The 111,528-nt window shown below is 70.1% G+C and carries 105 protein-coding genes, 4 pseudogenes and 1 riboswitch (1 of these 110 running past the window's edge); of the genes and pseudogenes, 49 read left to right on the forward strand and 60 right to left on the reverse strand.

Going from position 1 to position 111,528, the window contains the following annotated elements; genetic code table 11:
* Positions 1-119: 119 nt before the first annotated feature.
* The gene (locus tag ACFWBQ_RS21330; RefSeq protein ID WP_385491193.1) at positions 120-2,075 is read right to left on the reverse strand and encodes an amino acid transporter; all 1,956 of its coding nucleotides are present in this window, start codon (positions 2,073-2,075) and stop codon (positions 120-122) included.
* Positions 2,076-2,298: 223 nt separating this feature from the next.
* Between ACFWBQ_RS21330 and ACFWBQ_RS21335 the strand changes: the two are divergent.
* The 10 genes and pseudogenes from ACFWBQ_RS21335 to ACFWBQ_RS21380 all read left to right on the forward strand — a co-directional run.
* Positions 2,299-2,646: pseudogene (locus tag ACFWBQ_RS21335) on the forward strand (amino acid permease); the annotation flags it as partial.
* Positions 2,647-2,789: 143 nt separating this feature from the next.
* Entirely contained in the window at positions 2,790-3,545 is a 756-nt protein-coding gene (locus tag ACFWBQ_RS21340; RefSeq protein ID WP_385491195.1) for a DUF4118 domain-containing protein, read from the forward strand.
* A gap of 639 nt (positions 3,546-4,184) precedes the next feature.
* On the forward strand, positions 4,185-5,015 hold the full coding sequence (locus tag ACFWBQ_RS21345) for a glycoside hydrolase domain-containing protein (RefSeq protein WP_385491584.1): 831 nt from the start codon (positions 4,185-4,187) through the stop codon (positions 5,013-5,015).
* Between the two features lie 430 nt (positions 5,016-5,445).
* The gene (locus ACFWBQ_RS21350) at positions 5,446-6,330 is read left to right on the forward strand and encodes a HipA family kinase (RefSeq protein ID WP_385491197.1); all 885 of its coding nucleotides are present in this window, start codon (positions 5,446-5,448) and stop codon (positions 6,328-6,330) included.
* Positions 6,327-6,710, forward strand: coding sequence for a DUF3037 domain-containing protein (locus tag ACFWBQ_RS21355; RefSeq protein WP_385491200.1), 384 nt, complete (start codon positions 6,327-6,329; stop codon positions 6,708-6,710). The genes ACFWBQ_RS21350 and ACFWBQ_RS21355 overlap by 4 nt, the downstream gene beginning before the upstream one ends.
* A gap of 202 nt (positions 6,711-6,912) precedes the next feature.
* A complete protein-coding gene (fabG, locus tag ACFWBQ_RS21360) occupies positions 6,913-7,674 on the forward strand; it encodes a 3-oxoacyl-ACP reductase FabG (protein ID WP_329213274.1) in 762 nt (253 codons plus the stop codon).
* 22 nt (positions 7,675-7,696) lie between these two features.
* Positions 7,697-8,452 carry an SDR family oxidoreductase gene (locus tag ACFWBQ_RS21365; protein WP_385491203.1) on the forward strand — a complete coding sequence of 252 codons (756 nt, stop codon included), beginning with the start codon at positions 7,697-7,699 and terminating at the stop codon, positions 8,450-8,452.
* Positions 8,453-8,570: 118 nt separating this feature from the next.
* A complete protein-coding gene (locus ACFWBQ_RS21370) occupies positions 8,571-10,148 on the forward strand; it encodes an ABC transporter substrate-binding protein (protein ID WP_385491206.1) in 1,578 nt (525 codons plus the stop codon).
* A gap of 77 nt (positions 10,149-10,225) precedes the next feature.
* Complete coding sequence (locus tag ACFWBQ_RS21375; RefSeq protein WP_385491209.1) at positions 10,226-10,909, forward strand: uracil-DNA glycosylase; 684 nt, start codon at positions 10,226-10,228, stop codon at positions 10,907-10,909.
* A 109-nt stretch (positions 10,910-11,018) separates the two neighbouring features.
* Positions 11,019-11,504 (forward strand): hypothetical protein, encoded by a 486-nt coding sequence (locus ACFWBQ_RS21380; RefSeq protein ID WP_385491212.1) that lies wholly within the window; start codon positions 11,019-11,021, stop codon positions 11,502-11,504.
* A gap of 650 nt (positions 11,505-12,154) precedes the next feature.
* On the opposite strand, the gene ACFWBQ_RS21385 is transcribed toward ACFWBQ_RS21380, so the two are convergent.
* Both ACFWBQ_RS21385 and ACFWBQ_RS21390 read right to left on the reverse strand, forming a co-directional pair.
* Positions 12,155-12,667, reverse strand: coding sequence for a DinB family protein (locus ACFWBQ_RS21385; protein WP_385491215.1), 513 nt, complete (start codon positions 12,665-12,667; stop codon positions 12,155-12,157).
* Between the two features lie 41 nt (positions 12,668-12,708).
* A complete protein-coding gene (locus tag ACFWBQ_RS21390) occupies positions 12,709-13,323 on the reverse strand; it encodes a TetR/AcrR family transcriptional regulator (protein WP_385491218.1) in 615 nt (204 codons plus the stop codon).
* Between the two features lie 81 nt (positions 13,324-13,404).
* Between ACFWBQ_RS21390 and ACFWBQ_RS21395 the strand changes: the two genes are divergently transcribed.
* Positions 13,405-14,616, forward strand: coding sequence for an FAD-dependent monooxygenase (locus ACFWBQ_RS21395; RefSeq protein WP_385491220.1), 1,212 nt, complete (start codon positions 13,405-13,407; stop codon positions 14,614-14,616).
* 31 nt (positions 14,617-14,647) lie between these two features.
* Entirely contained in the window at positions 14,648-15,553 is a 906-nt protein-coding gene (locus tag ACFWBQ_RS21400) for a Gfo/Idh/MocA family protein (RefSeq protein WP_385491223.1), read from the forward strand.
* On the opposite strand, the gene lnt is transcribed toward ACFWBQ_RS21400, so the two are convergent.
* A complete protein-coding gene (gene lnt / locus ACFWBQ_RS21405; RefSeq protein WP_385491226.1) occupies positions 15,477-17,123 on the reverse strand; it encodes an apolipoprotein N-acyltransferase in 1,647 nt (548 codons plus the stop codon). The genes ACFWBQ_RS21400 and lnt overlap by 77 nt on opposite strands.
* Positions 17,124-17,227: 104 nt before the next feature.
* A complete protein-coding gene (locus ACFWBQ_RS21410; protein WP_385491228.1) occupies positions 17,228-17,701 on the reverse strand; it encodes a nuclear transport factor 2 family protein in 474 nt (157 codons plus the stop codon).
* Between the two features lie 248 nt (positions 17,702-17,949).
* Here ACFWBQ_RS21410 and ACFWBQ_RS21415 point away from each other — a divergent pair, with 248 nt between their 5' ends.
* The gene (locus tag ACFWBQ_RS21415) at positions 17,950-22,059 is read left to right on the forward strand and encodes a molybdopterin-dependent oxidoreductase (protein WP_385491231.1); all 4,110 of its coding nucleotides are present in this window, start codon (positions 17,950-17,952) and stop codon (positions 22,057-22,059) included.
* Positions 22,060-22,111: 52 nt separating this feature from the next.
* Here ACFWBQ_RS21415 and ACFWBQ_RS21420 read toward each other — a convergent pair.
* Positions 22,112-23,034 (reverse strand): annotated as a pseudogene (locus tag ACFWBQ_RS21420) (phosphotransferase family protein).
* Positions 23,035-23,161: 127 nt separating this feature from the next.
* Here ACFWBQ_RS21420 and ACFWBQ_RS21425 point away from each other — a divergent pair.
* On the forward strand, positions 23,162-23,518 hold the full coding sequence (locus ACFWBQ_RS21425; protein WP_385491234.1) for a VOC family protein: 357 nt from the start codon (positions 23,162-23,164) through the stop codon (positions 23,516-23,518).
* A gap of 820 nt (positions 23,519-24,338) precedes the next feature.
* On the opposite strand, the gene ACFWBQ_RS21430 is transcribed toward ACFWBQ_RS21425, so the two are convergent.
* The gene (locus ACFWBQ_RS21430; RefSeq protein WP_385491236.1) at positions 24,339-25,211 is read right to left on the reverse strand and encodes an undecaprenyl-diphosphate phosphatase; all 873 of its coding nucleotides are present in this window, start codon (positions 25,209-25,211) and stop codon (positions 24,339-24,341) included.
* A 196-nt stretch (positions 25,212-25,407) separates the two neighbouring features.
* Entirely contained in the window at positions 25,408-26,118 is a 711-nt protein-coding gene (locus tag ACFWBQ_RS21435; RefSeq protein WP_385491239.1) for a TVP38/TMEM64 family protein, read from the reverse strand.
* Between the two features lie 49 nt (positions 26,119-26,167).
* Here ACFWBQ_RS21435 and ACFWBQ_RS21440 point away from each other — a divergent pair, with 49 nt between their 5' ends.
* The 3 genes from ACFWBQ_RS21440 (at position 26,168) to ACFWBQ_RS21450 (ending at position 29,305) form a co-directional block, all read left to right on the forward strand.
* Positions 26,168-26,887, forward strand: a complete 720-nt coding sequence (locus ACFWBQ_RS21440) for a DNA alkylation repair protein (protein WP_385491242.1) — start codon at positions 26,168-26,170, stop codon at positions 26,885-26,887.
* Between the two features lie 312 nt (positions 26,888-27,199).
* Positions 27,200-28,369 carry an elongation factor Tu gene (gene tuf / locus ACFWBQ_RS21445; protein ID WP_385491245.1) on the forward strand — a complete coding sequence of 390 codons (1,170 nt, stop codon included), beginning with the start codon at positions 27,200-27,202 and terminating at the stop codon, positions 28,367-28,369.
* 90 nt (positions 28,370-28,459) lie between these two features.
* A complete protein-coding gene (locus ACFWBQ_RS21450) occupies positions 28,460-29,305 on the forward strand; it encodes a spermidine synthase (protein ID WP_385491247.1) in 846 nt (281 codons plus the stop codon).
* Here ACFWBQ_RS21450 and ACFWBQ_RS21455 read toward each other — a convergent pair.
* Together ACFWBQ_RS21455 and ACFWBQ_RS21460 are read right to left on the reverse strand one after the other, a co-directional pair.
* Positions 29,267-30,595 carry an MFS transporter gene (locus ACFWBQ_RS21455; RefSeq protein ID WP_385491249.1) on the reverse strand — a complete coding sequence of 443 codons (1,329 nt, stop codon included), beginning with the start codon at positions 30,593-30,595 and terminating at the stop codon, positions 29,267-29,269. The two genes, ACFWBQ_RS21450 and ACFWBQ_RS21455, sit on opposite strands and share 39 nt — an antisense overlap.
* A 66-nt stretch (positions 30,596-30,661) precedes the next feature.
* Positions 30,662-31,693 (reverse strand): hypothetical protein, encoded by a 1,032-nt coding sequence (locus tag ACFWBQ_RS21460; RefSeq protein WP_385491252.1) that lies wholly within the window; start codon positions 31,691-31,693, stop codon positions 30,662-30,664.
* A gap of 108 nt (positions 31,694-31,801) precedes the next feature.
* Here ACFWBQ_RS21460 and ACFWBQ_RS21465 point away from each other — a divergent pair, with 108 nt between their 5' ends.
* Together ACFWBQ_RS21465 and ACFWBQ_RS21470 are read left to right on the forward strand one after the other, a co-directional pair.
* Positions 31,802-32,239, forward strand: a complete 438-nt coding sequence (locus tag ACFWBQ_RS21465) for a DUF4442 domain-containing protein (RefSeq protein ID WP_385491586.1) — start codon at positions 31,802-31,804, stop codon at positions 32,237-32,239.
* Positions 32,240-32,376: 137 nt separating this feature from the next.
* Entirely contained in the window at positions 32,377-33,042 is a 666-nt protein-coding gene (locus ACFWBQ_RS21470) for a DedA family protein (protein ID WP_385491255.1), read from the forward strand.
* Between the two features lie 55 nt (positions 33,043-33,097).
* Here the strand turns inward: ACFWBQ_RS21470 and ACFWBQ_RS21475 are convergent, their stop codons facing one another.
* A complete protein-coding gene (locus ACFWBQ_RS21475) occupies positions 33,098-33,628 on the reverse strand; it encodes a gamma carbonic anhydrase family protein (RefSeq protein ID WP_385491258.1) in 531 nt (176 codons plus the stop codon).
* A gap of 171 nt (positions 33,629-33,799) precedes the next feature.
* Between ACFWBQ_RS21475 and ACFWBQ_RS21480 the strand changes: the two genes are divergently transcribed.
* Positions 33,800-34,546, forward strand: coding sequence for an acyltransferase (locus ACFWBQ_RS21480; protein ID WP_385491261.1), 747 nt, complete (start codon positions 33,800-33,802; stop codon positions 34,544-34,546).
* A gap of 4 nt (positions 34,547-34,550) precedes the next feature.
* On the opposite strand, the gene ACFWBQ_RS21485 is transcribed toward ACFWBQ_RS21480, so the two are convergent.
* Positions 34,551-35,417 carry an EamA family transporter gene (locus ACFWBQ_RS21485; protein WP_385491264.1) on the reverse strand — a complete coding sequence of 289 codons (867 nt, stop codon included), beginning with the start codon at positions 35,415-35,417 and terminating at the stop codon, positions 34,551-34,553.
* Between the two features lie 93 nt (positions 35,418-35,510).
* On the opposite strand from ACFWBQ_RS21485, the gene ACFWBQ_RS21490 reads away from it, so the two are divergent.
* Both ACFWBQ_RS21490 and ACFWBQ_RS21495 read left to right on the forward strand, forming a co-directional pair.
* Entirely contained in the window at positions 35,511-36,095 is a 585-nt protein-coding gene (locus tag ACFWBQ_RS21490) for a helix-turn-helix domain-containing protein (protein ID WP_385491267.1), read from the forward strand.
* Between the two features lie 31 nt (positions 36,096-36,126).
* On the forward strand, positions 36,127-36,681 hold the full coding sequence (locus ACFWBQ_RS21495; RefSeq protein ID WP_385491270.1) for a YbaK/EbsC family protein: 555 nt from the start codon (positions 36,127-36,129) through the stop codon (positions 36,679-36,681).
* Positions 36,682-36,715: 34 nt separating this feature from the next.
* Here ACFWBQ_RS21495 and ACFWBQ_RS21500 read toward each other — a convergent pair whose 3' ends face one another.
* Together ACFWBQ_RS21500 and ACFWBQ_RS21505 are read right to left on the reverse strand one after the other, a co-directional pair.
* Positions 36,716-37,522 carry an aminoglycoside N(3)-acetyltransferase gene (locus tag ACFWBQ_RS21500; RefSeq protein WP_385491273.1) on the reverse strand — a complete coding sequence of 269 codons (807 nt, stop codon included), beginning with the start codon at positions 37,520-37,522 and terminating at the stop codon, positions 36,716-36,718.
* Positions 37,523-37,558: 36 nt separating this feature from the next.
* A complete protein-coding gene (locus tag ACFWBQ_RS21505) occupies positions 37,559-37,975 on the reverse strand; it encodes a CoA-binding protein (RefSeq protein WP_385491276.1) in 417 nt (138 codons plus the stop codon).
* A gap of 85 nt (positions 37,976-38,060) precedes the next feature.
* On the opposite strand from ACFWBQ_RS21505, the gene ACFWBQ_RS21510 reads away from it, so the two are divergent.
* The 3 genes from ACFWBQ_RS21510 (at position 38,061) to ACFWBQ_RS21520 (ending at position 43,111) form a co-directional block, all read left to right on the forward strand.
* A complete protein-coding gene (locus ACFWBQ_RS21510; RefSeq protein ID WP_385491279.1) occupies positions 38,061-38,696 on the forward strand; it encodes a YigZ family protein in 636 nt (211 codons plus the stop codon).
* 132 nt (positions 38,697-38,828) lie between these two features.
* On the forward strand, positions 38,829-39,995 hold the full coding sequence (locus tag ACFWBQ_RS21515; protein ID WP_385491281.1) for an exonuclease SbcCD subunit D: 1,167 nt from the start codon (positions 38,829-38,831) through the stop codon (positions 39,993-39,995).
* Positions 39,992-43,111, forward strand: coding sequence for an AAA family ATPase (locus ACFWBQ_RS21520; RefSeq protein ID WP_385491284.1), 3,120 nt, complete (start codon positions 39,992-39,994; stop codon positions 43,109-43,111). The genes ACFWBQ_RS21515 and ACFWBQ_RS21520 overlap by 4 nt, the downstream gene beginning before the upstream one ends.
* On the opposite strand, the gene ACFWBQ_RS21525 is transcribed toward ACFWBQ_RS21520, so the two are convergent.
* The gene (locus tag ACFWBQ_RS21525) at positions 43,101-43,547 is read right to left on the reverse strand and encodes an Lrp/AsnC family transcriptional regulator (protein WP_385491286.1); all 447 of its coding nucleotides are present in this window, start codon (positions 43,545-43,547) and stop codon (positions 43,101-43,103) included. The genes ACFWBQ_RS21520 and ACFWBQ_RS21525 overlap by 11 nt on opposite strands.
* Positions 43,548-43,641: 94 nt before the next feature.
* Here ACFWBQ_RS21525 and ACFWBQ_RS21530 point away from each other — a divergent pair, with 94 nt between their 5' ends.
* Positions 43,642-44,127 (forward strand): rhodanese-like domain-containing protein, encoded by a 486-nt coding sequence (locus tag ACFWBQ_RS21530; protein ID WP_385491289.1) that lies wholly within the window; start codon positions 43,642-43,644, stop codon positions 44,125-44,127.
* Positions 44,128-44,139: 12 nt separating this feature from the next.
* Here ACFWBQ_RS21530 and ACFWBQ_RS21535 read toward each other — a convergent pair whose 3' ends face one another.
* The 3 genes from ACFWBQ_RS21535 to ACFWBQ_RS21545 all read right to left on the reverse strand — a co-directional run bounded on the left by ACFWBQ_RS21535 (position 44,140) and on the right by ACFWBQ_RS21545 (position 47,494).
* The gene (locus ACFWBQ_RS21535) at positions 44,140-45,033 is read right to left on the reverse strand and encodes an ATP-grasp domain-containing protein (RefSeq protein ID WP_385491291.1); all 894 of its coding nucleotides are present in this window, start codon (positions 45,031-45,033) and stop codon (positions 44,140-44,142) included.
* 194 nt (positions 45,034-45,227) lie between these two features.
* Positions 45,228-46,913, reverse strand: a complete 1,686-nt coding sequence (locus ACFWBQ_RS21540; RefSeq protein ID WP_385491294.1) for a DUF885 domain-containing protein — start codon at positions 46,911-46,913, stop codon at positions 45,228-45,230.
* A gap of 68 nt (positions 46,914-46,981) precedes the next feature.
* Entirely contained in the window at positions 46,982-47,494 is a 513-nt protein-coding gene (locus ACFWBQ_RS21545; protein ID WP_385491297.1) for an Lrp/AsnC family transcriptional regulator, read from the reverse strand.
* 59 nt (positions 47,495-47,553) lie between these two features.
* Between ACFWBQ_RS21545 and ACFWBQ_RS21550 the strand changes: the two genes are divergently transcribed.
* Complete coding sequence (locus ACFWBQ_RS21550) at positions 47,554-48,786, forward strand: trans-sulfuration enzyme family protein (RefSeq protein ID WP_385491300.1); 1,233 nt, start codon at positions 47,554-47,556, stop codon at positions 48,784-48,786.
* On the opposite strand, the gene ACFWBQ_RS21555 is transcribed toward ACFWBQ_RS21550, so the two are convergent.
* The 3 genes from ACFWBQ_RS21555 to ACFWBQ_RS21565 form a co-directional block, all read right to left on the reverse strand.
* Complete coding sequence (locus ACFWBQ_RS21555) at positions 48,704-50,101, reverse strand: GNAT family N-acetyltransferase (RefSeq protein ID WP_385491588.1); 1,398 nt, start codon at positions 50,099-50,101, stop codon at positions 48,704-48,706. The genes ACFWBQ_RS21550 and ACFWBQ_RS21555 overlap by 83 nt on opposite strands.
* Positions 50,102-50,326: 225 nt before the next feature.
* A complete protein-coding gene (locus tag ACFWBQ_RS21560) occupies positions 50,327-51,922 on the reverse strand; it encodes an alkaline phosphatase D family protein (protein WP_385491303.1) in 1,596 nt (531 codons plus the stop codon).
* A 137-nt stretch (positions 51,923-52,059) separates the two neighbouring features.
* A complete protein-coding gene (locus ACFWBQ_RS21565) occupies positions 52,060-53,517 on the reverse strand; it encodes a PLP-dependent aminotransferase family protein (protein WP_385491305.1) in 1,458 nt (485 codons plus the stop codon).
* Positions 53,518-53,564: 47 nt separating this feature from the next.
* Between ACFWBQ_RS21565 and ACFWBQ_RS21570 the strand changes: the two are divergent.
* A pseudogene (locus ACFWBQ_RS21570) lies at positions 53,565-54,362 on the forward strand (EamA family transporter); the annotation flags it as partial.
* A 183-nt stretch (positions 54,363-54,545) separates the two neighbouring features.
* Here the strand turns inward: ACFWBQ_RS21570 and ACFWBQ_RS21575 are convergent.
* Positions 54,546-55,376, reverse strand: coding sequence for an alpha/beta fold hydrolase (locus ACFWBQ_RS21575; protein WP_385491308.1), 831 nt, complete (start codon positions 55,374-55,376; stop codon positions 54,546-54,548).
* A 149-nt stretch (positions 55,377-55,525) separates the two neighbouring features.
* On the opposite strand from ACFWBQ_RS21575, the gene ACFWBQ_RS21580 reads away from it, so the two are divergent.
* Both ACFWBQ_RS21580 and ACFWBQ_RS21585 read left to right on the forward strand, forming a co-directional pair.
* On the forward strand, positions 55,526-56,410 hold the full coding sequence (locus ACFWBQ_RS21580; protein ID WP_385491311.1) for an RNA polymerase sigma-70 factor: 885 nt from the start codon (positions 55,526-55,528) through the stop codon (positions 56,408-56,410).
* A 315-nt stretch (positions 56,411-56,725) separates the two neighbouring features.
* On the forward strand, positions 56,726-57,493 hold the full coding sequence (locus tag ACFWBQ_RS21585; RefSeq protein WP_385491314.1) for a GntR family transcriptional regulator: 768 nt from the start codon (positions 56,726-56,728) through the stop codon (positions 57,491-57,493).
* Positions 57,494-57,575: 82 nt separating this feature from the next.
* Here the strand turns inward: ACFWBQ_RS21585 and ACFWBQ_RS21590 are convergent, their stop codons facing one another.
* From ACFWBQ_RS21590 to ACFWBQ_RS21600, 3 genes are all read right to left on the reverse strand, one after another.
* A complete protein-coding gene (locus tag ACFWBQ_RS21590) occupies positions 57,576-58,733 on the reverse strand; it encodes an ROK family protein (protein ID WP_385491317.1) in 1,158 nt (385 codons plus the stop codon).
* A 100-nt stretch (positions 58,734-58,833) separates the two neighbouring features.
* Complete coding sequence (locus ACFWBQ_RS21595) at positions 58,834-59,484, reverse strand: response regulator (protein WP_385491320.1); 651 nt, start codon at positions 59,482-59,484, stop codon at positions 58,834-58,836.
* Positions 59,485-59,488: 4 nt separating this feature from the next.
* On the reverse strand, positions 59,489-60,661 hold the full coding sequence (locus ACFWBQ_RS21600; RefSeq protein WP_385491323.1) for a sensor histidine kinase: 1,173 nt from the start codon (positions 60,659-60,661) through the stop codon (positions 59,489-59,491).
* A 107-nt stretch (positions 60,662-60,768) separates the two neighbouring features.
* Here ACFWBQ_RS21600 and ACFWBQ_RS21605 point away from each other — a divergent pair, with 107 nt between their 5' ends.
* On the forward strand, positions 60,769-61,704 hold the full coding sequence (locus tag ACFWBQ_RS21605; RefSeq protein WP_385491325.1) for an ATP-binding cassette domain-containing protein: 936 nt from the start codon (positions 60,769-60,771) through the stop codon (positions 61,702-61,704).
* A 5-nt stretch (positions 61,705-61,709) separates the two neighbouring features.
* Positions 61,710-62,453: an ABC transporter permease gene (locus ACFWBQ_RS21610; protein ID WP_385491328.1), complete on the forward strand. Its 744-nt coding sequence runs from the start codon at positions 61,710-61,712 to the stop codon at positions 62,451-62,453.
* 121 nt (positions 62,454-62,574) lie between these two features.
* Here ACFWBQ_RS21610 and mug read toward each other — a convergent pair whose 3' ends face one another.
* From mug to ACFWBQ_RS21665, 11 genes are all read right to left on the reverse strand, one after another.
* Positions 62,575-63,222, reverse strand: coding sequence for a G/U mismatch-specific DNA glycosylase (gene mug, locus ACFWBQ_RS21615; protein ID WP_385491331.1), 648 nt, complete (start codon positions 63,220-63,222; stop codon positions 62,575-62,577).
* 19 nt (positions 63,223-63,241) lie between these two features.
* Positions 63,242-64,684 carry an adenylosuccinate lyase gene (purB, locus tag ACFWBQ_RS21620; protein ID WP_385491334.1) on the reverse strand — a complete coding sequence of 481 codons (1,443 nt, stop codon included), beginning with the start codon at positions 64,682-64,684 and terminating at the stop codon, positions 63,242-63,244.
* 97 nt (positions 64,685-64,781) lie between these two features.
* Positions 64,782-65,576, reverse strand: coding sequence for an SAM-dependent methyltransferase (locus ACFWBQ_RS21625; protein ID WP_385491337.1), 795 nt, complete (start codon positions 65,574-65,576; stop codon positions 64,782-64,784).
* A 145-nt stretch (positions 65,577-65,721) separates the two neighbouring features.
* Complete coding sequence (locus ACFWBQ_RS21630) at positions 65,722-66,558, reverse strand: SGNH/GDSL hydrolase family protein (protein ID WP_385491339.1); 837 nt, start codon at positions 66,556-66,558, stop codon at positions 65,722-65,724.
* Positions 66,559-66,659: 101 nt separating this feature from the next.
* A complete protein-coding gene (locus tag ACFWBQ_RS21635; protein ID WP_385491342.1) occupies positions 66,660-67,682 on the reverse strand; it encodes a hemolysin family protein in 1,023 nt (340 codons plus the stop codon).
* Positions 67,679-69,016: a hemolysin family protein gene (locus ACFWBQ_RS21640; protein WP_385491345.1), complete on the reverse strand. Its 1,338-nt coding sequence runs from the start codon at positions 69,014-69,016 to the stop codon at positions 67,679-67,681. Before ACFWBQ_RS21640 ends, ACFWBQ_RS21635 begins: the two co-directional genes overlap by 4 nt.
* Positions 69,017-69,312: 296 nt before the next feature.
* Entirely contained in the window at positions 69,313-69,732 is a 420-nt protein-coding gene (locus ACFWBQ_RS21645) for a GNAT family N-acetyltransferase (protein ID WP_385491348.1), read from the reverse strand.
* Between the two features lie 45 nt (positions 69,733-69,777).
* Positions 69,778-71,433, reverse strand: a complete 1,656-nt coding sequence (gene atzF, locus ACFWBQ_RS21650; RefSeq protein WP_385491351.1) for an allophanate hydrolase — start codon at positions 71,431-71,433, stop codon at positions 69,778-69,780.
* A 14-nt stretch (positions 71,434-71,447) separates the two neighbouring features.
* The gene (locus ACFWBQ_RS21655) at positions 71,448-74,963 is read right to left on the reverse strand and encodes a 5-oxoprolinase/urea amidolyase family protein (RefSeq protein WP_385491353.1); all 3,516 of its coding nucleotides are present in this window, start codon (positions 74,961-74,963) and stop codon (positions 71,448-71,450) included.
* Positions 74,960-75,598 (reverse strand): urea amidolyase associated protein UAAP2, encoded by a 639-nt coding sequence (locus ACFWBQ_RS21660; RefSeq protein ID WP_385491356.1) that lies wholly within the window; start codon positions 75,596-75,598, stop codon positions 74,960-74,962. The genes ACFWBQ_RS21655 and ACFWBQ_RS21660 overlap by 4 nt, the downstream gene beginning before the upstream one ends.
* Entirely contained in the window at positions 75,595-76,413 is an 819-nt protein-coding gene (locus ACFWBQ_RS21665) for an urea amidolyase associated protein UAAP1 (RefSeq protein ID WP_385491359.1), read from the reverse strand. The genes ACFWBQ_RS21660 and ACFWBQ_RS21665 overlap by 4 nt, the downstream gene beginning before the upstream one ends.
* Positions 76,414-76,591: 178 nt before the next feature.
* Between ACFWBQ_RS21665 and ACFWBQ_RS21670 the strand changes: the two genes are divergently transcribed.
* Complete coding sequence (locus ACFWBQ_RS21670; protein ID WP_385491362.1) at positions 76,592-77,227, forward strand: TetR/AcrR family transcriptional regulator; 636 nt, start codon at positions 76,592-76,594, stop codon at positions 77,225-77,227.
* A gap of 57 nt (positions 77,228-77,284) precedes the next feature.
* Here ACFWBQ_RS21670 and ACFWBQ_RS21675 read toward each other — a convergent pair whose 3' ends face one another.
* Positions 77,285-78,814 (reverse strand): amino acid permease, encoded by a 1,530-nt coding sequence (locus ACFWBQ_RS21675; RefSeq protein ID WP_385491365.1) that lies wholly within the window; start codon positions 78,812-78,814, stop codon positions 77,285-77,287.
* A gap of 366 nt (positions 78,815-79,180) precedes the next feature.
* Between ACFWBQ_RS21675 and ACFWBQ_RS21680 the strand changes: the two genes are divergently transcribed.
* Entirely contained in the window at positions 79,181-79,408 is a 228-nt protein-coding gene (locus tag ACFWBQ_RS21680; RefSeq protein WP_356880039.1) for an antitoxin, read from the forward strand.
* A complete protein-coding gene (locus tag ACFWBQ_RS21685; RefSeq protein WP_385491368.1) occupies positions 79,405-79,776 on the forward strand; it encodes a fic family toxin-antitoxin system, toxin component in 372 nt (123 codons plus the stop codon). The genes ACFWBQ_RS21680 and ACFWBQ_RS21685 overlap by 4 nt, the downstream gene beginning before the upstream one ends.
* 59 nt (positions 79,777-79,835) lie before the next feature.
* Here the strand turns inward: ACFWBQ_RS21685 and ACFWBQ_RS21690 are convergent, their stop codons facing one another.
* The 4 genes from ACFWBQ_RS21690 to bioB form a co-directional block, all read right to left on the reverse strand.
* Positions 79,836-80,528 (reverse strand): class I SAM-dependent methyltransferase, encoded by a 693-nt coding sequence (locus tag ACFWBQ_RS21690; protein WP_385491371.1) that lies wholly within the window; start codon positions 80,526-80,528, stop codon positions 79,836-79,838.
* 66 nt (positions 80,529-80,594) lie between these two features.
* Complete coding sequence (gene bioD, locus ACFWBQ_RS21695) at positions 80,595-81,284, reverse strand: dethiobiotin synthase (protein ID WP_385491374.1); 690 nt, start codon at positions 81,282-81,284, stop codon at positions 80,595-80,597.
* Between the two features lies 1 nt (position 81,285).
* The gene (locus tag ACFWBQ_RS21700) at positions 81,286-82,590 is read right to left on the reverse strand and encodes an adenosylmethionine--8-amino-7-oxononanoate transaminase (protein ID WP_385491377.1); all 1,305 of its coding nucleotides are present in this window, start codon (positions 82,588-82,590) and stop codon (positions 81,286-81,288) included.
* Positions 82,583-83,746, reverse strand: a complete 1,164-nt coding sequence (gene bioB / locus ACFWBQ_RS21705) for a biotin synthase BioB (RefSeq protein ID WP_385491380.1) — start codon at positions 83,744-83,746, stop codon at positions 82,583-82,585. Before bioB ends, ACFWBQ_RS21700 begins: the two co-directional genes overlap by 8 nt.
* A gap of 144 nt (positions 83,747-83,890) precedes the next feature.
* Between bioB and ACFWBQ_RS21710 the strand changes: the two genes are divergently transcribed.
* The gene (locus ACFWBQ_RS21710) at positions 83,891-85,039 is read left to right on the forward strand and encodes an 8-amino-7-oxononanoate synthase (RefSeq protein ID WP_385491383.1); all 1,149 of its coding nucleotides are present in this window, start codon (positions 83,891-83,893) and stop codon (positions 85,037-85,039) included.
* Here ACFWBQ_RS21710 and ACFWBQ_RS21715 read toward each other — a convergent pair.
* Both ACFWBQ_RS21715 and ACFWBQ_RS21720 read right to left on the reverse strand, forming a co-directional pair.
* Positions 85,032-85,253 (reverse strand): DUF397 domain-containing protein, encoded by a 222-nt coding sequence (locus ACFWBQ_RS21715; RefSeq protein WP_385491385.1) that lies wholly within the window; start codon positions 85,251-85,253, stop codon positions 85,032-85,034. The genes ACFWBQ_RS21710 and ACFWBQ_RS21715 overlap by 8 nt on opposite strands.
* Before the next feature lie 31 nt (positions 85,254-85,284).
* Positions 85,285-86,142, reverse strand: a complete 858-nt coding sequence (locus tag ACFWBQ_RS21720; protein WP_385491388.1) for a helix-turn-helix domain-containing protein — start codon at positions 86,140-86,142, stop codon at positions 85,285-85,287.
* Positions 86,143-86,374: 232 nt separating this feature from the next.
* Here ACFWBQ_RS21720 and ACFWBQ_RS21725 point away from each other — a divergent pair, with 232 nt between their 5' ends.
* Positions 86,375-86,806 carry an ATP-binding protein gene (locus ACFWBQ_RS21725; RefSeq protein ID WP_385491391.1) on the forward strand — a complete coding sequence of 144 codons (432 nt, stop codon included), beginning with the start codon at positions 86,375-86,377 and terminating at the stop codon, positions 86,804-86,806.
* A 2-nt stretch (positions 86,807-86,808) separates the two neighbouring features.
* Here the strand turns inward: ACFWBQ_RS21725 and ACFWBQ_RS21730 are convergent, their stop codons facing one another.
* Entirely contained in the window at positions 86,809-87,726 is a 918-nt protein-coding gene (locus tag ACFWBQ_RS21730; protein WP_385491394.1) for a LysR family transcriptional regulator, read from the reverse strand.
* A gap of 72 nt (positions 87,727-87,798) precedes the next feature.
* Between ACFWBQ_RS21730 and ACFWBQ_RS21735 the strand changes: the two genes are divergently transcribed.
* Positions 87,799-88,440: a LysE family translocator gene (locus ACFWBQ_RS21735; RefSeq protein ID WP_385491397.1), complete on the forward strand. Its 642-nt coding sequence runs from the start codon at positions 87,799-87,801 to the stop codon at positions 88,438-88,440.
* Positions 88,441-88,509: 69 nt separating this feature from the next.
* On the opposite strand, the gene ACFWBQ_RS21740 is transcribed toward ACFWBQ_RS21735, so the two are convergent.
* From ACFWBQ_RS21740 to ACFWBQ_RS21755, 4 genes and pseudogenes are all read right to left on the reverse strand, one after another.
* Positions 88,510-88,980 (reverse strand): C40 family peptidase, encoded by a 471-nt coding sequence (locus tag ACFWBQ_RS21740; RefSeq protein WP_385491400.1) that lies wholly within the window; start codon positions 88,978-88,980, stop codon positions 88,510-88,512.
* 3 nt (positions 88,981-88,983) lie between these two features.
* A riboswitch (cyclic di-AMP (ydaO/yuaA leader) is annotated at positions 88,984-89,180 on the reverse strand.
* 340 nt (positions 89,181-89,520) lie between these two features.
* On the reverse strand, positions 89,521-89,829 hold the full coding sequence (locus ACFWBQ_RS21745) for a hypothetical protein (RefSeq protein ID WP_329213435.1): 309 nt from the start codon (positions 89,827-89,829) through the stop codon (positions 89,521-89,523).
* Between the two features lie 6 nt (positions 89,830-89,835).
* Positions 89,836-90,204 (reverse strand): annotated as a pseudogene (locus ACFWBQ_RS21750) (ATP-dependent Clp protease proteolytic subunit); the annotation flags it as partial.
* Between the two features lie 106 nt (positions 90,205-90,310).
* Positions 90,311-91,306, reverse strand: a complete 996-nt coding sequence (locus tag ACFWBQ_RS21755; RefSeq protein WP_385491404.1) for an ABC transporter permease — start codon at positions 91,304-91,306, stop codon at positions 90,311-90,313.
* A 107-nt stretch (positions 91,307-91,413) separates the two neighbouring features.
* Between ACFWBQ_RS21755 and ACFWBQ_RS21760 the strand changes: the two genes are divergently transcribed.
* The 8 genes from ACFWBQ_RS21760 (at position 91,414) to ACFWBQ_RS21795 (ending at position 98,426) form a co-directional block, all read left to right on the forward strand.
* Positions 91,414-92,043: a TetR/AcrR family transcriptional regulator gene (locus ACFWBQ_RS21760; RefSeq protein WP_385491406.1), complete on the forward strand. Its 630-nt coding sequence runs from the start codon at positions 91,414-91,416 to the stop codon at positions 92,041-92,043.
* 136 nt (positions 92,044-92,179) lie between these two features.
* Positions 92,180-92,482 carry an urease subunit gamma gene (locus ACFWBQ_RS21765; RefSeq protein ID WP_351178846.1) on the forward strand — a complete coding sequence of 101 codons (303 nt, stop codon included), beginning with the start codon at positions 92,180-92,182 and terminating at the stop codon, positions 92,480-92,482.
* A 15-nt stretch (positions 92,483-92,497) separates the two neighbouring features.
* Complete coding sequence (locus ACFWBQ_RS21770; RefSeq protein WP_385491409.1) at positions 92,498-92,809, forward strand: urease subunit beta; 312 nt, start codon at positions 92,498-92,500, stop codon at positions 92,807-92,809.
* Complete coding sequence (locus ACFWBQ_RS21775) at positions 92,802-94,523, forward strand: urease subunit alpha (RefSeq protein WP_385491412.1); 1,722 nt, start codon at positions 92,802-92,804, stop codon at positions 94,521-94,523. Before ACFWBQ_RS21770 ends, ACFWBQ_RS21775 begins: the two co-directional genes overlap by 8 nt.
* A 17-nt stretch (positions 94,524-94,540) precedes the next feature.
* Positions 94,541-95,206, forward strand: a complete 666-nt coding sequence (locus ACFWBQ_RS21780; protein ID WP_385491415.1) for an urease accessory protein UreF — start codon at positions 94,541-94,543, stop codon at positions 95,204-95,206.
* A 33-nt stretch (positions 95,207-95,239) separates the two neighbouring features.
* A complete protein-coding gene (gene ureG / locus ACFWBQ_RS21785; protein WP_385491418.1) occupies positions 95,240-95,917 on the forward strand; it encodes an urease accessory protein UreG in 678 nt (225 codons plus the stop codon).
* Entirely contained in the window at positions 95,914-96,699 is a 786-nt protein-coding gene (locus ACFWBQ_RS21790; protein WP_385491421.1) for an urease accessory protein UreD, read from the forward strand. Before ureG ends, ACFWBQ_RS21790 begins: the two co-directional genes overlap by 4 nt.
* A gap of 149 nt (positions 96,700-96,848) precedes the next feature.
* Positions 96,849-98,426, forward strand: coding sequence for an alpha/beta hydrolase (locus tag ACFWBQ_RS21795; RefSeq protein WP_385491424.1), 1,578 nt, complete (start codon positions 96,849-96,851; stop codon positions 98,424-98,426).
* A gap of 66 nt (positions 98,427-98,492) precedes the next feature.
* Here ACFWBQ_RS21795 and ACFWBQ_RS21800 read toward each other — a convergent pair whose 3' ends face one another.
* The 7 genes from ACFWBQ_RS21800 to ACFWBQ_RS21830 form a co-directional block, all read right to left on the reverse strand.
* Positions 98,493-99,521 carry an NAD-dependent epimerase/dehydratase family protein gene (locus ACFWBQ_RS21800; RefSeq protein WP_385491591.1) on the reverse strand — a complete coding sequence of 343 codons (1,029 nt, stop codon included), beginning with the start codon at positions 99,519-99,521 and terminating at the stop codon, positions 98,493-98,495.
* 85 nt (positions 99,522-99,606) lie between these two features.
* Complete coding sequence (locus tag ACFWBQ_RS21805) at positions 99,607-100,317, reverse strand: lysophospholipid acyltransferase family protein (RefSeq protein WP_385491427.1); 711 nt, start codon at positions 100,315-100,317, stop codon at positions 99,607-99,609.
* 1,083 nt (positions 100,318-101,400) lie between these two features.
* The gene (locus ACFWBQ_RS21810; protein WP_329213465.1) at positions 101,401-101,559 is read right to left on the reverse strand and encodes a hypothetical protein; all 159 of its coding nucleotides are present in this window, start codon (positions 101,557-101,559) and stop codon (positions 101,401-101,403) included.
* A 66-nt stretch (positions 101,560-101,625) separates the two neighbouring features.
* Positions 101,626-102,576, reverse strand: coding sequence for a cytochrome c oxidase assembly protein (locus tag ACFWBQ_RS21815; protein ID WP_385491430.1), 951 nt, complete (start codon positions 102,574-102,576; stop codon positions 101,626-101,628).
* A gap of 110 nt (positions 102,577-102,686) precedes the next feature.
* Entirely contained in the window at positions 102,687-103,712 is a 1,026-nt protein-coding gene (locus ACFWBQ_RS21820) for a 6-phosphofructokinase (protein ID WP_356425676.1), read from the reverse strand.
* A 203-nt stretch (positions 103,713-103,915) separates the two neighbouring features.
* Positions 103,916-104,644: a type 1 glutamine amidotransferase gene (locus tag ACFWBQ_RS21825; protein WP_385491434.1), complete on the reverse strand. Its 729-nt coding sequence runs from the start codon at positions 104,642-104,644 to the stop codon at positions 103,916-103,918.
* Positions 104,645-104,678: 34 nt separating this feature from the next.
* A complete protein-coding gene (locus ACFWBQ_RS21830) occupies positions 104,679-105,917 on the reverse strand; it encodes a MurT ligase domain-containing protein (protein WP_329213472.1) in 1,239 nt (412 codons plus the stop codon).
* 114 nt (positions 105,918-106,031) lie between these two features.
* Here ACFWBQ_RS21830 and def point away from each other — a divergent pair, with 114 nt between their 5' ends.
* Entirely contained in the window at positions 106,032-106,577 is a 546-nt protein-coding gene (def, locus tag ACFWBQ_RS21835; protein WP_385491438.1) for a peptide deformylase, read from the forward strand.
* 23 nt (positions 106,578-106,600) lie between these two features.
* Here the strand turns inward: def and ACFWBQ_RS21840 are convergent, their stop codons facing one another.
* On the reverse strand, positions 106,601-107,251 hold the full coding sequence (locus ACFWBQ_RS21840) for a TetR family transcriptional regulator (RefSeq protein ID WP_385491440.1): 651 nt from the start codon (positions 107,249-107,251) through the stop codon (positions 106,601-106,603).
* A gap of 175 nt (positions 107,252-107,426) precedes the next feature.
* On the opposite strand from ACFWBQ_RS21840, the gene ACFWBQ_RS21845 reads away from it, so the two are divergent.
* Positions 107,427-108,653: an acyl-CoA dehydrogenase family protein gene (locus ACFWBQ_RS21845; protein WP_385491443.1), complete on the forward strand. Its 1,227-nt coding sequence runs from the start codon at positions 107,427-107,429 to the stop codon at positions 108,651-108,653.
* A gap of 66 nt (positions 108,654-108,719) precedes the next feature.
* Here ACFWBQ_RS21845 and ACFWBQ_RS21850 read toward each other — a convergent pair whose 3' ends face one another.
* The 3 genes from ACFWBQ_RS21850 to ACFWBQ_RS21860 are packed head-to-tail and all read right to left on the reverse strand — an operon-like array spanning position 108,720 to position 110,381.
* Positions 108,720-109,211 (reverse strand): glutathione peroxidase, encoded by a 492-nt coding sequence (locus tag ACFWBQ_RS21850; protein WP_385491446.1) that lies wholly within the window; start codon positions 109,209-109,211, stop codon positions 108,720-108,722.
* A 32-nt stretch (positions 109,212-109,243) separates the two neighbouring features.
* The gene (locus tag ACFWBQ_RS21855; RefSeq protein WP_385491449.1) at positions 109,244-109,786 is read right to left on the reverse strand and encodes a GNAT family N-acetyltransferase; all 543 of its coding nucleotides are present in this window, start codon (positions 109,784-109,786) and stop codon (positions 109,244-109,246) included.
* A gap of 19 nt (positions 109,787-109,805) precedes the next feature.
* The gene (locus ACFWBQ_RS21860; protein ID WP_385491452.1) at positions 109,806-110,381 is read right to left on the reverse strand and encodes a helix-turn-helix domain-containing protein; all 576 of its coding nucleotides are present in this window, start codon (positions 110,379-110,381) and stop codon (positions 109,806-109,808) included.
* A 179-nt stretch (positions 110,382-110,560) separates the two neighbouring features.
* On the opposite strand from ACFWBQ_RS21860, the gene ACFWBQ_RS21865 reads away from it, so the two are divergent.
* A complete protein-coding gene (locus tag ACFWBQ_RS21865) occupies positions 110,561-110,995 on the forward strand; it encodes a hypothetical protein (protein WP_385491455.1) in 435 nt (144 codons plus the stop codon).
* Here ACFWBQ_RS21865 and ACFWBQ_RS21870 read toward each other — a convergent pair.
* Positions 110,949-111,528, reverse strand: the 3' end of a protein-coding gene (locus ACFWBQ_RS21870) for a chloride channel protein (protein WP_385491457.1). The gene runs 755 nt beyond the window's last position; 580 of the gene's 1,335 nt are visible here — the last part of the coding sequence; the start codon falls outside the window, past its right edge; it ends in the stop codon at positions 110,949-110,951. The two genes, ACFWBQ_RS21865 and ACFWBQ_RS21870, sit on opposite strands and share 47 nt — an antisense overlap.

Raw genomic sequence — 111,528 nt, forward strand, 5'->3', positions numbered from 1 at the left:
CAGCTTCGCGGCTTCCCACGGCAGGCGCCGCTGCTGTGCTTCCTCCAGGTCGGCCAGAAGCTGGCGATGCCGGACCGCGGACGAGCATGCGCAGTCGAGCCTCTTCGTCCCGGGGACCCTCAGCCGACGTGGACGCGGGGGCGGCGGGTGCGGTCCGGTTCCGCTTCGCGGAGGATTTCGCGGGTGACGGGGGCGACTTCGCCCTGGCCGAGGAGGAAGAAGCGGAGGAAGTTGGCGAAGGGGTTGCCCTCGGTCCACTCGAAGTAGATGTGGGGGCGGATGCCGGTGAGGTCGCGGGAGTGGAGGAGGAGGGCGGCCAGCGCGTTGGGGATGGAGGAGCTCTCCACCGTCAGAACGCGGTAGCGGTCGTGCAGGACCTCTCCGCGCACGGTCAGCTCGGCCTCGAACTCGGAGGGGTCGGTGACCGTGACCTCGACGAAGACGAAGTCCTCGGTGGTGGGGATGTCGTTGTCGGCGCGGATCTGGTCGATCTTGTCGCGGTACTCGGCGATGTCGCGGTGATCGGGCTCGTTGGCGACGAACCGGGCCGTGCGGTGCGAGATGTCGCGGACGAGCCGTTCGGCCGTCTGGTCCAGCTCTACGTGGGTGACGCGCAGTTCGAAGGCGCGGCCGAGACGGGAGAGCAGGGAGATGAGCATGATGCCGGTGATGAAGCAGGCACCGATCTTCACGCCGTCGGGGCGCTCGATGACGTTGAGGACGGTGGTGTAGAGGAAGACGGCCGAGATGACGGCGAAGCCGATCGTCCAGCCGCGCTGGCCGGCCTTGCGGGCTGCGATCGTCACCGCGATGGCGGCAGAACAGATCAGCACCAGGACGCCCGTGGCGTACGCGCCGCCCTGGGCATCGACGTCGGCGTCGAAGAGCCAGGTCACCAGGAACGCGACCAGAGTAAAGACGATGACCATGGGGCGCACGGCGCGGGCCCAGTGCGGGGCCATGCCGTAGCGGGGAAGGTAACGGGGCATCAGGTTGAGCAGTCCGGCCATGGCCGAAGCCCCGGCGAACCACAGGATCGCGATGGTCGATACGTCATAGACGGTGCCGAAAGTGTTGCCGAGGTACTCGTGCGCGAGGTAGGCGAGTGCGCGGCCGTTGGCGTCGCCGCCGGACTCGAACTTCTCGTGGGGGATGAGGACGGTGGTGATGAAGCTGGTGGTGATCAGGAAGACGCTCATGATCAGCGCGGCGGTCGTCAGGAGCTTCTTGGTGTCCCGGATGCGGCCGGTGGGCTTCTCCTCGGTGTCACCGGGGTCGCCCTTGACGTGCGGCATGACGGCGACGCCGGTCTCGAAGCCGGAGAGGCCGAGGGCGAGTTTGGGGAAGACGAGCAGGGCGACACCGACCATGGCGAAGACGTTGCCGTGTTCGGCGGTCAGGGCCGTGCTCCAGTCGGTGACGACGTGGCCCTCGGTGACCACGTGCCACAGACCGTTGACCACGACGACCGCGTTCAGGGCGAGGTAGATCCCGACGAGGACGACCGCGACGCCGATGGCCTCCAGGAAGCCCTTGAGGAACACCGCGCCGAGCAGCGCGATCAGCACGAGGGTGATCAGCACCTGCTTGTTGTGGAGGGCTTCCTCGAGGTGCGGGTTCTCCACCAGGTGGGTGGAGGCGTCGGCCGCCGACAGCGTGATGGTGATGAGGAAGTCGGTGGCGGCGAAACCGAGGAGGGTGAGGACGAAGAGCTTGCCCTTCCAGAACGACAGCAGCCGCGAGAGCATCGCGATCGAGCCCTCACCGTGCGGGCTCTCCTCGGCCACCCGCCGGTACACGGGAAGTGCGCCGGCCAGGGTGACGATCACGAGGACGATCGTCGCGACGGGCGAGAGGAGCCCGGCTGCCAGGGCGGCGATGCCGGGCTGGTAGCCAAGGGTGGAGAAGTAGTCGACACCGGTCAGGCACATCACCCGCCACCAGCGTTGCCCCTGATGACCGGACGCCGGGGCTGACTCCACGGGCCGGGAGGGCTTGCCCTTCCCCATGTCGGAGAGGCCCTCGAGCATCCACGCGCGCAATCGTCCGGCGTGCGCGTCCTTCGTGGATGCCATGGGGGTACTCCTGAGCTGCTGCTGGATGAGGGGGTTCCGTCCATCGTGCGGACGGCCGGGCCAGCGTAAGCAACGTGTCAACGACCGATCAGGGCGGGCGCGTCAGAAGAGCGTCAAGATGCACCGGTCGGGCTCATCCATATCGCCCGCCGACCGAAGTTGTCGACGATCCGGGAACCCGGGACGCCGCCGCCGTGCTCACCAGCCGGTACTTCGCGGACGAGCCCGGCGCGGCCACAACTTTGGGTTCGACGTCATCCTGCTGGCCACCATGGTGCTGCTCGCACTGTCCGCGAACACGTCCTTCGGTGGCCTGCCCGTCCTGCTGAAGCTGCCGGCCCGCGACAACTACGTGCCCCACGTCTTCGGCCTCAAGGCCGACCGCCAGGTCCACCGCCACGGCGTCGTCTGGCTCGCGCCGGTATCCGCCGCGCTTCCGGTCTTCTCCGGCGGCGGCACCAACACTCTCGTCCCGCTCTTCGCGACCGGCGTCTTCGTCGGCTTCACCATCGCCCCGACCGGCATGGTCCTGCACCGGCGACGCGAGCGCGGACCCAGGTGGGCCCCGAAGACCACGCCGTCGTGTGCCGGCTCCGCTTCCGCTGCCGACCGTCAGGGATCCGTCAAAGACCCCTTTGCCCGGTGTCATCCACGTCGCACCGGGCGGAGGCTGGACGTGTCAGCGGTGGGGGGATGGATCCTGCGAGGTGGATCATGAGGCTTCCGCTTCGGGACACGGCTGCCGTCGCCGCCGGAGCCCTGGCACCGTTTGCCGCGGCTCTCGTGCTGATGCCGCTGCGGACTTCCGTCACGCACACCAACCTCGCGCTGCTGCTCGTCGTCGTGGTCGTGGCCGTGTCTGCGTTCGGCAACCGGACTGCCGGTGCGCTCGCCGCCCTGTCGGCCGCCGCATGGTTCGACTTCTTTCACACCGAGCCGTACCGGAGCTTCCACATCCAGGACCGGGCCGACATCGAGACCGCCGTCCTGCTCCTGGTCGTCGGCCTGATCGTGTCGCAGCTGGCCGCGCGTGCCCGGACGCTGAAGTGGGTGTCGGTCACGGACGCCACGCATCTGGAGCGGCTGCACGGCACGACCCGTCTGGCCCGCTCCAGTGCGTCTTCCGACGATGTCGTCCAACGGGTGCGGCGCGAACTGATCGAGGTGCTGGAACTGCGGGCGTGCCGTTTCGAGTACGGCACGCTCATCGGGCGTCCGCCGCGACTGGACCCGGACGGGACGGTGAAGGTGGCCGACTGGATCTGGGATCTGGAGCGACAGGGCTGGCCGGACGGCGAGATCGAATTGCGCGCCATCGTCCACGGGCGGTACCAGGGCCGCTTCCTGCTGACACCCGAATCCGGCTCCGTACCGCCGACGCTGGAGGCGCGGTTGGTCGCCGCCGACCTGGCGGCTCAGGCGGCCGCCGCGCTGGACGACGCCGGGGTCGGTGCAGGCCCGAGATCGTGAAGACCGAGTGAGCCGTGTCCCGTTCGACGCGGCGGGCGAGACGGTCGAGGTCCCGGGCACCTTCTCTGAGCATGCCGTTCTTGCGGGAGGTCCGTGCGCCGGCTTCCAGAAGCAGCCAGAGGGGTGGAATCGGCGAGGAGGATGCGTACGCCGATCTGGTTCCGGCCGCGTCCGTGCCGGTCAGTACGAGGCGCTGTTCGATCCCGTCCGTCCAGCGGACGGCGGCGAGCCGGTCGGTGCGTACAGCCCTTGGCTCCACAGGCTCCGGACGGTCACCCACCCGCCCTCCTCCATGGCTTGGTGGGCTGATGCGCGGTACTGGCGTGTCGCTCTGCGACACCCGCGGTCTCCCACGTCGGCAGCGAACGGGCCTGGGCTACGGGCCGTCGGCGACTACGAAAAGGTGGATATTGTCGGGAGCTTCGCGGCTACGCGAAGTCCCTGCGGTGGCCTCAGTCACGACGCCGACGTCGGCTATTGTGCGATGCGCCGCGCCTCATGCTTCCGGCGGGGATGCGCCGCGCCGCTGTGTGCGCAGGTGCTGCTGTACCTGTGCGGCGAAGCCCGTACAGGGTGGCAATCCGGTCTCCGTGGGCGCGTCAGGATTCGGCCGCGTGCCGAACTACGAATGGGGTGGGTTTGTCCAGTCATCGGCTGTCCAGGAAGGGCCGCTACGTTGCTTGGGCGACGGCGGCTGCTGCCGTCGTCGCGGGTGCCGGAATCGCAGCACAGACGTCGATGGCGGATACCGCCTGGCCTGCACAGAAGACCTATACCGGGCGTGCGTTCGATGCATGCACAGCCCCCTCGCTCGCGGCGATGAAAGCATGGAAGAACACAGGCTTCTACGGCGGCGCCGCGGTCTACATCGGAGGCAGGAATCGCGGCTGTGCCCAGCCCAATCTCACCGCATCCTGGGTAAGATCGGTCAGCTCCAGCGGCTGGAAACTCATACCGCTCTACGTCGGCGCCCAGCCGCCGTGCCAGAAGAGTGCGAACCAGGAAAAGTTCACCTCCTCCACGGCCGCCTCTGTCGGAGCGAGCAATGCCAAGGACGCAGTGGCCAAGGCATCGGCGCTCGGGATGAAAGCCGGCAGCCCGATCTATCTGGACATGGAACCGTACGACATCGCCGACAAGGCGTGTAACGACGCCGTCCTGACCTACGTGCGGTCATTTACCAGAACGCTGCGCAACGCCACCTACCGCGGCGGTCTGTACGGCTTCAGTAGCTCAAGCGCCAAGGCCATCGCCACCGCTACGAACAAAACTGACCTGCCAGGCAACCTCTGGTACGCGCTGTGGGACAAGAAGAACACGACTACCACGGACTGGCCGTGGAAGCCCACTCAGTTCACCAACCACAGTCGCGCCCACCAGTACATGGTCAACAGCAAGGAAAAGCGGGGCGGTTACACCATCACCGTGGACCGCAACGCATGGGACGCGCCAGTCGCGATCGTCGGCTGAGTCACCTCACCCGTGGCGGGCGGGAGGCTGCCGGCGAGAGAGTTCCTCCTCCTGACACGGGGACGGGGCTGTCCGCGGCGACGGCGCGGGCGAGGGTCAGCAGGCCGGCCCTGCCGTGGCACAGGGTGGCATCGGTGATCCGTGCCACGTACTGCGGCACACCTGCGCCTCGGTCATGTTGGAGGCAGGCGAGTCCGTCGTCACCCTGGCCCAGCGGTGGGGGCCGTCGATCACGCATGGTTACTACGCACACTTCATGCCGGAGCAGGGAATCGGTGCCGGGCTGTGATCGACGGCTTCCTCGGGGAGCGGTCCGCCGCCCAAAATTCCCCAGATTCTCCCCAGGGCTGATCGGGGTGATTCCTCAGGCTATTCGGCCCTGACCCCGGTCCGTGGATCTCCAGGGAGCCGGGCCGTATAGCCTGGGGAAATGCTGACAGAAGTCACTGCGACCCGCTATGTCACGCCCCTGCGGGAGGGTGGATCACTCCCCGGGATCGTCGAGGCCGACGACCTCGGCACGTACGTCATGAAGTTCACCGGCGCAGGGCAGGGGCGCAAGACCCTCGTTGCGGAGATCATCTGTGGGGAGCTCGGCAGACGGCTGGGGCTGCGGGTGCCCGAGCTGGTGACCATCCAGCTCGATCCCGTCATCGGGCTCGCGGAGCCGGATCAAGAGGTGCAGGAGCTGCTCAAGGCGAGCGGCGGGCTGAACCTGGGCATGGACTACCTGCCCGGCTCCCTCGGTTTCGATCCGCTCGCCTATGAGGTGGACCCGGTGGAGGCCGGCCGGGTCGTCTGGTTCGACGCGCTGATCAACAATGTGGACCGGTCGTGGCGGAACCCCAACACGCTGGTCTGGCACGGCGATCTCTGGCTGATCGACCACGGGGCCACGATGATCTGGCACCACAACTGGCCGGGGGCGCAGGCGTCGGCAGCCAAGCCGTACAACGCCTCCGACCACGTCCTCGCCCGGTTCGGGCCGGACATCGCAGCCGCCGCTGCCGAGCTTGCCCCGCTCGTCACCGAGGAACTGCTGACCGAGGTGATCGCCGATGTGCCCGAGGAGTGGCTGGCGGGCGAACCCGGTTTCGACACGACGGATCAGCTGCGCCGGGCGTATGCGGCGCCGTTGCTGGCGCGCGCCGGCAGCGTCCACGAGCGGATCACGATGGAGGCGCCCACACGGACGCGGGCCTCGCAGGCTCCCGGCTGGCTCGCCGAGCGCCTCACGCCGTGGCCGCATCCCACCCGGAAGGACCGCGCGGAGCAGGCGGACGCCGGACAGAGCAGCAAGGACGGCGGCCGATGAGCGAGCGCAGTGTTTTCGAGTACGCGGTACTGCGCGTTGTTCCGCGGGTCGAACGCGGTGAGTGCTTCAACGCGGGCGTGCTGGTGTACTGCCGGGCCAAGTCCTTCGTCGCCGCGCGCACGCATCTGGACCTGCGCAAGCTGAAGGCCCTGGATCCGCATGCCGATGTGGTGGGCGTACAGGCTGCTCTGCGCGCGGTCGAGGGGGTCTGCTGCGGTGGTGACGCGGCGGGCCAGGCTGCCGGTGATGACGCGGGGCGGCGCTTTCGCTGGCTGATCGCGCCGCGCTCCACGGTGGTCCAGCCGGGCGCCGTGCACAGCGGTCTCACCACGGACCCGGAAGCCGAGGTCGAGCGGCTGCTCGACCTGCTGGTGCGCTGAGTCGAAGGCCGGTGGCGCCGCCCGTGACGGGTCCGGCGGCGGCGCCGTCCGGTGTGACATGCGCCCCTGCCCCCGTGGGCCGTTGACACCGGGTGCCAGGGCTTCTAGCGTCTCGTCTGCTGAAGGTACTAAGCGGTTGCTCAGTTATCGGGAACTTCCTGACGTCCGCTGAGCCGCGATCCAAGGGCGAGGAGAACCAAGCATGTCCACCACCGAGCAGCGCGTCGCCATCGTGACGGGAGCGGCGCGGGGCATTGGCGCCGCCACAGCCGTACGCCTGGCGGCCGAGGGCCGCGCCGTCGCCGTACTCGACCTCGACGAGGCGGCCTGCAAGGACACGGTCGAGAAGATCACCGCCGCGGGGGGCACCGCCCTCGCCGTCGGCTGTGATGTGTCGGACAGCGCCCAGGTGGAAGCCGCCGTCGCGCGTGTCGCCGCCGAGCTCGGCGCCCCGACGATCCTCGTGAACAACGCGGGTGTACTCCGCGACAACCTGCTCTTCAAGATGAGCGAGGCCGACTGGGACCTCGTCATGAACGTGCACCTCAAGGGCGCGTTCCTGATGGCGAAGGCCGTCCAGTCGCACATGGTGGGGGCCAAGTTCGGCCGTATCGTCTCGCTGTCCTCCTCCTCGGCTCTCGGTAACCGGGGGCAGGCCAACTACTCTGCCGTCAAGGCCGGTCTGCAGGGCTTCACGAAGACCCTCGCCAAGGAGCTCGGCAAGTTCGGCGTCACCGCCAACGCCGTCGCCCCCGGCTTCATCGTCACGGAGATGACCGCCCAGACGGCGGCCCGCGTCGGCATGGGCTTCGAGGAGTTCCAGGCCGCGGCAGCCACCCAGATCCCCGTGCAGCGCGTGGGGTGGCCCGAGGACATCGCCAACGCCATCGCCTTCTTCACGGGGGACGACGCGGGCTTCGTGTCCGGGCAGGTCATGTACGTCGCCGGCGGACCGCTCAACTGACCCCGGAAGGGCAACGGACATCATGACTGTGCAGGACAGTGGCAAGGTCGCACTCATCACGGGTGCGAGCCGTGGCATCGGCTACGGCGTCGCCGAGGCGCTCGTCGCCCGGGGCGACCGGGTCGTCATCACGGGACGTGGCGAGGACGCCCTCAAGGAGGCCGTCGAGAAGCTCGGGGCCGACCGGGCGATCGGTATCGCCGGCAAGGCGCACGACGAGGCCCATCAGGCGGCAGCCGTCGAGCGCGCCATGGAGGCCTTCGGCCGGGTCGACTACCTGATCAACAATGCAGGTACGAATCCGGTCTTCGGCCCGATGGCCGAGCTCGACCTCAACGTCGCCCGCAAGGTATACGAAACCAATGTGATCTCGGCGCTCGGCTTCGCCCAGCAGACCTGGAAGGCCTGGCAGAAGGAGAACGGCGGGGCGATCGTGAACATCGCCTCGGTCGCCGGTGTCTCCGCGTCGCCCTTCATCGGTGCCTACGGGATGAGCAAGGCGGCCATGGTCAACCTGACCCTCCAGCTGGCGCACGAGTTCGCGCCGGTCGTCCGGGTCAACGCGATCGCTCCGGCCGTGGTGAAGACAAAGTTCGCCGAGGCGCTCTACGAGGGCCGGGAGGCGGAGGCCGCCGCCGCCTACCCGCTCGGCAGGCTCGGAGTTCCGGAGGACATCGGTGGCGCGGCCGCCTTCCTCACCTCCGCGCAGTCCGACTGGATCACCGGGCAGACGCTCGTGGTCGACGGAGGTATTTTCCTGAATGCTGGCGTGGCCTGAGTACGGCCTGAGCCGGTTTGGCCCTGAATGAGTCAAGCGCCCCGCCGGGCCAGCGGATTGACCCGGTGGGGCGCTGCGGTATGGTCTGCCGACCCATGGCTGATCGAGGAGCGTTCACGTGTTCTACCGGGCCAGTCTGCAGGCCGCTGCAGCCCTTGCATCTCTTTCTCTGCTGGCCGGCTGCGGTCTGCTGTCCGACAGCAGCTCGGAAACTGACCAGCAGATAGCAGTCGGGACGACGAGCTCGCCCTCGACACTCGATCCGGCAGCGGCCTGGGACGGCTCCTGGGAGCTGATGAGGAACGTCTTCCAGACCCTGGTGAGCTTTCCTACCGGCACGATGAGCCCCGAGCCCGACGCGGCGGAGGACTGCCAATTCACCGACTCCACGAGCATGGCCTACCGGTGCAAGCTCCGTAAGGGCCTGAAGTTCTCCAACGGGGAGGCGATCGACGCGGAGGCCGTCAAGTACTCCATCGACCGGATCGTGAAGATCAAGGTCAAGGGAGGCCCGGCCGGCCTGCTCGGCTCGCTCGACCGCGTGGAGACCAAGGGGGAGGACACGGTTGTCTTCCACCTCAGCAAGGCGGACGCGACCTTCCCGTTCATCCTGGCGACTCCGGCGATGTCGCTCGTCGCACCCGGTGACTACCCCGCGGACAAGATCCGTGACGACGGGAAGGTCACCGGCTCCGGGCCGTACATCCTGGAGTCGTACGAGCCGGGGAACAAGGCGGAGCTGACCAAGAACCCCAACTACAAGGGTTTCGCCAACCGCAAGAACACCGCCGTCACCATCCGTTACTTCAAGGACTCCGCCCCCATGGTGGATGCCCTGAAGAAGAAGGAGATCGACGCCACCTACCGCGGTCTGACGGCCGAGGAGGTCATCGGCCTCGAGGACAACAAGAAGGACAACAACGGTCTGCAGATCATCGAGACCGTCGGTGCCGACATCCGCTTCCTGGTCTTCAACCCTCGGGACCCGGCCGCCGGAAAGCCCGCGGTCCGGCGGGCGATCGCGCAGCTGGTGAACCGTGACGCCCTGGTCGCCAAGGTCTACCAGGGCACCGCGGAGCCGTTGTACTCCATGGTCCCCAAGGGCATCGCCGGCCACACCACGAGCTTCTTCGACGCTTTCGGCGACTCGAACACGGCCAAGGCGAAGGCGATTCTCGCCGAAGCGGGGATCGATGAGCCGGTCGAGATGACGTTCTGGTTCACCACGGACCGCTACGGCTCCTCCACCGCCCCCGAGTTCGCCGAGCTCAAGCGTCAGCTCGAGGAGTCCGGCCTGTTCAAGATCACTCTGAAGAGTGCGCCGTGGAAGATCTTCCAGGAGGGCTTCACCAAGGGCGAGTACCCGGTCTTCGGCCGTGGCTGGTTCCCCGACTTCCCGGACCCGGACAACTTCATCGCCCCCTTCGTGGGTAAGGACAGCGTCACCGGGACGCCCTACCTGACCGAGGAGATCGCTCAGCAGTTGGCGTCCTCCCGCCAGGAGAGCGACCGCGGTGCCGTTTCCACACAGTTCAAGAGGGCTCAGGAGATCCTCGTCGAGGACGTCCGGCTGCTGCCGCTGTGGCAGGGCAAGCTGTACGTGGCGGCCGGCGAGGACATCGGAGGCGGCGAGCGCGCCCTGGACCCGCAGACGGTCATGCAGATGTGGGAGCTGTACCGCAAGGCCAGCTGGTAGGGCTCCGGGCGTCCGTTGTCAGTGGCCCCCGGTAGGTTCTGTGGTCAAGAACCGATTGTTTACCGGAGGTTGTGGACGTGACCGACACCGACCTGCTGCCCGAATCCTGGCGCGGCGTCCTCGACGAAGAGCTGCAGAAGCCCTACTTCAAGGAGCTCACCGAATTCGTCGAGGAGGAGCGGGCCAAGGGGCCGGTGTATCCGCCGCGCGAGCAGGTCTTCGCTGCGCTGGACGCCACCCCGTACGACCGGGTCAAGGTGCTCATCCTCGGCCAGGATCCGTACCACGGCGAGGGGCAGGGGCATGGACTGTGCTTCTCGGTGCGGCCCGGCGTCAGGACGCCCCCTTCGCTCCGCAACATCTACAAGGAGATGAACGACGAGCTCGGCCTGCCGGTCCCGGACAACGGATATCTGATGCCGTGGGCCGAGCAGGGCGTCCTTCTGCTCAACGCGGTGCTGACGGTGCGTGGCGGCGAGGCGAATTCGCACAAGTCCAAGGGCTGGGAGAAGGTCACGGACGCGGTGATCCGCGCCGTCGCCGAGCGGCCCGACCCTGCGGTGTTCGTGCTCTGGGGCAACTACGCGCAGAAGAAGATCCCGCTGATCGACCAGGAGCGCCACGTGGTGGTGAAGGGCGCGCACCCCTCGCCGCTCTCCGCGAAGAAGTGGTTCGGCTCCCGCCCGTTCACCCAGATCAACGAGGCGATCGCCGCCCAGGGTCACGAGGCCATCGACTGGCGCATCCCGGACCTGGGGTGAGGGGTGACCCGGCCGGCAGTTCCGGTCCGCGCCTGAGCGGGTTTGCCGGCGGCTGCGGCTAGCGTTCGACCGACCGGAACGGGCTGGACGGGCTATCAGGGAGACCGCGGTGGCGGAGCAGCAGGAAGCGTCGAAGGACGCCGTCATGACCAGGATCGGCCAGGCGATCATGCTGCTGCACGGAGGGGACAGGGAAGAGGCCCGCAATCGCTTCGGCGTCATCTGGTCGGAGATCGGCGAGGAGGGCGAAGCCCTCCACCGCTGCACCCTCGCGCACTACATGGCCGACACCCAGGACGATCCCGGCGATGAGCTTGCATGGGACCTCCGGGCGCTGACAGCTGCGGAGGGCCTGACCGGCGAGCGGATCGCGGAACACCGGGATGCATCCGCGGTGCGGGCCTTCTTTCCCTCCCTGCACCTCAATCTCGCGGCGGACTATCTGAAGCTGCAGCGCCCCGAGGCTGCCCGGATCCATCTGGACCGGGCGTGGGACGCCGCCGGTGTGCTCGGGGACGATGGGTACGGCGGGGGCGTCCGTGCCGCCATCGGGCGGCTTGAGCAGAGGATGCGGGGCAGCGCCGCGGGGGAGTGATGGGGGCCCGCCGGTGTCCGGCGGGCCCACTGCGTACGGGGCCCTCCCGGGCTCAGCGGCCGTATGTCTCGTGGCAGATCTGGGACTCCGGGCTGCCCGCCGGCCATCGCCCGTACCCACGCCCGAGCGCGCACACGTCGCTTGCGGTGATGGGGGAGCCCGGCACAGCAGGGAGCACTACGGGCGGAACGGCGGGCACCTGGCGAGGTGTCCGCCCTCCCGGGGTGTCGGCCGGTTCGTACTGCCGCGGGGCTCGTGGCGTGGTTCTCCGGGCGGAGGAAGGAGCTCCCGACGGCACGGCCCGTACGGATGCCACGGGATCCGGCAGGGCCTCGAGGGAGTCCCGGACAGGCGGCTGAACAATCTGCGGTGCCACGTCCTGGACGGGTCTGCCGGACCCGGAACGCGGCGCGACGGTTCTCTTCGAGGGCTCCACCGACACGCAGCCGGAGGCAGCTGTGACAGCAATCCCCACCAGCAGCGTTGCTGTGATTCTGATTCGATGCACCCGGCCAACTCTGCTCGGTCGTTCCGCCCGGTGACAGCCGGTGAGCAAGGATTGGCCCGCACGAGTGACGCGGTCGGCGGTGTGCCCCGGAACCGGGTGCGGGAGCGGGAGCGTCAAGGGGCCGTGTGGAGGGCCCGGAGCGTCACTCCCCGGTCGCGCCGTCGATCCGTTCCCGGACGAGGTCCGCATGACCGTTGTGCCGGGCGTACTCCTCGATCATGTGCGTGTAGATCCAGCGGAGGGTGAAGGGCATGCCCCGGCGGCTCAGGCCGACCGACAGTCCGTCGAGCTCGAACTTCGCCGCGTTCACCCGTGCCACCTCGATCTCCGCGCGCCAGGTCGCCTGTGCCTCCTCCCAGGTGTCCGCCTCGGTGAGATGGAACTCCCCGTCAGGGTCCTCGTCCGTGCCGTAGATCGGCGGTACGTCCTCACCGACCAGCACCTCGCGGAACCAGCCGCGCTCGACCTCCGCCAGATGCCGCACGAGTCCGAGCAGTGTGAACTCCGAAGGAGGCACGGATGCCTCCCGCAACTGGGTGTCGGTGAGGCCCGCGCATTTCACGGCCAGCGTCTCGCGGTGGTAGTCCAGCCACCCCTCGAGCATCGGGCGCTCGGCGGCGTCGAAGGCGGGTTCGGTCCGTTCGTCTGTCGTCATGCCGGTCATCCTCGCTCAATGATCATGAGCCGGGCCGGCAATCAGAGGTTCTGGGCGGCCTGTACCCCGAGCATTCCGCGCAGCAGCTCGGCGCAGCCGGTACGCAGTTCGTCCTCGGTCGGAACGGAGCGGTGGTACGAGCCCGCGGCGCACGCGAACATCATCCCTTCCGACCAGGCCACGAGCGACAGCGCGTGGCGCTCCGGTTCGGCGGATCCCGCTGCGGTCATCAGGGCGACCAGAGGCTCGCGGAACTGCCGGCCCGCGGCATCGTAGAACGTCCGCAGCTCGGGGCGTCTGGTGGCCTCCAGGGCCAGCTCGTAGCGGCAGACCAGAAGCTCCGGATGGCCGGTCAGATAGCGGTGCAGCGCGCGTGCCAGCCCGGCGGCGACCGGGCCGGGGGCGCCGTCCGCCGGAAGCTCCCCGGGTGCGAGCACCTGCGCCTCACGTTCCGCGAGCCGGCGCACGGCAGCTTCCAGCAGCGCCTGCCGGGTTCGTGCGTGGTTCGACGTCGACCCCTGGGGGAGTCCGGCCCGCTCGTCCACCGCGCGATGGGTGAGACCCCGCATTCCGCGCTCTGCGAGCAGCGTGAGCGCGGTGTCGGCGATCAGGCCGGCGCGGGAGGCGCCGGGCGTCATGGTGGTGCGTGTGGGCATGAGGCCAATCTACCGCCGTCACTACGGCTGTAGTACGGTGGATGTAGCAACTACAGGTGTAGTTTCGAGGAGGGCTCGGTCATGACGGCACCCCATGCGGTGATCATCGGCAGCGGAATCGGCGGACTCACCGCCGCCACGGCGCTGCACCGGCGCGGCTGGCATGTCACCGTCCTGGAGCGTGCGCCCTCGGTGGAGCCGGTCGGCGCAGGCATCAGCCTCTCTCCCAACGCCCAGCGAGCCCTGGACGTCCTCGGGCTCGGCGACACGATCAGGTCCCTCGCGGCCTGGCAGGGCGACGGCGGGATGCGTACCCCGGCCGGCCGCTGGCTCGCCCGTACGAACAGCGCGGCCGCGGCGGAGCGGTTCGGCGGCCCCCTGGTCCTGCTGCACCGTTCCGTCCTGATCGATCTGCTCCGTGCCGGGATTCCCGACACCGCCCTGCACACCGGCACTCCGGCACAGCTCGTCGGCGTGGGCAGCCCGGGGGGACGCCGGGCCGTCGTGAGAACCCCCTCCGGGGACATCGAGGCCGACCTTGTGATCGGGGCCGACGGCATCGGCTCGGCCGTACGCTCCACGCTCTTCCCGCATCACCCGGGGCCCTCCTACGGCGGATTCACCACCTGGCGCGTCATCGCCCCCGCACTCGCCAGCCCGATCGGCTCGCAGGAGACCTGGGGCCGCGGCGCTCTGTGGGGCAGTCATCCGCTGAAGGACGGCCGGATCTACGCCTACGCTGCGGCCACCGCCCCGGCCGGGGCGGTGGCGCCCGACGACGAGCGGGCGGAACTGCTGCGCAGGTTCGGCGACTGGCACGCCCCGGTTCCCGGGATCATCGACGCCGTTGCACCCGATGAGGTCCTGCGGCACGACGTGTATCAGCTGACCGAACCGCTGCCCTCCTTCCACCGGGGGCGCACGGTGCTCGTGGGTGACGCCGCGCACGCCATGGCACCCACGCTGGGCCAGGGCGGCAACCAGGCCATCGAGGACGCCATCGTGCTCGCCCACCACGTCGCGCCGGACGGCGATGTGGGGGAGCAGGCGGCCGCCTACAGTGCGGCCAGGCTGCCCCGTACGACGGCGATCGTCCGCAAGGCCGCCCAGATCTCGCGGCTGATGCAGCTGACCAGCGGGCCGGCCGTCGCATTCCGGAACGGGCTGATGTCCACCGTCTCCCGCCTCGGTCCGGGTCTCGTCCTGCGGACGTTCGACGGGATCGCCGACTGGCGGCCGCCGCAGCGCACGTATGCTGCCGGAACCAAGGACGGGCATATGACGCGGCCGTGACACGGCGTGCGAGGACGACAGGGAGACATTGGTGAAGGTCGGCTGCATCGGGCTCGGCGACATCGCGCAGAAGGCGTATCTGCCGGTTCTGACGACACTGCCCGGGGTCGAGCTGCACCTGCAGACCCGTACGCCGGCCACCCTGGCAGCCGTTGCGGAGGCCCATCGGATCCCCGCGCGGCAGCGCCACGCGGACCTCGACTCGCTCCTGGCCCAGGGACTGGACGCCGCCTTCGTGCACGCGCCGACCTCCGTGCACCCGGAGATCACCGGGCGGCTGCTCGAAGCGGGTGTGCCCACCTACGTCGACAAGCCGCTCGCCCATGAACTCGCCGACTCCGAGCGGCTGGTGGCCCTGGCCGAGGACCGGGGCGTGAGCCTCGCCGTCGGGTTCAATCGCAGACTCGCCCCGTCCTACGCGCAGTGCATCGAACACCCGCGCGAGGTGATTCTGCTGCAGAAGAACCGGGTGGGGCTGCCCGAGGACCCGCGCAGCATGGTGCTGGACGACTTCATCCATGTCGTCGACACCCTGCGCTTCCTGGTGCCCGGCCCGGTCACCGGCACCGTCGTGCGGGCGCGGATCATCGACGGTCTCATGCACCATGTGGTGCTCCAGCTGTCGGGAGACGGCTTCACCGCCATCGGCATGATGAACCGGCTCAACGGCTCGACCGAGGAGATCCTCGAAGTCTCGGGGCAGGACTCCAAGCGCCAGGTCCTCAACCTCGCCGATGTCGTCGACCACAAGGGCCAGCCCACCGTCCGGCGGCGCGGTGACTGGGTACCGGTCGCACGCCAGCGCGGCATCGAGCAGAGCGTGCTGTCCTTCCTGGACGCGGTCAGGGCCGGAAAGGTGCTCAGCGCCCGGGACGCTCTGGAGACTCACCGTCTGTGCGAGCGAGTGGTCCGCGACGCGTTGGAGCAGGCGTCCTGAGGGACCGCGCCCCGGGTACGGCGAAGAAGGCGGCCAGCACCGCCAGCGCGCCGTACACCGGCCACGCACCGAGGCGCGCATAGAGCGTTGTTCCCCGGGCGAGCGGTACGTCGAACACGGCGGCCTCACTCTCGTCCGTACCGAGCCACGCTCCCACCCTGTCGCCCTGCGGGCCGTACACGGCGCTGACGCCCGTCAGGGTGGCGTGCACCATCGGACGTCCGCTCTCGGCCGCGCGCAACGCCCCGAGCGACGCATGCTGCGCCGGTGCCCAGCTGTGCTGGAACGTCGAGGTGGACGACTGGGCGATCAGCACCTGTGCGCCGTCCTTGGCCAGCCGTCTGCTCATGTCGGGAAACGCCGACTCGAAGCACACCAGTGGTCCGAGCCGCAGCCCGTCCTCGCCCGGCAGACGCATCACCACCGGACGGCTGCCGCGCAGCCGGTCCTCACCGGCGGCCTTGCCCACCGAGGTCGCCCAGCCCAGCACCGCACGGGCCGGAACGTACTCACCGAACGGCACCAGACGCATCTTGTCGTAGCGGTCCCCGGTCGGCCCGTCCGGACCCACCAGCACCGCGGACTTGAAGATCCCGGCGCGGTCCGGGCCGTCCGTCCGCCTGGCATCCATGTTCACCAGCACGTCGGCCCCGACCAGCCGCGAGAGCGCGGCGATCCGGGCCGCCGTCGCCGGGCTGCGCGAAAGATCGACACCGACACTGCTCTCGCCCCACACCACCAGGTCGACATCCCGGCCGGCGAGACCACGGGTCAGCTCCTCGCTGCGCGCGAACCGGCGCTCGATGCTGCCGGGGCCGTCGACGACACCCGGCTGCACGACGGCGATCCGTGCCGTTCCCGTGCTCTCCGGCCGCGGTGCCCCTACCCATAGCGCACCCACGAACAGCGTGCACGCCACCAGAGAGGCGGCGGCAGCAGCACGGGCCGCAGGAACGCCGAGCACCAGAGCGACCGCCGTGTTCACCGCCAGGACGAGCAGACTGACCAGCCACACGCCGCCCACCGACGCGGTCCGCAGAGCGGGCGCGAACTCCCACTGGCTGGCGCCGAGCAGCCCCCAGGGGCCGCCGAGCCCCTCCCAGGAGCGGACGAGCTCGATCATCAGCCAGCCGGAAGGCACCACGGCGACAGCCGCGATCGAGCGGAGGGCGGACGGTGATCCGCCGAGGAGCCTGGCCACCAGCAGGCCCCAAGGGGCCCACAACAGGCCGAGCAGCGCCGCGAGAACCACGATGAACACGTGCAGGCTCGGAACAAGCCAGTGATGCACGGCGAGCATGAAACCCATGCCGCCGAGCCATCCGTCGACGGCCGCACGCCGCCCGGTGTCCGCCGACCGGATCAGCAGCAGCCAGGGCACCAGCGCGACATAGGCGAACCACCAGAGCGACGGCGCGGGAAAAGCCAGGGCAGGCAGGGCGCCCGCGAGCAGGGCCGCGGCGGCGCGCCACCGGGGTGAGCGCAGCAGACGCACGCCGGGCCGGGACCCGGTGCCGGCCGGACCACCCGTATCCCGGTCTGCCGTAACCCGCCCGCCCCACAACGGCATGCCGTGTCCTCCCTGCCGGTCCGCCCACGTGATCCCAGTGTGGGGCAGAAGATCGGCAGCGCACAGTGGGCATGCCGCCCGACACGGCGCCGCGGGCCCGGGGATCAGCCGGTGGCGACGGCGCCGGGGGCGCACCTCCACTTCTCGTGGGCCTCGACGGTACGGATCCGCCAGCCCGGCTCGGTACGCAGCAGGTCGAAGGCATACCTGCCGCCGGAGACGAAGGCCGGTGCCGTCCCCTGTTCCCCGGCTTCCGGCCCCATCGGATTCAGATAGTCCGCCCGCACCCGTGCCTGGTCACCGGGGTAGCCGCCCAGATCCTGGAGATCGAGCCGCCGGTTGACGATCAGATGCTGGCGGACGGGGAAGGCGCGCAGGGTCCGGGTGAGCCACTGCGCGATCTCTGCGGCCGTGCCCTCGATCCCTCCCGCCCCGCGGTAGTCGGCGCGGCCGTCCTCGGTGAACAACGCGCTGTAGTCGTCCCAGGTGCCGTCGTCCACCGCCACCGCATAGTCAGTGATCACTGCATCGATGGAGAGCCGGTCCATCACCGTCGCCAGAGCCACGCGCTGTGTCATCGCCCAAGTCTCTGACAGTGGGAGCGGCAGGCCAAGGTGCCGGCACGAGCCGTGGCCGGACCGTGGCCCGGCCACGGACGACCCCGCAGCCCTGTGCACGGGTCATGTGCGCGTACGGGACGGGGCCTCACCGGCCCGCGCAGCCGATTGTGCAGGGGACGTAACCGTGCTTGATCGTCCGGCGTGACACACGGGAAACGGACGTTTCGTACCGTTGCGGAAGCAGCATCCCCCATGAGAGGCCGTACATGACCGCGCCGAATCCGCAGCCGGACACCCTCACCCAGGTGCGGACAGTCTGTTCCTACTGCGGTGTCGGCTGCGGGATCGTCCTCGACCTCGCCATGGGCGCCGACGGGCGGCGCACCGTCCTCAAGGCCTCGGGTGACAAGGCACACCCTGCGAACGGCGGCCGGCTCTGCACCAAGGGCGCGACGAGTGCGGACATGCTCGCCGCCCAGGGCCGGCTGACGACCGCGCTGGTCCGGGCGGACCGCAGCGAGGAACCGGAACCGCTGGCCATGGAGGCCGCCGTCAAGGAGACCGCACGGCGGCTGCGCGCGGTGCTGGACGAGCACGGACCCGACGCACTCGCCCTCTACGTGTCCGGGCAGATGACGCTGGAGGCGCAGTACCTGGCCAACAAGCTGGCCAAGGGCTTCGTCCGCACGAAGTGGATCGAGTCCAACTCCCGGCTCTGCATGGCGAGTGCGGGCAGCGGCTACAAGCTGTCGCTGGGAGCCGACGGACCCCCCGGTTCGTACCAGGACTTCGAGCACGCCGACACGTTCTTCGTGATCGGCGCCAACATGGCCGACTGCCACCCCATTCTGTTCCTCCGCCTCATGGACCGGGTGAAGGCGGGGGCAAAGCTCATCGTGGTCGACCCCCGGCGCAACGCCACCGCCGACAAGGCCGACCTGTTCCTCCAGATCCGCCCCGGCACGGACCTGGCGCTGCTCAACGGACTGATGTACCTCCTTGTCGAGAACGGCCACACCGACCCGGAGTTCATCGCCGAGCACACCGAGGGCTGGGAGGCGATGCCCGGCTTCCTCCGGGACTACCCGCCGGCGACGGTCGCGGAGATCACCGGCCTCCCGGAGGCGGACATCCGGCGTGCCGCCGACTGGATCGGCGAGTCAGGCGAGTGGATGAGCTGCTGGACCATGGGCCTCAACCAGAGCACGCACGGCACCTGGAACACCAACGCCCTGATCAATCTGCACCTGGCGACCGGCGCCATCTGCCGCCCCGGCAGCGGCCCCTTCTCCCTCACCGGCCAGCCCAACGCCATGGGGGGCCGCGAGATGGGTTACATGGGGCCCGGCCTGCCCGGCCAGCGCAGCATGCCGGCCGACGAGGATCGCGCCTTCGCCGAGGAGCTGTGGGGCGTCGGGCCGGGGACGCTGCGCACGGATGCGGCGGGCGCCGGAACCGTCGAGATGTTCCGGCGGATGGCGGACGGGGATATCAAGGCCTGCTGGATCATCTGCACCAACCCCGTGGCATCCGTGGCCAACCGCAGAACGGTGATCGAGGGGCTCGAAGCAGCGGAATTCGTCGTCACCCAGGACGTGTTCGCCGAGACCGAGACCAACGCGTACGCCGATGTCGCCCTGCCCGCAGCGATGTGGGCGGAGGCCGAAGGCGTCATGATCAACTCGGAACGGAACCTCACGCTGAGCCGGCGGGCCGCCGATCCGCCCGGGGAGGCCTGGCCGGACTGGCGGATCATCGCGCGGATCGCCTGCGAGATGGGGTACGAGGACGCCTTCGGGTACAGCAGCGCCGAGGAGATCTTCGAAGAGATCAAGCAGGCCCACAACCCGAGGACGGGATACGACCTGCGCGGGGTGACGTACGAGCGTCTGCGCGAGACCCCCGTCCAGTGGCCCAGCGCCACCGAGGACGGCCCCGACCGCAATCCGGTGCGCTACGTGAACGACGGGGTCAGCCAGACTCTGACCGTACGCCCCGACGGGACCGTGCCCCGCCTGGCCTTTCCGACCGCGAGTCGCCGGGCGGTGTTCTTCGCCCGCCCGCACATACCCGCGGCCGAGATGCCCGACGACGACTTCCCGTACGTGCTCAACACCGGGCGCCTGCAGCACCAGTGGCACACCCTGACGAAGACCGGGAAGGTCGCCAAGCTCAACAGGCTGAACCCCGGCCCCTTCGTGGAGATCAACCCGCAGGACGCGCAGGAACTCGGTATCGGCGAGGGCGATTCGATCGAGGTCGCCTCGCGGCGCGGCCGGGCTGTTCTGCCGGCCGTCGTGACCGACCGGGTGCGGCCCGGCAACTGTTTCGCGCCCTTCCACTGGAACGACCTGTTCGGCGAGTACCTCAGCGTCAACGCGGTGACCAGCGATGCCGTCGACCCGGTCTCGTTCCAGCCGGAATTCAAGGTCTGCGCGGTGACGCTCGCGAAGGTCGCCGCTGTTCTGCCCGCCCCCGTGCCGGAGACTGCCGCCCCGGTCACCGCAGCACTCGCCGGTGTGTTCGGGATCGCCGACGCCGCGCCACCCGCGCTGACCGACCACGAGCGCCGCTACCTGTCCGGATTCCTCGCGGGACTCGGCACGCAGACCGTGGGCACCCCCGTCCTGCCCGAGCATGCTCCGTTCGAACCTGAGCACGCCCTGTGGGTCAACGGAGTGCTGGCCGGGATGTTCTCCCGCGCACCGGGCGACGCTCCCGGGAGCCGCGTGCCCGCCGCCCCCGCGCCGAGGAAGCAGGCTTCGGAACAGGCCCGCCACGTGGTGGTCCTGTGGGCCTCGCAGACCGGGAACGCCGAAGAGGTCGCCGCGGCCGCCGCGCAGCGGCTCACCGCCGGGGGACGGGCGACGACGCTCCTCGGGATGGACGACAGCCCGCTGGAGAACCTGCCGGGCCAGGCCGATCTACTGGTCGTCACCAGCACCTTCGGTGACGGTGACGCGCCCGACAACGGCTCAGGGTTCTGGGAGTCCCTCAACGCCCCCGACACGCCCCGCCTCGACGGCGTGCGCTACGCCGTACTCGCCCTCGGGGACTCCTCGTACGACGACTTCTGCGGCCACGGCCGGCGGCTCGACGAGCGGTTCCACGAGCTGGGCGCCGTGCGGCTCGTCCCGCGTACCGACTGCGAGCCGGACTACGAGGAGCCGGCCGGCCAGTGGATCGACGAGGTGTTCACCGCCCTGGGCGCTCCGGCGGAGCCCGTGGCGGCCGCTCCCGCCGTCCTTCGCCCCTCCAAGGCGGCGCCCGCGCTCGCCCGTCTCACGGGCAACCGGCTGCTCAGCCTGCCCGGTGCGGCCAAGGAGGTACGCCAGTTCACGTTCGACACCCGGGACAGCGCCGTACCCCTGGTGTACGAGGCAGGTGACGCGCTCGGCGTCGTTCCGGTCAACTGCCCCGACCTCGTGGCGGAATGGCTCGCCGTCACCGGCCTGGACGCCTCGGCCCCCGTCGACGTCCCCGGCCTCGGTTCCGTACCGCTCGGTGAGGCACTCCACCGCCATCTGGACATCGCCGGGATCACCCCGGACCTCCTGCGTCTGGTTGCCGACCGCACCCACGACCGCACCCTCAAGAAGCTGCTGCGCCCGGACAACAAGGGTGAACTCGCCCAGTGGACCTGGGGCCGGCAGGCCGTCGACGTCATCGCCGAACACTCCGCCCGTGCCACGGCGGCCGAGTGGACCGGCGCCCTCACACGCCTTCGGCCGAGGCTGTACTCCATATCCTCCAGCCCGCTGACCGACCCCGGTATGGTCCAGGTCACCGTGTCCGTCATCCGCTACGAGAACCGGCACGGACGTCCCCGCAAGGGTCTGGCCTCCACCTTCCTCGCCGATGCGGAAGCAGGCAGCCCCGTACCGGTCTTCGTCCAGCGCGCCCCGCACTTCCGGCCTCCGGCCGACCCCGCCACCCCCATGGTGATGGTCGGCCCCGGAACCGGAGTCGCCCCGTTCATCGGCTTCCTCGACGAACGCCGCGCCCTCGGACACCGGGCTGCCAACTGGCTGTTCTTCGGCGAACAGCGCCGGGCCACGGACTTCTACTACCAGGACGAACTCGACCGCCTGCGCAGCGAGGGCACACTGACCCGGTTGGACACCGCCTTCTCCCGCGACCAGCGGGTCAAGGTCTACGTCCAGGACCGGATGCGCGAGCACGGCGCCCATCTGTGGGCCTGGCTCCAGGAGGGCGCCCACTTCTACGTCTGCGGCGACGCCTCCCGCATGGCGAAGGACGTGGACCGGGCCCTGCGGGACATCGCCATGGCCCACGGCGGGCTGGAGGAGGACGCTGCCGCCGCGTACGTCAAGCAGCTCGCCGCCGACAAGCGGTATGTGCGCGACGTGTACTGAGCGGCTTGCGGGTGAACGCCCGCGCGCCGGCGGCGTCCGTGACCGGCGCGGGTCAAAGGGCGCCGAACCACATGTCCGCGAGTGAGTCCAGAGTGCGTCGGCAGGAGCGGGCAGCTCCCGCAGATACCAGGGAAGGTTGCTGTACACGTGCAGCAGCGTGTACGCCAGGAGTTCGGACGGTTCGAAGGTCCGGCCGTACGCCTTCAGGAGCCGCGTCATCAACCGCCGGTCCCCACGGGTCACGAACAGTCCGACAGCCACGAAGTCGTAGGCAGGGTCGCCGATCATCGCGGGCTCGAAATCGAACAGCCCGGTGAGCCGGGGGCTGCCCGCGTCCACGAGCAGGTGCTCGCGCATGAACTCCGTGTGCAGGAGGGCGGATCGAGGAGCGGCGGGCGGCCGCACCCGGTCGAGGAAGTCGGAGATCTGCTCCGATCAGGCCCCCGCCAGCCCCCGTTGCCGCTGCTGCCCGACGGCGCCTGCCCGCTGCCGGCCCAGGAACGCACTCCAGTCACCTGGGCCGAGTACATCCGCGAGCGGCTCGGTGTCGAGTGCGTGCAGGGCGGCGAGCGTCTCACCGGCCTCGCTCACGATCCGCTCATGGTCCGTCCGCGGCATGCGTTCCCAGGCGACGGCGAGGCCTTCACCGTGCAGCCGGGACATCAGCACGTAGTGCCAGCCGTTCTCGTACGGTCCGAAGCTGTGTACCTCGGGTGTGGGGACGGGCAGCCGCCGCTGGAGATGAGTCAGCACGCGTCCTTCGGCGATGCCGTCCTCGGCAGCCGCGCCAGGGAACAACTTGAGTACGTGCTCGCCCCCGACCGCGTACACCGGCTGGGAACCTTCCGGGAAGCGGGTGAGGGCGGCTCCGGCGAGCCCGAGCCGCGCACAGAGGTCCTCCGCGCCAGGACGCATCACGGCCTCGTCCGGTACGACCGCGTCCCACTCCTCGTCCGTATTCACCTCAGGCAGCATGCGCTGCACCGTAGGGAGCCGGGAAACGGATGGCAACGCGGTTTCCCTGCGGCCCGGCGGAGTGCACCGGGCCCCGGCCGGCCGTAGCGTGGACCGAAAATCTCCGAGCGGACGGCAGGTGCCCGCGATGGCCGGTGAGGTCTCCTTCTTCGAGCTGGGTGCGGGCGACCCCGAGCAGGCGCGGACGTTCTACGGCGGGCTGTTCGGCTGGACCTTCGATCCCGGCCCGGCCGACGGCGGCGGGTTCGCGATCGGTACGCCCAACGTTCCCGGCGGGGACGCGGGCGCGAGCCCGTACCTGTTCTTCGCCGTCGACGACATGCCGTCCGCCGTGGCACGCGTCCGCGAACTCGGCGGCCGGGTCGACGACATCGACCTGGGAAGCGACGAAGGGTCGGTCGCCCGGTTCGGCCGCTTCCAGCTCTGCCACGACGACCAGGGTTCCCCCTTCGGACTGCACCAGCCGCCGGACCCGAGTTCCTGACCAAGAGAGCTTCACCGGCCCGGTCTCTGCGCAGGCCGTCGTCGAGCGACTCACCCGGCGGCAACATCGCCGGGACCGACAACGACTCCTGCCGAATTGCCTCTACCCGCGCCCGCGCCGGACAACGGAAGAGGCGGGCTCGGTATCGGAAAGTGCCCCACCAGCCCATCAGCTCTCCGACAGGCGCCGACGCCACCACCCGCAGGCACCATGGGGGCTTGCCGGCATGAGGGGCGGGTTGAGGGGAACGCTGCGGCGATCGAAATCAGCGTCCAGTCCGGCGATCATCCGGCCAAGGTCTGATCGAGCACCGCGGGGAAGCCACAGCAGCACGTCCTCCAGGAGGTCACGCGCCACCAGAGGATCACAGCACTCACAGGCCATCACTGGATCAGGCAGAACACGGCCCGGCTGATCCACATACCGTCGGCACTCGGCCAGGGCGGCAGCCACGGCTCCGGGCCATAGCCGGTTCTCCTCCAGCTTCCGGATCGTCACGCGGGTTGCTGCGGAAACACCACGGATCCGGCGTACCGGTACATATCTACGTGGCCGCCACCGCTCGGCGCGGACGGCGTTCGGACGCCTACGCGGCATCGGCCTTTCGGATCAGCATGCCGTCATCCTGCCACGAACCGGACCGGCTCCGCACGTGATCATCGAGAGCCTGGGCCCCCATCGCGGCGTGCTGCTGCCGGGATTGATCGCAGTACCGCACCGCGCTCACCGCCGGTCCGGGATGCACGGTGAGGAGACAGCTCGTCCACGGAGCCGGGCCCGATCCGGGCATGCGGATCGGGCCTGCCTCCGACCGGGCTTCTCAGCCCGCGGATTCACCGGCGTGGGGACTCAGGGAACCGGCTCCGATCAGCACGAACAACACAATGCCCAGAATCACGCGGTAGATGACGAACGGCATGAAGCTCTTCGTCGTAATGAACTTCATGAACCACGCGATCACGGCGTAGCCCACGCCGAACGCGATGAACGTCGCGAAGATCGTCGGCCCCCAGGAGACATGCCCCTCGCCTGCGTCCTTCAGCTCGAACACGCCCGAGGCCAGTACCGCCGGAATGGCAAGAAGGAAGGAGTAGCGGGCCGCTGCCTCGCGGGTGTATCCCATGAGCAGCCCGCCGCTGATCGTGGCGCCCGAGCGGGAGACGCCCGGGATCAGGGCCATTGCCTGGCAGAAGCCGAAGATCAGGCCGTCCTTGACGCCCAGTTCCTTCAGCGACTTGCGCTCCTTGATCGCACGGTGCTTTCCGCCGGTCTCGTCGCGGGCAGCGAGCCGGTCCGCGATGCCGAGGACGATGCCCATGACGATCAGCGTCGTCGCGATCAGGCGGAGGTCACGGAAGGGACCCTCGATCTGGTCCTTGAACGTCACACCGAGCACACCGATGGGAATCGAACCGATGATCACCAGCCAGCCCATCTGGGCATCGTGATCGCTGCGCATCGACGCGTTCGTCAGCGACCGGAACCAGGCCGAGATGATCCGGACGATGTCCTTGCGGAAATAGATGAGGACCGCAGCCTCGGTGCCGATCTGCGTGATGGCGGTGAACGCCGCACCCGGGTCGTGCCAGCCGGCGAACGCGGCGGTCAGCCGCAGATGTGCGCTGGAGGAGATCGGCAGGAACTCGGTCAGTCCCTGAACGAGGCCCAGGACGAATGATTCGAACCAGCTCATGGGGCTTTGGCCATCCCGGAGGTGATCATGCAACGTCCGACGGAGACTCAGGCCGTCGACAGCGTGCGGAAGCGGTCAAAAAGGGAAAAAAGGGGACGGTGTCGCGGCCCCGGAGATCGTCTTTCGGTCGCGGGCAGCGTATCGCCTGTAAGTGAACGGACTCCCGGCTGCCCCCGCCGGCAAGCCCGTCCGCCGTTCAGGAAACGCCCAGCCGGTGACGCTTGCGCCAGGCGACCAGGACCGCACCCGCCCCCGACAGCACGATGAAGCCCATGGCCGCCAGGAAGGCGGGCGAGGTCGGCGAGGAGGCCTCACTGCCCGCGACGACGTACGCAGCCGTATTGGGGATCGAACCGAGCCCGGTGGCCAGCAGGAACGGCGGATATCCCATCCGGGAGGTCGCCGCACAGTAGTTGGCGGCGGCGAACGGCACGCCGGGGAAGAGCCGTAGCGCCAGCATGGAGCGGAAACCGTGCCGGCTCAGCAGTCCGTCCGCGGCCTTCAGCCACCGGCCGCGCAGGAGTGTACGGAGGGCGTCCTGCCCCAGCACGCGACCGAGCATGAAGGAGACACCCGCGCCGAGCACGGTGCCCGCCAGAGCCGCCGCCAGGCCGGTCTGCGCACCGAAGAGCGCGCCGGCGGCGAGGTTGAGCAGAGGACGCGGTACGAACGCCACGGTGCACACGCCGTACACGACGCCGAACAGCATGGCTGCGGCCGAACCGGTCAGCTGTGGTGGCCATCCGGAGGAGAGCAGCCGCTGTGGTTCGAACAGCAGCATGGTGGTGGCAGCAGCCAACAGCACCGCCACGAGCAGGGAGAGCCGGGACCAGGGTGAGAGCAGCACCCTCGTACAACGCACTGCGAGACCGCCGGCGGGCCGGGCGGCGGGGACGGGGTCGAACATGCGGGGAGAGTAACCGAAACAGACGTGTGATCGCCGTAATGTGCAGTCCATGAGGCCCGCAGCGCACGCCGCCCCCACGGTGCCGGCCAGCGAGCCGGCCGACACCGTGCTCGAGCGGCTCACGGCTGTCTACTCCCGGGCCGCGGACCCGGAACGAGCGGCGTCGGCAGCCGCGTACATGAAGAACATCGCCCCGTTCCTCGGCATCGCCACCCCACGGCGGCGGGCCCTTTCGCGGACCGTGCTGGCCGGAACAGGGCGGCCGGACGAGGCGGACTGCACGGCGATCGCCCTGCGCTGCTGGGAGTTGCCGGAGCGCGAGTACCAGTACTTCGCCGCCGACTACCTGCGCCGTCATGTGGCGTGCTGCTCCTCCGGATTCCTCCCGGTCCTGCGTCATCTTGTCTCCACCAGGGCCTGGTGGGACACCGTCGACGTGCTCGCCGCCCATGTCGCCGGTCCGCTGGTGGCCGCCGACCCGGTGCTCGCGACGGCGATGGACCGGTGGATCGAGGACGACGACCTCTGGGTCGCCCGCACGGCACTGCTCCACCAACTGCGGTACAGGAATCTGACCGACACCGGTCGGCTGTTCGGCTACTGCCTGGTGCGGGCCGACCACCCGGACTTCTTCATCCGCAAGGCGATCGGCTGGTGCCTGCGCGAGTACGCGAAGACCGACCCGGATGCCGTGCGCGAGTTCGTCGACGGCGCCCGGGACAGGCTCTCCCCGCTGTCCGTCCGCGAGGCCCTCAAGAACGTGCGATGACCGCCACGGGCTGAACTCCCCTGTGCGGCAGGTCCGTCCGGCCCCTCTCGAAAACCATTCGACGCCTACGCACCGCTCCGCCATGATCAGGGCATGTTCCGGTACGCCTTCCTCGCAGCGCAGTCCGCAGTCGCGGACACGCCGAAGGCTGCCGTGAGCCCTGCGGCCGCAACAGCAGCAGCACCCGCAGCAGCGCCCATCGGCGGCGCCCGAAGCTGACCCTCCCCCGACAGTCCGGCGGACCCCGTAAGGGGAGGGTCGGCGGGGCCCTGGGGTCTTCTCTTCTCAGCTTCGAATTCCAAGGAATGAGCCATGCCCAAGACGGCATACGTGCGCACCAAGCCGCACCTGAACATCGGCACCATGGGCCACGTCGACCACGGCAAGACCACCCTGACCGCCGCCATCACCAAGGTCCTCAGCGACCGCGGCAGCGGCACCTTTGTGCCGTTCGACCGGATCGACCGGGCGCCCGAGGAGGCGCAGCGCGGCATCACCATCAACATCTCGCACGTCGAGTACGAGACCGACACCCGGCACTACGCGCACGTCGACATGCCCGGCCACGCCGACTACATCAAGAACATGGTCACGGGAGCGGCGCAGCTCGACGGGGCGATCCTCGTCGTCTCCGCGCTCGACGGGATCATGCCGCAGACCGCGGAGCACGTCCTGCTGGCCCGTCAGGTCGGCGTCGACCACATCGTCGTGGCCCTCAACAAGGCCGACGCGGGTGACCCCGAGCTGACCGACCTGGTCGAGCTGGAGGTCCGTGAGCTGCTCTCTGCGCACGGCTACGGCGGCGACACGGTGCCCGTCGTACGGGTGTCGGGCCTCAAGGCACTGGAGGGGGACCCGCGCTGGACGGCGTCCATCGACGGGCTGCTGGACGCGATCGACACGTACGTACCGATGCCGGTGCGGTACACCGATGCGCCGTTCCTGCTGTCCGTGGAGAACGTGCTCACCATCACGGGCCGCGGCACCGTCGTCACCGGCGCCGTGGAGCGCGGCACGGTGCGTGTGGGGGACCGGGTGTCGGTGCTCGGCGCGGACATCGAGACGGTCGTGACCGGCCTGGAGACCTTCGGCAAGCCGATGGAGTCCGCGGAGGCCGGGGACAACGTCGCGTTGCTCCTGCGCGGAGTGGAGCGCGACCGGGTCCGCCGCGGCCATGTGGTGGCGGCTCCAGGAAGCGTCAGTCCGAGCCGGCGCTTCACCGCGCAGGTGTACGTCCTGTCGGCGCGGGAAGGAGGCCGCACCACAGCGGTCACCACCGGCTACCGGCCGCAGTTCTACATCCGTACGGCGGACGTGGTCGGCGACGTCGACCTCGGCGAAACAGCGGTGGCACGGCCCGGCGACACGGTCATCATGACCATCGAGCTCGGCCGTGACATCCCGCTGGAGTCCGGTCTCGGCTTCGCGATCCGCGAGGGAGGCAGGACCGTCGGCGCCGGTACGGTCACCGGCCTGCTCTGACTCCGACGCTGCGGAACCCGCCCCCCGACCTTCACGGGGGGCGGGTTCCGTGTGTCCGGCACCCCCTCGAAATGAGGGAACAATAGAGGTGTGAACGAGCCGATACCCGTCATCCGCACCACCGACTTCGGCACCGCCCGGCTGCTGCCGGATGTGGACAGGGACCGGGCCTGGCTGCTCACGGTCGACGGCTCCCCGCAGTCGTATGTCGACCTCGACGATCCGGAGTACCTCGACTTCGAGTACGTACGGCGGCTCGCCCACGTCGTGGACCTGGCGGGCGAGCCCGGTGCGCCGCTGGACGCCGTGCACCTCGGCGGCGGCGCGCTCACGCTGCCCCGCTACGTCGCGGCGACCCGCCCCCGCTCCCGGCAGGACGTGGCCGAGGCCGACCGGGGGCTGATCGAGCTGGTCCGCGAGCATCTGCCGATGCCCGAAGCGGCCGGGATCACCGTGCACGGCACCGATGCCCGGGGCTGGCTGGAGCAGGCACCGGAGGAGTCTGCGGACCTGCTGATCGCCGATGTCTTCGGCGGCGCACGGGTACCCGCCCACCTCACCTCCGTCGAGTACGCACGGGCTGCCGGGCGGGTCCTGCGTGCTGGGGGAATCTACGCGGCCAACCTGGCAGACAGCGCACCCTTCGGCTTCTTGCGCCCGCAGCTCGCCAACTTCGCCGAGGTCTTCGACGAGATCGCGCTGATCGCGGAGCCGGCCGTACTGCGCGGCCGGCGCTTCGGCAACGTCGTGCTCGTCGCCTCGCGGAGCCCTCTCGGCATCGCACCGCTGACGAGGCTGTGCGCCGCGGACGTGTTCCCCGCCAGGGTCACGTACGGGACCGCGCTCACCCGGCTCGTCGGTGGCGCCGAACCCGTACGGGACGCCGACGCGGTCGCCTCACCCGAGCCCCCCGACGGAGCCTTCAGCATCGGCTGACACCCGGCGCTCCTGCGCAGGCGGCCCGGGCGTCGCGTTGCCGGCCGCCTTCACAGCGCTGCGCCGGGTCAGGTTCCGTACATCCGGGACGAGCAGCACCCCTGCCGTCACCACCACGATCAGGACGGCACAGCCCCACAGGGCCTCGCTGCGGCCGACCAGTGTCTCCACCGGACCGGCCGCTGCCGTGGCCAGCGGCACCATCGCGACAGAGCCGAACCAGTCGTACGCCGAGACCCGGGACAGCTTCTCCTCCGGGATCTCCTGATGAAGCGCCGTCATCCAGGAGACGCCGAACACCTCGATGGCGACCCCGGTCACGAACATCACCCCGCAGAGACCGGCCACCGGCAGTGGAACAGCGAGGCCGGCCGAGGGCAGCGCCAGCGGGAACACACAGAGCGTCCCGGCGAGCAGCAGCCGTCTGGGCTTCCAGCGCATCATCAGCAGCGCCCCGCCCAGCGTGCCGACGCCGAACGCGGCGAGCGCGAACCCCCACGGGCGCGCCCCACCGAGCTCGTCCCGGGCGACCAACGGCCCGTACACCGCTTCGGCGGCGCCCACGACGGCCACGACCACGGAGAACTGCAGCACGATGGCCCAGAGCCAGGGGCGGCTCGCGACCTCCTGCCAGCCGTCGCGCAGATCGGCGAGCAGCCCGCCGCCCGGAGCGCGCTTCGGAATGTGGCTCACGTCGAGGAAGGCCCGGAGCGCACCCGCGACGGCGAACGCCGCCGCGTCGGCCGCCAGCACCCAGCCGGGGTCCATCGCGGCGATCATGGCGCCACCGAGTGCCGCGCCGCCGATGGCCGCACCGTGCATGGACATCCGGAAGAGGGCGAAGGCGCGGCTCGCCTGTTCGCCGCTGACGCTGGACATCAGCATGCCCTCGGCAGCGGGACTGAAGAAGGCCTGCCCGGTGCCGCACAGCGCGGTCAGGAGCATCATGTGCCACAGCTGGGCGTCGCCGGTCAGGACCAGCCAGGCGAACACCGCCTGGGAGACGCAGTTGAGCGAGTTCGCCGCGACCATCACCCGGTGCCGTGGCAGCCGGTCGGCGATCGCACCGCCGATCAGCAGGAAGAGCACGAGCGGCGCCGTACGTGCGGCGGCGACCAGGCCGACGTCGCCGCCGTCGCCCCCCGACTCCAGAACCGCGAACGCCGCCGCGATCAGCGCGCCGTGGGTACCCAGGCTCGTGATGATCGCGGCGGCTGTCAGCAGACCGAAGTTACGGCCGGTCCGCAGGGAGCGGAGCGCGGGGGGCGGAGATGCGGAGGCGGAAGTCACCAGGGGACTATCCCCGCCGAGGCCCCTTGCTGCCAAATGGATTGGCCGCACCGCGGGCGCGGAGGGTCAGGACGTGCTCTCCGCGAGCCGGACCGTGCTGAGGATCTTCTGGATGGTGGCGTCCGGGAGTTCGTCGGCCACGCCCGCGTTGGCGTAGAGGATCCAGGACGAGTACTCGGCCTTGGCGTTCTTGAAGGTGAACGCGATCGACTTGCCGTCGGTGTCGCACTTGTCCTTGTTGGCGAGCCCCGTCGCGGTGGCTGTCACCACGCTGCCGGAGAGGCCGGACTTGGTCGTGTACGGCTTGGGCTTGCCGATCTTGACCTTCTCCTTCGGGTCCTCCTGGGCGTAGGCGGCCCATACCCAGTTGGCGGCCTCGTTCGTGGCGGCCTCGTCGGTGCTCTTGGCGCCCTGGCCGCCCTTGGTGCCGACACCGGCCAGACCGGTGTCCTCGCTGCGGCCGTCCTTGTCGGAGTCGTCGACGCACCACTTGCTCTTGTAGTGGGCCGGTGCGGAGAAGCCGACGGCGGGCGGGCCCTCGGGCTTCTTGACGTCCTCGAAGCCGGAGAACACACCGGCGGCCGAGACCTCCCAGTCGCCCGGCACGTCGAACTGGGTGCCCCACTTGGGATTGGTGACGACCTTCCAGCCGGGGATCGTCGGCGCGGCCTCCTCACCGCCCCGAGGGTTGGCCGCGGGCGAGGAGGTGGCGTCGGAGGGCTTCGCGGACGGCGACACCTTCTTGTCGTCGGCGACTGTCGTGCCGCCCTTGCCGTCGTCCTTGTTCATGACGACGACGCCGGTGACGACGGCCGCCACGACGACTGCGGTGGCGGCGACGATCGCGACGATCGCGGTCTTCTTCTTGTCGTCCGGCTGCGGGCCGCCGGGCGGCCCCGGCACCGCGTACTGCGGCACGGTGGGCTGCTGGTACGGGTTCGGCTGCGGGTAGCCCGGCTGCTGCCCGGGCTGGCCCTGCTGCTGATATCCCGGCTGCTGGTAGGGATTCGGCTGCTGGTACCCCGGCTGCTGGTACGGGTTCTGATTCTGGTCCTGCGGGTTTTGCTCGCCCCCGGGCGGCTGCTGTCCTGGCCACATGGCCAGTAACCATAGAGGGGCGCGGCGCCCACTGCTACGGCCGCCCCTGTGAGGAGATGGCCAAAGCCTTGTACTCGTGAGTAACATTCGTTCATGAGCACTGAAGAGATGACAGTCGGCGAGATGCTGTCCGCGACCGTTCCGATGGTCAGGACCCTCAACCTGCAGTACCTCGAAACGAGCCCGGAGCGGGCTGTCCTCTCGCTGCCGGACCAGGCCGAGTACCACAATCACCTCGGCGGACCGCACGCCGGAGCGATGTTCACCCTGGCCGAGTCCGCGAGCGGCGCGATCGTCATTGCCGCTTTCGGCGACCAGATGGCGCGGGCCGTGCCGCTCCCCGTCACCTCGGAGATGGCCTTCAAGAAGGTGGCGATGGGCGCCGTCACGGCGACCGCGACGCTGGGCCGTCCGGTGGCGGACGTCATCGCCGAACTCGACGAGGGCAAGCGGCCGGAATTCCCCATCAATGTGGAGATACGGCGTGCCGACGGCGCCGTGACGAGCGAGATGACCGTGATCTGGACTCTGCGTCCGAACCGCTGACCCGCACCGATCCGCACCGGGCCGCCGCACACCCCGAGCAGGGGAGCGGCGGCCCTTCGTGCTGTCCGGGCCAGGTAGGCTGCCCGCCGTGTGCCGGCGGAGTGCGCGGCGGCAGAATTCTTACGGAGGGACCGGCGTTGCACGTCCAGGAGTGGCTCGAGACCGTACCCGCGGTCAGCATTTACCTCCTGGTGGGGGTCGTCATCGGGCTCGAGAGCCTGGGTATTCCGCTGCCGGGCGAGATCATCCTCGTCAGTTCGGCGCTCCTCGCATCCCAGCACGGCGATATCGACCCCGTGGTGCTCGGCGCCTGCGCGTCGGCCGGAGCGATCATCGGTGACTCGATCGGCTATGCCATCGGCCGCAGGGGAGGCCGTCCTCTGCTCGCCTGGCTCGGCGGCAGATTCCCCAAGCACTTCGGAGAGGCCCAGATCGCACTGGCGGAGCGGTCGTTCGAGAAGTGGGGCGTCTGGGCGGTCTTCTTCGGCCGCTTCGTCGCACTGCTGCGGATCTTCGCCGGACCGCTGGCCGGCGTTCTGCGCATGCCGTACTGGAAGTTCCTGATCGCCAACGTGCTCGGCGGCATCGTCTGGGCCGGTGGCACCACGGCCGTCATCTACACGGTGGGTGTCGTTGCCGAGGCATGGCTCAAGCGCTTCTCGTGGCTGGGCCTCGTGGCCGCCGTGCTGATCGGCCTGACGTCGATGCTTGTGCTGAAGAACCGGGCGAAGAAGGCCGCGCAACAGACGACGGACCGCCCCGCGGCGGCGTCCGAGCCGGAGGCGGTACCTGCCGGCGACTGACCCGGGCGACTGCGGCCTGCTGCCCCGGGAGTGCGCCGGGGCCCGGCTGCCGGCATCAGGCCTTGTGAGCCCGGCGGTGCGCCTTCGCCAGCTCCACGTAGCCGAGCGCGTTGAAGCGGATTCCCTCGAGCTCCTCGGCAGTCACTTCCCGCTTGACCCTGGCGGGCACGCCGGCGACGAGCGAACCCGGCGGGACCTGCATCCCCTGCGGCACGAGGGCCTGCGCGGCGACCAGCGAGCCGGCCCCGATGTGCGCCCCGTTGAGCACAGTGGCGCCCATGCCGACCAGGACGTCGTCCTCGATGACGCAGCCGTGCAGGACGGCGTTGTGGCCGACGGAGACCCGGGCGCCGACCGTGAGCGGGAAGCCGGGATCGGTGTGGACGCTGCAGTTGTCCTGGATGTTGCTGTCGGGGCCGAGGGAGATCGGGCCGCAGTCGGCGCGCAGCACGGCCTGGTACCAGACGCTGGAGCCCGGGGCCATCGAGACCTCGCCGATGACGACGGAGGTCGGTGCCACGAAGGCGTCCGGGTCGATGTCCGGCTCCTTGCCGCCGATGCCGGTGACCAACGCCTGCTCTGCCATCGTCTGCTCCTGGGGTGCTGGGGTGCTGGGGTGATGAGGACGCGGGCTCGTGCCCTCGTGCCCTCGCGCCAGAGGAACCGTAAGCGACGGCCTCTGCGTCCCGGTGCGGTGGGGTGAACATCACAGCCTGCCGCGAGGGCCGGTTCCGTTCCGGCCGACTACCGTGAGCGGGTGCCGAAGAACAGAAACACGTTCTCGTCCGTGGCCCTCTGGCGGCGGCGCGTCCTGTCCCGCGCCGTCCACCGGGGCTGGGCCTGGGTGCAGGAGTCCGGCGCGGTCACCGCGCAGCATCCTGGGCGGCTGCGGTTCGGCCGCATCGGCGCCGGGACCCGGCTCGCCTTCCCGCAGGGCACCGTGTTCGGCGAGTCGTGGATCGAGCTCGGCGACCACTGCATCATCGGCGAACAGGTGACGCTCACGGCCGGACTGATGCCCGATCTGGACCTGGGTTCGGAGCCGATCCTGACCCTGGGCGACGGTGTGGTGCTGGGCCGCGGCAGCCACGTCATCGCCGATACGACCGTGACGATCGGCTCGAACACGTACTGCGGTCCGTACGTCTACATCACCTCCACCAACCACAGTTACGACGACCCCCACGAGCCCGTCGGGAAGCAGTGGCCCCGGATGGAGCCCGTCGTGATCGGTCCCGGCTGCTGGATCGGCACCGGAGCGGTGGTCCTGCCGGGGGCCAGGCTCGGGCGCAACGTGGTGGTCGCCGCGGGAGCCGTCGTCCGGGGCGAGGTGCCCGACCATGCGGTGGTGGCGGGTGCGCCCGCCCGGGTGGTACGGAGCTGGGACCCCGAGAACGGCTGGCAGCCGCCGCTGCGCACACCCGCACCGGTGCCGATCCCCGAAGGTGTCACGTCTGAACAGTTGCTGGCAGTGGCGCAGCTCGAGGACACCTCCCGCGGCTGAGTTCCTAACCCGTCGCCAGCAGGACCGTCCCCAGCAGCGCGAGGCCCGCGCCCGCGGCCTGGACCGCGCGCAGCCGTTCACCCAGCACAACACGTGCCGCCAGGGCCGTCACCACCGGATACAGCGAGGCCAGGACGGCGGCCACGGTGACCGGGCCGTGCTGGGCGGCGATCGAGTAGGTGCCGTTCGCGGCGACATCGGCGAGGCCGACGAACGCCAGCGCCGGCAGCGCGGCGAGGACGACGGCCCGACCACCCTCCTCCGGCAGGGCGCGGCCCCCGCGGCGCACCGATACGTACAGGGCCGTGCCGCCGACCGCGATGTTGGTGACGCGCTGGACGAAGAGCGCCAGGAACAGCCCGGTCACGGTCGTGGACGCCTCGGCGATCAGCGCCATCACCGCTCCGAAACCGAATGCCGCCAGCAGGGTCAGCAAAACGGCCTGGCGCTGCACCGGGGCCCCGCGCAGTTGCGGCCCGCCGGCCAGGACCACCCCGACGACGGCCACGGCGACACCGGCGAACTGCAGCAGCCCCGGCTGTTCGCCGACGATCAGGCCGACCCCGACCGGAACGGCGACGCCCAGCGCGCCGAGCGGGGAGACCACTCCCATGGGGCCGAGGGCCAGCGCCTTGTAGAAGCTCAGCATCGCGACGGGTCCGACGGCGCCGGCCGCGACCGCGAACCAGAGCCGTCCGTCCACCTCGCTCCAGGCACCCGTCGCGATCACGACGACGCCGAGCACCAGGGCGGCCATGCACTGGGAGACCACCACCACGGTGAGCGCGGGCGTGCGCCGGGTGAGCAGCCCGCCGCCGAAATCGGCCAGCCCCCACAGGAGGCTCGTGGCCAGGGCGAACAATGCTGTCATCGCGTGCCTCGCAGTACAGTGCGGTGATCGGGTGGGTGCACCACACCGTAGTGCATTATTTTCGACCCTGTCATCCAAAATATTGGACGGAACGTGTCTGACCTCGATCAGCTCACCCAGTCGCTCGCACGCAACCTCAAGCGCTGGCGGGGCGAGCGCGGCTTCACCCTCGACGCCCTTGCCGCCCGTGCCGGGGTCAGCCGCGGCATGATCATCCAGATCGAGCAGGCGCGTACGAACCCGAGTGTCGGCACCACCGTCAAGCTCGCCGACGCACTCGGCGTGAGCATCACCACCCTTCTCGACTACGAGCAGGGGTCCCAGGTGCGCCTGGTGCCCGAGAGCCAGGCCGTGCGCATGTGGTCCACGGAGGCGGGCAGCTGGACCACGCTGCTGGTCGGTACGGAAGCCAGAGGGCCGATCGAGCTCTGGTCCTGGCATCTGATGCCCGGTGACGGCAGTGCCTCCGACCCGCATCCCGAGGGGACGGTGGAGCTCCTCCATGTCACCGCGGGCGTACTGACCCTGATCGTCGACGGCGTGGAGCACTCCGTGCCGGCCGGCACCTCCGCGACCTTCGAGGCGCACGTGCCGCACAACTACCGCAACGACGGCCCCGAGCCGGCCGAACTGACCATGGCGGTCTCGATCCCGCCGGTACGCCGGGACGGTAACTGACCTCGGCCAGAGGGCTGTTAGCGTGACGCGCATGCGCGCACCCCTGGGTACCTTCGAGGACGCCTCTCCCGCTGCCGGCCGCCTCGGCCTGCTGCCCCCGTCCGTCGCTGAAGCGGTGGCCAAGGGCTGGGGCGGCATTCCGGCCGACCGGATCGTCCACGTGGACACGGATCCGGCGATCGCCGACACCTCGGTCTTCGTCGAGCACTACGGCCCCGAACTGCTCGACCGGTCGGCCAACTGCGTCGTCGTGGCGGGAAAGCGGGGCGGCGAGGTCACCCTGGCCGCGTGCGTGGTCCTCTCGCGTACACGCGTCGATGTGAACGGTGCGGTACGCAAGCACCTCGGCGCACGCAAGGCGTCCTTCGCCCCGATGGACGTGGCGGTCGGCGAGTCCGGCATGGAGTACGGCGGGATCACCCCGATCGGCCTGCCCGCCACCTGGCCGCTGCTGCTCGATCCCGCGGTGGTCGACGAGGAGTGGGTGCTGATCGGCAGCGGCCGGCGACGCGGCAAGCTGATCGTCCCGGGCAAGGCGCTGGCGGCACTGCCGGGAGCGGTGCTGGTCGAGGGTCTGGGGATCTGAAGCCCGCAGGAGGGAAGGTGCATCCCGGACCGTTTCAGGAATGGGCGCGGTGGTTTTTGAACCAGCCGACGGCGAAGTCCACCGCCGAGGTCAGGCGGATCAGCCGGCTCTGTGCCGAGCCCACCGGGCCGCTCCGTACAGCCCCGCTGCTGTCCGTCCGTTCGAAGTCGCGCCCCAGCGCAGGGAAGTCGCTGTCGTCCAGCGCGACGTCCTCGTACTCCCACCACTGGCGCCTGCCCCCGGGCGCGATCACACAGCGGTAGAGGCGGCGCGGCGGGTCGGGGCGCCGGTACTCGGCCAGATGGAAGGCTGTGCAGGTGCCGAAGCCCGTGCCGAGGAGCAGAATCCGCGCGTTGGCTTCGTACATGCGAGCGAGGGGGGAGTTCTCGCCCAGATGACAGTCCGGAGAGTGCCGGGCGAGCAGCCTCCCGGCTGCCGGACCGATGGCTGAGAACGACGTCTGGGGGTGGGCGCTGCGCTCGGCGCCCGGTGACAGACGTACCGTCTCGGCGAGCAGGCCCATGCCGGTCGCGGGCGAGGTCGCCCGGTCGAACGGGGGCATCGCCGCGCGCACGGCTGCCCGCGCCTCGTCGCTCAGCCCCCGTACACGGTCCAGATACGGGGGTGAGGTGTCGGAGTTCTCCGTGGTGAAGGAGGGGACGACCAGCGTCCCCTCCGGTCCGAGCGCCTGCCGAAGGGCCTCCACCATGGTCCCGGCGTCTCCCCCCACGGAACGCATGGAGGTGTGGACCAGCAGGACACCGCCCCGTTCCACGCCGAGCCGGGACAGCTGGGCCGCCCCTCGGTCACTGCTGATGAGCTGCTCCGTCACGGCAGGCATTCTCCCCGTCGCGGGACGGGTGCGACACCGTGCCTGTCAGGAGCGGCGGGCCAGCGCGGGTATTTCGATGGCGGGGCAGCGGTCCATGACCATGTCGAGACCGGCCGCGCGGGCGCGCTCGTATGCCGTCTCATCGATCACCCCGAGCTGGAACCAGACCGCCTTCGCGCCGGCCGCGACCGCCTCGTCGGCGACGGTGCCCGCCAGATCGCTGTTGACGAAGACATCCACGACATCGACCGGGAAGGGAACGTCCGCCAGCGCGGTGTACCCCTGCTCGCCGTGGACCGTTTCCGCCTTGGGATGCACCGGGACGACACGCTTGCCGAAGCGCTGAAGGACCTCGGCCACGCGGTAGGCCGCCCGGGAGCGGTTGTTGGACAGGCCGACCACCGCCCAGGTGTCGCCCGTGTCCTGAAGAATCCTGCGGACCGTCTCATCGTCTGCGTACATGCCCGGGACAACGGACGGTCTCCCCGGACCATTCCCGCACGGGGAGAGGAGGGGTGCCCCCCCGGACGGCGCATAGGGTGGCCTGATGCAGGAGCAGTACCGGACAGTCGCTCGCGCGGGTGTGCACGAGACCGAGGTCAACCGATCGCGCTTCCTCTGCGCGCTCGCCCCCGCCGCCACCGAGCAGGAGGCGCAGGAATTCGTCGCGGGCATCCGCAAGGAGCACCCCACCGCCAGCCACAACTGCTTCGCCTACGTGATCGGCGCCGACGCCTCCGTACAGAAGGCGAGTGACGACGGGGAGCCGGGTGGCACCGCGGGCGTTCCCATGCTGCAGATGCTGATGCGCCGGGAGGTGCGGTACGCCGTAGCCGTGGTCACCCGCTACTACGGCGGCGTCAAACTCGGTGCCGGCGGGCTGATCCGGGCATACGGCGGCGCGGTCGGGGAAGCGCTCGACACGCTGGGCACGATCACCCGGCAACGGTTCCGGCTGGCCACGGTCACGGTCGACCATCAGCGGGCCGGCAAGCTCGAGAACGATCTGCGCGCGACCGGCCGCTCCGTGCACGACGTGCGGTACGCGGAGGCCGTGACGATCGAGATCGGGATCCCGGACGCCGACGTCGAAGGCTTCAGGGCCTGGCTCGCCGACGCGACGGCCGGCTCGGCAACGCTCGAACTGGGTGGCGAGGCGTACGGGGATGTCCGACCCGGATGAGGGATCAGAGGCCCCGCGGCATTAGCGTGGTCGGGCCGGCTGCGGAAATCCGCGGCGGGCGGGGTGCGGGGCTGGTGCGGCTCCGGGGTGGAGGAAGCGGAAGATGCAGGCCGGAGCCGTCGGAGTGATGTCGTGAGGATTCTGCACACCTCGGACTGGCACCTGGGACGGTCGTTCCACCGCGTCCCCATGCTCGACGCCCAGGCCGACTACCTCGACCACCTCGTGCGGACCGTACGCGAGCACGAAGTCGACGCGGTGCTCGTGGCGGGCGATGTCTACGACCGGGCCGTGCCGCCACTCGCGGCCGTCAGGCTGTTCGACGACGCGCTGCACCGGCTCGCAGCCGCCGGCGTGCCGACCGTCATGATCTCCGGCAATCACGATTCGGCCCGCAGGCTCGGCGTCGGCGCAGGCCTGATCGCACGGGCCGGCATCCATCTGCGTACCGATCCGGAGGACTGCGCAACCCCCGTCGTGCTACGCGATGCGTACGGCGAGGTGGCCTTCTACGGACTGCCCTATCTGGAACCCGCGCTCGTCAGAGACACGCTGGGTGCCACGAAGGCCGGACACGAGGCGGTCCTGACCGCCGCCATGGACCGGGTCCGGGCCGATCTCGCCGACCGATCCGGCACCACCCGCTCCGTGGTCCTCGCTCACGCGTTCGTGGCGGGCGGCGAACCCAGCGACAGCGAACGTGACATCACGGTCGGCGGGGTCGCCGCCGTCCCCGCCGGAGTCTTCGACGGTGTCGACTACGCGGCGCTCGGGCACCTGCACGGCTGCCAGACCGTCACCGAACGCGTCAGGTACTCCGGCTCCCCGCTCGCGTACTCCTTCTCCGAAGCCGCCCACCGCAAGACGATGTGGCTGATCGAGCTCGGCGCAGGCGGAGAGCTCTCCGCCGAGCGCATCGACTGCCCGGCCCCTCGTGCACTCGTACGGCTCCGGGGACGACTCGACACGCTCCTCGATGACCCGGCCCTGGAACGGCACCAGGGGTCCTGGGTGGAAGCCACCCTCACCGACCCGGTGCGGCCCGACGAGCCGATGGCCCGCCTCCTGGCACGTTTCCCGCACACCCTCAGCCTCGTGTTCGAACCGGAGCGTGCCCCCGAGGACCCCCTCGCCTCGTATGCCCAGCGGCTCCGGGGCCGGGACGACCAGCAGATCGCGGAGGACTTCGTGGCCCATGTACGCGGCGGGAGCGGACCCAGCGAGCAGGAGCGCACGGTGCTGCGCGCCGCATTCGACGACGTACGGGTGAGTGACAGCGTGCACGAGGTGTCCCGTTGAGACTGCACCGGCTCACCCTCACCGCCTTCGGCCCCTTCGGCGCCACCCAGGAAGTCGACTTCGACACACTCTCCTCGGCCGGGCTCTTCCTGCTGCACGGTCCGACCGGCGCGGGCAAGACCTCCGTCCTCGACGCCGTCTGCTACGGGCTGTACGGAGCCGTGCCCGGAGCCCGGCAGAGCCCCGGCACCTCCCTGCGCAGCGATCACGCCCCGGCGGACCTGCCGACCGAGGTCAGGCTGGAGCTGACGGTCCAAGGGCGCCGCCTGGAGGTCACCCGTCGGCCGGCCCAGCCCCGTCCCAGGAAGCGGGGCGACGGCTTCACGACGGAAAAGGCGCAGAGCCTGCTGCGCGAGTACGGCCCCGAGAAGGGCTGGCAGGCGCTCAGCCGCTCCCACCAGGAGATCGGCGAAGAGATCGGCCGGCTCATCGGGATGAGCAGGGACCAGTTCTGCCAGGTGGTCCTGCTGCCCCAGGGGGACTTCGCGCGCTTCCTGCGAGCCGACGCCGAGGCACGCGGCAAACTTCTGGGCAGGCTCTTCGACACCCGCCGGTTCGCCGCAGTGGAGGACCACCTGGCCGAACTGCGTCGTACGGCGGAAGCCCAGGTCCGAACCGGCGACGAACAGATCCTGGCCCTCGCCCAGCGCATCGCACAGGCGGCCGGTCCTGCAGCCCGGGAGTCGCCGCTGCCCGAGGACCGGCCCGGTGAACCCGGACTCGCCGAGGGCGTACTGCAATGGGCCGCCGTCGCACGCAGCGGCGCACATGAACGTCTCGACATCGCGCAGTGCGAACTGTCGTCGGCGGAGGCCCGGAACACCGCCGCGCGCCACGCACTGGACTCCGAGCGCGAGCTCGCCCGCCTGCAGCAGCGGTACGGGGAAACGCGCCGCCGCGCCGCCGGACTCGAGGAGCGTCGCCCCGAACGCGACCGTTGCCACGAACAGCTCGCCCGCGCACGCAAGGCGGACCTCGTGGCTCCGGCGCTCGAACTGCGCGAGGAGGCCGAACGCGCCCACCGCGCGGCGAGCGAGGCCCGTGAACGCTCCCGCGCGGAACTGCCGCGGGAGCTGGCGGACGCGGGCGTCGAACAGCTTGCCGGCAGGGAGCGCAGCCTCAGGGCGGACCTCGGCGCACTCGAGGCCGCCCGCCGCGCCGAACGGCGCAGCAGGCAGATCGACGCCGAACGGGAAGGGCTCGAACGGCAGTCCCGTGCAGACGACGAACTGATCCAGGAGGCGGCGGACTGGCTGGCCGACTGGGACGGCACCCACCGGGAACTGCGGGAGCGCATCGAGAGCGCGCAGGAGGCCGCGACCCGGGCGGAGCAGCTGGCGGGCCGGCTGGACCCCGCGCGCCGAAGGCTGGACGCGGCGCGTCGGCGCGACGCGCTCGCCGTTCGGGAAGGGGCCGCCGAGGACAGTCTGACCGCGGCCCGCGAACACGCACTCGACGCGCACGAGACCTGGCTGGGGCTGCGGGAACGGCGGCTGCGCGACATCGCGGCGGAGTTGGCCGCCGGGCTTGCCGACGGCGTGGCCTGCTCGGTGTGCGGGTCGTCCGACCACCCGGAGCCCGCCCGCCCGGGAGAGGGCCATGTGGACCGCGCCACGGAGGAAGCGGCGCTCGCCACCCATCGGCGCGCGGAGCAGGCCCGCGCGGAGGCGGAGCGTGAGCTCGGCGTACTGCGCGAACGGCTCGCCGCGGCGCGGGCGGAGGCGTCGGGGGATCTGGAAGTGCCGGGGGTCCCGGGAACGGTGGGCCCGGCGGACGGTTTTGGTGCCTCGGCACCGGGCGGGGTCACGGACGCGTCCGGGCAGGCTGCCCGCCGAGGTACGGCAACCGTCGCGGAACTCGAGGCGGTCGTCACCCGGCTGACCCGGGAGCACGCGGAAGCACGCCGTCTGGCCGCCGGGATGCACGGCGCGCGGGAAGCACTCGCCGCCGCCGAGCGGGAGCACCTCGGACGGCTCGACGCCCGGCAGCAGGCCGAGCGGCGCGCCGCTGCCCGTACCTCGCAGCGGGAAGCCCTCGAGCGGGAGCAGGCTGTTCTGGAGGCCGAGCTGGCGACGGCCCGTGGGTCATCGGACTCCGTTGCCGCACACGCGGACGTGCTGGAGCGCCGGGTCTCGCTGCTCGCCGACGCGGCGGATGCACTGCGGGCCGAGCAGAGCGCCGCGCAGCGGCGCAAGGAGGCCGACGGCACACTCGCGGATGCCGCCTTCCGGGCCGGGTTCGACACGCCGCAGGCCGCCGCCTCGGCGTTCGTCACCGACACCGCCCAGCGGGAACTCCAGCACCGGATCGATGCCTGGCAGGCGGAGGACGCAGCCGTCGCCGACCGGCTCGCCGAGGAGGACGCACGGGCAGCCGCAGCGCACCCGCCGGCGGCTCCGGATGCCGCGCTGTCGGCGTGCGACGCGTCCGGACGACTGCTGCGCGACAGCGCGGCCGCGCTCGCCGCCGCCCAGGAACGCTGCACGGAGCTCGGCCGGCTCTCCCGGCACGCCGCGGACGAAGTGCGCAGGCTGGGACCGCTCCGGCAGGAGTACGACCGGGTGGCACGCCTCGCCGGGCTGACCGCCGGCACCTCTGCCGACAACGAGCGCAAGATGCGGCTCGAGGCGTACGTGCTCGCTGCCCGGCTGGAACAGGTCGCCGCCGCCGCGACGGCCCGACTCCAGCGCATGTCGTCGGGCCGCTACACCCTGGTCCACTCCGACGCGCGGAGCGGGGGGCGCAGGGCAGGACTCGGGCTGCACGTCGTCGACTCCTGGACGGGCCGGGAGCGCGACACGGCGACCCTGTCCGGTGGCGAGACGTTCTTCGCCTCGCTCGCCCTCGCGCTCGGCCTCGCCGATGTCGTGACGGACGAGGCGGGCGGCGTACGGCTGGACACGCTCTTCATCGACGAGGGCTTCGGGAGCCTGGACGAGCAGACCCTGGACGAGGTGCTCGACGTCCTGGACTCGCTGCGCGAGCGTGACCGCAGCGTCGGCATCGTCAGTCATGTCGCCGACCTGCGCCGCCGCATTCCCGCCCAGCTGGAAGTGGTGAAGGAACGGCACGGCTCAGCGGTGCGACATCGCGCGGCGGGCACGTTCAGCGGCTGATCGCCCGGCGGGGGAGAGGCGAGGAGTACACGATGCTGGTGGTCACGGAGCCGAGGGTGCCGATCCGCCCCGTGACCTCCTCGAGGTGGCGCATCGAACGGGCGGTCACCTTCAGAACGAAGCAGTCGTCCCCGGTCACGTGATGTGCCTCCACGATCTCCGGTGTCGTGTCCGTCAGATCGTGGAACGGCTTGTAGTTGCCGTTCGGATAGCGCAGCCGTACGAGGGCCAGAATCGGCAGCCCGAGCCGCTCCGGGTCCACCACAGCGGCGTAACCGCTGATCACCCCCACCTCCTCGAGGCGGCGCACGCGTTCGGTGACGGCGCTCGGGGACATGGCGACGGCGCGGGCCAGCTCGGCAAAAGTCGCACGTCCGTCGCGCTGCAGGACATCGAGGATGCGCCAATCCGTGGCGTCCGGGGAATAGTCGGTCATGGTCGCCAGGCAACAGGGTAATCCCCGGCAGATCAAGCGATGTGCCGGGGATCTCTCCTTCCTGCGGAGGATCACCGATCGTAGATTTTTGGGTATGACCTCACAGCTCACCACCACTGACAACCCCGTCCTGCGCGTTGCGCCGGCCTCCCCCGCAGCCGCTGCCGCGTACTTCGGTGCCTCGCTGGCCTTCCACGCCGACGTCTCGGACGTGGCCGCGGCACTGGCGGCGGGCGGCGACCCGGGCTTCGTCGTTCTGGACTCCCGGTCCACCGCGGCCTGGGACCAGGGACACATCCCCGGCGCGGTGCACCTGCCCACCGCACTCGTGGCGGAGCAGGCGCCGGGGCTCCTCGACCCGGCGGTACCGGTGGTCACCTACTGCTGGGGCCCCGGCTGCAACGGTGCCGCCCGCGCCGCACTTGCCCTTGCCGAACTCGGCTACCAGGTGAAGGAGATGCTCGGCGGGTTCGAGTACTGGGCGCGCGAGGGCTTCGAGTTCGAGACCTGGCAGGGCGCGGAGCGGCGCACCGCCGACCCGCTCACCGCACCGGTCGGTACCGACGACTGCGGCTGCTGACCACCGGCCGGGTCAGCGCCCGCGTGACCGGCCCGCGGCATCGAGGAGGGCAGCGAACAGGCCCTCCCCGTCGTCACCGGCAGGCAGTCCGCTGACCTGCCCGTCGCCGACCTCCACCACCCGCCACGCCCCGTCGTCACGCAGGGCGACGTCCGTCGTGACCCAACGGCAGTCGAGGCCGCGCACCGCCTCACGGACGGCGTCGAGTCCGGGCGCGGGCACCTGGGCGGGCGTGTCGGGATGGGCGGTCACCAGCACGGGCTCGCCGTCCACCCACCACACCCGGGCCTCGCCGCCCGGAACGAACGACTCGTAGGCCCGCAATACCACGCCACCGGCCAGGAAGTCGCCCTGCAGCTCGACGAACCGGCCGACGACACGGGCGAGCCGCGGACCGTCCGACAGCTCCGGTACGAAGCACGCCTCGTCCCACTCGTGCTTGCGGGACTTCACGAAGTCCTTCACGATCCCCGCCCCGGAACCGAGAGGCCCGGCGAGCCGTGACCAGAACGCCGTGTCGGCAGAGGCGGCGACGCCGGAAGACAGCGCACACCAGACGCTGTGCGGCGTGAGACCGGTGAATATCCCGTACCAGCCGGGCAGTTCATGCGCGGTGCGGTACGCGGCGGCGCCCGTGAGGAGCGAGCAGCCGAGCCCGGCCAGCGCCCCCTCCAGCTCCTCGTACCGGTCCGGCGGAATCATCCAGCCGCGGTACCAGTACGGCCCCGAGTCCCGCCGGACCCGGTCGACGGCCGCTTCCGCATCCCCGGCGAGCAGCGCGTCGTGATCGACCAGAACCACCTGTGCACCCGCCCTGCGCGCAGCCGCAGCCTCCTGGGCGAACTGTGGGTCGGGGCGTCCAGGACGCAGGGGGTCGCAGCAGAACAGGAAACCGGTCGGAGTCATGCGGAACTCATTCTTGAGAGTTTGCCCGGGACTTCGGCGGAAGCGGAAAGGGCGCGTGGGCAGAGGCGTCGGGGGTCGACGGGGCCGGTGGTTCCACCGGCCGGCCCCGTCACTGCGCGGATCGGAACGCGTCACCGCGCGGATCGGAACGCGGAACTGATCGCGGATCCGATCCGGGGCAATCGCCCCGGGGGTCAGATCCTGGAGAGCTCGTCCACCAGGTCGTCCAGGCCGAGCGAACCCTGCGAGAGGGCCGCCATGTGCCAGGCCTTGAGGTCGAACGCGTCACCGTGCGCCTTGCGTGCGTTCTCCCTGCCCAGCAGCCAGGCGCGCTCGCCCAGCTTGTAGCCGATGGCCTGCCCCGGCATCGACAGATAGCGGGTCAGCTCGCTCTCCACGAAGTCGGCGGGCCGGCCGCTGTGGCTGCCGAAGAACTCCTCGGCCAGTTCCGGCGTCCACCGCTCGCCCGGGTGGAACGGCGAGCCCGCGGGGATCTCCAGCTCCAGGTGCATGCCGATGTCCACGATCACCCGGCAGGCACGCATCATCTGCGCGTCCAGATAGCCGAGCCGGCGCTCGGCGTCCGGCAGGAAGCCCAGCTCGTCCATCAGCCGCTCCGCGTACAGCGCCCAGCCCTCGGCGTTGGCACTGACATGGCCGATCGACGCCTGGTAGCGGGAGAGGCTGTCGGCGACGTGGGTCCACTGGGCGATCTGCAGATGGTGGCCGGGTACACCCTCGTGGTACCAGGTCGACACCAGGTCGTACACCGGGAAGCGCGTCTCGCCCATGGTGGGCAGCCATGTGCGGCCGGGCCTGGAGAAGTCCTCGGACGGACCGGTGTAGTACGGAGCCGCGGCTCCTCCCGACGGAGCGATCCGGGACTCCACCTTCCGTACCCGCTCGGCGAGTTCGAAGTGGGTTCCGTCGAGTGCGTCGATGGCTTCGTCCATCAGCTCCTGCAGCCACACACGGACCTCGTCCACGCCCTCGATGTGCTTGCCGTGTACATCGAGATGGGCGAGAGCCTCCCAGGGGCCCGCGCCCGGAAGGATCTTGTCGGCCTCGGTCTTCATCTCGGCCAGCAGCCGGTGGTATTCGGACCAGCCGTACGCGTACGCCTCGTCGAGATCAAGGTCCGTACCGTTGTACTGGCGCGCCCAACGCGCGTAGCGCTCACGGCCGACCGTGTCGGGGGCGCCTTCGATCGCGGGGGCGTAGACCTTCTGCAGCCACCCGCGCAGCGTGAGGAGCGCCTCGGTCGCCCGGCGCGCTGCGTCGTCCAGGTCCGTGCGCAGTGACTCCGGCCCCTGGGCCACGAAGTCCTGGAAGAACCCGGTGCCGTTCTCCCCGGCCCAGACGCCCAGTTGCTCGATGAACGTGGCTGTCGGGCGCGGACCCGCGTACAGCTTGCGCTCGAGACCGAGCGCGAGCGAGGCGCGATAGCCCTCCAACGCCACGGGGACCGCAAGCAGTCGGTCCACAACCGCTGCCCAGTCCTCGTCGGTGGCGGTCGGCGTCGCCGTGAAAACCTCGCGGAGGCTGTGCGCCGGTGAGTGGAGGTTGGAGACGGTGCGCAGGTTCTCCTCGGCCTCGTGGATGGCGAGTTCGGCCGTCAGGCGCTCGCGCAGCAGCCGCGCGCAGCGCTGCTCGGCGTCGGTGTCCGAGCCCGGCGCCTGCTCGGCGGTGTCGAGCTCGGCCAGGGTGCGGCGGATCAGCTCGGCGACGGCGGCCTGTCCGGCCGGAGAGAAATCGGGCAGCCGGCGAGAGCTTTCTGCGACACCGAGATAGGTACCGGTGATCGGGTCGAGTTCGATGTACGCGTCGACATAGGTGTCGGCGACCTGGCGCGGCAGTGCGCTGCTCGATGTGTCTGACATGTGGACATCCTCGTACGGCGAAGGCCTCTGCGTCACCCGGATAGGACTTCAGCCACCGTGGAGATCTTTTACGGCGTTGTGGAGTCCGGGTGCGCCTCGTACGGGCCGGCAGCGGGTGGCAGGAGCGGACCGCACTCCCACTGCTGGAAGATCAGCCGGGTCTCCACCCGCGCCACCTCACGGCGCGAGGTGAACTCGTCCAGGACCAGCCGCTGCAGATCCGCCGTGCCGGCGACGGCCACATGGACGAGATAGTCGTCGGGCCCGGTGAGGTGGAAGAGCGCGCGGGATTCGGGCAGCGCACGGATCCGTTCGACGAACGGTCCGATGAGTTCCCTGCGGTGCGGCCGGACCTGCACCAGGAGCAGTGCCTCCAGGCCCCGGCCGAGCCGCGCCGGATCGAGCCGCAGCTGATGCCCGAGGATGACACCGGAACGGCGCAGCCGTGCCACCCGGTCCAGGCAGGTGGACGGCGCCACCCCCACTTCGGCGGCCAGCTCCCGGTACGTCGTCCGTGCATCGTTCTGCAGCAGGCGCAGAATGTGCAGATCCACCGGGTCCAGAGCGACAGATTCAGACATCGGGCGAACGTAGCACGGGATTTTCGCTCATCCGGCCGGTCACTGTTCAGAGTGGTGACATGGACACCGAAGCCTCCTCGCTGACATCCCCGGCACCCCTCCGGTCCAGGGCGCTCGCCACCGAAGCCGTGCACGCCGGACGCGACGACCTCGCTTCTCTCGGTCTGCACGCCGCGCCCATCGATCTGTCCACCACCTACCCCTCGTACGACTCGCGGGGTGAGGCCGAGCGGATCGACGCCTTCGCCGCCACCGGAGCGAAGCCGGACGGTCCGCCCGTCTACGCCCGGCTGGACAATCCGACGACCGCCCGCTTCGAGACGGCACTGGCACGTCTGGAGGGGACCGAGAGCGCTGTGGCCTTCGCCAGCGGAATGGCGGCGCTCACCGCCGTGCTGCTGGCCCGCGCGAGTACGGGGCTGCGCCATGTCGTCGCCGTCCGGCCGATGTACGGCTGCAGCGACCACCTCCTCGGCGCCGGGCTGCTCGGGACCGAGGTGACCTGGACCGATCCGGCGGGCATCGCCGACGCGATCCGCCCGGACACCGGGCTGGTGATGGTCGAGACGCCGGCCAATCCCACACTGGCCGAGGTCGACATCCGGGCCGTGGCCCACTCCTGCGGTTCCGTGCCGCTGCTCGTCGACAACACCTTCGCGACACCGGTACTGCAGCGGCCGGTCGAGCACGGCGCCCGGGTCGTGCTGCACAGCGCCACCAAGTATCTCGGCGGCCACGGCGATGTCATGGGCGGGGTCGTGGCATGCGACGAGGAGTTCGCGGCGAAACTGCGGCAGGTGCGGTTCGCCACCGGTGGTGTGCTGCATCCGCTGGCCGGCTATCTGCTGCTGCGCGGTCTTTCCACGCTGTCGGTGCGGGTCAGGGCAGCATCGGCGAGCGCCGCCGAACTCACCCGCCGGCTCTCCGCCGACCCCCGCATTGCGCGTGTGCACTACCCGGAGCTGGGCGGGGCGATGGTCTCGTTCGAGGTGTACGGGGATCCGCACCGCGTGATCGCGCAAGTCGGGCTCATCACCCCTGCCGTGAGTCTCGGCAGCGTCGACACACTGATCCAGCATCCGGCCTCCATCAGCCACCGCATTGTGGATGAGGGAGACCGGCAGGCCGCGGGCGTCGGCGACCGGCTGCTGCGGATGTCGGTGGGCCTGGAGGACGTCGAGGACCTGTGGGCCGATCTGTGTCAGGCGCTCAGCGACGGACCTGCGACGTCTGGTCGGCCTGCTCGTGCGGGGCGGGCGACGGGACGGGCGACGCAGCCAGCCGGGCTGTGATGACGAGGGTGCCTTCTTCGATCTGGTAGTCGAGGGGCAGCGAGAGCGCGCGCATGGCCGCGACCATGCCCGTGTTGTGGGCCTGGGTGACGGCGTACACGCTCTCGCAGCCTGCCTCGACGGCCAGGGCCACGAGCCGGGAGAGGAGTTCGGAGCCGATGCCCCTGCGCTGCCAGTCGTCCTCGACCATGAGAGCGACCTCTGTCTCGTCTCCGTCCCAGAGCAGATGGCCGAGCGCGACCAGCCGTCCGGAGGCCGTCTGCACGGCGAGCGTGCGGCCGAAACGCGGGCTCAGCAGGTGGTCGAGATAGCGGTCGGCGTCACGCACCGGGCCGTGGTACCGCAGGCCGAGGGTGTGGTCGGAGCAGCGGTCGTGCATGGCGCGGGCGGCGGCGAGATCGCTGCGGTCCGCGCGGCGCACCGTGATCTCGTTGCCCTCGGGAAGGGTGAGGATGTCCTCGCTGCGCGGTACGCGAGGTCCGAGACGGGCATCGAGCTCGACCAGGGCCCGGGCCCTGGCGAATTCGGTCGGGGTGAACGGAAGGTAGGGCCGCTCGACCGTGATGACGCCGCCCGAGGGATCGCGCAGCCTCATCACGGTCTCCTCCAGGACCCCCTCCACGGGTGCGCTCTCCCCGGTGGGCCGCCCGGTGATCGACAGGGCCGGCAGCGAGTGGATGGTGCAACGGCCGAGCAGCTGACGCAGCGCGAGAGGGAGCTCGGCCGCGTCCAGAGCGGTGCGGGTCGCGAGGCCGAGGACCCGGGTGGGCGTGTCCACCAGGTCGTGTGCGTCCGCGCGCTCGATCCAGGTGGCGGACCCTCCTGCGGCGGAGATCTCCCGGGTGAGCTGCTGAGCCGGCAGCGCTGCGGGTGCCCGCAGCAGGAACTCGTCGACGGTGCCCTCGGCGAGCGGGTGCGTCTGCAGCGTGAGGATGTCGATCCGGTACCGGGCGAGGGCCACGCAGAGGGCGGCGAGGGAGCCGGGGGTGTCCCGCACCGTCGTCCGCATCCGCCACAGCACCGTCTCCAGTTCCTCCTCCACACCGGCGGACGCGAGCGCACCGTCCGCGCCGCCGGTGTCCGTATCGGCGTCCGGGGGCGGGGCGTGGCTGTGGCGTCGTGCCCACCATGTGTGGAACGCGGCCGTGGCCGCGAGGGCCACGGCCGAAGCCACCAGCAGATAGGGGCCGTCCGGCGTGTGCCCGATCAGGTTGGCGACCGCGTCGGCCACGGCAACCGCCGTGAACAGGGCGGCCAGCTCGATCAGGTCCCGCCGCCAGTGGTGGGGGCGGCGGGCACTCTTTGCGGATGTCACATCAGTCATGTCTTCACTGTGACCGAACGGTGTTGCCTGATCACGAACGCATTGTGACTGATGGGTTACGTGTGGATCTGGTCGCCTATCAGTGCCTTGTGTCGATTGCCGTATGCGGCGGTGGCCGAAGCATGTACGGATCGGGTCGTAGGAACCGTAGAACCCGCCACTGACAGCGGCCGGCCCCGGACGTCACGTCCGGGGCCGCTGTTCATCGCTTCCCGCTCACTGCCCCGTACGCCCGGGCTGCAGTACCTGGCTGAACAGGACGGTGCCGCCCTGCGCCCGCAGCCGCACCGTCAATTCCCCGCTTCCACCGTCGATATCGACCTCACCGAAGAACTGCGGGGACTCCATGGGCGACACGTTCGCCCGGTCCGGCGCCCGGACGAAGACCCGCTCGGGTCCGAACGTGCCGTCGAGCGCGTTGGCAGGGAAGCCGCCTGCGGCCAGCGGACCCGAAACGAACTCCCAGAAGGGTGCGAAGTCCTTGAACGCCGCACGCTCGGGGGAGTAGTGCTGGGCACTGGTGTAGTGCACATCGGCCGTCAGCCAGACCGTGCCCGTGATCCGCCGGTGCTTGATGTACCGCAGCAGCTCCGCGATCTGCAGCTCACGGCCCAGCGGCGCGCCGGGATCACCCTGGGCGACTGCCTCGAAGTCGGTGGCTCCGTCGGGGACGACCAGCCCCAGCGGCATGTCCGCGGCGATCACCTTCCACACCGCGCGCGACTGCGAGAGCTCACGCTCGAGCCAGCTCAGCTGCTCGGCGCCGAGGATGCCGATGGTGTCGTCGGGCTGCCGGCCGGGGGAGTTGGCGTTACGGAAGGACCGCATGTCCAGGACGAACACGTCGAGCAGCGGACCGTGCCGCACGACGCGGTGCATGCGCCCTTCCCGGGACGAACCGTGCGCGGAGGAGCCGTGCCGGGCCGACGCCGGGAAGTACTCGCGGAACGCACGCATCGAGCGGGCCGCCAGGAGATCGACGTTCTTCTCGGTGTAGCGCACGTCGTCGAGGATCTGACCGGGGTACCAGTTGTTCCGGACCTCGTGGTCGTCCCACTGGATGACGGAGGGCACCTGCGCGTTGAACGCGCGCACATTGTCGTCCAGCAGGTTGTACCGGAAATTGCCGCGGTACTCGTCGAGAGTCTCGGCGACCTTCGACTTCTCGTCGGTCGTGAGGTTGCGCCAGATCCGGCCGTCGGGCAGCGTCACGCTGGGCTCGAGCACGCCGTCCGCGTAGATGTTGTCGCCGCTGCACAGGAAGAAGTCCGGGTCGAGACGGCGCATTTCGTCGTACACCACGTAGCCGCCGATGTCGGGGTTGATGCCCCAGCCCTGGCCCGCGATGTCACCGGACCACAGGAAGCGCACCCCCTCGCGGCGCCTGGCAGGGGCGGTGCGGAAGGTTCCGTACACCGGCTTGCCCGTGCGGCGCGGGTCGTGCGGGTCCGTGAGCGTCACGCGGTAGTGCACCTGCTCGCCGGCAGGGAGCCCGTACAGGGGGGTCGTGCCGGTGAAGTCCGTGCGGGCTCCGATCAGCGGGCCGTGCCATCTGCGGGCCCTGCGGAAGGACTCGGTGGCCGACGTCTCGACCAGCATCCGGGCCGGACGGTCCGAACGCACCCACACCAACGCCGACGACGCCGTCACATCACCCACCTGGACACCCCACGCCGCACTCGGCCTGCCGGAGAGCGCGAAGGCGGGAGCGGCGGCCACGGTGAAGGGAACCGCGGCCGCGGCCGAGGCGAGGAGCGAGCCGCGCAGCACGGTACGACGGCCCGGGGCCGGTATGCGAGGACGGTTCGACATCGAGGTGCCTCCAGGGGCGACGGGGCGGGTGTGACTGCCGGAACGGCGGTGCACGCGTGGCTGGTTGTCGACTCATGCCTAGTGCCCGACGGCAGCCGGAACGCCAACCCCGGATGAACAGGCGGCCTGTTCCGTCCCTACGACGGCTTGAGCCCTCCGGCCAGCAGGCGGATCCCGTGCGAGATATCGGCGGGGGCCAGATGCGCGTAGCCGAGCACCAGACGGACCGCAGGGCCCTCGGAGTCCGCCGCCCCGTAGTCGCTCAACGGGCGCACGGCGATACCGGCTGCCGCCGCCCGGACAAGGAAGTCCGCCTGGGATCCGCAGCGTTCGGGCAGACGGGCGATGACGTGCAGGCCCGCGGCGATCCCGCTGACCTCGGCCCCGGGAAAGTGCTCCGCCAGCGCAGCGGTCATGGCGTCCCGGCGTTCCCGGTAGGCGCGCTGGCAGCGCCGCAAGTGACGGTCGTAACCGCCCCGGGTGACGAAGTCCGCGAGCACGGCCTGGTCGATCGCGGGATTGCCGAGGTCCATGGTGCGCTTGCGGTCGACGATCTCGTCGGTCATCGACGCGGGGGCGATCAGCCAGCCCAGCCGCAGCCCGGGCGCCAGCGACTTGCTCACCGAGCCCGTGTACACGACATGCTCCGGGTCCAGTCCCTGCAGCGCTCCGACCGGTGCCCTGTCGTAGCGGAAGTCACCGTCGTAGTCGTCCTCCATGATCACGGCCGAGGTCGTGCGGGCCCAGTCGAGCAGCCTGCGGCGACGCTCGGCGGAGTAGGCGATCCCGGTGGGGAACTGATGAGCCGGGGTCGTGACGAGAGCACGCACGCCGGACCGCAGCAGCGGTGCCACAGCAAGTCCCTCGTCGTCGAGCGGAAGCGGGACCGTCCCGAGCCCGGCCGAGGCGAACAGCGTGGCATGCTCCGGGCTTCCCGGGTCCTCGACGCCGACCGCCGCAGCGCCACGCCCTCGCATCACGAACCCGAGCAGCGTCGTCGCCTGCGCCACCCCCGAACACACCACCAGCCGCTCAGGATCGGCCACCACCCCGCGGCGCCGCGTCAGCAGGGCAGCCAGTGCCTCGCGCAGCTCGGGAAGTCCGCGCGGGTCCGGGTAGCCGAGGGCGCTGTGCGGCAGTCGGCCGAGGACCGCGCGGTGGGCGGCGCCCCAGGCGCTCCGCGGGAAGAGGGAAAGATCAGGCGTGCCCGGGCGGAAGTCCACCCGCGCGCCGGGCCTACGTGGCGCGAGGTCGCGCGCCCCCTGTACCGCGGGCCGCACCCCACCGCTCACCCAGGTGCCCGCGCCCCGACCGCTGCGCAGATAACTCTCCGCCGTCAGCTGCTCGTACGCCTCCGTCACCAGACCGCGCGACACCCCGAGGTCGGCGGCGAGTTCACGGCTGGCCGGAAGCCTGGTCCCCGCCGCGAGCCGGCCCGAGCGCACGGCCTCGCGCAGCACCGACTGCAGCGCACGCCCACGCTGACGTGCGGGCGCGGAGACTGCAGGCAGCAACAGCTCCCAGGCGGCAGAGGCGGTGGGCCGCTCCCCCTCGACGCCCGGTTCAGGTCGCGGATTGGTCTCCGAAGACGTCATGGAAGTGGACCTTAAACCGGACCGTGCCGGAATCTAGCGTCGGTCCCATGAACGCTACTGAGCTGCGCGGTGCCCTTCTCGCGGCCTTCGCCTGCACCTTGGTCGGTGCCTCCTTCACCGCGAACAGCCTCCTCGGCGACTACCCCTACGCAGTAGGTCAGGCACTGAGGTACGGCCTCGCGGCACTGTTACTGCTTCCGCTCCTGCGCAGGGGCGCCACATCCGGGCCGTCCCCTCTGCGTACCCTCACACGCAGTCAGTGGGGCCGCCTCGCGGCCCTCGCGGCCGTCGGCATGGTCGGCTTCAACCTGGCGGTACTGGCTGCCGAACGCTCGGCGGAGCCAGCTGTTCCAGGGGTGTTCGTCGGCTGTGCACCCATTGTCGTGGGCGTCATGGTTCCTGCCCTGGAAGGCCGCCGTGCTTCCCGGACCGTCCTGTACGCGGCCGCGTTCGTCGCCGCCGGGGCCTTCACCGTCCAGGGATGGGGCCGGACCGACCTGGCGGGCATCCTCTGCTCGGTGGGTGCGCTTGCCGGTGAGGTCGGCTTCGCGGTACTGGCCGTGCCGGTGCTGCGTCCGCTCGGCCCGAAGCTGCTGTCGGCGACCGTCTGTGCCGTCGCCGCTGTGGAATCGGCGCTGCTCGGCGTACTGCTGGACGGGGCGGGGTTCGTACGGGTGCCCACGACGGGGGAGGCGCTGGCCCTGCTGTGGCAGGCGGTCGTCGTCACAGTGATCGGATTCGTCTGCTGGTACAGCGGCATGCGTCGTATCGGGGCCGAGCGCGCAACGCTCTTCTCCGGACTGATCCCGGTCTCGGCCGCACTCACCGCGCCCGTCGTCGGCGCCGGGGCATACGGCATTGCACAGGGTGCCGGCAGCCTCCTGGTGGGCGTGGGTGTGGCGCTGGGCTCGGGCGTCCTGAGGCGCCGCCCGGCGGCAGGGGTTCCTGCCGCCCGGACCCCGGCCGCTGCCGCAGGTCGCGCCGGGCGTTCCTGGGCGGCGGCTGCTGCCGCAGGTCGCGTCGGCCGTTCAGCGGCTCGTGTCGAGAATGACGCGCGCCACGGGGGCGGGGTCGTCGTTCATCGGAACATGGCCGCAGGCGGGGAGCTGTACGAGCCGGGCCCCGGGTATGAGGCGCTTGGCCCGGATTCCCTGCCGGCGCAGCAGCAGACGGTCCCGGCTGCCCCAGGCGATGGTGACCGGGAGATCCGGCACATCGTCGGTGAAGGCGAGGCCCCGGCCGGCGGCAAGAGTCTCGTGGAAGCCCGTCGCCCCGCGCAGGGCGACCGTCTCCGACACGACGGCATCGGGTGAACGGCGGCCCGGCCGTGCATAGATGGTGCTGGTCAGCGCCGCGCGGCCGGCTGCGCTCCGCGAGAGCCGCTCGATCACGGGCATCGGCATCGTCAGTGCCCCGCGGCGCATCGTGCGCAGCACCCCGAAGGCGTAGCGGCGCTCGCGCTCCGTCCAGAACCCCGCCGGGGACAGTGCCGTCACCGAGCGGACGAGTTTCTCGCGGCCCAGCTCCAGAGCCAGGAGCCCTCCGAGGGAGTTCCCCGCGACATGCGGTCGCTCCACGCCGATTGCGTCGCAGAACGCGGCGAGCACGGGGACCACGGTCCGCAGGTCGTACGGGAGGCCGTCCGGCAGCGACGGTGAAGCGCCGAACCCGGGCAGGTCCACGGCTATGACATCCCGCTCGGCGGCCAGGATCCGCAGGACCGGGTCCCAGGCCTGGCGGTGGTGACCGATGCCGTGGAGCAGCAACAACGGCTCGCCGGACCCGGTTCGTTCGTACGCTACGGAGACGGTGTGCCGGCCGACGGCCGAATCGACTGAGAACGAGACCGTGGTGGCCATGCTGCTCCTCGGGTGGATCGGCCCCCGTGCGGGCGGGAATGAGTGGACGGACCTCTCGTCAGTAACAATTACCGCCCAGTAGCTTGTAGTTCAAGAGGTGCGGGCGATTCCTGCTGGACAGCGTCTGACGTGTCGGCTGGGATGGGGAAGTGACTGCCGACACCGTGACCGATCTCTTCGAAGAAAGCCGGCCCGTCCTCACCGGGGTCGCCTACCGCATGCTCGGCCGCATCGCCGACGCCGAGGACGTGGTGCAGGAGGCGTGGCTCCGCTGGTCCTCGGCGGGGCGCGAGGACGTGCGGGAACCGAGAGCATTTCTCGTACGCATCACCACCCGGCTGGCCATCGACCGGCTGCGCCACCTGCAGTCCAGGCGCGAGGCGTACGTGGGGCCGTGGCTGCCCGAGCCTGTCGTCACCGAGTTCGGGCCGTCCGTCCCCGACACCGCGGAGCAGGCGGTTCTCGCCGACTCCGTGTCCTTCGCCGTGCTGGTCGTCCTCGAGTCGCTCTCGCCACCGGAGCGAGCGGTGTTCGTCCTGCGCGAGGCCTTCGGGTTCCCCTACGCGGAGATCGCGGACACCCTCGACCGGACCGAGGCGGCGGTCCGCCAGCTCGCCGGCCGTGCCAAGCGGCACGTGGAGGAGGGCAAGCCACGCTACGACGTGGATCCGGCCGTACGCCGTGATCTCACCGAGCGGTTCCTCTCCGCCGCGTCGGGTGGTGACATCGAACAGTTGCTCGACCTGCTGGCGCCCGATGTGCGGCTGGTCAGCGACAGCGGAGGCAAGTCGAAGGCGCCGCGGCGGATCATCGAGACCGCGGACAAGGTCGGCCGCTTCCTCTTCGCCATCGGGCGGGACATGTCGACAGATATGGATGCGCGGATCGTGGAGCTCAACGGCGGTCCGGCCCTGGTGCTGTTTATCGACGGAAAATTGGACACCGTCTTCCAGGTGGACACCGAAGACGGAATCATTCAATGCATCTATATCATTCGTAATCCAGACAAACTCTCTGGATTGCCCCTGAGGTAGACGGCTGCTCTGCGGGTAACCGTCCGCTCAGCCTCCGCCGCTCTCCTCTCGGCGTCTCACGAGTCTGCACTTCACGAGCCCCACGAGCTTCACGAGCCCCACGAGCCACCCTGGACGTGGGGCTCAGTGCCGTGTGGGGCCCACGGCTCCGCGAACGTCCTGTGAACGCTCTGCGGTATCGGACTGTTTCGCTCTGTTACAGGGTGAGGATTGGTCTTGACCAAGGTCGTAGGCCGTCCTAAAGTCTCAACGTTAAGACAGGAACCTTTAATAAATAACGTCGCGGAAAGACGCCGGGCGATTGCGGAGGACAGGGTGGGGACCACGCAGCTGGAATCGGTACAGGAGCCGAAGTACTGGCACCTCAAGACCGTGCTCAGTGAGGCACTCGACTCAGACTTTGCGGTAGGAGAGATCCTGCCCAATGAGCGTGACCTCGCGGCGCGTTTCGGCGTCGCCAGGGCCACGCTCCGACAGGCTCTGGAGCAGCTCGAACTCGAAGGCAGACTGCAGCGACGCCGGGGCGTGGGCACGACCGTCGCTCCGCCTCGTGTCGGTGTGGCTGTCGCAGCCGCGCAGCACGACTGGGCGGGCGGGGGCACGGACGAGGCCTGGCAGCCGGTCGAGTGCACCACCGCGACCGCTCCCGCCGCGGTTGCCGCCGTACTGGCATGCGACGCGGAAGGACCCGTGCACGTGGTGCGCCGCATCCGTGTCACCCGCGGGCAGGCGGTGGCGGCGGAACTCCTGTATGTCCCCTCGTCGTCCGTACCCGAGCTCTCCGCAATCGAAGCGCCGTCCGGGCCCACCCGGGCCCGCAGCGTCCTGCGTGAGCTGCACCGTCTCGGCCTCGACGGTCAGGACCGCTCGGTGGAGCTCGGATCGGCCCGCGCGGACGATGCCAAGGAGCTCGACCGGCTTCCGGGCGCCCCGGTCCTCGTGGTCACGACACGCTACTTCGCCGCCTCCGGTACGGCGGCCGTATCTGTCGCCACGTACCGGGCAGACACCTGCCGCCTGACCTTCGGGGACTCGGGGGCGCTGGAGATCAGCCACGACGAGCAGGAGCGGCAGGCCTCCTGACCTGAGGACGCCGCGGTTCCTGTCCCCGGCGCCGGAGGCCCGGCCCTCACACGTGCCATGCCCGACGTGCGGCCCGTCGCATTCAGCGGCGGGCCGTCACCGTTGTCTCCACCGCGAAGAGCTGCTCCTCCACATGGTCCAGCGCCAGCCGCAGGGCGCCGGTGGCGACAGCCGCCTCGCCCAGCAGCGAGAGTGCTACCCGGGGCGGCCGCAGACAGTAACGGGCCAGCTCGTCCCGGAGCGGGTCAAGGACACCGTCCAGTCCGGCGGCCCACCCGCCGATGACCACGAGCTCCGGATCCAGTGCCAGCACCAGGGCCGCGACGTCGTGCACCAGACGCTGGATGAACCGCTCGACGGCGGCCTGCGCCCCGGCATCCCCGTGCCGGGCCTTCGAGAAAACAGCGGCCACGGCGTGCTCGTCCAACGGGACCAGCGGGGTGTCCGTCGTCGAGAGAAGATGCTCCGGGGTGACATCCCGGCCCAGCAGGTGCAGCGCGCCGATCTCGCCGGCCGCCCCGCCGAATCCGCGGTGCAGGCGCCCGCCGATCAGCGAACCCGCCCCGGGGCTCAAGCCCGCGAGAACGAACACGATGTCATCGGACTCGGTTGCCGCACCCTTCCAGTGCTCGGCCACCGCCGCAGCATTGGCGTCGTTCTCCACCAGCACGGGACACCGGAAGGAACGCCGTAGCTTCTCACCGAGCGCCAGGCCGGTCCAGTCCGGCAGGGCGGTGCCCAGCCGCACGGTCCCGTCGGCCTCGACAATTCCCGGGCTGCCCACGCCGACCGCTCGCAAACTGCTCCGCGCGACTCCGGTGCGCCGCAGCACATCGGCGATCACGGCCCTGACCTGGTCGATCCTGTCGTCCGCGCAAGCGGTCTCGGAGACCTCGCGCGAGCCTGCGCCGACGATCCGTCCGTCCAGCCCCGACAGCAGTGCGGAGACCCGGTGGGGGCCGATCTCGATACCCAGCAAATACCCGGCCTCGGCACGGAACCGGAACCGCCGGGCAGGCCGCCCCTGCCGCCGCGTCTCACTCTCGTCCGGCGGGGCCTCGACGACCAGACCTGCCGCGAAAAGGCCCTCGACGACGCCCTCGACGGTCGGGCGGGACAGCCCCGTGATCCGTGTCAGGTCTGTGAGGGTGGGTGACTGGGCCCCTCGCAGGGCGTGCAGCACCACCGCGGAATTGATCCGCCGGAGCAGAGACGGGTCCCCACCGGTCAGCCGGCCCACGGTGTGTCCTCCCAGGTCGCGCGCATGTCTGCCGGATCGTACTCGTTGGCTCAGGCTGCGGCGACCGGCCCGTGAAGCCGGTACCGAGAGGTGACCTGAGTCAGCGTGGAGCCACGAAGCCGGACTCGTAAGCGGCGATCACCGCCTGTGTACGGTCCCTGGCGCCCAACTTCGCCAGAACCGCGCTGACATGAGTCTTCACCGTCTCCACGCCGACCGTGAGCTTGGCGGCAATCTCCGAGTTGGACAGGCCCCGTGCCATCAGCCGGAGTACTGCGGCTTCACGGTCGGTCAGAGCCGCACGGTCCATCGCCGCCCGGGCCTTGCTCGTGCCGTACTCGGCCGCGAGCTGCCGGACCGCAGCGGGGAACAGCAGTGACTCCCCCTCCGCCACCAGCCGCACCGCATGCACGATCTCGGCAGGCCGTGCCCGCTTGAGGAGGAACCCGTCCGCACCGGCACGCAGCGCCTCGTACACGTACTCGTCGTTCTCGAAGGTGGTCACCACGAGGATCTTCGGCGGATCGGCAACCGTGCGCAGCACCAACCGGGTCGCCTCGATCCCGTCCATCAAGGGCATGCGGACATCCATCGCCACGACATCGGGCCGCAGTTGACGCACCAGAGGGATCACCGCCGCGCCATCGGCGGCCTCACCCACCACGTCGATATCGGGCTGTGCCTCAAGGACCGCACGCAGTCCCGCGCGTACCAGGGGCTCGTCGTCGACCAGAAGTACGGTAACCGGCATCCGGTCAGCGTATGCGGTCCAGCGGGAGGCTCGCGTGCACCATCCACTCTCCCTCGTACGGGCCTGTCTTGGCCTTCCCGCCCAGCAGGGCCGCTCGCTCCCGTATGCCCCGCAGCCCGCTGCCGCCGCCCCGCCCCCTCGGTGATCCCGCGAGCGGGTTGGCCACCTCGAGCTCCAGCCACCCGTCCACCACCGTGAGCCTCACCCGGACGGGGACGGGGCCGGCATGACGCAGCACGTTGGTGAGTGACTCCTGAAGGATTCGGTAGCCCTCGCGGGACACCGGGTCGGGGACCAGACCCAGCGGCCCGGACATGTCCGCATCGATCTTTGCCCCAGCGCCGCGAGCCGAGTCCAGCAGCCTGTCGGCTTCGAGCAGCGTTGGTCGCCGGCTGACGGGGGTGCCCGATTCGCGCAGCACCCGCAGGACGCGCTCCAGATCGTCCAGTGCGCTTCGGCCGGTCTCTTCGATGGCGGCGAGCGCCCGGTCGGTGAACTCGGGGTCGCGCGCCGTCCGGGCGGCCCCCGCCTGCACCACCGCGACCGTCAGCGCGTGCCCGATCGAATCGTGGAGCTCGCGCGCTATCCGATTGCGCTCGAGCAGCTGCTCGGTGCGCTCCTCCAGGACGGTCATCCGCTCCACCGGTGACGGGCCGAGCAACCAACGGGCAATAGCTGTGACCAGGTCGCCGAGCATGACGACCAGACCGAGCAGCACCAGGATCGGCAGGGGAGCGAGCAGCGCGAACCACCAGCTCGGCTCGATGCCACGGACCAGCCAGTCACCGCTCAGATCCGTCCCGAACGAGGCGCGGACGAGGTCGACCGTCGTTGCCGGCAGCCAGACCGTGGGGAAGGAGGCCGCGGCCGCGAGCAGCAGGCGCGTCTCCAGCCAGGCCACGGTGCGCCAGCGGTCCGCCCACGTCGTCGCAGGGGCAGTGGAGATTGCGGCGTCCGGGAGGCCACGCTCCTGCGGTGTGAGGAGCAGCTGCGCCTGTACCCCTTCGGCGAGACGCATCGCGGGAAGCAGCCCGACAGGAACCGCGAGAACGAAAGGAATCCATGGCCTGTCCGGGGAAATGAACAGCCACACGCTGACGACCGCGGACGGGACCAGTAGATGAAGCCATCGGCTGTATGTGGCGGGCATTGCCAGCGGTCTGAGGAAGCGGCGCATGCTGCCATCGTGCCAGCGCCGAGCGGCCGGAGGCTCCCCCGCGAGAGGGAGACCGTCCACTCGGGCGGGGGAGGTCACGGACCAGGACCAGCGGCCAGTCTGAGGTCATGACCAGCATCGACGTCCACGAGCTCACCAAGGACTACGGACCCACCCGCGCCGTGGACCACCTCACGTTCAGCGTGCGGCCCGGCCGGGTGACGGGCTTTCTCGGCCCGAACGGCGCCGGAAAGTCCACCACCATGCGACTCGTCCTCGGCCTGGACCGGACCACGGGCGGCTCCGCCACGATCGGCGGACAGCCTTATGCCTCGCTCGGCAACCCGCTGCGCCGGGTCGGCGCACTGCTCGATGCCCAGGCGGCGCGCGGCTCGCGGACCGCGCACAACCACCTGCTGGCTCTTGCCGCAAGTAACGGCATACCCGGTCGGCGGGTCGAGGAGGTGCTCGAGGAAGCCGGTCTCGGCGCGGTCGGCGGAAAGCGGATCAAGACGTTCTCGCTCGGAATGCGCCAGCGCCTCGGTATTGCGGCGGCCCTGCTCGGCGATCCGGAGGTGGTGATGCTGGATGAACCGTCGAACGGACTGGACCCGGAAGGCATCATCTGGATCCGTGAGCTGATGCGGCGGCTGGCCCGCGAGGGCCGCACCGTCCTCGTCTCCAGCCACTTGATGAACGAGACATCCTCCTTCGCCGACCATCTGGTGGTCCTCGGCAGGGGCAGACTCCTCCTCGATCTGCCGATGCAGGAGTTCCTCGATTCCCGGAGCCGGCCGCGCGTGCGGCTCCGCACAACCGAATCCACACGTCTGAAGGATGTGCTGACCCGCAAGGGATACGTGCCGGAGCAGGGAGACGACGGCCGCTGGACGGTGGAGGGAGCCAAGGCGGAGGAAATCGGGGCCGTAGCCGCCTTCGAAGGCATTCCTCTTCTTGAACTCATCGATGAGCAAGCCACCTTGGAACAGGCCTATCTCGACCTCACGGCGGCCGCAACGGAATTCGCCGCCTCCACGTCCGCCGCCGCCCGCCAGGAGGCCTGACCACTGTGACGATGTCGGCTACTGCTGTTCTGTATTCCGAGTGGATCAAGATCAAGTCGGTGCGGTCCGTGTCCGGATCCCTGATAGCGGTCTTCGCCGCCACCCTTGCTGTCACCGTGCTCACGTTCGCAACCGTCGGGCAGGCAGAGGCGGACAACGCGGACGCCGAGCTGGTCTTCGGCGCCTTCTACGCACTGAACTTCGGCCAGATCGCCGCTATCAGTTTCGGTGCGACCGCCCTGTCCTCCGAGTTCCTGAACGGGGCCCTGCGGATATCGCTCTCGGCCGTTCCGCGCCGCGGCCTCTTCTACGCCGCCAAGATGTCAGTGGTCGGCGGACTCGCTCTTACTGTGGGGATGATCACCAGCTTCACCACCTTCCTCGTGGGGCAGATGTTCATGGGCGACTACGCGATCGGTCTGGGAGAGCCCGGTGCTCTGCGTGCGGCGTTCGGCGGGGGCATCTACCTCGCGCTGATGGCTCTGTTCGCGGCGGGTCTGGCAGCGCTGCTGCGCAGTGCGGTTGCCGTGCTCAGTCTGCTCATCCCCTTCATCCTGATCGTCTCCTTCGTGGTCGGAGACATCGCGGGCGGTGTTGCGCAGTATCTTCCGGACCGGGCCGGGCAGTTGGTGCTCCACCAGCATCCCGAAGGAAGCCTCGGGCCGTGGGCGGGGCTGGCCGTTACCGCTGCGTGGGCCGGTGCCGCACTCCTCGCCGGCTGGTGGGCGGTGAGAAACAGGGACGCCTGACCGGTGCCCGACGGCCGGGGGACAACGCGGGAGGCGACAGCGGAGCCCTGGGCCCGACCCATCGCGAGCTGCGAGTGACTTCTGCCGCGGCAGAAGGAGGACCAGTGCCGGCCGCCGTGCTCTACCTGGAGGACGGGCCGGGATGCGAGTTGACGGTCCTGTTGACGGTGGGCGGCCCACCCCGAGAGGCGTCGGCCGGCGCAGTGGCCCGAGGTGCGGTGCGCGCGGATGCGTCCTGTCCCACAGCCGCGCGGAGGCGGGCGAATTCCTGCGCCATCGTCCGCACGGTCCAGTGGGTGTTGAGTCCACTCGGGTTGGGCAGGGCCCAGACGCGGGCGCCACCGATGGCTCGCTCCTGAGGGCCGATCTGCGCACGGCGTTCGCCGAAAGCTGTGCGGTAGGCGGTGACGCCGACGACAGCGAGCCAGGAAGGTCCGAGCTGCTCCACCTTCGCCGACAGACGTTCGCCCCCCGCGCGGAATTCGGCGGCGCTCAATTCGTCCGCACGGGCCGTGGCGCGGGCCACCACATTGGTGATGCCGAGTCCATGGGCGAGCAGATCGTTCTGTTCCGACGGTTTCAGTTGCCTCGGCGTGAAGCCCGAAAGATGCAGAACCGGCCAGAACCGATTGCCCGGGTGGGCGAAATGGTGCCCCGTGGCGCCGGTCATGAGGCTCGGGTTGATGCCGCAGAACAGCACACGCAGACCACCCGCGACCACATCGGGGACGATGCGGTCGCGGGCGGCCAGGAGTTCTTCGGGTGTCATGCGACGGTGGTGCGGGCTGTCAGAGGATGGAACCGGGCGCGTAGCCGGCCGCTTCCGGGTGCTGCTTGGTGATCTCCTCGATCCGGGCCACCAGAGCGGCGACCTGGTCGCCGGCCGCGCCGGTGAAGGACAGCTTGTCCGCCATCAGGGTGTCAAGCTGCCCACGGTCGAGCGGGATGCGCTCGTCGGCAGCCAGCTTGTCCAGCAGCTCGTTGCGTTCCGCACCCTGCTCCCGCATGGCCAGCGCCGAGGCGACGGCGTTCTCCTTGATCGCTTCGTGGGCGACCTCACGGCCGACTCCTGCCCGTACCGCGCCCATCAGCACCTTGGTCGTGGCGAGGAACGGCAGGTAACGGTCCAGCTCACGCGCCACGACCGCGGGGAACGCGCCGAACTCGTCGAGCACCGTCAGGAAGGTCTCCAGCAGACCGTCGAACGCGAAGAAGGCGTCCGGCAGTGCAACGCGGCGGACCACGGAGCAGGACACATCGCCCTCGTTCCACTGATCGCCCGCCAGCTCACCCGTCATGGACGCGTAGCCGCGCAGGATGACCATCAGGCCGTTGACGCGCTCGCAGGAGCGGGTGTTCATCTTGTGCGGCATGGCAGACGAGCCGACCTGACCCGGCTTGAAGCCTTCGGTCACCAGCTCGTGGCCGGCCATCAGCCGGATGGTCTTGGCAACCGACGAGGGTGCTGCGGCCAGCTGGACCAGCGCGGTGACCACGTCGTAGTCGAGAGAGCGGGGGTAAACCTGACCGACCGAAGTGAAGGCCTGCGCGAAGCCGAGGTGACCGGCGATGCGCTGCTCCAGGTCGGCGAGCTTGTCCGCGTCGCCGCCCAACAGGTCCAGCATGTCCTGGGCCGTGCCGACGGGGCCCTTGATGCCACGCAGCGGGTAACGGCCGAGCAGGTCCTCCAGCCGTCCGTAGGCCACAAGCAGCTCGTCCGCAGCAGTTGCAAAACGCTTGCCGAGCGTCGTCGCCTGCGCGGCGACATTGTGCGAGCGGCCCGCGATGACCAGCTCGCGGTACTCGGCCGCCAGCTTGCCGAGCCGGGCCAGAACCGCCACGGTACGGTCGCGCATCAGCTCCAGCGAGAGCCGGATCTGCAACTGTTCGACGTTCTCGGTGAGGTCCCGCGAGGTCATGCCCTTGTGCACCTGCTCATGGCCGGCGAGAGCGTTGAACTCCTCGATCCGGGCCTTCACGTCGTGCCGGGTCACCTTCTCGCGCTCGGCGATCGAGGCCAGGTCGACCTGGTCGATCACCCGCTCGTAGTCGGCGAGCGCTGCGTCGGGCACCTCGATCCCGAGGTCCTTCTGAGCGCGCAGCACCGCCAGCCACAGCTGACGCTCCAGCTTCACCTTCTGCTCGGGGGACCAGAGGACGGCCAGCTCCGTAGAGGCATAGCGGCCGGCCAGGACATTGGGGATGCGAGGCTTCGCAGACACAGCAGTCACGTGTCCAGATTCTACTGGCGGTTTCTGCAGGCCGACGCCGCGGGCCGGTGTGTGGTTTCCTACGAACGCGATGCCCAGCCTGATCCAAGGCGAGGCCCTAGCGTTTCGCGGCCACGAATCCCCACTGGTCCACCGGCTCACCGGTGACGGGCTCCTCGGGGCGCCACAGGCTGATCGACCCGAAGCCCGGCTCGACAAGGTCCAGGCCGTCCGAGAAGGAGCGCATGATCTCCCTGGGCCGTGAGATGTAGGGCATGGCGCCACCGCTGGCATAGTCGTCGGACGCCGCCAGCGTCTCTTCCGTCTCGATCGTGTCGCACAGCATCAGGAAACTTCCGGCGGGGAACGCGTCGAGGTAACTGCGAAGAAGGGCGGCGGCCTCGCCCCCGTCCGCGACATGCCCCAGGGTCGAGAGCACCATCAGGGCAACCGGCTGCTGGAGGTCCAGAGTCCTGGCGGCCTCCCGCAGCACCGTCTCGGAGTCCCTCAGATCCGCGTGCACGTAGTCCGTGGCGCCCTCGGGCCGGCTGGTCAGCAGGGCACGCGCGTGGGCCAGCACGATTGGGTCGTGGTCCACGTAGACGATACGAGCGGCAGGGGCGACCGTCTGGGCGACCTCGTGCGTCGCGTTGGCTGTCGGCAGGCCGGTGCCGAGGTCGAGGAACTGCCGTATCCCGGCCTCCTGGGCCAGATAGCGAACGGCCCGCGCCTGGAACTGACGAGAGGCACGGGCGATGTCGATGATCTGCGGGTACGACTCCTCCATGGCCGCGCCCAGCAGGCGGTCCACCTCGTAGTTGTCCTTGCCGCCCAGCCAGTAGTTCCAGACCCGTGCCGAGTGCGGTGTGCCCGTGTCGATCCGGTCCGTCGGCGCCGAGGTTTCGTCACTCATCGTTCATCCCTGTCCTGGTGCCCAGGGTGCCCCTGCGCGGTGGATGACCAGCCTGGCTCATCCGCCCCTTGCGCACCAGCTATAACTGCGCCAACTCGACTGCTGGGCAAGGAGGCGAGGGCAGGGCGCGCACGCGCGAAAGGCGTCAGCCGTCCAGCCGACGCCACTCCGCCACCGGGCCGGGAGTTGCCGCATCCTCGGGAGTGATCCAGAAGGCGCGCCCGAGCCCGGCGTCGAACTGGGCGCCGGACCGTCCGTCCCCGGAGGACCGTCCGGTGAGACGACGCCCGATCCAGGGCATCAGATGCTGCCGGGCGAACCTGACGTCGTCGACGCGCCGCTTCGCCCAGCGTGCGGGCTGGGAAGTCGGCACGGGGGTCTGCCAATCGCTCTCCGCAGGCAGCCCGAGCGTCTGCCAGACCGCCTCGGCGACTCTGCGATGCCCCTCGGCCGTCAGATGCAGCCGGTCCACGTCCCACATCCGGGGATCTCCCAGCGAGGGCGCTCCGTACAGATCGGCCACCACGGCGCCGTGCCGTTCCGCCAGGTCGTCGACCAGTGAGAAAAGCTCCTCCATGCGCGGGCGGAAGCGTTCCATCACGGGACCGTTGCGACCCGGGCTGCGCATCAGCACCAGCTTCTTGCACGACGGCGCGAGACGCTCCACGGCCTCTTCCAGCCGACCCCGCACCATGCCCATGTCGCACTTCGGTCGCAGGGTGTCGTTGAGTCCGCCGACAAGCGTGATCACGTCGGGCTGCAGCGCTGCCGCGACGGGTACCTGCTCGTCGACGATCTGACCGATGAGTTTTCCGCGTACGGCCAGATTCGCGTACCGGAATCCGGGACCGTGGGCCGCGAGCCGGGCAGCGAGGACATCGGCCCAGCCGCGGTAGGAACCGTCGGGCAGCAGGTCCGACATGCCCTCGGTGAACGAGTCGCCGACCGCGACAAAGCTGGTGTAGGTGGCATTCAATTTCATGGCCATGTGATCCTACCGTGGCAAAAGCACGTGATCGGATCCCTGCGGAAGAGGGGCGCGACCGCAGCCGCGCCCCTCCCCACCCCTGCGGACACCGGTCGTCAGCGCGCCTGGGGCCTCCCCACCAGCTCACGCAGCACGTCCTCCATCGTGACCATGCCGGCCAGCCGGTCGTCGTCCTCGTCCAGCACGGCTGCCAGGTGTGTACGGCTCCGCCGAAGCGCGGTCAGGACGTCGTCGAGCGGCGTATTGGCCCGCACCCGGGCGATCGGCCGCATCGCCGTCACCGGGAACGGCACGTCGCGGGGCGTGGCGTCCAGAGCGTCCTTCACGTGGAGGTACCCGAGAATTCGCTGCTCGCTGTCCATGACGGGGAAGCGGGAGAAGCCGGATTCCGACGAGAGCCGCTCCAGCTCCTCGGGCGTCGTCCCGACCCGGGTGTACAGCACCCGGTCCACCGGCAGCAGCACGTCCCGGACCGGCCGGCGGCCGAGTTCCAGGGCATGCCGCAGTCGTTCCGCAGAGCGGTCGTCGACGAGTCCGGCATCACCTGCGTCCTTGACGAGCCGAGCCAACTCGTCGTCGGAAAAGGTCGCGGACACCTCGTCCTTGGTCTCCACCCGCAGCAGCTTCAGCAGGGCGTTGGCGAAGGCGTTGATGGTGAAGATCACCGGGCGCAGCGCCCTGGCCAGGGTCACGAGCGGCGGTCCGAGCAGCAGCGCGGTGCGGGCCGGCTCGGCCAGCGCGATGTTCTTCGGCACCATCTCGCCCAGCAGCATGTGCAGGTAGGTCGCCACGGACAGAGCGATCACGAACGAGATCGGGTGCACCAGCCCGTGCGGCACCCCCACCACGTCGAAGACCGGCTCCAGCAAATGCGCGATGGCGGGCTCGGCGACGATACCGAGCACCAGCGTGCAGAGCGTGATGCCCAGCTGCGCCGCCGCGAGGAGCGCCGATACATGCTCGAGGCCCCAGATGACGCTGCGCGCCCGCCGGTCCCCCGCCTCGGCCTCCGGCTCGATCTGGCTGCGCCGTACGGAGATCAGCGCGAACTCCGCGCCGACGAAGAAGGCGTTCACGACCAGGGTCAGCAGCCCGATGAAGAGCTGCACGGCGATCATCGTTCGTTCTCCGTCGGATCGTCGGTACCGGGCAGCGGTGCGTGCAGCAGGGCGCGCGCGGCGCGGTGCCCCGAGGCGTCCACCACATCGATCCGCCAGCCTGTGAGCTCGACGGTGTCACCGACCACCGGGATGCGGCCGACCTCGGTGGCGATGAGTCCGGCGAGTGTTTCGTACGGTCCGTCCGGCACCCGCAGTCCGATGGTCCGGAGCTGGTCCGTGCGGGCCGCACCGTCGGCGGACCACAGGGTGCGCCCGTCGGCGTCCTCGCCGGCGGGCGCGAGGTCGGGCGTCTCGTGCGGGTCGTGCTCGTCGCGCACCTCGCCGACGACCTCCTCGACGATGTCCTCCAGCGTCACGACGCCTGCGGTGCCGCCGTACTCGTCGATGACGACGGCCATGGCGAGTTTGCCGGACAACCGGTCCAGCAACCGGTCCACCGTGAGGGTCTCGGGCACGAGGAGTGGCTCGCGCAGCATGTCCGACACTCGTTTACGGGGCCGCTGCGCGGCCGGAATGGCCAGCACGTCCTTGATGTGCGCGACCCCCACCACCGAGTCCAGGCTGCCCCGGTAGACGGGGAAGCGGGAGAGGCCGGTCGCCCGGGTGGCGTTCGCGACGTCCTCCGCGGTCGCCCTGACCTCGAGGGCCGTGACCTGGACGCGCGGCGTCATCACGTTCTCCGCGGTCAGCTCGGACAGGTTGAGGGTGCGCACGAACAGTTCCGCGGTGTCCGCCTCCAGAGCGCCCTCCTTCGCGGAGTGACGTGCCAGGGCCACCAGCTCCTGCGGGCTGCGCGCGGAGGCCAGCTCCTCGGTCGGTTCGAGGCCGAAGCGGCGCACGATCCGGTTGGCGGTGTTGTTGAGGTGGCTGATGAAGGGGCGGAAGACGGCGGTGAACGCCCGTTGAGGAGTGGCGACCACCTTGGCGACGGCCAGCGGGGACGAGATCGCCCAGTTCTTCGGGACGAGCTCGCCGACCACCATCAGAACCACGGTGGACAGAGCTGTGCCGATCACGAGTGCCAGCGTGGAAGCCACGGCAGGGGAGAACCCCATCGCCTCCACCGGGCCACGGATCAGCTTGGCGATGGACGGTTCGGAGAGCATGCCGACCACCAGGTTGGTGACCGTGATGCCGAGCTGTGCGCCGGAGAGCTGGAAGGTGAGGCTGCGCACAGCCTTGAGTGCTCCAGCAGCCCCCCGTTCCTCACGCTCGACGGCCCGTTCGAGCTCGCCGCGCTCCACGGTGGTCAGAGAGAACTCCGCCGCCACGAATGCGCCGCAGGCGAGTGAGAGCAGCACCGCCACGAGGAGCAGAAGCACTTCGGTCATCGGTTCACCTCCGTCCCATGATCGGGCAGGGGCAGGAGGTTCGCGCGATGTCGGCGGTATCTACTACTGGGAGGCTCGCCCATGGGCGGACGCTCACACCTTTCGAAGGGTTGGTCGGTTGAGGAACCATAGTAAAGGGTCGGCAAAATTCCGGCTGTGCCGGGCGTTCCCGCCGGTCACCCCGGCCACCCATGGTCGCAGCCGGTGAGGTGCTTCACCGTCTGCCCGAAGGGGATTTCGGTATGCACCCGCCGAGAGACCGGTTCCGGCGGAAGCACGAGGAGTCCTCTGCGTGTCTACAGCGGCTTCACCCAGCGTCGCCAGTGATCCTCGCGGTGGTAGCCGACGGCCGCCCACGCCCGGTGCGCCGTCTCGTTGGCCTCCAGGACCATCGCGTCGACCCGGCGCCCGCCCAGGGCGATGAATCGCTGCTCCGCCGCGTCCAGCAGGGCGCCCGCGATGCCTTGCCGGCGGCAGTCCGGGTGTACGGCCAGCCGGTAGGCGGAGCATCGCCAGCCGTCGAAACCAGCGATGACCGTTCCCCTGAGGACACCGTCGCGCTCTGCGAGAAGCAGAGCCTCCGGGTCTCTGGAGATGAGCCGGGCCACCCCGTCGTGGTCGTCGCTGATGCTGGTTCCCTCCGCGGCCTCGCCCCAGAAGCGCAGTACGGCCGTGATGTCGGTGAGGGTGGCGCAGCGTATGTGGAGATCACTCATGGGGCGACCCAAGCAGAGCGGAGGCCTGTTCTGCGAACCATTTTCTCACCGGGGAATCGCGGCGCGATACGCCCGCCAGCCACCGTGCTCCGTGATGTCCTCGGCCCCGCGCAGCGCATACGGCTCGCAGAGGAAACCGGGGACCGTGGTGCCGTCGGCGAGGTCGACGCGACCCAGCGTCATGGGATGCGGGAGCTGCGCCGTCAGCGTCCCCAGCCCTTCCGGGGGCAGCTCCCAGATCTCCGCCTCGATGGCTGCGCCGTCCTCGTCCACCCATTCCAGGCCCGGCTTCGGGGGCGTCGTGCGCAGCGCGTGCAGTCTGTAGGAGGTAGCTGTCCGTGTAGTACGGACCAGCCGGGCGCCCAGTGCGAGGAGCTGGTAGTTGAGCGGCTGGCCCGTCAGGTGGGCGCCGACCACGGCGAGCCGTACCGGCGGGGTCAGGAGGGCCGCGATCCGGGGCAGCCGGTCGTCGGTGGCGGCCTGGCCGATCAGCATGACGCCGAAGGGCAGCCCCGCGACTTCTCCGGCGGGCACGGCGAGCGCGCACATGTCGAACAGATTGGTGGAGTTGGTGAACCGTCCCAGTCGCGTGTTCACGCCGAGAGGGTCGGCGGCGACATCGGCGAGGGTGGGATGCCCGGGGGTGGTGGGGAGCAGGAGGGCGTCGGCATCGCCGAGTGCGTGCAGGGCAGCTGTACGGAGGCGGGCCAGGCGGTCCTGGTCGGCGAAGAGCCGGTGCGCGGGGAGGTCGCGGGCCGCGGTGATGATTTTGGCCACCGTCGGGTCGAGGTCCGGGGGCGAGGGGGTGCTGTCGACGAAGTCGCCGACGGTGGTGTAGCGCTCGGCGACGAACGCCCCCTCGTACAGCATGGTCGCCGCCTCGGTGAACGGGGCGAGGTCCAGCGGCCTGATCTCGGCACCCGCCGCGCGGAGCTGCCCCGCGGCGTCCTCGTAGGCCTCCGCCCAGCCGGGGTCGAGTGCGCCCAGCTGCTGGAGGGGAGGGACGGCGACGCGCCAGGGGCCCGGTGTCCGGGGAGGGACATCCATCGGCGTGGGGGTGCTCATCAGGCCCAGCGCCTGCTCCGCCTCGGGGAGCGTACGGGCGAACACCGTGACGCAGTCCAGGCTCGCGCAGGCCGGCACCACCCCCTCGGTCGGTACGAGGCCGCGGGTCGGCTTCACACCGACAATGCCGTTGAACGCCGCGGGGACGCGCCCCGAGCCCGCGGTGTCCGTGCCGAGTGCCAGGTCGGCGATGCCCAGGGCCACGGCGACGGCCGAACCGGAGCTGGAGCCGCCGCTGATGCGGGACGGATCGACGGCGTTGCGTACCGCACCGTACGGGGAGCGGGTCCCGACCAGACCGGTGGCGAACTGGTCGAGATTCGTAGTGCCGATCACGAGCGCACCGGCCGCGCGCAGCCGGGCCACGGCTGGGGCGTCGGCAGCCGGCTCGTACGCGTAACCGGGGCAGCCGGCCGTGGTCGGCAGACCGGCCACGTCGATATTGCCCTTGACGGCAAGGAGGCGTCCCGCGAGCGGGAGACGGTCACCCGCGGCGATGCGGGCGTCCAGCGCCCGGGCCTCGTCCTCCAGACCGGCGAGCGGACGCAGGTCGATCCAGATCTCTGGCCGGTCGACGGCCTCGATGCGGGCGTGGGCGGCGCGGACCCGCCGGAGGACGGGGCTGGCGACGGTCATGGTGCTTCCTCGGGTCAGGGGGACAGGACGAGCAGCGGGGTTCCCGGTTCCACCTGGGCGCCGGGCCGGGTGAGGACGCGGGTCACCGTGCCGGCCATCGGGGCATGGACGCGGGATTCCATCTTCATCGCCTCCAGGGCGAGCAGCGGCTGACCCGCCGTGACCGTGTCCCCGGCCGCCACGTTCAACTGCCAGACGGATGCGGCGAACTCCGCTTCCAGCAGGTGGCCGCCCGCCGGGATCTCGATCTCGGCGGGGACCTCGGCGGGGGCGGTTGCCGCCTCGGCCCTGGCGAACTCGCCGGCCTCCTCCCAGGCATCGCGCTCGGCGCCGAACGCGGTGCCCTGCCGGGTGCGGAAGGCGGCGATCGATGCGGCGTTGTCGGCGAGGAACGCCTGGTACTGCGCCAGCGAGAACTCACCTTCCTCGATGCGCGGTACGAAGCGGCCCGACGCGATGTCCGCGCGGAGCTCCAGGAGTTCGTCCGCCTCCACCGGATACCACTTGATGCGGTCGAAGAACCGCAGCAGCCAGGGCGAACCCGGCTCGAACGCACCGCGCTGCTGCCAGCCCGACCACACCTGGGTCGTGCGGCCCACGAACTGGTAGCCGCCGGGGCCCTCCATCCCGTAGACGCACAGGTACGCGCCGCCGATGCCGACCGAGTTCTCGGCCGTCCAGGTGCGGGCCGGGTTGTACTTCGTGGTGACCAGCCGGTGGCGCGGGTCCAGCGGAGTGGCGACGGGCGCGCCCAGGTAGACATCGCCGAGCCCCATCACCAGGTACTCGGCGTCGAAGACCGTGCGGTACACCTCGTCGACCGAGTCCAGGCCGTTGACCCGGCGGATGAACTCGATGTTCCACGGGCACCAGGGGGCGTCGTCCCGTACCCCTGCCATATAGCGCGCGATGGCCTCGCGGGTCGCCGGGTCGTCCCAGGACAGCGGGAGATGCACGGTCCTGGACGGCACGACGAGAGCGTCGGTCGGCGGGAGCGCGGCCTCCGCGCGGTGGAGCAGCTCCAGGAGGCGTTCCTGCTGAAGGACCGAGGGATCGGTCTGGATCTGGAGCGAGCGGATGCCGGGCGTGAGGCCGGTGATGCCGGGGACCGCCTGCGCCGTCAGCGCCTCCATCAGCGCGTGGACGCGCATCCGCATCGCCAGGTCCAGCTGCATGGGCCCGTACTCGACGAGGACGTTGTCGTCGCCGCTGCGGCGGTAGGTGAGGGTGCCGTCCTGGAACAGGATGCCGCCGTCGACGATCGCGGGGCGCGGCGCACCGGCGATCGTCACGGGCTGGAAGCGGACCGTGTCTCCGGGGCGCAGCTGACCCAGTTTCCAGCGCTCGCCCGTCACCACCGTCGCCGGGCAGACGAATCCGCCCAGCGAGGGCCCGTCGGGACCGAGGAGCACCGGCATGTCGCCGGTGTAGTCGACAGCGCCCACGGAGTACGGCGTGTCATGGATGTTGGAGGGGTGCAGGCCCGCCTCACCGCCGTCCGTGCGGGCCCAGCGCGGCTTGGGGCCGACCAGGCGCACACCGGTCCTGGCCGAGTTGAAGTGGACCTTCCAGTCGGCCGCGTAGAAGTCGTGGACGTCCTCCTCGGTGAAGAACTCGGGCGCCGCGTGGGGTCCTTCGGCTGCCCCGATCCGCCACACGGAACCGAACCGGGGACGTGCGCCGGCCGGGACGGCGACGCCCGGTGTCCCGACGGCCCCGCCGTGCAGGACGTCGCCGGTGCGCAGCGCGCGCCCGCCGTGGCCGCCGAAGCCGCCGAGCGTGAACGTGGCGGCGCTGCCCAGGAAGTCCGGGACGTCCAGACCGCCGCCCGCGAACAGGACGTAGGTCCGCAGTCCGTGCTCGGCCGGGGTACCGACAGCGAGGGTGGAGCCGGCCGGGACGGTCAGGGGCTCCCACTGCGCGGCCGGCTCGCCGTCGAGCGTCACGGAGGCAGGCGCGCCCGTGACACAGACCGTCGTGGCACGGGTGAAGCGCAGGGTCGGGCCCTGGAGGGTGCATTCGAGGCCGGGAGCGCCCGGGGCATTGCCCAGGGCGGTGTTGCCGAGCCGGAAGGAGAGATCGTCCATCGGGCCCGACGGCGGTACACCCACCTGCCAGTAGCCCGTGCGGCCCGGCCAGTCCTGCACGGTGGTGAGCGTGCCCCCGGCCACCACCTCGATACGGGGGGTCGGGTCCGTGACGGTGGGCAGGGTGGCGGTCGAGTGCGCGGCGTCGCGGACCCGGTCGTCGGCCAGGGCGGCCCGTACCAGGCCCAGATTGGTCTCGATGCCGTCCACCCGGGTCGCGGCGAGGGCGGCGTCCAGCCGGGCGAAGGCGTCGGCGCGGTCGGTGCCGTACGCGATGACCTTGGCCAGCATCGGGTCGTACGAGGTCGTCACCTCCGTGCCCGTCTCGATCCAGGTGTCCACGCGTACGCCATCGGTCTCCGGGAACACGACGCGGGTCAGCAGGCCGGCGCCGGGGCGGTGATCGCGCGTCGGGTCCTCGGCGTACACGCGCGCCTCGACCGCGTGGCCGCGTGGCGCCGACGGTTCCTGTACGACGTCGGTCTCGCCCTGCGCCAGGCGCAGCATCCAGGCGACGAGGTCGACACCGAAGATCTCCTCGGTGACCGGGTGTTCGACCTGGAGGCGGGTGTTGACCTCCAGGAAGTACGCCTCCTCGCGGGCGGCGTCGTACACGAACTCCACCGTGCCGGCCGACCGGTAGCCGACCGAGGCGCACAACTCGCGTGCCGATGACGCCAGTCGGCTGCGGACGGCGTCCGGTAGGCCCGGCGCGGGGGCCTCCTCCAGGACTTTCTGGTTGCGGCGCTGGAGCGAGCAGTCGCGGTCGCCGAAGGTGACCACGCGGCCCCGGCCGTCGCCGAAGACCTGGACCTCCACATGGCGTGCGTGCTCCACGAGCCGTTCCAGGAAGACCCCGGCCGAGGAGAAGGACGCGGCGGCGACGCGTTGCACCCGTTCCCAGGCGTCGGCCAGTTCCTCGCCGGACCGGCAGGCCGACATGCCGATGCCGCCGCCGCCTCCGGTGGCCTTGAGCATCACCGGGTAGCCGATGCGGTCCGCCGCGGTGAGGGCAGTGGGCAGATCGGGGAGCAGTCCCGTGCCGGGTGCCAGGGGAACCCCCGCCTGCTCGGCTGCCGCCCGCGCGGTGTGCTTGGCGCCGAACAGCTCCAGCTGCCCGGCGGTCGGACCGACGAAGACGATCCCGGCGTCCTCGCAGCGCCGGGCGAACTCCGCGTCCTCCGAGAGGAATCCGTATCCCGGGTGGATGGCACCGGCGCCGGTGTCCTTGGCGGCCTTGAGAACGAGGTCGGCGTCGAGGTACGACTCCTTGGCGGGCGCCGGGCCGAGGCGTACGGACTCGTCGGCAAGCCGGACGTGTGGCGCGGAGCGGTCGGCGTCGGAGAACACCGCGACGGTACGCAGGCCCAGTTGGCGGGCCGTACGGATGATCCGGACGGCTATCTCGCCCCGGTTGGCGATCAGCAGGGTGTCGAAAGTCATCGCGCGGCCTCCGCGGTGGCAGGCGCGGTGATGGTGGCCTCGACGGCCGTGGGCTCGAAGCCGTTGCACGGGTTGTTGATCTGGGGGCAGTTGGAGACCAGGACCAGGACGTCCGTCTCGGCGCGGAGGGTGACCCTGAGGCCGGGGGCCGATATGCCGTCCACGATGCCGAGGGTGCCGTCCTTCTCGACCGGCACGTTCATGTACCAGTTGATGTTGGAGACGAGATCCCGCTTGCTCAGCCCGTGCCGGGCGCCCTCCGCCAGGAAGTTGTCCACGCAGGCGTGCTGGGACCAGGTGTGGTGTCCGTAGCGCAGGGTGTTGGACTCCTTGGAACACGCGCCGCCGACGGTGTCGTGCCGGCCGCAGGTGTCCTCGGTGACGGTCATCAGAGGGGTGTACTCGTTGGACATCAGCACGCTGCCGGTGGTGAGGAAGATGCCGCCCTGCGCGTGGACGGTGTCCGGGGCGCTGTAGCGGACGGCGGTGTCCCGGGCGTCGTACACGAGGAAGTCGACGGCCTGATTGCCGTGCAGGTCGGTGAGCGTGAGCTCGTCGCCCGCGCGGACCACGGCTGACCACGCGGCGCGCGCGGGGATCGTGGCGGACGTGGTCGTGACGGTCGTCCGGGTCATGCGAGCCCCCTGGTGGTGAGGAAGTCGTACGTGTTGAGGAAGGCCCTGCGCCCCTCGGGTGCGGCGTCCCAGAGAGGGTCGCCGGGCCGCGTCGGACGGGCACGCCAGGCGAGTACCTCCAGCGGGGTGCTGGTGTACGCCGGGCGGGGATCCAGCGGGTGCGGGACGTTCGCGACGAGCACGGTCAGGTCCTGCTCGGCGCGCAGGGTCACGGCCGTGCCCGCTCCCGCCGAGCCGGTGAAGTCCAGGGCGCCGTCCTCCCGTATCTCCACGCCCTGGAAGAAGGAGAGGGAGGGCGGCAGATCGCGGGGCTCGAGGCCGTTCTTGGCGGCGGCGAGCTTCAGCAGTTCGCGTCCGGCGGGGGAGCCGGACTGCGGGGTGCCGTCCCCGTACCGCGCGGTGTTGCGCAGGAGGGTCGACGTACCGCACAACGCGTCGTGCCGGCCGGAGGAGTCGGTGATCACCGAGGCGAGGACGCGCCCCTGGTCGGAGAGGAGCAGCCGGTCCGCGCCGAGATATGCGTTCCACTGCACCTTGATCGTGTCGGCGGTGTTCAGCCGCTCCCACGGGCGGCCGTCGACGTACAGGAGCACATGGGCGCAGGCGTCGCCGTCGAGGTCCGTCAGACGCAGCTCCGTACCGCGGGCGATGACGCGGTGCGTGTAGTTGCCGCCCGCGACGGTCTCGGCCCAGACGGGCTCGCCCGGGAGCGGGGCGGGCCAGTCGGCCGCGGGTACGACCGGCATCTCCCGGGCACGGGTGACGTGCTGGGAGCGGGCGTGCTCCTGGGCTCCGTATGTTGTCGCTGTCGCCATGGCTGGACCTCCGGTCGGCGGTGGTATCACTGCGCGGCCGCTTCGGCACCGCGCCAGTTTCTGTCGCACGACAGAAATTAGGTCGCCGCGGATTCGGCGTCATTGCCCGTGAATTGCGGGTGCGTTACCGACTGCTCACCAAGATCCGGGCAGTCCGCGATGTGCGACGATCGGACCCATGCCTCCCACCGGAAGAAAGGTCGGTCGCCCGCGCGCCCAGCAGCGGCCCGACAGCGGTCTGTCCGCACGAGACGAACTGCTGAGCGCGGCCGCCGAGCTGTTCACCAGTCGCGGCTACGCGGCGACCACCACCCGGGCCGTCGCCGAACGGGCGGGCATGCGCCAGGCGACGATGTATCACTACGTCGCGGGCAAGGAGGATCTGCTCGCGGAGCTCCTCGAGTCCACCGTCACCCCGTCGCTGGCGCTGGCCCGGCAGTTGCTTGCCGATGACGGGACCTCTGCGGAGGACCGGTTGTGGGAGCTGTGCCGCTCGGACGTGGCACTGCTGTGCGCGGGCCCGCACAATCTGGGCGCGCTGTACCTGCTGCCCGAGGTCCAGGCGGAACGGTTCGCCGGATTCCATCGTGTACGGACCGAGCTCAGAGAGGCCTACGGGCAACTGCTGGCCGGCACGGAGGCGTGCGCGGATCTCGACAAGGGCGAGCTGGCTCTGCGTACCGATCTGGTCTTCGGCCTGATCGAAGGGGTGATCCTGGTGCACCGCTCGGATCCGGAGCGGTCGGCCGACATGTTCGCCGCGGCGACGGCGGACGCGGCGCTGCGGATCGCCGGGTCGCGGTGCGGCAGGTAGGGCACAGTGGTTCGCCCCGGATTCCGGCGGTCCTGCCGGAACCCGGGGCCATTCGGGTCAGCGGGGGGAAACCACTCGCTTCCGGTACGTGCGGTAGGCGGCGCCCAGGGCAACGGTGATCGTCAGGAACAGGACCGTGAACCACTGGAAGTACCAGTGGCCACCCGCCGGGTCGTAGACCTCGGCCCGGGGCCAGGCCAGGTTGACCGTCATGAACAGCCCGTAGAGCAGGGCGAGCACATTGACCGGCAGGCCCCAGCGCCCCAGTGAGAACAGCGGCCTGCCCGCCTCGTCCAGAGCATCGGTGCGGGAGCTGTACCTGCCGCGCAGCCGACGGACCAGAAGAGGGCCGGTCACCATCGAGTACGCGAGGTACAGCATCACGATGCACGTGGTGCCGATGGCCAGGAACGCCTCCGGTGAGGAGAAGTTGAGGAGCAGCAGGGCCGCGGCGAGTATCCCGACGACCAGTGCGGGGACGGTCGGCATCCCGGTCCGCCGGTTGACCTTGGACAGCAGACCGGACCAGGGCAACTGGCCGTCACGGGCCATCGAGAACAGCATCCGGCACGCCGCCGTCTGGACCGCCAGGGTCGCCACCACGATGGCGATCACCACATCGGCCAGCAGGAACCTGCCCAGGCCGTCACCCAGGCTGCTGGTCAGGACGTAGCTCATGCCCTCGGTCGCGAGGTTCCCGTCCGTGAGGCTCGGCGCGGCCAGCAGCCCGCCCAGTACGAGCAGGCCGCCCAGCAGGCCCGCCGCGCCGAGCGCGGCCAGGATCGTGCGCGGAGCGGTCCGGCGGGGATCGCGGGTCTCTTCGCTCATCTCCCCGGCGCTGTCGAAGCCGATCATCACGTACGCGGCCGTGAACGAACCCACCAGCAGCGCGCCGAACACGCCCGTCTCCGCGCCACTCGTGTGAAAGGTGATGCCCGGGCTGCGCTCGGAGTGCGTCAGCAGCAGTACCACGATCAGGACGGCACCGATGATCTCGGCGGTGACCCCGATCCGGTTGACCGCCGACATGACGCGGTTGTCGATGACGTTCACCAGGGTCGTCAAGGCCAGCAGAATCACGCCGAGGACCGCCGCGTTGGCCGCCCCCGTCCGCGACAGCGGTGCCGGGTCGCCGCCGAGGATCTGGAAACCGGACCAGATCGGGGGCATCACCATCTGGAGAGCCAGGGCCGCGGCTGCCACCACCGCGATCTGACCGATGACCATGATCCAGCCCGCGAACCAGCCGAAGGTGAGATTGCTGAGCCGGGACGACCACTGGTAGGTCGCACCCGAAATCGGGTAGCGGGCGGCGAGTTCGGCGAAACATGCGGCGACCAGCAGCTGTCCGGCCAGCACGGCCGGCCAGGCCCAGAAGAAGACCGGGCCGCCGAAGGCATAGCCGACGGCGAAGAACTGGAAGACCGTCATCAGGACGGAGATGAAGGAGAATCCGGCAGCGAAGGAGGCGTACCGGCCGAGGCTGCGGTGCAGTTCCTGCTGGTAGCCGAACTCCTGGAGGGGTGAGCCGCCGGCAGGGGGCACGGGCGGGTCGGGGCGTACGTCGGCGGGGGCGGTGGCGGCCATGGCTGGACCTGCTCTCAGGGAGGGTCGGGAGGATGGTCAGTCGCTCTGCGAACGCCGGGAGCCCGCGTCGGCAGTCGGCCGAAGGGCCGTATTCCTGTCGGTTGATAGAAATTAGGGAGAGGCTGTTTCCGCCGGATGACACCGGCGTGTCCGCACGGCGCCGAAGCGCTCACCGCGAGCGCGGCGCGCCCGTCACCCGCAGGGGTCCCGCCGCCGGGCGCGCGCCGTGACGGGGGACGTGCGCCGGTGTTGTCCGAGCTCACCGGCGGCGCGAGGGTCCCCGGCCCGCGGGCGGTGGCCACCGGTGTACGGGGCACGCTCCGGTTCCTCTTGCCGGTGCTAGCGCGGGCGCGCTAGCGTGATGGTGTGCCCAAGACTCAGCTGAACGTTCGAGTGGACGAGGCCACCGCCGAAGCAGCGCGGCAGCGCGCGCTGCAGCGGGGGATGAGCGTGAACCGCTACATAGAGGAGCTCGTCAAACAGGATGCCGGCGAGGTGGGACACACCTTCGTCGAGGCCGCGGCCGACTTCATGAAGCAGTACGAGTCGGTGTTCGCCGAGGAGTTCGGCCCGGAGCGCGAAGGCAGCCGTTGAACCTGCAGATCGACCTCTCCTGGCTGCTCATGGTCGCCGAGCACAAGACGCCCGGTGATCCGCAGGTCGTCGACTGGGGTGCGCTCGTCGCGGCGGTAAGCCGGCACGAGGCGGAGATTTTCGGCAGCCCCGTCTACAGCGATCCGCACTCCCGGGCGGCAGCCCTGCTGCAGCTGCTCCTGCACGTACCTGCTCTCGAGCACTCCAACGCGATGTTCGCGTCCGCAGTCGCGTACGGCTACCTCGTCGCCTCGGGGCTGAAGGTCATCACGTCGCCCGAGCAGGTGCGCGACCTGGCCCTGCTGGTGAAGGAGGGCAAGGCAGACGTCCGGGCCATTGCGGAGGAGCTGCGCCGGTGGAGCCTGTGACCCGGGCAGCCTCCACCCACGCGCCGCACACCTGAGTCCACCGGCGCGCGCCGCGTACCTCAGTCCACGACCATGGACCGACGGGCCACCCCGAGCACGCAGGGTGAGGACGGCAGCTGCACACCCCGGTCCGGGATCCGCAGCCTGCGGTACGTCCCCAGCTCGAAGCCGGCCGCCTCGATCGCTGCCAGAGTGTCGCGCGCCGTGTGACAGCCCCCGAAGAGCAATGGCCAGACAGTGCGGTCCACCGCGCGCTGGGCAGTCGCCAGCGCCCGGCCGGACGCCAGCGTGTGCTCGAAGAAGCGCAGTTCACCGCCCGGCCGCAGCACGCGCTTGATTTCGCCGAGGGCGCGGGGCAGGTCCCGGACGGTGCACAGGACGAGCGAGGCCACGGCCGCGTCGAAGGCCTCGCTCTTGACCGGCAGCGCCTCGGCCGTGCCCGGCACCACATCGACCGGGACCTCCGCACGCAGGCCCGCGCCGGCCGCCAGCTGACGCAGGCTGCGCTCGGGTTCGATCGCCACCACCTCGGAGACGGCCCCGGGGTAGTGCGCGAAGTTGAGGCCGTTGCCCGCGCCGATCTCGATGACCCGGCCCGAGAGTCCGGACAGGAGCTCCTCGCGGTGGGCGGCGATGCCGCCCTTCAGGTCGGCGGTCACGCTCATCCGGGCGTAGAACCGGGCGAAGACCGGGTGGTGTACCGCATCCCGTGGAATCTTCGTATTGCGCAGATGCGTAACGGACCTCGGCATGACGGGCCTCCTCGAGGGACAGGTACGGCTACCTCGATTCTCCCCCGTGCGGGCCCGCTCAGCCGCTCATCGGCCGTTCCGGTCCCCGCCGAGCTCCGGTGCCAGCCAACTCGCGGCCCGTGCACGGAAGTCGGCCGGGGGCAGCGATCCCGCCCCGGCCGGGACCGCGCCGAGCAGCGGGGCGCCCGCCACGACCGGAAGGTCGTCGATATTGCACCGGGCAGCGAGGTCCGGTTCGAGCGGCATGCTGCCCACCACCACGCCGAGGCACTCGAGGCCGCGCACCCGCAGGGCCTCAGCCGTGAGTGCGGTGGCATTCAGGGTCCCCAGGCCCGCGGGTGCCACGACCAGCACGGGCGCGGCCATCAGGCGTGCGGCGTCCGCCAGGGTGGAACCCTCGTCGTCGAACCGGACCAGCAGCCCGCCCGCACCCTCGACGAGCACCAGATCGTGCTCCGTCGCCAGCTTCTGAGCGGCTTCGGCTACTTCGTACGGGCGTACGGGCGCCAGACCGGCCCGGCGCGCGGCCGTCGCCGGGGCCAACGGCTCCGGGAAGCGGGCCAGTTCGACCGCAGTCACATGGGCACCCGCCAGCCGAACCACCTCGGCGGCGTCGCCCGGTTCGCCAGGGGCCAACCCGGTCTGGGCGGGCTTGAGCACCGCGACCCGGCGGCCTCGGAAGGCCGCGGCCACCGCGGCTGTCACGACCGTCTTACCGATCTCGGTGCCGGTACCCGACACCACCAGAATCGTCATCTCAGCCTTCCCGTGCTGCCGCGCACACGGCCCGGCAGATCCGTGCCACATCGTCGTCACCCGTCACATAGGGCGGCATGGTGTACACGAGATCGCGGAACGGCCGCAGCCACACGCCCTCGCGGACCGCGGCACGCGTCGCGGCCGCCATATCCACCTCGTGATCGAGCTGTACGACTCCGATCGCGCCCAGCACCCGTACGTCCCGTACGCCCGGCAGGCCGGCGGCCTCCGCGAGGCCCTGCCGCAGTCCCGTGCCGATCCGCTTCACCTCCTGCTCCCAGTCCTGGCCCAGCAGCAGATCGACTGACGCGGAGGCCACCGCCGCGGCGAGCGGATTGCCCATGAACGTCGGCCCGTGCGCCAGCACCGGCACATCTCCGCTCGAGATGCCCTCCGCCACCCGTGACGTGCACAGCGTGGCGGCCAGCGTCAGATAGCCACCGGTCAGAGCCTTGCCCACACACATGACATCCGGGGAGACCCCGGCATGCCCGGCCGCGAACAGCTTCCCCGTACGACCGAATCCCGTCGCGATCTCGTCGAACACCAGCAGCACGTCGTTCGCGTCGCACGCTTCGCGGAGCACCCGCAGGTACGCGGGCGAGTGGAACCGCATTCCGCCCGCACCCTGCACCACCGGTTCCACGATCACCGCGGCCAGCTCCTCGGCGTGATCCGCGACGATCTCCCGCAGATGACGCACGTAGGCGTCGTCCGGCTCGGCGTCGAAGCCGTCCGGCGGCGCGTCCGCGAAGACCTGCCGCGGGAGGGCTCCCGACCACAGTTCGTGCATCCCGCCCTCGGGATCGCACACCGACATCGGCTGCCAGGTGTCCCCGTGATAGCCCCCGCGCCATGTCAGCAGCCGGTGCTTGGCGGGCCGCCCGGCCGAGCGCCAGTACTGCAGGCACATCTTCACCGCGACCTCGACCGAGACCGATCCGGAGTCGGCGAGGAAGACGTGCTGCAGCGGCTCCGGAGTGATCTCCACCAGCCGGGTCGCCAGCCGGACGGCGGGCTCGTGGGTGAGCCCGCCGAACATCACATGGCTCATCCGGTCCAGCTGGCCGCGTGCCGCCTCGTTGAGCACCGGATGGTTGTAGCCGTGTACCGCCGACCACCAGGAGGACATGCCGTCCACCAGCTCGTGGTGCCCGTGGGCGGGTTCCGCGAGCCGGAGCCGCACGCCGGACGCGGACTCCACGACCAGCGGCTCCTGGCGGCCCGGCATCGGGCCGTAGGGGTGCCAGACGTGGGCCCGGTCCAGGTCGCGCAGCCGGGCGGGCGAGAGCGGTTCAGGCATTGGGCGCGAGGTCCGTACCGGCACCGCGGCGGCGGACCGCCACCAGATCCGTACGCGCCGCCGGGACCTCGGCGTCGTCCGCAGCCGTCTCGGGTGCGTCGCCGCAGGGTGCACAGCCGCCGTCGTGGGAACCGCAGCCGCCGCCCACCTGCGCACGGTGCTCGGGAAGCGTCGTCGTACCCGCCCCCTCCACCTCGAAACCGGCGTCCGCGATCATGTCGAGGTCGGTCTGGCCCGACTGGCCCTCGCTGGTCAGGTAGTCGCCCAGGAAGATCGAGTTGACCAGGTTCAGGGCGAGCGGCTGCATCGAGCGCAGATGGACCTCGCGCCCGCCCGCGAGACGTACCTCGACGTCCGGGCAGACGAACCGGACCATCGCCAGAATGCGCAGGCACCGCTGAGGGGTGAGGTGCCACTCCTTGGCGAGCGGGGTCCCCTCCATCGGAATCAGGAAGTTCACCGGCACCGAGTCAGGGTTCAGCTCGCGCAGCGAGAAGACGACGTCCACCAGGTCGGCGTCGGTCTCACCCATCCCCGCGATCAGCCCGGAGCACGCCGAAAGGCCCGCGGCCTGGGCCTGCTGCACGGTGTCCACCCGGTCGGCGTACGTGTGGGTCGTCGTGATGTCCCCGTACGTCCCCTCCGAGGTGTTGAGGTTGTGGTTGTACGCATCGGCACCCGCGGACCTGAGACGGTCGGCCTGTCCCTCGGACAGCAGGCCGAGGCAGGCGCACACCTCGACGTCCTCGTGCTGTTCCTTGATCGCCTCGATGGTCTGCGACACCCGGTCGACGTCCCGGTCCGTCGGCCCGCGGCCGCTCGCCACCAGACACACGCGCTTCGCGCCACCGGCCACCCCGGCGGTTGCTGCCTTCGTCGCCTCGTCCGGTTTCAGCCAGGTGTACTTGAGGATCTCCGCCTTGGAGCCCAGCCGCTGCGAGCAGTACGAGCAGTCCTCGGGGCAGAGCCCGGACTTGAGGTTGACCAGATAGTTCAGTTTCACGCGCCGCCCGAACCACTGGCGGCGTACCTTTCCGGCGGCAGCCACCACGTCGAGCAGTTCGTCGTCGGAGGTCGCCAGCACGGCGAGCGCTTCTTCACGGGTCGGCAGTTCGCGCCGCAGCCCCTTGTCCACCAGCGTGTTCAGCAGGTCCATGGCCCTGATCCTTACCTACGGCACGGCCATCGGCCAAGGAGGAACCAGACAGGAGAGGCGGCCAAGGGTGTGTGTATTGCCACATCCTGACCCGCTGCTCATCGGGCTAGGGTCTGTGAGCTGCCTACAAATAGGGACCGCCCCATGTCCTTCGCCCCGTTCGACTGGATCGATGACGAGGCCCGCCGCCGTGCCACCGCCGGACTCGTCCGGACCCTGCGGCCCCGGCCGGCCGAAGCGGAACTGCTGGACCTCGCGAGCAACGACTATCTCGGCCTCACCCGGCACCCCGAAGTCACCGCCGCGGCGGCGGAGGCGGCTCGGCACTGGGGCGCGGGCGCCACCGGCTCACGGCTGGTCACCGGGTCCACCGCGCTGCACGCCGAACTCGAACGCGAGCTCGCGGACTTCTGCGGTTTCGAAGCGGCTCTGGTGCTCTCATCCGGCTATGCGGCCAATCTCGCCGCCCTCACCGCACTCGCCGGGCACGGCTCGTTGATCGTGTCCGACGCCGGCAACCACGCCTCGATCGTCGACGGCTGCCGGCTTTCACGGGCCGCCACGGCCGTCGTGCCCCACGCGGACCCCGACGCGGTGAGCAAAGCGCTCCACGCGCACGACGGACGTGCGCTGGCCGTCACGGATTCCGTCTTCTCGGTGGACGGCGACGCCGCGCCACTGGCGGAGTTCGCCGATGTCTGCCGGGCCGAGGGCGCCGCACTTCTCGTGGACGACGCGCACGGCCTGGGCGTGCTGGGCGAGGGCGGACGCGGAGCGCTCGCCGCCGCCGGGCTGGCCGGCGGCGAAGGCATCGTCGCCACGCTCACCCTCTCCAAATCCCTGGGCAGCCAGGGTGGTGCGGTCCTCGGCCCTGCCCGGGTCATCGACCATCTGGTCAACACGGCCCGGACGTTCATCTTCGACACCGGTCTGGCGCCGGCAGCGGCAGGCGCGGCCCTGGGCAGTCTCCGGCTGCTTCGCCGCGAACCGGAACGGGCGGGCAGGGCCCGTGCAGTCGCCATCGACCTGTACGACCGGCTGACCGCTGCCGGTCTGACAGCCGTACGCCCCGACGCGGCGGTCGTGTCCGTCCGCGCGCCGTCCGCGGCGGAGGCGGTGCGCTGGGCAGCGGACTGCCGTACGGCCGGACTCGCGGTGGGGTGCTTCCGGCCGCCGTCGGTGCCGGACGGGATCTCCAGGCTGCGGCTGACCGCACGGGCCGACCTCAGCCGGGAGCAGATCGCGACCGCGGTGGCCACGATCGTGGCATCGGCACCCTCCCGGGTCAGCTGATCCGGCGGTCACCCAGGCCGGCGACGAAGGAGGTCCAGGCCGTCGCCGAGAAGCGCAGCGACGGCAGGTTCACATTCTTGGAGTCGCGTACGGCGAGATGTCCGTCGCCGAGCGGGGCTGCTTCCACGCAGTTGTTCATCCCGGTGCTGCGGCTGCTGCGGCGCCAATACAGTGCGTGCTGTGCAAGTCGGTCCTGTGCGAGACGGTCGGACATCGTGCCCCCCTCGGGCAGTCTGTAGGTCCGGTCAGTCACCGCGGCTGACTGCGGCGATGAGGTCCAGCGATCGCTCCGGCGACAGCGCGTGAGTCTGCATCGTGCGGAAGGCCGAGCTGTACGCCTCAAGGTCTTCTCTCCGCTCCAGATAGAGACTACTCGTCAAATGGTCAAGAACGACCACATCCAGATCAGAAATGTTCGGAAAAGAGAAGATAACGAAAGGCCCAGTGAGGCCGATGTAGCTGCCGGCCTCGAACGGCAGTAACTGCAGCTGCACGTGGGGAAGTTGAGCCGCATGTGCCAGATGGTCGAGCTGTTCCCTCATGACCTGGGGGCCGCCGACTCCGCGCCGCAGCACGGCTTCGTCGAGTACGACGCTCAACTGCAGCGGGCGCTGTGAGTACAGCACTCCCTGGCGGGCGAGCCGGACCTCCACCAGGGAGTCCAGTTGTCCGGGCGGCAGCCCGTCCAGTGAGGACCGGGTCACCGCCCGTGCGTAGCCGGCGGTCTGGAGCAGTCCCGGCACCACCGAGGTCTCCAGCGTGCGGGCGGCTCCGGCCTGGGACTCCAGGCTGATGAAGTCGCGGTACTGGGGCGGGATGAGGCCGCGATACGCATGCCACCACCCGGTGCCGCCGCCGCCCGCCGAGCCAGCGAGCGCCTCCAGGAGGGAGCGGAGGTGCACGTCGTCCACGTCGTAGGCGTCCAGTAGCCGGGTCACATCGCCAGGAGTCACCCCGCTCGCACCCGTCTCGATCCGGCTCACCTTCGACTGGTGCCAGCCCAGCAGGCGGGCTGCCTCCCGGCTCGTGAGTCCCGTGGTGTGGCGCAGACTCCGCAGCTCCTCGCCGAGCTTGCGTCGGCGTACCGCTGGGCCGTGCTGCATGCCGGCCTCCTTCCGCTCCGCGGAGAGCCGGCCCGTACCGGGTTCGGCTCGGAAAAGGGCCAGTGTTGCGCTCGTATACGGCTTCCGGGGCAGAGTTCACCGTATTGGGCGACAGATATATGCATATCTTGGTGGATCGACGTTACAGAGGGCAGCATCAGTGGCAATCTGGCGCGAAGCACAATCCAGGCCGATCGCAGATCGGTCAGGGCGCGAAAGGGACGGCGTCGCCATGGCAGACCATCAAGAAGCAACCGTCACTCTGCCGAGCGAACCGGTCTCGGTCTCCAGGGCCCGGAGGTACGTGGCCGGCGTTCTCGCCGACTGGGGCCTGCCCGACGGAACCGACGCCGCCGACACGATCCGGCTCATCCTCTCGGAGCTCGCCACCAACGCAGTCCAGCACACCTTCGGGCAGTCGCCCACCTTCACGGTGGATCTCCGCCTCGACCGGGATGTCGAGCTCTATCTGGGGGTGACGGACAGTCACCCCCGCTGGCCCCAACGCCTGCCCGCCGCGGTCCAGCAGGACAACGGGCGCGGCATGGTGATCATCAGGGCTCTCGCCAAGGAATGCGGCGGCAGGCTGAGTGTCAGCCCCACCCCGGACGGTGGCAAGACCGTATCGATCGCTCTTCCCTGGGTCGTTCCCGCGCAGACCTGACGTCACCGCGCACCCGTGGCGCGCCCGAAGCCGCTGCGGAGCAGCGCCTTCAGGGTCGCTGCCGCGGCGGTCGTCCGGTCGCCCCGGTGCACCACGGAGATCGTTCGCCGGAAGCCGGAGGGTTCGAGCCGTCGCACGGCGAGTGGCGTCGGAGACATCGACGCCACCATCTCGGGCACCACGGCAACGCCGAGGCCCGCGCTGACCAGTGCACACACCAGCGCATAACCGGGGGACTCGCACACCACGGCAGGCGTCGCCCCCGCGTCGGCCAGTGCACGTTCCACCCCCCGCCGGGGTGGATGTGCCGGTGCGCTGCTGATCAGCGGACGGCCCGCCAACTCGGCCACCGGTAGCCGGCCGCTGCCCTCGGAGAGCGCCTGCCCCACGGCCGTGATCAACACGAGCTCCTCGACCAGCAGCGGCTCGGCGGACACCCCGGAGGGCAGCGGATCGGCGACAGCCGGTTCGTACGCATGGGTCAGCGCCAGATCCACGTCGCCCGCGGCCACGGCTGCGACCCCGCCGGGCGGCTCGTAGTCCGTCACGGTCAGCTCCACATCCGGGTGAGCACGCCGGAAGGCACTGAGGACCGGGGGCAGCAGATGAATCCCGGCCGTGGTGAACGTGCCGACCCGCAGTCGCCCTCCTGACAGCCCCGCGAGCCCGGCCAGCTCGTGCCGCGCCTGATCCATCTCGTCCAGGACTCGTCTGGCCCGCCCGGCCAGCACCTCACCGGCAGCCGTGAGGCGCGCCCCGCGGTGGTGGCGCACCAGGAGCGCGGCACCGGCCTCCCGCTCCAGTTTCGCGAGCTGCTGAGAGAGGGCGGGCGCGGTGTAGCCGAGCCTCGCGGCCGCCCTTGTGATCGAACCGGCCTCCGCGACCGCCACCAGCGCGGCCAGCCGTGTCGGATCGTACATAAAGCATTCCTTTTGGCAGACCCAGAAGATTGCAAGTACACGCTAAAGGGTCGGCCGGTCCAGGGTGTACCCATGGACGCACAACTGCTTGCCTTTGTCCCGGTCGCCGCAGGAATGGTCGCGCTGCCCGGCGCGGACTTCACCGTGGTCGTACGCAACGCCCTGGCCTCGCGCCGGTCCGGGATCGCTGCGGCGCTGGGTGTCGCCGGGGGACTGCTCGTGCACACCGCGCTGGCCGTCGCCGGACTTGCCGCGGTGCTGGTGACGATGCCCGTCCTGTTCCGCACCGTGCAGCTGCTCGGCGGCGCTTATGTGCTCTACCTGGGGGTGAGCGTCCTGTACGCGCTACGGCGGCGGGCCGCGGCGGGCGCCTCCGCTCCGGAGGAGGCGCCCGGCCAAAAGCCGATGCGGCCGGTACGGGCACTGCGCCAGGGATTCCTGACCAATGCCCTGAACCCGAAGGCGCCCGTGCTCTTCCTCAGCCTGCTGCCCCAGTTCGTCCCCGAGGGACAGCCGCCGCTCCCCAGAACCCTGCTGCTGGCGGCCTTGGTCGTGGTGCTGGCGCTCCTCTGGTTCCCGGCCGTGGCCCTGTTGGTGGACCGCCTCGGCCGCCGGCTGCGCCGACCGCGTACCGCCCGCGCGATCGAGGGCGGCAGCGGCGCGGCGCTCACCGCACTCGGGCTCGTGCTGGTGACCGGGTCCCTGGTGCACTGAATCGGCAGGGTCGGCCGATTGGCGACACCAGCAGGGACGGCCGAAGGCGGCATCAGCAGGGGGTCACGGTCAGCGGACCCGCCCGTACCAGATGCTGTTCGACCAGATCCGTTCCAGCCGGACCACCGCCCCGGTCTTCGGCGAGTGCCAGATCTTGCCGCCGCCGGCGTAGATGCCCACGTGGTAGACACTCCGGCCCGCGTGGAAGAAGACCAGGTCGCCGCGCTGCCGCTGCGACGAGGAGATATGGCGGGTCTTGTTGTACTGCTGCTGGGCCGTGCGGGGGAGCTTCTTGCCCGCCCTCTTGAACGAGTAGAGCGTGAGGCCCGAACAGTCGAAGCGGTGGGGGCCGCTGGCGCCGTACCTGTAGGGCGACCCCTTCTTCGAGGCGGCGATGTTGAGCGCCCTTATCGAGAGGGAGGAGGCCTCGGCCTCATTGACGAGGCCTGGGGCGAGCATGGTGCTGCCGACAGCGAATGTGAGAACCGAGGCCGTACCGACCCGGGCAAAAAGTGACGGGACATGAACCTGCGCAGTCATGCGCAACCCTTCGTCAGCCGCCTGTGAAGGATGACCTGTCGGGTTCGGGCTGGCGAAGTTGCCCGGCCGCACACGGCGGCTTCACCCCGAGGGTCGAACGGATATCCGGTCGACCCGTTGTGCTCGGGTCCTCCACTCCTGCCGATCCACTCCTGTCGACCAGGCATCCGGACGGCGGCAGGACTCGGCGTCCGCCCGGACCGCCCCGCCGCGGTGGCGGGGGCTTGTCGTCCCAGGGATCTTTACTCACGAACTGCCGGTTTTCCGCGGTGAAATGCGTTATGTGAGAGTCGTCACGGCTGATCCATTCGGGTGGACGGAGTGGATCCGGGGGTGACGCGACGCTGGGCGGCCAGCCTCGTACCAGCAGCGGAACGATGAATTCCGGTCAGTGTCCGCGCGCACTGCGCAAGTTGAACTGTCCCTCGTGCGGGGGGATGGTCTACGCCGAACGAGCGAGGAAATCCGATCTGCCCATCGGGCGTGTCGTGCAGGGGCGTAGGGAAGTCGGTCCGGCGGGGGAGCCGGGCGGAGGGGCGGTCAACTCGTCGATTCGGGTGGCACGGTGACCCGCCCTGCGCGCCTCTCCCCGTCCAGTACCCGCAAGGCCCGGGCCAAGGTGGCCGCATGGATCTGGGCTTCGCCCCGCTCATGCATCAGGGCGAGCGCGTCGCGCAGGGCGGTGGCCCGTGAGGCCAGTGCCTGGGCGGCCCGGAGCGCTCCGTAGGTGTCGCTGCCCCGGGCGGGATTGATCCGGCCGACCTGGTCGAGTACTTCCAGGTAGCAGTCGATGAACTCTCCCTCGGCGCGGGTCAGCGCGGGGAGCGGGGGGAGCTGGGGAGAGAGCAACGGGGATCACCTCGCGGGGTGTGGCGGCCGAGTCGGTTTGCGGTTCTCCGTGACGTGGTCGACCAGTCCGTACGCCTTGGCGGCCGGGGCGTCGAGGATCGTGTCCCGCTCGAGGTCGGTGCCGATGTCCTGTGCGGAACGCCTCGTGTGACGGGTCGGCATCGCGGTGAGCATCTCGCGCTCACGCATCAGCTCGCGCGCCGTGATCTCGAGGTCGGAGGGCTGGCCCTGTACCGGCTCGTCGAGGGCCGGCTGCTGAATGACTACCCGGGCGCCGGGCAGAGCATGTCGGCGGTCGGGTGCGCCGGCCGCGAGCAGCGCGGCGGCGTAGGAGCCCGCCTGGCCGAGGCAGAAGGTCTCCACCTCGCAGGACAGGTACTGCAAAGACCGGGACGACCGACTCGGGGCAGCGCAACGACAGGAAGCCGTGCGCCCCCGTCCGCTACGGCGGGGGTGCACGGCGGCTCCGGTGCGGAATCGCTCAGCCGGTGAGGGCGGGTGCGGGTTTCCGCTCTGAGGGTTCGGTGGCGTCGGCGTTGCCCGGCCGGTTGCGTCCGCCGATCAGGACGGCGGCGAGGCCGAGTGCGACCCAGATCGCCAGTGTCGACAGGGCCCCGCCGGCCGCACTTCCGTCGAAGAACGCCACGGATCGCAGCAGTGAGCCGCCCGCGCCCGGCGGCAGCCACTGGCCGATCGTGCCGACAGGTTCGGGAAGCAGCTCGGGGGCGCTGGTGACCCCGGAGAACGGATTGCCCAGCAGCACCATCAGCAGTGCGCCCAGTCCGATGCCCGGCGGGCCGATCAGAGCGGCGAGCCCCGCTACGGCCGAGCCGATCGCCAGCACGGTCAGTCCGATGGTGCCGGCCTCGGTCCACCAGTCGCCCGTGATCACGCCGAGCCAGCTGTGGGCCACAGCTGTGGCGGCGATACCCACGAGCGTGGCCGCGCCGCTCAGTGTCACGGCGGCACGGGCGCCGCGCAGCTTCATGAGGGTCACGAGCGCTCCGGAGGCGACTCCCGCCAGAGCCAACGGCAGGATGCTCGCGCCGAGGGCGCCGCCGCGGGGATCGGCCCCGGGTGCCGCGACGACATCGGTGACCGGCACTGCGGTACCCGCAGGGGCCGCAGCGGTGACCGCTTCGCGCAGCAGCTGGGAGACGACCGGGCTCGCCGCCGATGCGGTGAGCAGGTGCGGGCCCTGCTCGGTAGCCACGACGGCGCCGTATACGACCCGGTCCTCGATAGCGGTGCGGGCGGCGGCTGCGTCGTCGTAGCGGTGGATCTCGAAGGCGCCCTCGCGTCGCTCGAACTGCTTCTGCAACTGCTCGGCCGCCGGTGCGGTGCCTGCGATGCCCACGGGCAGGTCCCGCGGCGCTGTACGGGCGGTGGGCCATGAGAAGGCCCAGAGCGCGAGCGTCACCATCAGGGGTACGAGCAGGATGACCGCCACCGCGCGGCGGTTCTGTCCAGCAGGCATGACGAGCGCCTCATTTCAAAGAGAAGGATCGTTCGTTTTACGATCGCTCCACTGTCCGGCCGAGGCGATGACTTGTCAAGAAGAAACGTTCGTTTTAGGTTGGGACCATGGCTCGCGTATCCCAGGAACACCTCGACGCCCGCCGTCGGCAGATCCTCGACGGCGCCGCACGCTCCTTCGCCCGTGACGGTTTCCACGGCACCTCGATGCAGGACGTGCTGAGGGAGGTCGGGCTGTCGGCGGGCGCGGTCTACCGCTACTTCAGCGGCAAGGAGGACCTGATCGCGGCCATCGCCGGGGAGGCGGTCCACGGCGTCCGCCAGGCGTTCGAACAGGCCGCCCGGGACAGTCCGCCGCCGACCCCCGATGTCCTGATCGGCCGCGTGGTGCGCACCCTCTTCTGTGCCGAGGCGGACGGGGCGCGCGGGCTGGACCGCAGGGCCTACGCCGGGCTGATCGTCCAGGTGTGGTCCGAGACCCTGCGCAGCGAGCGGCTGGCGGCCACGCTCGGTGAAGCCTATGCGGGTCTGCGCGTGGCCTGGGCGGAGCTGGTCGGTGTGTACCGCGAAGCCGGTGTGCTCACCGCCGAGGTGCCGGACGAGCACGTCGCCCGCACGCTGATCGCCGTCGCCCAGGGGTACATCGCCCAACTCGCCATGTTCGGCGACGTCGGACCCGAGGTCCTCGAAAGCGGCCTGCGCGGTCTGATGTCCATGGATCTGCAAAAGATCAGTTAACGCGCCGGAAAAACTTCCGCCCTAACGTGCAATACCTGGCCGCGCGATCCGCTTCATCATTCAACAGAGTGTTGAAGAAGGATAGGGTCCCGCTGCGTCCGGGCCGGTACCGGGCGGAAGACGAAGAGGTGGAAGCGTGCAACTGACTCCGCACGAACAGGAACGCCTGCTCATTCATGTGGCAGCCGATGTCGCCGAGAAACGCAGGGCGCGCGGGCTGCGGCTGAATCACCCCGAGGCGGTCGCTCTGATCACCTCCCACCTCCTGGAAGGCGCCCGCGACGGCCGGACCGTCGCCGAACTGATGGCCTCCGGCAGGAAGGTGCTCACCCGCGAGGACGTCATGGACGGCATCCCCGAGATGATCCACGACGTCCAGGTCGAAGCCACCTTCCCGGACGGCACCAAGCTCGTCACCGTCCACGATCCGATCGTCTGACGGGGGGAGCGGCCGATGATTCCCGGAGAGATCCTGTACGCCGAGGGCAAGGTGCAGCTCAATGAGGGGCGCCCCGTCACCCGTATCACTGTTCTCAACGCCGCCGACCGGCCCGTCCAGGTCGGCTCGCACTACCACTTCGCGGAGGCCAACCCCGGTCTGGACTTCGACCGCCGTGCAGCTCACGGGCTGCGGCTGAACATCGCAGCCGGTACCGCCGTGCGCTTCGAGCCCGGTATCCCGGTCGACGTCGAACTCGTCCCGCTCGCAGGCCTGCGCACCGTCCCCGGGCTGCGCGGCGAAACCGGAGGTTCCCTCGATGCCTGAGCTCAGCCGCGCCGTGTACGCCGATCTGTTCGGGCCCACCACCGGTGACCGCATCCGGCTCGCCGACACCGACCTCGTCGTCGAGATCGAGGAGGACCGCTCGGGCGGTCCCGGGCGGGCCGGTGACGAGGCGGTGTTCGGCGGCGGCAAGGTGATCCGCGAATCGATGGGCCAGGCGCGCACCACCCGCGCCGAGGGTGCACCCGACACCGTCATCACCGGCGCCGTCATCATCGACCACTGGGGCATCGTCAAAGCCGACATCGGTATCCGCGACGGCCGGATCACCGGCATCGGCAAGGCCGGCAACCCCGACACGATGGATGGTGTCCATCCTGATCTGGTCATCGGGCCCGAGACCGAAATCATCGCGGGCAACGGCAAGTTCATCACCGCGGGTGCCATCGACGCGCACGTCCATTTCATCTCCCCGACGCTCGTCGACCAGGCGCTCTCCTCCGGCATCACCACGCTCGTGGGCGGCGGCACGGGGCCGGCGGAAGGGACCAAGGCCACCACCATCACCCCGGGCCCCTGGCACCTTGCCCGGATGTTCGAGGCTCTCGAGGGCTATCCCGTCAACATCGGCCTGCTCGGCAAGGGCAACACGATGTCCCGCGAGGCCATGCACTCCCAGCTGCGCGCAGGAGCGCTGGGGTTCAAGATCCATGAGGACTGGGGCGCCACTCCCGCCGTCATCGACGCCTGTCTGGGCGTCTGTGAGGAGACCGGCGCGCAACTGGCCATCCACACGGACACGCTCAACGAGGCCGGATTCGTCGCCGACACCCTGGCTGCCATCGCCGGGCGCTCCATTCACGCCTACCACACCGAAGGTGCGGGCGGCGGTCATGCCCCCGACATCATCAGCGTGGTCTCGGAGCCGTACGTCCTGCCCAGCTCCACCAATCCGACCCGGCCGCACACCGTCAACACGATCGAGGAACACCTCGACATGCTGATGGTCTGCCATCACCTCAACCCCGCCGTGCCGGAGGATCTCGCCTTCGCCGAGTCCCGGATCCGGCCCTCGACCATCGCGGCCGAGGACATCCTCCACGACCTCGGCGCCATCTCGATCATCTCTTCCGACTCCCAGGCGATGGGACGGATCGGCGAAGTGATCCTGCGTACCTGGCAGACCGCCCATGTGATGAAGCGGCGACGCGGTTCCCTGCCGGGCGACGGGGCCGCCGACAATCACCGGGCTCGTCGCTATGTCGCCAAATACACCATCAACCCTGCCGTCGCCCAAGGCCTGGACCGGGAGATCGGCTCGGTCGAGACAGGGAAGCTCGCCGACCTCGTGCTGTGGGACCCGGCCTTCTTCGGCGTCAAGCCGCAGACGGTGATCAAGGGCGGCCAGATCGCCTACGCACAGATGGGCGATGCCAACGCCTCGATTCCCACACCGCAGCCGGTCATGCCCCGCCCGATGTTCGGCGCTGTGGGGCGTGCTCCCGCCGCCAACTCCCTCAACTTCGTGGCCACAGCTGCCATCGAGGACGGACTGCCGGACCGTCTGGGGCTCGGCAAGGCGTTCGTGCCGATCACCAGTACCCGCGGCGTCACCAAGGCGGACATGCGGGAGAACGACGCCACGCCGCGGGTCCAGGTCGACCCCGACAGCTTCGCCGTGACCATCGACGGGGAGCAGGTCGAACCTGCTCCGGCAGCCGAACTCCCCATGGCCCAGCGTTACTTCCTTTTCTGAGGGCGGGACAGCACTCCATGACGACGCGCGCCGCCCTGCTCGTCCTCGCCGACGGCCGGTTCCCCGCCGGTGGCCACGCCCACTCCGGGGGCGCCGAGGCGGCCGTCAAGGCAGGACACATCCGTAACGCCCAGGACCTGGCGGGCTTCTGCCTGGGCCGACTCCACACCACCGGACTGACCTCGGCCGCACTCGCCGCCGCGGCGGCCCACGGCCTCGACCCGCTCGCACTCGACGAGGCCGCCGACGCCCGGACCCCCTCGCCCGCGCTGCGGGCTGTCGCACGCAGGCTCGGCCGCCAACTGATGCGGGCAGCGCGGGCAACCTGGCCCGGTCCCGAGCTGGCCGCGCTCGCAGCAGCCCGGCCGCGAGGCGCCCACCAGCCCGTCGTCCTCGGCCTCACCGCACGCGCGGCGGGCCTGGGGCCCGAGGACGCAGCACACTGCGCCGTGTACGAAGCAGTCAGCGGCCCGGCCACCGCGGTCGTCCGGCTGCTCTCCCTGAACCCCTTCGAGGCCACCGCCATGCTCGCCCGCCTCACACCCGAACTCGACCGGGTCGCCGAACAGGCCGCCGCAGCCGCCCTGGGCGGCATCGACGCCCTGCCCGCCGCCTCCGCTCCGCTGCTCGACATCACCGCCGAAGCGCACGCGGCCTGGCCGGTCCGGCTGTTCGCGTCCTGAGAACTCCACACCTGACCACCGGGAGCCACACCCATGCACCTCGACCACGACCACAACGGCCCCGCAGCCGTCAGCTCCGACGCCGCACGCCCCGACGGCACCCGGCGCGCCCTGCGCATCGGCCTCGGCGGCCCCGTCGGTTCCGGGAAGACCGCGACCGTCGCCGCCCTGTGCCGCGCGCTGCGTGACCGGCTGTCCATCGCCGTCGTCACCAACGACATCTACACCCGCGAGGACGCCGCCTTCCTCCTGCGCAACGCCGTGCTGCCGCCCGAGCGCATCCAGGCCGTCGAGACCGGTGCCTGCCCGCACACCGCCATCCGCGACGACATCTCCGCCAACCTCGAAGCCGTCGAGGACCTGGAGGACTCCGTGGGGCCGCTCGACCTGATCCTCGTCGAATCCGGCGGCGACAATCTCACCGCCACCTTTTCCAAAGGGCTGGTCGACGCTCAGGTCTTCGTCATCGACGTCGCGGGCGGCGACGACATCCCGCGCAAGGGCGGCCCCGGGGTCACCACGTCCGACCTCCTCGTCATCAACAAGACGGATCTCGCTCCGTACGTCGGCTCCGACCTGGACCGGATGGCCCGCGACGCCGCCGAGCAGCGGGGCGAACTCCCTGTCGTGTTCACCTCCCTGACCTCCGGCGAGGGTGTGGCGCCCGTCGCAGACTGGGTGCGGGCGCAGCTCGCGGCCTGGACCGCATGAGCGTCGAGGCCACCGCTCGCATCACCGCGGCCCCCGACGGGCGGGGTTCCACCGCGCTCCCCGTGTTGGAGAGCGACGGGCCGCTGGCCCTGCGCCGCACCAGATCGCCGGAGCCCTCGTACGCGCGCGTCACTGTCGTCGGGGCGATGAGCGCCCCCCTCGGCGGCGACCGCCTCACCATCGAGGCGCGGGCCGAGGACGGTGCCCGGCTGGCCGTGGACTCCGCCGCGGCCACCGTGGCGCTGCCGGGCGCGCGGGCGGACACAGGGCGCGCTTCCTACGCGATGAGGCTGAGCGTCGGGGAGGGGGCAGAACTCCGCTGGCTCCCCGAGCAGCTCATCTCCGCGTACGGCAGCGAGCTCGACCAGAGCACCCGGGTCGAACTCGCCGCCACCGCACGTCTGGTGCTGCGCGAGGAACAGGTACTGGGGCGGCACGGCGAGGGCCCCGGCAGCCTCTCCACCCGCCTGACCGTCCGCCGGGCGGGCCGTCCGCTGCTCGACCAACAGCTTGCGTACGGGCCCGGGGCACACGGCGGATGGGACGGTGCGGCGGTCCTGGGGGGTCACCGGGCCGTAGGACAACTACTCCTCGTCGACCCCGCGTTCGAGGGCGCCCTTCCTGTGCCCCAGCTCCTCGGCCCCACTGCCGCGCTCACTCCGCTGGCCGGCCCCGCCGTCCTGGTGACGGCGCTCGCCGCCGACGCGCGGCTGTTGCGCGGCGTTCTGGACGAGGCGCTCGCCGGGCTGTTGCACGGGCTCAAAGCCGGCCACGGGGCCTGAGTCCGCTCAGCGGGACAGCGGTCACCGGTTATTGGTTCGGTAAAGAAACATGCGTACGCCCTGTTCTCAGCAGCCCCACAGACGAAAGGATCCGCTGGACACACGAACAACTGCGCCGTCAGCGGCGCATCACACAGGGGGAGGTCCACTTGAGACGCACAACAGTGCTCGGCTCGGCCGGCACTCTGATCGCGGGCACGCTCATAGCGGGTGCGATAGCCGCACCGGCAGCCAGTGCCGACGGCCGCCACCACGGCGATTCCGAGGCGCGCGGTGTCCAGTTCGCCGCCGCCCGGGCGGCGAAGGCCGGCATCGACTGGACGGACTGTCCGGCCGACTGGGCGATCGCCACACCCATCCAGTGCGGATGGGTGACCGTACCGCTCGACTACGCCAAGCCGAACGGCAAGCAGATCAAGCTCGCCGTCGACCGGCACGTCAGCACGGGCACGAAGGACGAGCGCCAAGGCGCGCTCCTCTACAACCCCGGTGGCCCCGGCGGCTCCGGCATGGCGTTCCCGAAGCGCATCGTCACCAAGAACCCGCTCTGGGTGAACGCCGCGAAGGCATACGACTTCGTCGGCTTCGACCCGCGCGGTGTCGGCCACTCGGCGCCGATCTCCTGCATCGACCCGCAGGAGTTCGTGAAGGCACCGAAGGCGGACCCGGTGCCCGACAGCGAGGCGGACAAGCGCGGGCAGCGCAAGCTCGCCGCCGAGTACGCGGACGGCTGCGCCGAACGCAGCGGCGACATGCTGCCGCACATGACCACGCCCAACACCGCACGCGACCTGGACGTCATCCGCGCCGCGCTCGGTGAGAAGAAGCTCAACTTCCTGGGCGTCTCCTACGGCACCTACCTGGGCGCGGTCTACGGCACGCTTTTCCCGGACCACGTGCGCCGCATGGTCGTCGACAGTGTGGTCAATCCTGCGAAGGACAACATCTGGTACGAGGCCAACCTCAACCAGGACGTCGCCTTCCAGACGCGCTGGAACGACTGGAAGGCGTGGGTCGCCAAGAACGACGCCGCCTACCACATCGGCGATACGCCCGAGAAGGTCGAGCAGGCGTGGCTGAAGCTGCGCGCAGCGGCCAAGAAGAACCCGATCGGCGGCGTCCTCGGCCCCGCCGAACTCATCGGCTTCTTCCAGGGCGCGCCGTACTACGACTCCGCCTGGGCACCCACCGCTCGGACCTGGAGCGACTACCTGGCCGGCGACACCCAGGCGCTGATCGACGCAGCCGCTCCCGACCTGTCGGACACCGCGGGCAACGCCCGTTCGGAGAACAGCAACGCCGTGTACACGGCGGTCGAGTGCGCGGACGCCAAGTGGCCCACCAGCTGGAAGAAGTGGGACCGCGACAACACCGCGCTGCACAAGGAATACCCGTTCATGACCTGGGCGAACGCCTGGATGAACCTGCCCTGTGCGACCTGGTCGGCGAAGCAGCAGACCCCGCTGGACGTCAGGACCGGCAAGGGCCTACCTCCCGTGCTGATCGTGCAGTCCACGCGTGACGCCGCCACTCCGTACGAAGGCGCCGTCGAGCTGCACAAGCGCTTCAAGGGCTCCCGTCTCATCACCGAGAAGGGCGCCGGCTCGCACGGCGTCACCGGCCTGGTCAACCCCTGCATCAACGAGCGGGTGGACACCTACCTGCTCACCGGCAGGACCGACCGGCGGGATGTGACGTGCACTCCGCACGCCACACCGAAGCCGTGAGCGTCATCTGAAGTCAGCGAGCGGGCGGCCGGAGATCCAACCGGGCGCCCGTTTCGCCGACCGGGCTCAGGCCTCGCCGTCGTACCGCTCCAGCCAGGCGTCCTCCGCCGCGTAGTCGAAGAGGCCCTCGCCGTAGTTCAGCGCCATCTTCGGGAAGGCATTGGTCCACTCCCGTCCGTGCAGCTGGGATGCGAGCCACTCGACGGTCTTCGGAAGTGATTCCGCATAGTCCGTCACCGGCACATAGCCGAGCTCCTGCCGGGCGGCAGTCATGTCGTAGACGATGGGATGAGCGCTCGTCCAGGGTGTCTCGCCGACGTGTCCCTCAGGAGGGGCGCCCGCCACCAGCACCGTTTCCGTCTTCCGGCCGAGCACGCCATCGATGGCCGCACCGATCTCGGAGACGGTCGGAGCCTGTGGATCCCCGGCGTTGAGCACCCGCGAAGCCGGCCGCAGCGCGGCGAGACGTATCAGCTCGGCAAGGTTGGACACATGGACCGGATGGAAGCGGCACATCCCGTCGTACGCGAGCACCCGTCGCCCACGTCCGTCGAGCAGACGCTTGACGAAGTACAGCTCGCGCGGCGTGCGGCAGTGCGCCCCGTGTATCGCGCCCGCCCGCAGCAGCGTCACCGGCAGTTCGTCGCCGGCCGCGAGCAGCTCCTGCTCCAGCTGGATCTTCCGCGTCGCGTACGTCGTGTCGCCGGGGGCCACGGTGCGCTGTGTCTCCGCAATCGGCAGCGGATAGTGAGGAGCGCCGTCGGGCTCACCCTGCGTATCGAAGCCGCGGCCCTCGTCATCCTCGTACACCGCACCGCTGGAGATGACGACGGCCGAGCCGATGCGACCGGTGAGCCCGGTCAGCTGCCTGGCGTGGGCCCGGCCGAACGCCACCATGTCGACCAGGACGTCGCAGCCGTCGCCGAGCGCGGCGGCCAGGGCGCCCTCGTCCTCGCGGTCGAGCGATACCTCGCGGACTTCCGTCCCCCAGCTGACGTCCCGGCCACCCCCGCGCGACGCCGCCGTCACGTCCCAGCCGTCCACCGCCAGAGCCCGCACCGCGGCCCGGCCGATCTGCCCCGTGGCGCCCAGCACGAACGCTCGTCCTCTGCTCATGCGGGAAGACTACGGACCGTCACACCGCCGGGCCAGGAGGATCTGCCAGGAGCAGACTCCACGCTCAGCGTTGCCGCCGCGGGAACTTTCTGGTCTGTTCGGCCTGTGCAGCCTTCACCTTGGCCGCGTACTCGTCGACGTACTCCTGCCCGGAGAGGCCGAGGATGGCGTACATGATCTCGTCGGTGACCGCACGGATCGCCGCCTTCTGGTCCTCCAGGCCGGCGTAACGGGAGAAGTCCAGCGGCTTCCCGAAGCGAATCGTGACCCGCTTGATCCGCGGCACGACCTTCCCGGGAGGCTGGATCTCGAACGTGCCGACCATCGCGCACGGAATCACCGGGACCCCTGCCCTGATCGCCATCACCGCGACCCCGACCTTGCCCTTGTACAGGCGGCCGTCGTGCGAGCGGGTGCCCTCCGGATAAATCCCCAGGAGTTCACCCTTGCTCAGAACCCCCAGCCCTTCGCGGATCGCCGCCTGCCCCGCCTCCTTGCCCGACCGGTCCACCGGAATCTGCCCGATGCTGTGGAAGAAAGCCGCAGTGAGTTTGCCCTTGATGCCTGGGCCGGTGAAGTACTCGGCCTTTGCGAGAAACGTGATGCGCCGCTTGATGATCGCGGGCATCAGGAAGTGGTCGGAGAACGACAGATGATTGCCGGCGACGATGGCAGCGCCGTCGTCGGGAATGTGCTCCAGTCCCTCGATACGGGGCCGGAACCCCAGCCGGAGCAGTGGTCCGAGCACCACATATTTCAGGACGTAGTAGAACACGATCTCTCCCCACTCTGTTCCATGATGACTCCATGCTGACTTGTGTGACGTGTCGTCAGGGGGAACCTCGGGTCAAGCTCGCTGTCCTCCTCGTCCGGCGATCGTAGCTTGGCCTCGGGTGCCGTCCGAGGGCCGTGCAACGGTCGGGTACCGCGATGCCGACGTCCTCGAACGGCCCGACGAGCGCGCGATGCTGCTCGGTGCTCAGCCGACCGCGCTTCCGGATGGCCGGAGAGGGTGGGGGCATCGGATGCGTCACGTGTGCCCGCCGCCGTTGCCGAGAGCCCCACGCGGTGTCGAGCGACCGGACAGTCTGCAGTGAGGCCGCTGCCCACGAAATCGTCGACCTCCGTGGAGGTATCGGCATCGCTCCTCCTTCACCGCGGCGCCCGCAGCCGCTCACCGGTCGCCCGGCCGAGCCTACTGATCAACTCCGTCATCAGACCTGCCTGTCTCCTGCCCGCGCAGCGTCGGACTTATGGGCACAGTTGCGGGCGGAGGCGGAGCGAGCGGGGGAGAGCATCCCAGTGGCAACCCGCCCTGCCGGCCGGCAGCGGCGGCAGCCAGGGAATGGGGACGAGACGAAGCGGCCCGCCGTTGCCGGACGCAGACGGACCAGCTACGGCGGGTACGACGGGATGCCCCAGGCCGAGTTCGGCGAGCAGCAGGGCCGTGTCGCGGTCGGTGACGCTCATGTCCGAACGGGTCCGGATGCCCAGCGCGGCGAAAGAGGCGTCCGGCCGTCCCGGATGCGGAGTTCCGTGACAGCCGGACGAGGCGCATGTCCTCGCCCCTCGGCACCGCCGTTGCGGGAACCCTGTCAGCTGGGCGCCACCGGCAGTTCGAGAAGTTCGACCGGTCCATCGGAGCCGCAGCGCCGGTGCAGCGGCGCACTCCGCTCGCACGGCCACGCGACGAGGTGTCCAGGCGGCGATCGCTCGCACAGCGGGTCACCTCGTCGAGGAGGGCCCGGCCCAGGCCGCGGTGGCGAGGCTCCGGGGTGACAGGGAAGTTCGTCATGTAGCCAAGCGTCCCGGATCGCGAGTAGGGGCCGGGAAACAGGCGGCCCGGGCAGCCCTGCCATCAGGTGTCGCGGGTGGCCACCATCCCCAGGGTGGCCAGCCCCAGCACCACCCAGCCGAACCAGAGCCAGCCGTTGCTCCCCAGCGCCACCGTGTACGCCGTCACCGCAACCAGCGCCCCGACAGTGAGCACTCCCATGGTCTTCGTGGATCCGGACATGAGCGCACGCTCCTCATCGGCCGCACGGCCGTTGAAGCCATGGTCACCCCGCAGGCGTGCCCACCGCTACTGTCCGCGAGCCTGCAATGAGGCGAGATAGGCGTTGTACGCGTTCAGCTCGCGGTCGCCGTCCCGGTCGGCTGCCCGGTCCGCACGCTTGGCCGTCCTCTGTTCGGAGCGGTACCACTGGAAGACCAGAGCGATCAGCACCAGCACCGACGGGATCTCGCTGAACGCCCAGGCGATGCCACCGGCCCAGTTCTGATCGCTCAACGGATCGATGCCGAGCGACGCCGGGGGTGTCTTGTACGTCTCCACCATCGGCCCGCTCGCCATCATCAGAGCGATACCGAAGAACGCATGGAACGGCATGCCTGCGAAGAGCTCCAGCATCCGCATCACATAGCCGGGACGGTGCGGCCCGGGGTCCACGCCCATGATCGGCCAGAAGAACACCAGGCCGACGGCGAGGAAGTGCACCATCATCGCCAGATGGCCGGGCCTCGACCCCATCAGGAAATCGAACAGGGGTGTGAAGTAAAGCGCGTACAGGCTGGCGATGAAGAGCGGGATCGTGAACACCGGATGCGTGACGATCTTCATATAGCGGCTGTGCAGCAGCATGAGCAGCAGTTCGCGCGGTCCGATGCGTTCCCGTCCCGCGACCGGAAGCGCCCGCAGCGCCAGCGTCACCGGTGCGCCCAGCAGCAGGAGGATCGGCGACAGCATGCTGATCACCATGTGCTGCACCATGTGCACGCTGAACATGACCATGCCGTAGTCATTGAGCTTGGTGCACATCACCAGGGCGATGGACAGCACGCCGACGAGGAAGAAGGCGATCCGGTTGACCGGCCAGCCGTCGCCGCGCCTGCGCAGCCGCAGCACCGCGTATCCGTAGAGGACGAGCGCGGCGATACTGCCGATCAGGAAGAACGGGTCCGCGGAGAATTCGAGCCCACGTCCCAGCGTGAACGGCGGCAGATCCATGTTCATGCCGTGCCCGCTGTGATCCATCTGTTCACTCCCGCCGGGGCGTCCCCGATTCGTGCTGGTTGTCCGGTCCAGAGTAGAACCGCCCCCGGCCGCAGGTGCGGCCGGGGGCGGTTCGTGGGCTTATGCGTCGGTCAGAGCACGCACTGTGCCTCGGCGTAGCGCTCGGCGGGGACCGTCTTCAGGGTCTCCACGGCCGCCGCCAGCGGGACCATCGTGATGTCCGTACCGCGCAGAGCCGTCATCATGCCGAACTCACCGCGGTGAGCCGCCTCCACCGCGTGCCAGCCGAAACGCGTGGCAAGGACACGGTCGTACGCGGTCGGGGTGCCGCCGCGCTGGACGTGGCCGAGGATCACCGGGCGGGCCTCCTTCTCGAGGCGCTGCTCCAGCTCGATGGAGAGCTGCGTAGCCACACCGGCGAAGCGCTCGTGCCCGTAGATGTCCTTGGTGCCCTGGTTGAACTCCATGGAGCCCGCGCGCGGCTTCGCACCCTCCGCGACGACGACGATCGCGAACTTCTTGCCGGCCGAGAAACGCTGCCCGACGAGCGCAGTCAGCTCGTCCATGTCGAAGGGCCGCTCAGGGACCACGATGGCGTGCGCCCCGGCAGCCATGCCGGAGTGCAGCGCGATCCATCCGGTGTGCCGTCCCATGACCTCGACGATGAGCACCCGTTGGTGCGACTCGGCCGTGGTCTTCAGCCGGTCGAGAGCCTCGGTCGCGACCCCGACAGCCGTGTCGAAACCGAAGGTCACATCGGTGGAGGCGATGTCGTTGTCGATGGTCTTCGGCACACCGACTATGGGCAGCCCCGCCTCGGAGAGCAGATTGGCCGCCTTCAGCGTGCCTTCGCCGCCGATCGGGATGATCGCGTCGAGACCGAGGTCGGCGACATGGCCCTTGGCCCGTTCCACCCCGTCACGCAGGTGAGCCGGCTGGACCCTGGAGGAACCGAGGATCGTGCCGCCGCGGGCGAGGATACCGCCGACCGCATCGAGGTCGAGCTTGCGGTAGTCGCACTCGAGGAGGCCCTTCCAGCCGTCGTGGAAGCCGATGACCTCGTCGCCGTGATCGACCACCGCGCGGTGCACGACGGAACGGATGACGGCGTTCAGGCCGGGGCAGTCGCCGCCGGAGGTGAGCACACCAATTCGCATTGCCCGGGAAACCTTTGCAACGTGGGCCGACGACCGGACCACGTCGTCCGGTTGGATCCCCGCCACCCTACCGGCGCAAGGTGGCGGGACCGAAACCACTGTCCGCCTGCTGGACGTCCACCGGCCGTACACGAAACCCCACAGGCGCGGGCAGCCTGTCAACAGGGCGTGCCCGCAGGGGAGACCGCGACGGCCGGGAGAAGTCAGGCAGGCTGTGTCGCCGCGGCGATCCGCTCGGCGCGGAGTGCCTCGTACCAGCGGTCGTCGCACGGCGGCAGCGCGTTCACATCGAGGGCCAGCTTCAGCAGGTGGTCCGCGATCAGCGGGTTGCGCGCCAGCACAGGGCCGTGCATGTACGTGCCGAAGACCGTGTCGTTGTAGGCGCCCTCGGTGCCGTCGCCCGTGCCGTTGCCGCGGCCGATCCGGGTGCGGGCGAACGGCCGGGCCGTCGGGCCGAGGTGGGTGATGCCCTGGTGGTTCTCGAAACCGGTCAGCGGGGGAAGCCCCAGGTGCGGATCGATGTCACCGAGCACGTCGCCGACGCACCGGGCGCCCTCGCCACGCGTGGAGACCACATCGAGCAGCCCGAGCCCGGGCTCGCGCTCGCCGAGGTCGTTGATGAACTCGTGGCCGAGGATCTGGTAGCCCGCGCAGACCGAGAAGATGATCGCGCCGTTGGACGCGGCCCTGCTCAGCCCGCCGTCGCGGCGCAGCCGCTCCGCGGCAAGACGCTGCGGACGGTCCTCACCGCCGCCGATCAGATAGATGTCGCCCGAGGTGGGAATGGGCTGGTCGCTGCGCACGTCGACGCGCGACACGTCGAGACCGCGCTGCCGCGCCCGACGCTCCACCACGAGGGCGTTTCCCTGATCGCCGTAGGTGCTGAGGAGGTCGGGATAGACCCACACCAGCCGCAGGCCGTTGTTGCTCATGCTTCGTCCTCTCCGGGGGTGGCCGGTGCCGGGGTCAGTTGCCGACACGACGGCGCAGATCCTGGAAGGCGGTGTAGTTGGCGATGACCTCGATGCGGCCGGGCGGAGCCATCTGGACGGCCTCGTCCAGGGTCTCGCAGACGCGGAAGTCCAGGCCGGCCACCTCGAGCCGGACCGCGAGGTCCAGCTTGCGGTCACCGAGCACGAAGATCGGGTGACCGTACAGCTGGGTGTAGTCGACGTCCCACAGCCATGAGGTGTCCGTACCGTCCGCGCCTCGGGCGTTCACGGAGAGGATCACCGGGGTGGGCGGGGGGTCGATCAGGGAGAACGTTTCGAGCCAGCCCGCCGGGTTCTTCGCCAGCAGGAGCCTCAGCTCGCGGCCGAGGAAGGTGACGACGTCGTAGCGGCCCGCAACAGCCTGTACCTGGTACATCCGCTCCAGGGCGACCTGCGGCGGCACACCGAAGACCGCGGCGACCGCGGCCGAACTGGTGGCGTTCGCCTTGTTCGCCCGGCCCGGCAGCTGGAGGTGGATCGGCCATGCGGAGCCGTGCGGGTCCAGGACGTAGTCGCCGTTGAGCGCCCAGCTGGGGGCGGGGCGGCGGAAGCCGCACTCGCCGCAGAACCAGTCGTCGCCGGGGCGCTGCATCACACCGCCGCAGGACGGGCAGGACCAGGCGTCGTCCTTCCACGCCTGTCCCGCTGCGACCCACACCACGTTGGGGGAGGAGGACGCCGCCCAGACGATCAGCGGGTCGTCCGCGTTGGCCACGATCACGGCCTTCGAGCCGGAGAGGCCCTCACGCCACTTCTCGGCCAGCATCCGGGTCTCCGCGGCGCGGTCCAGCTGGTCGCGGGAGAGGTTGAGCAGCGCGATCACCTTCGGCGTCGTGTCGCGTGCGACACCGGCGAGATACTTCTCGTCGACCTCGATCACGCCGTACTTCGCGTCCGAGCCGCCGGCCAGCGCGGAGGTGATTCCCGCGGGCATGTTGGCGCCGAGCGCGTTCGACACGACGGGCCCAGCGGCCCGGAGCGCCTCGGCGATCAGCCGGGTGGTGGTCGTCTTGCCGTTCGTCGCCGACACGAGGATCACGTCCAAGTGCTGCGCCAGCCGCCCCAGCAGGTCGGGGTCGAGCTTGAGCGCCACCCGGCCGCCGATCACCGATCCGCTGCCGCGCCCCGCAGCGCGCGACACCGCCGCCGCGGCCTTGCCCGCCGTCACGGCGAGCTTGGCCCGCGGCGACAACGGCTCCGTGTTGCCTGCCATCGTCCTAGATCCTCCTTGCATCGGTCCGCGCCCAGCCTATCGATGTCCGGCGCGTCGACCGCACCTCGGCACCACGGGGAACGTGGAGGTCACGTGGAACGTACGCTTCTCCCCATGCGAAACCGCCTGATCCCCGGCAGTTCCGGACTCGTTCGCGCCATGAGTCTGCTCGGCGACCCGGTGCTCCACAGTCCGTGCGAGGACGTCACCGATTTCGGGCCCTCGCTCGCCCGGCTGGTCGAGGACATGTTCGCCACCATGTACGCGGCGCAGGGGGTCGGGCTCGCCGCGAACCAGATCGGCGTCCCGTTGAAGGTGTTCGTCTACGACTGCCCGGACGACGATGAAGTCCGACATCTGGGACATCTCATCAATCCGGTGCTCGTCGAGGCGGACGGCATCACCGTACGCGGACCGGAGGGGTGCCTTTCACTTCCCGGCATCGAGGCCGGTACCCAGCGCTTCGATCATGCCGTGGTCGAGGGCAGGTCCATGACGGGAGAGCCGGTGCGGGTCACCGGTACCGGCTGGTTCGCCCGCTGCCTTCAGCACGAGTGCGACCACCTCGACGGCCGGGTCTACACGGACCGGCTGACCGGACTGCGTCGTGCCAGGGCGCTGCGCGCGGCCCGGCGGGCACCGTGGGGGCGTACCGACTGACGTCGCAGGCGGCGGTCGGCGGTTCAGAAGCCCTGGCCGCCCGGCAGGTCGCCGGCCTCGGCCAGCCTGCCCCACAGCAGGTCGGCGAGACTGCGTACCAACTGTTCGCGCGAGCAGGGACGGTCGCCCAGCCACCAGTCGCCGGCCGCGTGCATCATGCCGACGATGCCGTGGCCCCAGATGCGGGCCATCTGTTCGCTGTCCGGGCCGAGGTCGACCCGTTCGGCGATCACCTTTCCGAGCTCCTCGCCGAGGCGGCGCAGCAGCGGGGCGGAGTGCCGGCCGACGTCGAAGCCCTGCTCGGGAGAGGGCGCCGCGTCGTCGGACGGGTGCATCAGGAAGCGGTAGACCTGCGGGCGTGCCTCGATCGCCGCGAGATAGGTGTCCAGCGTCGCCTCGACCCGTTCGCGCCGGTCGGAGGGGGCGTCGAGTGCGGACCGCAGGGCGCTCAGCAGGGCGTCGGTGTGGCGCTTGCCGAGCGCGCGGTAGAGGCCGCCCTTGTCGCCGAAGTGGCGGTAGAGGATGGGTTTGGTGATCCCGGCCTCCGCCGCGATCGCGTTCATCGACGCCTTCGGTCCGTCCCTGAGCACCACTCGGTCCGCCGCCTCGAGCAGCTCCCGGCGGCGGCGCTCGGCCGCCGTCCGCTGTCGCTCGGCCCCTCGTGTGGTCTCCATGTCGCCTCTCCCCGCCCGGCCGGCTGTCATGCGATTTCCTGACGCCCGGGCAACGTAACACCATGCCCTGCCGGGCGTGGATCCGCGTGTGCCCGGTTGACAGTGGCTACTTGCTGGTAACAGACTGTTGTTACCGCGAGTAACGTATGTTTTTATGGAAGTGCATGGAGGGAACATGTCCGAGTTCACGCTCGATCTCAACGACGACCAGAAGCAGGTCCGTGACTGGCTTCACGGCTTCGCCGCGGATGTGATCCGCCCGGCAGCTTCGGAGTGGGACGAGCGTGAGGAGACGCCCTGGCCCGTCATCCAGGAGGCGGCCAAGGTAGGCATCTACTCCCTCGACTTCTACGCCCAGCAGTTCTTCGACCCTACGGGTCTCGGCATCCCCGTGGCTATGGAGGAGCTCTTCTGGGGCGACGCGGGCATCGCCCTTTCCATCGTCGGTACGGGCCTGGCGGCCGTCGGCGTCCTCGCCAACGGCACCGAGGAGCAGATCGGCACCTGGATCCCGCAGATGTACGGCGACGCGAACGATGTGAAGGTCGCCGCCTTCTGCTCCTCCGAGCCGGACGCCGGTTCCGACGTCGCTTCGATGCGTACCCGCGCGGTGTACGACGAGGCCAAGGACGAGTGGGTCCTCAACGGCACCAAGACCTGGGCGACGAACGGCGGTATCGCCAATGTCCACGTCGTCGTCGCCGTCGTCGACCCGGAGCTGGGCTCGAAGGGCCACGCCTCGTTCATCGTCCCGCCCGCCACCCCGGGTCTCTCCCAGGGGCAGAAGTTCAAGAAGCACGGCATCCGCGCCTCGCACACCGCCGAGGTGGTTCTCGAGGACGCCCGTATCCCCGGGCACTGCCTGCTCGGCGGCAAGGAGAAGCTCGACGAGCGCCTCGCCCGGGCCCGTGAGCGCGCCAAGTCCGGCGGAGAGCGCGTCAAGAACGCCGCGATGGCCACCTTCGAGGCGTCCCGCCCGGCCGTCGGCGCCATGGCGGTCGGCACCGCCCGCGCCGCCTACGAGGTCGCCCTCGACTACGCGAAGACCCGGACCCAGTTCGGCCGCCCCATCATCGACAACCAGGGCATCGCCTTCCAGCTGGCCGACATGCGGACGCAGATCGACGCTGCCCGGCTGCTGGTCTGGCGCGCCTCCTGGATGGCGAGCGCCGGCAAGCCGTTCACCTCGGCCGAGGGCTCGATGTCGAAGCTCTACGCGAGCGAGACGGCGAAGTCGGTCACCGCGCAGGCCGTCCAGATCCTCGGCGGCAACGGCTTCACCCGTGAGTACCCGGTGGAGCGCATGCACCGGGACGCCGCGATCTACACCATCTTCGAGGGCACGAGCGAGATCCAGCGCCTGGTGATCGCCCGCACCCTGTCGGGGATGCCGATCCGCTAGCGCCTCTCGTCAGCTGTGCCGCGGGGCCGGACCGTACGACGGTCCGGCCCCGTGAGCCGTCCCGTCCTACTTCTGCGGCAGGTGCGCCTCGATCGCCGCGATGACCTCGGGCGCCTCCGGCTCGGTCCGGGGGCGGATCCGGGCGACGGGCTCGCCGGCCGGGGAGATCAGGAACTTCTCGAAGTTCCACTGGACGTCACCGGCCGCGCCCTCGGCGTCCGTGAGCTTCGTCAGTTCCGTGAAGAGCGGGTGCCGGTCCTCGCCGTTGACGTCGATCTTCTCCAGGAGCGGGAAGCTGACCCCGTACGTCGTCGAGCAGAACGTCCGGATCTCCTCCGCCGTGCCCGGCTCCTGGCCCGCGAACTGGTTGCAGGGCACGCCGAGGACGGTGAACCCGCGGTCGCCGTACTCCTTCTGGAGCCGCTCCAGGCCGGCGTACTGCGGGGTGAGCCCGCACTTCGAAGCGACGTTCACCAGGAGGACCGCAGAGCCCTTGTAGGCGCCCAGCGTGGTCGGCTCGCCGGTGAGGGTGCTCAGCGGGATGTCGTGCAGCGTCATGGGAAATCTCCTCGATAGCGTGGCGTCGCTGTTCATTGTGACGCCATGGGATTCGCGGGGCCGACCGCCCTGTAGTAGATGGTGGTCGCCTTCAGGACGCCGGCCGGGTCCTTCGCGTACTCGGGAATCGACCCGCACTCCGTCCAGCCCGCCGAGCGGTAGAGCCGTTCGGCAGGGCACCCGGTCTCGGTGTCGAGGATCAGCAGGGAGAGGCCCTCGGCGGCGGCCGACCGCTCGACCGCCGCGAGCAGAGCGCGGCCGACCCCCCGGCCGCGGGACGAGGGCCGCACCATCAGTTTGGCGACCTCCGCGCGGTGCCGGGCATTGGGCAGAGCAGTCCTGACCAGCCCGATCGTGCCGGCCACCCGTTCCCCGTCGCGGGCGATCCAGACCTGATGGCAGCCCGTCTCGACGGAGGTGGCCCGCTCCCGCCACCAGGTGGCCGCGGCCTCCCGGTCCAGCGGCGCGAGGAAGCCCACCGATGACCCGCCTTCCACGGTCTCGACCAGTAGGGCAGCCAACTCGTCGGCGTATGTGACCAGTTCGGGGCCGGACACGGAGACGATCTCGGTCATGGAACAAGTCCTTTCACATTCACGGCAGGACGATCATCAGGGCGTAGCGGACCCGTTCAGGGCCGGGGCAGTGGAAGTGCGAGGGGCCGTGCAGCCGGAAGCGCAGGCAGTCGCCGGGACCCACCGTGTGCACGGTGCCTTCGACGGTGATCTCGACCAGGCCGTCGAGCACCCAGATGTGCTGCTCCACACCGGGCACGGGCGGATTCTCGTACGCGACGACGGCGCCCGCAGAGAGTGTGCCTTCGATGATCTCGGCACGAAGACCGGCGTGCGGCGGCGACACGGAACGGCGTACGAATCCGGCCTGCTCGTCCCGCCACACCGGCTGCAGCGCGGCGGGCACGAGCCCCGGTGGCTCCGCCTCCACTTCCATCAGCAGCCGCGACATCGTCCGCCCGTACGCGGTACACAGCCGTCCCAGCAGCGCGGCGGTGGGGCTCAGCTCGCCCCGCTCCAGCCGGGAAAGTGTCGAGCGGCTCACGCCGGTGTGCCGGGACAGCTCGTCCAGCGACCAGCCCCGCTCGGTACGGAGTTGGCCCAGTCGGGCCGCAAGTCTGGAGTCGACGGTGTCCGGCTCATCGAGGTCTCTCATATGTGGGATCGTATCTCTGAAGTGAGAGATCTTCACGGGTGGTGCCACATCGCTGGTGACGGGTTCGGAATCGGCCGGTGTGCCGATCGGGTGATGCCATGTCAGGCTGATAAAGGGAATGTAAGCCGCATATCTGCCCAATCGGGTCGGTTCAACGGCTTGAGGCCGAGGAGGCAGCCATGGCCAGAAATGTCAGCGGAACGCGAGAAGACCACGAAGGCGTCGCATCGCACGAGGCGTCCGCATCCGGCTGGACGCTCTTCGCGGCGGTGCTGATGGTGTTCGGCGGCGCCATGGCCATCTTCGAGGGCATCGCCGCCCTGGCCAAGGACGACCTGTTCGTCTCCACACGCAACTACGCCTTCGAGCTCAGCCTGACGGGCTGGGGGTGGATCCATCTCATCCTGGGTATCGTCATCCTCCTCGCAGGCTGCGCCCTGTTCAGCGGGGCGATGTGGGCGCGCATGATCGGCATCCTGCTCGCGGGCCTGGGTGCGCTGGCCAACTTCCTGTGGCTGCCCTACTACCCGTTCTGGTCCATCGTGCTCGTCGCGATCAACATCTTCATCATCTGGGCGCTGTGTGCGTGGCCGCAGCGGGAGGGGCGAGCCTGAGTGTGATGACGTAGGAGACCACGACCGAGACGATCACGAGCGGCATGACGGTGATGCCCTCGGATCCCAGCAGCAGCGTGGCCAGCAGTACCGACGTCATCGGCAGCTTGAGCATCGCCACGCACATGGCCCCGATACCGATCGCGAAACCCGAGGTGGCGTTCAGGCCGGGCAGGTGCGACAGCGCCAGCCCGCCCGCCGCTCCCAGGAACATCGACGGGAAGATCGGGCCACCTCTGAAGCTGCTCAACGACACGGAGTACGCGAGCGCCTTGCAGGTGATCAGCAGCAGGAGTGTTCCGGCCGAATACGCGGCGTCCTCGGCGAGCAGACCACCGAGGGCGTCCTGGCCCGAGTACAGCACCTCGGACGCGTCCCCTCCCGTGCTCTCGGCGTACAGCAGAGCGAGTACGCCGACGGTCACACCCATACCCACGGTGGCGATCACTCTCCGCCGCTCGACCCACTCCTGCAGGGACAGGGAAAGCCTTCTGATGCCTGTGCCCGCGAAGGCCGCCGCGGCTCCGAGGACG

The organism is Streptomyces sp. NPDC060035 (genome assembly GCF_042736635.1).
In the GTDB taxonomy this organism is placed as follows: Bacteria; Actinomycetota; Actinomycetes; order Streptomycetales; family Streptomycetaceae; genus Streptomyces.

Bases quoted from the DNA above. Each gene is read 5' to 3' on its own strand.
- ACFWBQ_RS21505 (WP_385491276.1), bottom strand. From the start codon at position 37,975: ATGTACGCAGACGATGAGACGGTCCGCAGGATTCTTCAGGACACGGGC.
- ACFWBQ_RS21855 (WP_385491449.1), bottom strand. From the start codon at position 109,786: ATGACCGAGATCGTCTCCGTGTCCGGCCCCGAACTGGTCACATACGCC.
- ACFWBQ_RS21690 (WP_385491371.1), bottom strand. From the start codon at position 80,528: ATGCCGAGGTCCGTTACGCATCTGCGCAATACGAAGATTCCACGGGAT.
- ACFWBQ_RS21540 (WP_385491294.1), bottom strand. From the start codon at position 46,913: ATGTCAGACACATCGAGCAGCGCACTGCCGCGCCAGGTCGCCGACACC.
- ACFWBQ_RS21625 (WP_385491337.1), bottom strand. From the start codon at position 65,576: ATGAGTGACGAAACCTCGGCGCCGACGGACCGGATCGACACGGGCACA.
- ACFWBQ_RS21390 (WP_385491218.1), bottom strand. From the start codon at position 13,323: ATGCCCACACGCACCACCATGACGCCCGGCGCCTCCCGCGCCGGCCTG.
- ACFWBQ_RS21755 (WP_385491404.1), bottom strand. From the start codon at position 91,306: ATGCCTGCTGGACAGAACCGCCGCGCGGTGGCGGTCATCCTGCTCGTA.
- ACFWBQ_RS21495 (WP_385491270.1), top strand. From the start codon at position 36,127: ATGCGCGCACCCCTGGGTACCTTCGAGGACGCCTCTCCCGCTGCCGGC.
- ACFWBQ_RS21440 (WP_385491242.1), top strand. From the start codon at position 26,168: ATGAGGCCCGCAGCGCACGCCGCCCCCACGGTGCCGGCCAGCGAGCCG.
- ACFWBQ_RS21630 (WP_385491339.1), bottom strand. From the start codon at position 66,558: ATGAAATTGAATGCCACCTACACCAGCTTTGTCGCGGTCGGCGACTCG.
- ACFWBQ_RS21845 (WP_385491443.1), top strand. From the start codon at position 107,427: ATGTCCGAGTTCACGCTCGATCTCAACGACGACCAGAAGCAGGTCCGT.
- ACFWBQ_RS21790 (WP_385491421.1), top strand. From the start codon at position 95,914: ATGAGCGTCGAGGCCACCGCTCGCATCACCGCGGCCCCCGACGGGCGG.
- ACFWBQ_RS21500 (WP_385491273.1), bottom strand. From the start codon at position 37,522: ATGCCTGCCGTGACGGAGCAGCTCATCAGCAGTGACCGAGGGGCGGCC.
- def (WP_385491438.1), top strand. From the start codon at position 106,032: ATGCGAAACCGCCTGATCCCCGGCAGTTCCGGACTCGTTCGCGCCATG.
- ACFWBQ_RS21435 (WP_385491239.1), bottom strand. From the start codon at position 26,118: ATGTTCGACCCCGTCCCCGCCGCCCGGCCCGCCGGCGGTCTCGCAGTG.
- ACFWBQ_RS21815 (WP_385491430.1), bottom strand. From the start codon at position 102,576: ATGGATCACAGCGGGCACGGCATGAACATGGATCTGCCGCCGTTCACG.
- ACFWBQ_RS21675 (WP_385491365.1), bottom strand. From the start codon at position 78,814: ATGGCCGCCACCGCCCCCGCCGACGTACGCCCCGACCCGCCCGTGCCC.
- ACFWBQ_RS21550 (WP_385491300.1), top strand. From the start codon at position 47,554: ATGGACACCGAAGCCTCCTCGCTGACATCCCCGGCACCCCTCCGGTCC.
- ACFWBQ_RS21595 (WP_385491320.1), bottom strand. From the start codon at position 59,484: ATGCCGGTTACCGTACTTCTGGTCGACGACGAGCCCCTGGTACGCGCG.
- ACFWBQ_RS21840 (WP_385491440.1), bottom strand. From the start codon at position 107,251: ATGGAGACCACACGAGGGGCCGAGCGACAGCGGACGGCGGCCGAGCGC.
- ACFWBQ_RS21465 (WP_385491586.1), top strand. From the start codon at position 31,802: ATGACAGTCGGCGAGATGCTGTCCGCGACCGTTCCGATGGTCAGGACC.
- ACFWBQ_RS21720 (WP_385491388.1), bottom strand. From the start codon at position 86,142: ATGCAGCACGGCCCAGCGGTACGCCGACGCAAGCTCGGCGAGGAGCTG.
- mug (WP_385491331.1), bottom strand. From the start codon at position 63,222: ATGACACCCGAAGAACTCCTGGCCGCCCGCGACCGCATCGTCCCCGAT.
- ACFWBQ_RS21510 (WP_385491279.1), top strand. From the start codon at position 38,061: ATGCAGGAGCAGTACCGGACAGTCGCTCGCGCGGGTGTGCACGAGACC.
- ACFWBQ_RS21670 (WP_385491362.1), top strand. From the start codon at position 76,592: ATGCCTCCCACCGGAAGAAAGGTCGGTCGCCCGCGCGCCCAGCAGCGG.
- ACFWBQ_RS21730 (WP_385491394.1), bottom strand. From the start codon at position 87,726: ATGTACGATCCGACACGGCTGGCCGCGCTGGTGGCGGTCGCGGAGGCC.
- ACFWBQ_RS21820 (WP_356425676.1), bottom strand. From the start codon at position 103,712: ATGCGAATTGGTGTGCTCACCTCCGGCGGCGACTGCCCCGGCCTGAAC.
- atzF (WP_385491351.1), bottom strand. From the start codon at position 71,433: ATGACCGTCGCCAGCCCCGTCCTCCGGCGGGTCCGCGCCGCCCACGCC.
- ACFWBQ_RS21700 (WP_385491377.1), bottom strand. From the start codon at position 82,590: ATGCCTGAACCGCTCTCGCCCGCCCGGCTGCGCGACCTGGACCGGGCC.
- bioB (WP_385491380.1), bottom strand. From the start codon at position 83,746: ATGGACCTGCTGAACACGCTGGTGGACAAGGGGCTGCGGCGCGAACTG.
- ACFWBQ_RS21605 (WP_385491325.1), top strand. From the start codon at position 60,769: ATGACCAGCATCGACGTCCACGAGCTCACCAAGGACTACGGACCCACC.
- ACFWBQ_RS21635 (WP_385491342.1), bottom strand. From the start codon at position 67,682: ATGATCGCCGTGCAGCTCTTCATCGGGCTGCTGACCCTGGTCGTGAAC.
- ACFWBQ_RS21430 (WP_385491236.1), bottom strand. From the start codon at position 25,211: ATGAGCTGGTTCGAATCATTCGTCCTGGGCCTCGTTCAGGGACTGACC.
- ACFWBQ_RS21850 (WP_385491446.1), bottom strand. From the start codon at position 109,211: ATGACGCTGCACGACATCCCGCTGAGCACCCTCACCGGCGAGCCGACC.
- ACFWBQ_RS21355 (WP_385491200.1), top strand. From the start codon at position 6,327: ATGAGCGAGCGCAGTGTTTTCGAGTACGCGGTACTGCGCGTTGTTCCG.
- ACFWBQ_RS21525 (WP_385491286.1), bottom strand. From the start codon at position 43,547: ATGACCGACTATTCCCCGGACGCCACGGATTGGCGCATCCTCGATGTC.
- ACFWBQ_RS21425 (WP_385491234.1), top strand. From the start codon at position 23,162: ATGGCCGGTGAGGTCTCCTTCTTCGAGCTGGGTGCGGGCGACCCCGAG.
- ACFWBQ_RS21545 (WP_385491297.1), bottom strand. From the start codon at position 47,494: ATGTCTGAATCTGTCGCTCTGGACCCGGTGGATCTGCACATTCTGCGC.
- ACFWBQ_RS21740 (WP_385491400.1), bottom strand. From the start codon at position 88,980: ATGACTGCGCAGGTTCATGTCCCGTCACTTTTTGCCCGGGTCGGTACG.
- fabG (WP_329213274.1), top strand. From the start codon at position 6,913: ATGTCCACCACCGAGCAGCGCGTCGCCATCGTGACGGGAGCGGCGCGG.
- bioD (WP_385491374.1), bottom strand. From the start codon at position 81,284: ATGACGATTCTGGTGGTGTCGGGTACCGGCACCGAGATCGGTAAGACG.
- ACFWBQ_RS21410 (WP_385491228.1), bottom strand. From the start codon at position 17,701: ATGACACAGCGCGTGGCTCTGGCGACGGTGATGGACCGGCTCTCCATC.
- ACFWBQ_RS21535 (WP_385491291.1), bottom strand. From the start codon at position 45,033: ATGACTCCGACCGGTTTCCTGTTCTGCTGCGACCCCCTGCGTCCTGGA.
- ACFWBQ_RS21660 (WP_385491356.1), bottom strand. From the start codon at position 75,598: ATGACCCGGACGACCGTCACGACCACGTCCGCCACGATCCCCGCGCGC.
- ACFWBQ_RS21575 (WP_385491308.1), bottom strand. From the start codon at position 55,376: ATGGCCACCACGGTCTCGTTCTCAGTCGATTCGGCCGTCGGCCGGCAC.
- ACFWBQ_RS21395 (WP_385491220.1), top strand. From the start codon at position 13,405: ATGACGGCACCCCATGCGGTGATCATCGGCAGCGGAATCGGCGGACTC.
- ACFWBQ_RS21350 (WP_385491197.1), top strand. From the start codon at position 5,446: ATGCTGACAGAAGTCACTGCGACCCGCTATGTCACGCCCCTGCGGGAG.
- ACFWBQ_RS21640 (WP_385491345.1), bottom strand. From the start codon at position 69,016: ATGACCGAAGTGCTTCTGCTCCTCGTGGCGGTGCTGCTCTCACTCGCC.
- ACFWBQ_RS21415 (WP_385491231.1), top strand. From the start codon at position 17,950: ATGACCGCGCCGAATCCGCAGCCGGACACCCTCACCCAGGTGCGGACA.
- ACFWBQ_RS21775 (WP_385491412.1), top strand. From the start codon at position 92,802: ATGCCTGAGCTCAGCCGCGCCGTGTACGCCGATCTGTTCGGGCCCACC.
- lnt (WP_385491226.1), bottom strand. From the start codon at position 17,123: ATGCCGTTGTGGGGCGGGCGGGTTACGGCAGACCGGGATACGGGTGGT.
- ACFWBQ_RS21665 (WP_385491359.1), bottom strand. From the start codon at position 76,413: ATGGCGACAGCGACAACATACGGAGCCCAGGAGCACGCCCGCTCCCAG.
- ureG (WP_385491418.1), top strand. From the start codon at position 95,240: ATGCACCTCGACCACGACCACAACGGCCCCGCAGCCGTCAGCTCCGAC.
- tuf (WP_385491245.1), top strand. From the start codon at position 27,200: ATGCCCAAGACGGCATACGTGCGCACCAAGCCGCACCTGAACATCGGC.
- ACFWBQ_RS21715 (WP_385491385.1), bottom strand. From the start codon at position 85,253: ATGTCCGACCGTCTCGCACAGGACCGACTTGCACAGCACGCACTGTAT.
- ACFWBQ_RS21365 (WP_385491203.1), top strand. From the start codon at position 7,697: ATGACTGTGCAGGACAGTGGCAAGGTCGCACTCATCACGGGTGCGAGC.
- ACFWBQ_RS21860 (WP_385491452.1), bottom strand. From the start codon at position 110,381: ATGAGAGACCTCGATGAGCCGGACACCGTCGACTCCAGACTTGCGGCC.
- ACFWBQ_RS21760 (WP_385491406.1), top strand. From the start codon at position 91,414: ATGGCTCGCGTATCCCAGGAACACCTCGACGCCCGCCGTCGGCAGATC.
- ACFWBQ_RS21565 (WP_385491305.1), bottom strand. From the start codon at position 53,517: ATGACGTCTTCGGAGACCAATCCGCGACCTGAACCGGGCGTCGAGGGG.
- ACFWBQ_RS21560 (WP_385491303.1), bottom strand. From the start codon at position 51,922: ATGTCGAACCGTCCTCGCATACCGGCCCCGGGCCGTCGTACCGTGCTG.
- ACFWBQ_RS21735 (WP_385491397.1), top strand. From the start codon at position 87,799: ATGGACGCACAACTGCTTGCCTTTGTCCCGGTCGCCGCAGGAATGGTC.
- ACFWBQ_RS21780 (WP_385491415.1), top strand. From the start codon at position 94,541: ATGACGACGCGCGCCGCCCTGCTCGTCCTCGCCGACGGCCGGTTCCCC.
- ACFWBQ_RS21710 (WP_385491383.1), top strand. From the start codon at position 83,891: ATGTCCTTCGCCCCGTTCGACTGGATCGATGACGAGGCCCGCCGCCGT.
- ACFWBQ_RS21460 (WP_385491252.1), bottom strand. From the start codon at position 31,693: ATGTGGCCAGGACAGCAGCCGCCCGGGGGCGAGCAAAACCCGCAGGAC.
- ACFWBQ_RS21725 (WP_385491391.1), top strand. From the start codon at position 86,375: ATGGCAGACCATCAAGAAGCAACCGTCACTCTGCCGAGCGAACCGGTC.
- ACFWBQ_RS21810 (WP_329213465.1), bottom strand. From the start codon at position 101,559: ATGTCCGGATCCACGAAGACCATGGGAGTGCTCACTGTCGGGGCGCTG.
- ACFWBQ_RS21830 (WP_329213472.1), bottom strand. From the start codon at position 105,917: ATGGCAGGCAACACGGAGCCGTTGTCGCCGCGGGCCAAGCTCGCCGTG.
- ACFWBQ_RS21645 (WP_385491348.1), bottom strand. From the start codon at position 69,732: ATGAGTGATCTCCACATACGCTGCGCCACCCTCACCGACATCACGGCC.
- ACFWBQ_RS21340 (WP_385491195.1), top strand. From the start codon at position 2,790: ATGAGGCTTCCGCTTCGGGACACGGCTGCCGTCGCCGCCGGAGCCCTG.
- ACFWBQ_RS21865 (WP_385491455.1), top strand. From the start codon at position 110,561: ATGGCCAGAAATGTCAGCGGAACGCGAGAAGACCACGAAGGCGTCGCA.
- ACFWBQ_RS21825 (WP_385491434.1), bottom strand. From the start codon at position 104,644: ATGAGCAACAACGGCCTGCGGCTGGTGTGGGTCTATCCCGACCTCCTC.
- ACFWBQ_RS21485 (WP_385491264.1), bottom strand. From the start codon at position 35,417: ATGACAGCATTGTTCGCCCTGGCCACGAGCCTCCTGTGGGGGCTGGCC.
- ACFWBQ_RS21655 (WP_385491353.1), bottom strand. From the start codon at position 74,963: ATGACTTTCGACACCCTGCTGATCGCCAACCGGGGCGAGATAGCCGTC.
- ACFWBQ_RS21530 (WP_385491289.1), top strand. From the start codon at position 43,642: ATGACCTCACAGCTCACCACCACTGACAACCCCGTCCTGCGCGTTGCG.
- ACFWBQ_RS21770 (WP_385491409.1), top strand. From the start codon at position 92,498: ATGATTCCCGGAGAGATCCTGTACGCCGAGGGCAAGGTGCAGCTCAAT.
- ACFWBQ_RS21385 (WP_385491215.1), bottom strand. From the start codon at position 12,667: ATGACGACAGACGAACGGACCGAACCCGCCTTCGACGCCGCCGAGCGC.
- ACFWBQ_RS21475 (WP_385491258.1), bottom strand. From the start codon at position 33,628: ATGGCAGAGCAGGCGTTGGTCACCGGCATCGGCGGCAAGGAGCCGGAC.
- ACFWBQ_RS21600 (WP_385491323.1), bottom strand. From the start codon at position 60,661: ATGCGCCGCTTCCTCAGACCGCTGGCAATGCCCGCCACATACAGCCGA.
- ACFWBQ_RS21330 (WP_385491193.1), bottom strand. From the start codon at position 2,075: ATGGCATCCACGAAGGACGCGCACGCCGGACGATTGCGCGCGTGGATG.